Below are 113174 nucleotides of genomic sequence, written 5' to 3' on the forward strand. Positions count from 1 at the left end.
GGACCTCTACGAAGACACCAACATCGAGTTGCCCCGCGTGACGCTGGGCCAAGGCGAACAGGACCCGCACAGCGAGCGCCTGCTCAAGGTCATCGACCTCTGGGACAAGCCGCTGCCGGAGCAAAAGATCCGCGACGCCCGCCGCGCCTACTACGGAGCCTGCAGCTACGTTGACAGCAACATCGGCAAGCTGCTCAAGGCGCTGGATAACTGCGGCCTGACCGACGACACGATCATCATATTCTCCGGCGACCACGGCGACATGCTGGGCGAGCGGGGCCTCTGGTACAAGATGCACTGGTTCGAGATGTCCGCCCGCGTGCCGCTGCTCATCCATGCACCCAAACACTTCTCGGCGCACCATGTCAGCGCGTCGGTCTCGACCATGGATCTGCTCCCCACCCTGGTAGAGCTGGCGGGTGGCGAACTGCAACCCGGCCTGCCGCTGGATGGCCGCTCGCTACTTCCGCACCTGGAAAACCGCGGAGGTCACGATGAGGTCATCGGCGAGTACATGGCCGAAGGCACCTGCAGCCCGCTCATGATGATCCGCCGCGGCCGTTACAAGTTCATCTATTCCGAACAGGACCCGCTGCTGCTGTTCGACCTCATCAACGATCCACAGGAGCTGGAAAACCTGGCCGGCACCGAAGCCTATCAGGCGGTGATGGCCGAATTTCTGCAAGAGGCCCAGTCGCGCTGGGATATCTCGCGGATCCACGCCGACGTGCTTGCTAGCCAGCGGCGACGTCGGTTCGTGGCCGAAGCGCTGGAGAAAGGTATCCGCACCAGTTGGGACCATCAGCCCTTCGTGGATGCCAGCCAGCAGTACATGCGCAACCACATCGACCTGGACGACCTGGAGCGTCGCGCACGGTATCCGCAGCCGATTTGAACCGAGACCAGTCATGCTGGCGGGAGGAGGTCGCCTTTTCCGAGGGAACTGTCATGGCGTAGGGTTTACCAATCTTGCAATGCCGTTCTCTCGGAACAGGCCGAGCGAGCAATGACAGATAACAAGCCACGCTGAGGGAAGCACGCATGAAAAAGATGTCCGCACTGTTGATGACCGGAGCCATGGCGTTCGGTACACACGCCTGGGCGGAAGACGCCGCCTGCGGCACCGTTAAACTGGCCGACCCAGGCTGGAGCGACATTGCCACCACCAACGCTATCACCGGTTTTCTGCTGAAATCGCTGGGCTATGACAGCAAGGTCGAAACCCTGTCGGTGCCAATCATCTTTGGCGGGCTGAAGGATGGCCAGATCGATGCATTCCTGGGCAATTGGATGCCGGCGCAGCAGAGTTACTACGATCAGTTTGTAAAATCGGGGCAAGTGACTGACCTGCATGAAAACCTGACCGGAACCCAGTTTACCCTGGCGGTCCCCCAGTATGTCTGGGAAGCGGGTGTGAAGGATCTGTCGGATCTCGCCAAACATGCAGACAAGTTTAACGACAGGATCTACGGCATCGGCTCTGGTGCACCGGGCAACCAGTCGATCCAGAAAATGATCGACGGTAACGAGTTCAACCTGGGCAAGTGGCAACTGGTTGAGTCTAGCGAACAAGCCATGCTGGCTCAGGTCGGCCGTGCGGTGAAACGCAATCAGTGGATCGTTTTCCTGGGTTGGACGCCGCATCCAATGAACGTTAATTACGAGATGAAGTACCTTACCGGCGGCGAAAAATATTTTGGCGAGGAAGGCACCGTGCACACCCTGACGCGCAAGGGTTACGCCGAGCAGTGCCCGAATGTGGCCAAGCTGCTCAGCAACCTGACCTTCACTCTCGAAATCGAAAATTCCATCATGAATGCCGCCCTTGAAAAGAAGGCCAGTTACGATGTTGCAGCAAGGGACTGGATCAAGGCCCACCCGCAAGTCATGGAACCCTGGCTACGCGGTGTGAAGGCCAAGGACGGCACCGATGCCATCAAGGCCATGGAACCTCAACTCAAACCCTGACGCCTCCTGCATGGCAGGGTGGGTTGAGCACAAGCGAAACCCACCCTGCCGGGATGGCCTTTATAGCGTGGTGTCTTTCAGGTGCTTTCCAGCCTCCGTTGATCCTCACCGGTACGTGCTGCTCCGCCCCTTTGCATTTGCTGCTCTCCTACCCTTACATAAACGCCGCGCGTAAATCCTCCAGCGTTTCGAACACATACGCCGGCGCCTCGGCATCCAGCTCCGCCCGGCCACCATAGCCATAGCACACCCCGGCGGCTTCCACGCTGTTGTGCCGTGCGCCGATCAGATCATGTTTGCGGTCACCAATCATCAGGCACGTTTCTGCGGCTAGCTGCTCCGTCTCCAGTACATGGCCAATCAGGTCGGCCTTGTCTGAATGGGTACCGTCCAGCTCGCTGCCATAAACAGCCTTGAAATACCCCGTCAGTTCAAAATGCCGGAGAATTTCGTTGGCGTAGATCCACGGTTTGGACGTAACCACGTACAGCTTGCGCTCGGTCGCCTGTAGTTCCGCCAGCAACTCGTGAATGCCGGGATAAGGAAAGTTTTCGTACAGCCCTTCCTCTCGAAAGCGCTCCCGATAATGCTCGATTGCCTGCCAGGCCTCCTCGCTGGTGAACCCATAGGTCTCCATGAACGCACCATGAAGCGGCGGGCCGATAAAGTGGATCAGGTTGTCCAGATTCGGTTCGTCGACTCCCATCTGCGCCAATGCATACTGAATCGAGCGGGTAATACCCAGCTTGGGGTCGGTCAGCGTACCGTCAAGATCGAACAGCAGATGGGAATAGTGCATAAGGTTCTCATGCCAGCCTGGGAATCTTTTCAGCCTAAACCATCGTGACGATATCGGCCTGCTGGTTTAGGCTCGGAATCCGCTAAACAATTCACAAGAAAAAGCCGGAGCCACCCATGAATACACCCATCAAAGTTGCCCTCGTCACCGGCGCTTCCCAAGGCATCGGCAAGGCCGTCGCCCAGGCGCTCCTTGAAGACGGTTACCGCGTGGTAGTGGCTGCCCGCCGTGAAGCGCCACTCCAGGCGCTTGTGGAAGAAGCTCGCACAAAGGGGCAGGAAGCCCTGGCCGTTAGCTGCGACGTGACCGACGAGCACAGCGTCGACGCTCTGTTCGAGCGCATCGAGGACACCTATGGCCGGCTCGACGTGCTCTTTAACAATGCCGGCATAGGCGCTCAAGCCGTGCCCATCGACGAACTGGACGTCAGCGTCTGGCGTGCCACGGTTGACACCAACCTCACCGGTGTTTTCTTGTGCAGCCGCGCCGCCTTCCGCCTCATGCGCTATCAGACGCCCCGCGGCGGTCGCATCATCAACAACGGCTCTATTTCCGCCCACGCCCCGCGTCCCTTCAGCATCGCGTACACGGCCACCAAACACGCTATCACCGGCCTTACCAAATCCCTTTCCCTTGATGGCCGCGCTTTTGATATTGCCTGTGGCCAGATCGACATCGGCAACGCCGCCACCGATATGACTGAACGCATGGCTCAAGGCATCCTACAAGCCAATGGAGAGACCGCGGTAGAACCGCGAATGGACGTGCAGCATGTAGCGAATGCCGTGCGCTATATGGCGAGCTTGCCGCTGGAAGCGAATGTGCAGCTTATGACGGTAATGGCAACCAAAATGCCGTATGTGGGCCGCGGCTGAGATGGGAAAGGTTGCCATTAAAAGGCGTTTGGCCTCCTAGGAGGCCATGCCTAAACAGGCAGCCTCTAACATTAAGGCCAGGAGCAGCTTAAATAGGCCTACCTATTTATATTTTGATAGCCCGATAGCTTATTAGCATATCCTTATAAGGCCTTATCTTGTTTTTATTTATTAATTGTTTGTGAATTCCTAGGATAACAAGTCGGCTTATAAAGCCTTTGCCCTATAAAGAGAGATCTCATCTATTCACGTAGTAAAATACAACCTAAATAGTGTGAGGCTCTTAATAATGGAAAAACTCAAAAGGAGATGGCGAATAGTTTTTATTCAACATGACTGTCCTGTATCGGTATGACGAGCAGGTAAAACAGCAACGCTCAGTAAGAAAAGGTTAGATAACGCTTGCGGATCAATCCGTTACGCCTTTTATGCAGGGCTTGAAACTGTACGTATCGGGTAGATAACCATTGAGCCAGCCACCAGGTAAATGAAGCTACCTGAGGATATTCCTGCATAAGAAACAGCCTTTGCTAGTAACAAAAGCGCTTGTAGACGATTTGCCAAGCCCGAATGTTCCGATAGATGACGCCATTTAGGACCTGAGCGCAGCACACAAGAGATACCGTTTAGCGTAGTCTGTCGCCTTTACAAGCGTGCTCTTCACGGCTGGCAAAAAATCCGATTGTTGATCCTCTTATAATCGATCATCCAGCTCATAACACTTCCTTATCCCTAGCCTTTCCTGGATCAGGCAGGAGAGCCTAGCAAACCTTTGTTAAGCAGCACGTAGCTAGCATGGGCGAGCTATTGGAATCTGCTTCAAGAAGTGGAAGGTACTATTCCTGATCTAGTTCAGCCAACGCATGGCATACTGCGCAGGATAATTCTCATTATCGCTATAACTGGGCTTCAGGCGGACCCGTTATTCCAGGCCATATCTTTTGGAGCAATAGGTTTGAGTATTCAAAAGCGCAATAACGTTAACGTCATAGGCGATGGTCCGGCCACCATGATTTTTTCCCATGGCTTTGGTTGTGATCAGACCATGTGGCGATTCCTTGCCCCAACGTTTGCCAAGCGTTATAGAACTGTTTTGTATGATCTCGTCGGTAGCGGCTCTTCAGACATATCAGCCTATGACCCCGTCAAGTACGATACTTTGAAAGGATACGCCGATGATCTCAGAGAGATCGTCAACGAGTTTGCCGTAGGCCCCGTTATTTTCGTGGGCCACTCTGTTAGCGCCATGATTGGTGTGCTGGCGGATATAGATCCGCCTAGCCACTTTGCGGCCCATATTATGATCGGACCGTCACCGTGCTATATCAACGACGCCGACTACGTGGGTGGATTTACCCGCAGCGATATCGAGTCTCTTCTTGAGACGTTAGAAAGTAATTACCTTGGCTGGTCGAGCACTATGGCTCCTGCCATCATGGGAGCGCCAGGACAACCTGAGCTAAGCACTGAACTAACCAACAGCTTTTGTCGTACCGATCCTGACATTGCCAAGCAATTTGCTCGCGTTACGTTTATGTCAGATAACCGGGCAGACCTTGCAAAGCTTAAAACGGCAAGTTTAATTCTTCAGTGCAGTGATGATCTGATCGCGCCGATTCAAGTCGGGGAGTACATGAGCCGAACCCTGCCGAACAGTACGCTAAAAATCATTGATAACGTAGGCCACTGTCCTCACCTCAGTGAGCCGGATGCCAGTATCGAAGCAATGAACGCGTTTCTCCAAACGCTTCGATGTGATCTTGATGATTGCTAATGACACGGTTTTACCAAGTGCCGAGATGCTGTTCGAAAGAGCAGCATGTGGGCTGCTGGTAACCAGTCGTGACGGTACTATCCTTCGCGTTAATCAGACATTCTGTAAATGGATGGGCTATACCCCGCATGAGCTTGTTGGTCAGAAGAGAATCCAGGATCTACTGACCATGGGCGGCCGTATTTTCCATCAGACCCATTGGGCGCCACTGTTACAAATGCAGGGCTCCGTTGCTGAAGTAAAGCTCGACCTCATTCAGAAATCAGGCCCTACCGTTCCGGTAATCCTGAATGCAGTACGTCATGAGTACTCATCAGGCATCTACCATGAATTGGCTGTGTTCATTGCTGAAGATCGGCATAAGTACGAGCGTGAGCATGTCCAGGCCCGTAAGCGTGCAGAGGAGCTGCTTACCCAACAGCTGGAAGCTCAACAGGCGCTAACTCTTGCTAAGGCGCGACTTCGTATTGCCCTTGAATCTGCGCAACTGTTCGTCTGGGATGTTGATCCTTTGACGTATGAACGTCGCTACGAGGACGAGGTGGCCATGCTGCTGGGGCTACCTGCGCCTCAAACCATTACAGCGGAGCAATATGAGGCCTGTATCGAGCCGGAAGATCGTGCCCAGGAGCAGGCAGCTTTCTCCCGTGCATTAATCTCTGCCCATGAAAGCTATCGGTGTGTCTACCGATTGAACGGTATGGATGGGGTACAACGCACTGTCAGCTCTTCCGGACATAGCGTATTTGATCAAAACGGCAAGCTAAGCCAGTTTGTTGGGGTACTACAGGATATCTCTGAACTTACCCGCCAGCGCGCTGAAGCCGAAGACAGAGCGCTCTTTGCCGAGCAAATGATCGGTATTGTTAGCCATGACTTGCGTAATCCTTTGTCCGCCATCCGGATGGGGGCTCACTTGCTTGAGCGCAGCCAGTTAACACCAAAACAGGTACGAATCCTTGAGCACATCAATCAGTCAACGGACCGTGCACAGCGCTTGATAACCGATTTGCTGGATTTCACCGTTGCGAGAGTGGGACAAGGCATCACGGTATCGCGCCAGCCCATTGAGTTGCATAACCTTGTGTCTGCCAGTGTGGCTGAGTTGAGATTGGCCTTCCCTGATCACAGGTTGGAACATCATTACAGTGGTCAGGGCGACTGCATTGCTGATGGTGACCGACTTGTACAGCTCATAGGAAACCTAGTCGCTAATGCCGTAGCCTATGGAGTCGTGGACCAAGCCATCCTCGTTTCTTCCCATATTGAACACGGCGCTTTTGTCATATCGGTTCACAACCACGGGAAACCCATTGAGGCTACCGTATTGCCTCACCTGTTTGAGCCTATGAGTCGTGGGGATTCCGGTGAGAATAAAGCGCGTAGTGTTGGGCTTGGCTTGTTTATTGTGCGTGAAATTGTCCGTGCCCATGGAGGGAGCATAGCCGTAACCTCCACTGAAGAGGCCGGAACCCTGTTTACCGCTACGTTTCCTCGAGGCCTAGAGGCTACTAACTTTCAAGAGTCTTAGTAGCACCGCCTGGCTTTATTCTTAAGCACGAGAATAAACAGTCCAGCCTCTTTCTAACCGTCCCCTTTTAAAACCTGATACATAAGCTCTTATGGGAAAAAGCGATCATGACAAAGGCTAGGGGTTGCTGAGCAAATAGTTCACTCTCAAAGCATGTTGAATGCTTTTCTTTAACCATTCTCTGTCACGCATGCGTTAGATACCAACGCCAATCCTGTTCCCCTACTTCTCCCATGAATTGACGGTATTCGGCCCATTTGATGGCTAGAAATACTTTCAAAAATTCCTCACCTAACGCCTCCCGCGCCCATAGCGAAGTTTCCAGGCTGCGTAGTGCAGTGAGCCAGTCTGTAGGTAAGGTTTCACGAACCGGTTCATAGCCGTTACCTACAATAGGCTCGCCGGGATCTATTTCTTCACGAATACCTTTATGAATACCGGAGAGGATCGCTGCGGCGGCAAGGTACGGGTTGGCATCGGCGCCGCAAATGCGATGCTCAATGTGACGGCTGTAGGCCGGACCGCCAGGAATACGAAAGGAGACGGTACGGTTGTTTACGCCCCAACTCTTGGCCAGCGGGGCGTAGCTATTGGCCTGGAATCGGCGAAAGGAGTTGGCGTTGGGGCAGAAAACAGCCAGCGCATCGTTCAGCGTGGCCATCATTCCGCCAATGGCGTGGCGCAGCAGTGGCGTGCCGTGAGGATCTTCGCTGGCCATAAGATTTCTACCCTCTGCGTCGGCCAGACTGACGTGCATATGCAGGCCATTGCCCGCCAACTCGCCAAACGGTTTGGCCATAAAGCAGGCCTGCAAACCGTGCTTATTAGCAACGCCACGCACCAGCCGCTTGTAGCGAACGCCCTCGTCCACCGCCTGCAGCGCATCGAAACGGTGCTCCAGCGTCAGTTCGATTTGGGAAGGTGCGTATTCGGAAATGGCCGTGCGTATCGGTAGCCCTTGTACCTTGCAGGCCGCGTATAAGTCATCAAAAAACGGCTGTAGCTGCTCCAGTTCATATACACCATAGACCTGCGGTGCCTGTGGACGGACGCCGTTCATTTGCACGGCGGGCTGCGGGCGGCCTAGAGCGTCGCGCTGCTTATCGAGCAGGTAGAACTCCAGCTCCACAGCCATAACCGGGTAGTAGCCATCAGCCTTGAGTCGATCCACTGTACGTACCAACACGTGACGTGGATCAGCGGGCGTAGCGGGCAGGCCTTTCTCCGGGTGCATACTGACCTGTACCTGTCCGGTAGGTACCGTACGCCAGGGTTGTAGGGTCAGGCTGCCGGGTAGCGGGTACGTCCAACAATCAGCATCGGCTACCTCCCAAACCAAGCCAGTCTCGTCAACATCCTCACCTTGAATGGTTAGCGCCAGAATGGAGCTTGGCAACGGACGGCCGTTTTCGTAGATGGCTAGCAATTCATCGCGGTGTAGGAGCTTTCCACGTGGAACACCGTTGGCGTCGATCAGTATCAGCTCGATGCTGCGTACATCAGGATACTGGGCAAGAAAGTCGCGGGCTTCCTGGGGGTCGGCAAAGGTCATGATCGGGCTCTTATGTGGTTATTCGCGGGCGTTGGGCAGGGCCAGCAGATCGGCCAGTGCATTATCCAGCGTGGCGATGAGGCGATCCACGTCCGCCTCGGTGGTATCCGGGCAGCACAGAGTCATGTTGTGAAACGGCGTGATCAAGATGCCGCGGTTGATCAGGTACAGGTGCAAAACCATCTGTAATTCATCATAGAAGGCCGCCTCAGCCTCGGCACCAGTCTTGGGCGGGACTGGGCAGAACTGAAATTCGCACCGTGCGCCCAGCTCGGTCACTGACCACTCCAAGCCATGCCCGGCGATCAATCTACGGAAGCCATCGGCGAGGCGCTTGGCTAGCGGCAGCATGTGGGCATAGGCGGCAGGCGTCATCACCTGCTCCAGGTTGGCACGCATGCAGTGCATGGCCAAGGCGTTGGCTGAAAGCGTAGTACCCATGCCGCTGTGGCCATGTCCGTGGCTGTGCTCCTGAGCCTCGCTCCGGGCGCTTTGCATGCGCTCGGCCATTTCTTGACTACAACCGAATACGCCGCAGGGCACACCGCCGGCGATGGGTTTGCCCATCACGAAAAAGTCCGGATCAAGGTTCCACAGGCGGGTACAGCCGCCGATATTCGTGGAAATGGTATGAGTCTCGTCGATGATCAGCAGTGCGCCGTACTGGCGAGTCAGCTCGCGGCATGCCTGAAGAAAGCTTGGTTCCGGCAGAACCATGCCGATGTTAGTCATGGCCGGTTCGCACAGCAACGCGCAAACGTCGCCTTCGACCAGCGCTGCTTCCAATGCAGCCACATCGTTGAAGGGAATGGCACGGCTGTACTGAGTGAGATCATAGGCTTGTCCAACCAGGCCGGAGCGTGGCACGGTTTGGCCATCTCGGCGGCGCACCATCACATCGTCCACCGTGCCGTGGTAGCAGCCATCGAATACCAGAAGGGTCTTGCGACCCGTTACGGCACGGGCCCAGCGCAGCACGTAGCGATTGGCATCGGTTGCCGTGGCGGTAACCTGCCAATACGGCAAGCCGAAGCGCTCTGCCAACAGCTCGCCGCAGACCACCGCGTCTTCGCTCGGCAGCATGGTTGTGAGGCCGTTGGAGGCTTGTTCAATCAGTGCCCTGGCGATCGGATCCGGCGAGTGGCCGAACATGGTGCCGGTATCGCCCAGGCAGAAGTCGACGTATTCGTGGCCATCCACATCGTAGAAGCGCGCCCCCTTGGCCCGCTCGACGAACAGAGGCACCGGCGTCGACCAGTCGGCCATCCAGTGCATGGGAACGCCTCCATAAAGCGACTTTCGGGCGCGTTCGGCCAGCGCTACGGAGTTCGGATTGTTGGCAAGAAAGCGCTCGCGCTCCTGAGCGGTAAAGGTCGCTACGGCGGATGGGCTGATACCACTGGCGGTCATGCTGAACACCTTGTGCGGGCTTTTAGCCATCCTATGAGTAACGGCGCAAAACGCAAAGGGCTGGCGGAGCAGCAATCCATAACGTATTTCTCCGAACCGGATGCACCAGCGACAGGGTGAACGTAAATACGGTGACGCTGATCAGCGCATGGACGAATCAGCCCCTTGCGCTACGCTCACTAAAAGGTAGCGCTTTATAGATCAGGCCAAACGATTTTTGCAGGTCTAGGCCTACTCGCTACGCATTAGTCTTTAACCGGTCGTAGCAACGCCAGAACCTTGCATTTCTAGTCCTGACGATGAGGCAGTAACATGCGCAACAGTGGTCTATCCCGACGTGTTTTCTTTCGTAGCGCCTGCGCCGGCGCACTGGGCGTAGCAGGAAGTACCATGCTGCCACAGGCGTTCGCCGCCGATGAGCCAAAGAAGGCCACCATAACGCCGGATGAAGCACTCAGCCGATTGAAGCAAGGCAATCAGACTTTCCTGGAGAACAAACAGTCGTTGCCCGCCGCTATGGGTAGTGAGCGCCGCCTGGAAATCGCACGTAGCCAGTCGCCGTTTGCGGTGTTGGTATCCTGCTCTGACAGCCGCGTGCCGCCAGAACTGCTGTTCGGTCGAGGGCTGGGCGAGTTGTTTATCGTCCGCAATGCCGGGAATACGGTAGATACGGTGGCGCTCGGCAGCATCGAATATGCGGTCTATGCCTTGGGGGTTCCACTCATCGTCGTGCTGGGGCATGAGCGGTGCGGCGCAGTGGATGCGGCGCTGGCGGTGGTCGAAAAGAATGCCTCTTATCCGGGCAGTCTTAATCAGATGATCGAACCCATCATTCCGGCCGTCCTCAAGGCCAAGGCCGCCTGCAACTGCGCGGCAAACCATGACGAACTCCTGGATGCCTCCGTTCGGGAAAACGTGCAGCGGATCGTAGGGCGTCTCAAGACATCAGAACCCGTACTGCTCAATCCGCTTCGCGAGGGCAAGCTTAAGATTGTAGGCGCCCGCTATGACCTGGACGATGGCCGGGTGGAATTTTTCGAAAGCTAAGGCTAAGCGAGAAAGGGCTCGGCAAGCAGGTGTAAATGCATGAGCCCGTTAGCCCCTCTCGGGAGCCTTATTGAAAATCGGCTGGCCTGTTGGGGCTGAGAACGCTATAAGAACCCTTTACCGCAGTCCTGCGGCCTGGCTCCTGCACGAGGTTATATTCTTGCTCCTTTACGATCTGGAACGATCCGGTAACTGTTACAAGATCCGCTTGCTGCTCTCCCTTCTCGGTATTACCTATCAAAAAACGTCTGTGGATTTAAATGCAGGCGAAGGCCAACAGCCGGAATTCCTGGCACTTAACCCCCGTGGGCAGGTGCCTGTGCTGGTGGACAACGACACCACGCTCTGGGACTCGACGGCCATCCTCGTCTACCTGGCTCGCCAATACGGCCGAGGCCTCTGGCTACCCACTGACCCGGTCGGCATGGCCAAGGTTATGCAGTGGCTGTCCTTCGAGCAAAACGAAGGCCGCTATGGCCTGGGCCGTGCCCGAGCGATCACCTTGAACAGCCCCACGTTGCTGGCCCGGACGGGCAATCTGGAAGACAGTCAAGCGCTTGCCCTGATAGGGCTGGATGTATTGGAAAAGCAGCTTACAGGAAACGAATGGCTGGTACCTGAGGCCGGCGGCCCAACCCTGGCCGACATCGCCTGCTACCCTTACACAGCGCTGGCGCCGGAAGGCGGCATCGACTTGGAACCCTTCGTTGCCATCAAACGATGGCTGACGCGTATGCGTACGCTGCCAGGGTATATCGAGCTGCCTTGATGATTTGCTTGCCTGCATTCTGTACCAGTAAGCCATGCAGGCAGGCACGTCGCCGGTGATCAGTCCATGCAAGTGAGCCTGCCCTTTACCGATGCGCACCAAGCTCCTCGGCGTTAAGTGAGCACTCTGTTGCGGGATTCGCTAGTACCTGAGAGACAGCGTGATCTAGCAACAAGGGGCCCTGTCTCAATCACCTTTCCAACATCCGATACATGACGTAGCAGTCCACCAGCCCCTTCGTTTTGTGGCGATAGGCCTTGGGCAACGTGCCGACGATCTCGAAGCCATGCCTTTTCCAGAGAGCCACTGCGGTCTCGTTGGTCGAAACCACCGAGTTGAACTGCATTGCCATAAAGCCCAACTCGCGGCCGATCTGTAAGGAGTGAGCGCATAAAGCACTGGCTACGCCTTGGCCGCGGGCGGCGGGTGCCGTCATGTAGCCGCAGTTGCAAACATGGTTGCCTGGGCCGGCAGCGTTGGGTTTGAGGTAATAGGTACCGAGAATCTGTCCGTCCTTTTCGGCCACATAGGTAACCTGCGGCAGCTCCACCCACAGTTTCCAGGCCATATCACGGTCCATGTCTGGATCGAAGGCATAGGTTTCCTGCGCCTGGACAACAGTCTGGATGATCGGCCAGACCTGGTCGAAATCGGCGGCGGTAAGGGGGCGGATATTCACGGGTACATCTCCTGATAGCGAGACGGAAAGCATTGCCGATCTTGCACCATACCGTCCAGAGGGCACGTACCCATCCACGGATAAAGCGCGCTATACCTAAAGCACCTGCTTCAGGAGTGTTCGCCATGCTGTGGAGTCAGTACGCCGAAACGCACGAAGTTTTCAACCAGGTGCCGCCGCTGGAAGGTGCCAATCTCTACCGGCTCGACCTGCCCTTGCAGGAAGGAATCCATCGCTACGGCGGTGGCTGGGCAGAGGAGCGGCTAGATACCTACGGGGCGCTGGCAGGCGGCCCGCTAATAGCCGCGGGTGTTCTCGCCAATGAGAACCCGCCGGTCTTTCACAGCCATGACCGTTATGGGCGACGGATCGACCAGATCGACTTTCACCCGGCCTATCACGAGCTGATGCGAACGGCTGTCAGACACGGTATTCCTTCCCTGCCCTGGACTCATCCGCAACCAGGAGCCCATGTCGCCCGCGCCGCGCTGATGTACCTGCACAACCAGGCCGAAGCCGGGACCAGTTGCCCGCTCACCATGACCTTTGCCAGCGTACCCGCCTTGAGGCATCAGCCAACCGTGGCCACCCAGTGGCTACCCAAGGTAACGGCAACGGTCTACGACCCGGCCAACGCACCTATGGAAGCCAAGAGCGGCGTGACGATTGGCATGGCAATGACCGAAAAGCAGGGCGGCACGGATGTCCGCGCCAATACCACCCAGGCGCACGCCATCGGCGCGAGCGGGCCTGGCGAGGCGTACGAATTGGTCGGCCACAAATGGTTCTGTTCCGCTCCCATGTGCGATGCGTTCCTGACCCTGGCACAGACGCCCCGGGGCCTGTCCTGCTTTCTGCTGCCGCGCTTCCGCCCGGACGGCAGTCACAATCAAATTTATATCCAGCGCCTGAAAAACAAGCTCGGCAACCGTTCAAACGCTTCCAGCGAAGTGGAATACCGTGGCGCACTGGCCTGGCTGATGGGTGAGGAAGGCCGTGGCGTGGCAAATATCCTGACCATGGTCGGTATGACCCGCTTCGACTGCATGATCGGCTCCAGCTCGCTTATGCGCCAGGCACTCACCCAGGCCCTGCACCACTGTGCACACCGAAAGGTCAGCGGCAAGGTGTTGGCTGAACAGCCGCTCATGCAGAATGTATTGGCCGATCTTGCCCTGGAAAGCGAGGCGGCTCTGGTATTGACGCTGCGCATGGCCAAGGCCCTCGACTGGCCCACCGATGAAGGCGAAGCGGCCTTTGCCCGATTGGTCACGGCGGTAGGCAAGTATTGGATCTGCAAGCGCGCTCCGGCCTTTATCAACGAGGCACAGGAATGCCTGGGCGGGGCCGGTTATATCGAGGACAGCATTCTGCCGCGCTTGTATCGCGAGGCACCGGTGAACTCTATCTGGGAAGGCTCCGGCAACGTGCAGTGTCTGGACGTACTGCGCACATTGTCACGCGAACCCGGCGTACAGGATGTCCTGTTTGACGCGCTCGATGAAGGCCGGGGCGACCCACTGCTGCACGCGTATGTCGTTCGACTCAAGCAGGAACTGGCCAGGCCCGATGACGCTCCCTACCGCGCTCGTCAGCTCACCGAGACCATTGCCCTCGCCCTGCAGGCCCGCTTGCTGCTTGATGCTGGCAACAACGCTGTGAGCGACGCGTTCCTTGTCAGCCGCCTGGGCGATGCGCGCGGCTGCGTCTACGGCAGCCTACCGACCGGTCTGGCTCTCGGCGCCCTGCTGCACCGCAGCCTGCCGCCAGCCTAACCGTACAGCCGTTGTGCCCAACGGTTGAAACCTTTGGGCACTTTCACGGCTCCTAACCTTCGGGACCATTCAGGACGGACGGTGGACGATGTGAGCCTACGGACACTTCTACTGATACCAAGGCTCCTCCTTGGAGGCGGCTACGTACAGGCACACGTGGTTACCGGTGCGCGGCCCGACAGTCCACCCAAGTGGCATGCCTTAGGCTCTACTCATGCCACAGTGGCCGCGACGTATGACATATCGGCCTTCCTGACACGGCTGACGCCTAGCCTTTTACGCTCACACGTATTGATCGACCCGCCACCGCCTTCGCACTACCAGGCCTTTACGCCTCTACCTCCTGAGCCTCCGCCCAAACTCACGCCCGTTTGACCTGCCCTTTTTCTTTGCTCAAACAGAGGCGTGACCATGATCTATTCCCGATGCCCGCCGTACCAGAGCCCAGCCTTCAGACTGGTCCATAACAGCCTTCCCGTTCGCCTGATGTCTACTCTGCCATGCGGCCTTGCCACATGGCACCTGCAAGGAGTCCTCTGATGAGCAAGCCCTATTTCAAACCTTATAATGCGCCCTCGGGTGGCTGGGGCTCGGCCTACTCCGTGGCCAATATCCTGCTCCGTGAGAAAGCCCCTTTCGTGGCCGGCATTTCGCTGCTCAAGCAGAACAAGCCCATCGAAGGCTTCGCCTGTGTGAGCTGCGCCTGGGCCAAGCCCTATCCGTCGCGGCCGCTAGCCTTTTGCGAGAACGGTGCTAAAGCCACAGCCTGGGAAAACACCAGTAACCGCTGCCGCCCCTCTTTTTTCGCCCGGCATACCGTGACCGAGTTGCTTAACTGGCGCGACTACGACCTTGAGCAGCAAGGTCGGCTTACGCACCCCATGCGCTGGAATGCCGAGACGGACAAATACGAGCCCATTACCTGGGACGTAGCCTTCCAAGAGATCGGCGATGAGCTCAAGGCCATGAGCGATCCAAATGAAGTAGTCTTTTACACCTCCGGCCGCGCCGCACTGGAAACCTCCTATATGTTCCAGTTGTTTGCCCGCCTGTACGGGACCAACAACCTGCCGGACAGCTCCAACATGTGCCACGAGAGCACATCCATTGCCCTGCCGGAAAGTATCGGCGTGCCTGTGGCAACCGTGACACTCAATGACATGGAAAAAACCGATGGCCTGTTTTTCTTCGGGCAGAACGTTGGCACCAGCAGCCCACGCATGCTGCACCAACTGGAAGAAGCACGGGAACGTCATGCACCTATCGTCACCTTCAACCCGATCCGAGAGCGGGGTCTCGAAAAATTCACCAACCCCCAATCTCCATTGGAAATGGCCACAGGCAAGGAAACCACCATCAGCACCCAGTACCATCAGGTCAACATCGGCGGTGACATCGCAGCCATCGCCGGTATGTGCAAGACCTTGTTCGAAATGGACGATGAGGCCATCGCTACGGGACAACCCCGTGTGCTGGACGCCGACTTTATTCGCGAGCATACCCACGGCCTGGAAGCCTTCGAGCAAAAGATCCGCCGCTATTCATGGACGGAGCTGGAACGCCGCTCCGGCCTGACGCGCGAAGCAATGGCCTCGGCCGCACGCGTCTATGCCCGCTGCAAGCGTGTTATCGGCGTTTACGGCATGGGGCTTACCCAGCACCGCCAGGGCGTACTGAACATCCAGATGCTGGTCAATCTGCTGCTCTTGCGCGGCAATATGGGCAAGGAAGGGGCCGGTATTCTACCCGTGCGCGGGCATTCCAATGTACAAGGTCAGCGCACCGTTGGCATTACCGAAAAAGCAAGCAAGGTACCAGCGGAAAACCTCAAGAAACAGTTCGGCTTCGAGCCGCCTATGGACGACGGCGTGAACACCGTCGAGGCTTGTGAAGGGATTATCGACGGATCGATGAAGGCCTTTATCGGTCTGGGCGGCAATTTTGTCCGCGCCGTGCCCGAGACGCTGCTGATGGAGCCTGCCTGGCGTAAGCTCAGGCTGACTGTACAGATCTCTACCAAGCTCAATCGCAACCATCTGGTGCACGGGCAGAAGTCTTATATCCTGCCCTGTCTAGGCCGCACGGAGATTGACGTCCAGGCTACTGGAGAACAGTACAACACCACGGAAGACAGCACCGGCTGTATTCGCGCCTGGCGAGGCGTCGCCAAGCCCGCCGCCAGTACTGTACGTTCCGAGCCGGCCATCGTGGCCGGCCTGGCCAAGGCCACACTACCGCCAAATCCCCGCATCGACTGGGACGCCTGGGTAGGCAACTACGGGCTGGTACGCGACGCTATTGCCGAGACGTATCCAGAGATTTTTCATGACTTCAACGTGCGCATGATGGAGCCCAGTGGCTTCCACCGTCCGCTAGGTGCCTCCGAGCGCAAATGGGCGACCGACACCGGCAAGGCTAACTTCATTACGCCGGACAAGCTTGCACCGGACGATGATATCGACCCGGACCTGCAAAAGAAGGACGTGCTGCAAATGATGACGCTGCGCAGCAATGACCAGTTCAACACCACCGTCTACGGTTACAACGACCGCTTCCGCGGTGTCCACGGCACCCGTGCGGTCATCCTCATGAACCGCCATGACATGACCCAACTGGGCCTGGAGGAAGGAGACCAGATCCAGGCGATAACCGTCGTAGAAGATGGCGTTCACCGCGAAGTCGGCCCGCTGCGCGTAACACCGTACAACATTCCCGAAGGTTGCTGCGCTGGCTACTATCCTGAGTGCAATCCGTTGATCCCACTTTGGCACCATGCCGAGCGCAGCAAGGTCCCAGCAGCCAAATCAATTCCGATCCGGGTACGCAAGATGATCGCCTTTACCGCTGGCGACATACCTTCCGAGCCGGATGTGCCGGCAGGCTTGGGCGCAGCGTAAGGTCTTAGGCCCGGTCAGGCAGGCGCTGACCGGGCCTAGCGATTCATCAGCCAAAGTACCGCCGAAATTACGGCACTGATCAAAATCATGGTCGTGATCGGAAAAAAGAACGAGAAATTCTCGCGCTTGACCACGATATCGCCAGGCAAATGGCCCAACGGAAGACGGCTAACCCAGGGCCATAACAAACCAACGGCGACGATCAGCAGACCGATGACGATCAGGGTTCGAGACATATCACCATCCGATACGAAAACCATGCCCAGACAGAAACAGCGCTTACTGCTCACCGTGCTTCTGACCTTTATCCTAGGACCTGCCCTGGCGGCCGATCAATCCAGCCCGTCCGACGAAACGCTCTCACCGGCTGATGCACGCCGCGCCATTACCGTTCTGCAAGACGACCAGCAGCGCGCCGAAGCCGTACGAGCGCTCAAGGCCATCGCTGACGCAGCACCGGCAACCACCGAGACGCCACCCCCTGACGAAACGACCGACACGACCGCGGCAGCACCCGACCCGGCCCCTGCCGCCACGCCTGCACTCGAGGCCAATGGCCTGATCGCCATCACGCTCCGGCAGATCACGCGCTGGGGGGACAGTCTTGAAAGCCAGCTCGGCCAGGTTCGGCAGGCCAGTCTCGAATTACCCGCCTGGTCACAGGCCAGCCTCAATAGCGAGAGCGAACGCCGTACCCTGAAGGAAGCGCTGATCGACCTGATTATCGTGTTTGCCGTAGGCCTCGTACTGGAGTGGGGTCTTTATTACCTGCTGGGCCACCCGCGTCGTTTACTAATTCGGCAGGCGGAAGCCGCCGAGACACGAGCCCGGCAAAAGCAGGCCGCCCTTGAGGAGCGGCAGTGCCGGGTGCAGGAAAAAGCCCGCACGGAGCAAGCCGCATGGGAGCAGGCAACAACCGTGAGCGGTACACGTCCTGCTCACGAGTCGGTAGCGCTGGTCCAGACGACCCGCGATGGCATCGAGCGGATCGAGGCGGTCCCTGTGGGCCCTGCCAACGCCGCCGCCGGAGGTCCTGCCTCGACGGAGCCGGCTCGGGCCGCTACGCCAGCAGGCCCCACCCACCCGGCGACCCAACCCACCCAGCACTGGGGGACGTTGCGCCGCTTGCCGTATGCCCTGGGCTCGCTGCTGCTCGACCTGCTGCCGCTGGTCGTGTTCTTTTGCGTGGCGGGTCTGATCATGCGGGCCCTCTCGGGTGATGAAACACGCGTATTGACGGTAGTCCGCGCTTTTGTCGGCGCCTACGTTACCACCCGCGCCACGATGGCCCTCATTCGCCTGCTGATTGCCCCGGCCGGTCAAGGGCTGCGTTTATTCACAGTCCGTACCGACATCGCCAGCGCCCTGGAGCGCTGGCTACGCTATGCCGTCATCCTGGCCAGCTTTGGCCTTGCCCTGGCCGATGCGCTGGAGGTCCTCGGCGCTGGCAAGGCCGGCCATCTGGCCATCGTTAAACTCTTCTCCCTGTTGGTGCACCTGTGCCTCGTCATCCTGATCTTTCGGCTCCGCACGCCTGTTGGTGCGATGATCGCCGCACCGGCCGAGGCGAGCGGAACAACCACTGCGCTGCGCAACTGGCTGGCCCTGGTATGGTCCTTTTTCGCCGCTGCGTTCGTCAGCGGCCTGTGGGTCGTCTGGGCTTTGGGTGTTGAAAACGGTTTTCCCAAGCTGATCAATTTCATCGGTCTTTCCGGTACCATCATCATTGCCGCCCGGCTGGTCGCTATCCTTATCCTGGGTGCCGTGGAGCGCGCCTTCAGGCCGCCTGAAGAGCCGGACAACGAAGCAGACAGCGCGCCAACATCAGCGATCCGCAGCCGTCTGGCCAGCCGCTACTACCCGCTCGCCCGTCACCTGACAACCCTGGTCATCACCCTGTGTACAGGTGTCATCCTGTGTCAGGTCTGGGGCCTGGACGCGCTGGGCTGGTTTGCCGGCGGCACCATTGGCCGCAGCCTGCTTTCGGCCCTGTTGACCATTCTGGTGGCGGCGCTCGTGGCTATCGTCGTATGGGAATGCGCCAACGCGGCGGTTCAGCGGCGCTTGGCCCTCTGGGCCGCGCAAGGCGATTTGGTCCGGGCGGCCCGCCTGCGTACCCTGTTGCCCATGCTGCGCAGCTTCCTGCTTATCGCCATCGTGCTCATCGTCGGCCTGACCGCGCTCAGTCAGCTGGGCGTCAATACGACACCCCTGTTGGCCGGCGCGAGCATCATTGGTGTCGCCGTTGGTTTCGGCTCGCAGAAACTCGTCCAGGACTTTATCACCGGCATCTTTCTGCTCATGGAAAACGCTATGCAGGTGGGCGACTGGGTAACCGTAGCGGGCGTATCCGGCACGGTTGAATACCTGTCGATCCGCACCGTACGGCTACGCGCCAGCGATGGTTCGCTGCATATCGTGCCCTTCAGCTCGGTGTCTACGGTCAACAACATCAACCGCGGCATTGGCAACGCCTCAGTACGGATCAACGTGGGCTACCACACCGACATCGACCAAGTCTTCGACACGCTCAAGGCGATCGGCGCCGAGATGCGGGAGGATCCAGCCTTCAAGGATCTGATCATCAATGACCTGGAAGTCTGGGGCGTCGATGCGGTGGACGGCTCGATGGTGACCGTGCTGGGCCAGATGCGCTGTATCGATAAGGGCCGCTGGGGCGTGCAGCGCGAGATCAACCGTCGCATCCTGAAGCGCTTTCGTGAACTCGGCATTACTATCGCCGATCCGCGCACCTATCTTGTCATGCCGAACAAGACCGCAGCGGCGGACCGCGCACCGACCCCTACGGCCAGCAATCCGCCCAGTCCGGAAGCAGGAGGTTAAACCTGTCAAGCTGACCTGCTAAATATCGCTGCACTATATCGCTGCACTCAGGTGACGCGCCTCGCCCCCGAATAACCGTGCATCAAGAGGTGCGGGGGCGCAGCGATACCTCCCACCACTTGGCGAAACGGGCTATTTCCGGGCGGGTGTCTCAGCTGTCTGGCCGGTCATACCCCTCGGCCAGATGCTGGTCTTTCAGCTTTACATAATTGTTGGCGCTGTACTGAAAGAAACCGCGCTCCTTGTCGTTCAACGGACGTGCCTGCTTGACCGGGCTGCCAACGTACAGGAACCCGCTCTCCAGCCTTTTGCCCGGCGGCACCAAGCTGCCTGCGCCAATGATCACGTCGTCCTCCACCACAGCGCCGTCCATGACAATGCTGCCCATGCCCACCAGTACCCGATTACCAATGGTGCAGCCATGCAGGGTGACCTTGTGGCCGACCGTGACCTCATCGCCTACGATCAAGGGATAGCCGTCCGGGTTGAACGGACCGGCATGGGTAATGTGCAGCACACTGCCATCCTGGATGCTGGTTCGCGCTCCGATGCGAATGCGGTGCATATCGCCGCGAATGACGGTCAGCGGCCAGACGGAGCTATCCGCGCCCAGCTCCACGTCACCAATAACCACGGCCGTCGCGTCCACAAAAGCACGCTCGCCCAACACCGGTGTTTTATTCTGGTAAGTTCGAATGGTCACGATAGATACCTTTTCTCATCCATTTGGGCTTGAGTCCTATTAACATGAGCTCCATATAGTTGTCTCTACGCTACTCGTATTCATCGCCCAAGGGGAACACCGTGAGCGCCAGCAATCCTCTGTTACAGCCCTACGACCTGCCACCCTACTCCGCGATCAAGCCCGAACATGTCGAGCCGGCCATTGATGCAATCCTGGCCGATAACCGTGCCGCCATTGCCGAGCTGCTCAAGACCCAGAAGGAAAATCCGACCTGGCAAGGGCTGGTTGTCGCATTCGACGAATTGAACGACCGCCTGGGCCAAGCCTGGAGCCCGGTTACGCACTTGAATGCTGTCTGCAACAACGCCGAACTGCGTACCGCCTATGAGGCCTGCCTGCCAAAGCTTTCGGCCTATTCCACCGAAATCGGCCAGAACAAGGACCTTTTCGAGGCCTACCGTAAGCTGTCCGAGAGCGAAGAAGCCAAGAGCTTCGATACCGCCCAGAAAAAGATCATCGAGAATGCCCTGCGCGATTTCCGCCTGTCCGGTATCGACCTGCCGCCTGAGCAGCAGAAGCGCTATGGGGAGATTCAGTCGCGCAAGTCAGAGCTGTCCAGCAAGTTCTCTAACCAGTTGCTGGATGCCACTCAGGCCTGGACCAAGCACGTCACTGACGAATCCGCTCTGGCCGGCCTGACCGACTCCGCCAAAGCCCAAATGGCTGCCGCAGCCCAGGCCAAGGGGCTGGACGGCTGGCTGATCAATCTGGAATTTCCTAGCTACTACGCGGTGATGACCTACGCCGACGACCGTGCCCTGCGCGAAGAAATCTATGCGGCTTACTGCACCCGCGCCTCCGACCAGGGCCCCAATGCCGGCCAGTTCAACAACGGTCCGGTGATGGAAGAAATCCTTGACCTGCGTCAGGAGCTGGCGCGCCTGCTGGGCTACGCCAACTATGCCGAGCTGTCCCTGGCCACCAAGATGGCCGAGTCCAGCGAGCAGGTTCTGAATTTCCTGCGTGATCTGGCCCAGCGCAGCAAGCCCTTCGCCCAGCGCGATCTGGATCAGCTCAAGGCCTTTGCCGCTGAGCAGGGCGTGACTGATCTCAAGAGCTGGGACACTGGCTACTTCGCCGAGAAGCTGCGTCAGGCCCGCTACTCGCTTTCCCAGGAAGAGCTGCGTGCCTACTTCCCGGTCGACAAGGTTCTCTCCGGCCTGTTCGCCGTGGTGCAAAAGCTCTACGGCATTGAGATCAGCGAAATCAAAGACGGCTTCGACAAATGGCATCCGGATGTTCGTCTGTTCGAGATCACCGAAAACGGCAAGCACGTGGGTCGCTTCTTCTTTGACCTCTACGCTCGCGCCAACAAGCGTGGCGGTGCCTGGATGGACGGTGCTCGCGACAAGCGTCGCAATGCCCAGGGCGAGCTGATCAACCCGATCGCTTACCTCGTCTGCAACTTTACCCCGGCCAGTGGTGGTAAGCCCGCCCTGCTGACCCACGATGAAGTGACCACCCTGTTCCACGAATTCGGCCATGGCCTGCATCACCTGTTGACCCGCATCGAGCATGCCGGTGTGTCAGGCATCAACGGCGTGGCGTGGGATGCGGTCGAGCTGCCAAGTCAGTTCATGGAAAACTGGTGCTGGGAGCCGGAAGGTCTGGCGCTGATCTCCGGTCATTACGAAACCGGCGAGCCGCTGCCACAGGAACTGCTGGACAAGATGCTGGCTGCAAAAAACTTCCAGTCCGGCCTGATGATGGTGCGTCAGCTGGAGTTTTCGCTATTCGACTTCGAGCTGCATGCCACCCATGGGGACGGCCGCAGCGTGCTGGACGTGCTGGAATCCATCCGCGATGAGGTCTCGGTCATGCGTCCGCCGGCTTATAACCGCTTTGCCAACAGCTTTGCCCACATCTTCGCCGGTGGTTATGCCGCAGGGTATTACAGTTACAAGTGGGCGGAAGTCCTGTCGGCCGATGCCTTCTCCAAGTTCGAGGAAGAGGGCGTGTTCAATGCCGAAACCGGCCGCGCTTTCCGTGAAGCCGTCCTGGCCCGCGGTGGTTCGTTAGAGCCCATGGTCCTCTTCGTCGACTTCCGCGGTCGTGAGCCGAGCATTGACGCCTTGCTGCGCCATTCCGGCCTTACCGAGGAGGCTGCATGAGCGGACCGGTTAAACGCTTCATCGCCGGGGCCGTGTGCCCCGCCTGCCAGACAGTGGACACGATGAAGATGTGGAGCGAGGATGGCGTACCGCACCGCGAGTGCGCCGCCTGCGGTTATGCGGACACGTTGGACGAGCGCGGCAATTCCGTTCCGAAGGAATTGCCCACGCGTGTTAATGCGCCCAAATCCCCCAAACCGGCTGCACCGCAGATCAAGGTTGCACAGTTCTATCCCAACCCCAAGCTGAAAAAGGACAAGGCGGACGACTGATGTGGCATATCACATGCGGTGACGTAGCGGCAGACAGTGTTCGCCAGGTCTTGGGCGACGAGATAGCAGCTGCCTTACTGCGCGTGATGCACGATGACATGGCGGTAGGACCCTTGCAGGACGTAGATCAGCCGCCCTGCTCGATTCGTGCTGCCTTCTGGACCTCGGTATGGCCAGCGGACATTCCGGTGGCCGACTTCTCCGGTGAGCTGTCTATTGAGGCCGACTGGTTAAAGTACTTGGCAAAGGCCGATCGCCCCGTAACGGTCTGGCATGGTGACAGCGCTTCGGAACAGCTTCTCCTGTGCCGAATTGCAGCTACTTTAGAGCATTCTTCTGTTGAGCTTTATGATGTTCCATGTGGAACAGGCATCAGTGCAACCAATCAACGTCGGGCGGTAGGAATGTGTTCGCCTGAGCAACTTCGAACCTTCTATACACCCCATCTTGTCGATGCCAAACGCCAGCGTGCATTGGCAGAGCAATGGCATAAGGCCGTTCGGGAAAACGCGCAGGTTCGCCGCTGGCGTGAGGGCGCGTTTCACGGCGAAGCCTTCGCTATGGTCGATAGCGTCCTTACCAGTCAATGCCCGTCGGAATGGGGGCCACTGGCACGTGTCATGGCAGAAACCATGGTACGCACCGAAGGTTTCTTCGCTTCAGATTTCTTTCTCTTCTGGCGTGCCCGTGAACTGGCTGCTCAGGGCGTGCTCGAACTGGAAGGCCCGGCCGATGCGTCTTACATGCATTATCGGGTGCGCCTGTTGCCTACCTGATAGCTATGAGCTGCTGGTAAAACGTAGCGGCAATGATAGCCAGATCACTCTTCCTGCCCGAATTTAACTAAAACGCCAGCGTCAAAGGGAAACGCTTTTACCATGGAGGGTCCCTTGTCCATTCGCCTGCTATTGCTTGGAATGCTGTTATTGACAGGGTGCGCCCAAGTAGCGGTCCCGCTTCCCTCTTCCGCACTGCCTGCTTCAGGTACACAACTCGCTGCGGATATTGCACCTTTCACCATCCAGTACCCTGGACGTTCGGGTTTTCGTCTGCTGGATTCCAGCACCGATGCCTTTACCGCCCGCGCCGAGCTGATCCGCCTGGCCCAGCGCAGCCTGGACATTCAGTACTACATCATTCACGACGGCGTGACGACCCGCATGCTGGTCAACGAGTTACTGATGGCAGCGGACCGGGGCGTACGTATCCGCCTCTTGATCGACGACACCAGCAGCGACGGCAATGACTATGCCTTGGCGGCCCTGGCGGCTCATCCCAATATCGAGATTCGGGTTTTCAACCCCGTGCGGGTGGGTCGCAGCACGGATGTCACCCGTTATCTAGGGCGCCTCCTACATCTGTCACGTCAACATCGACGTATGCACAACAAGCTCTTGCTTGCCGACAGCAGCATTGCCATCGTGGGTGGTCGTAATCTGGGCGACGAGTATTTTGACGCCAAGCCAGAGATGAATTTTACTGACCTGGATCTACTGGCAGCGGGACCGGTAGCTGCCCAACTGAGCCACAGCTTCGACCAGTACTGGAACAGCTCTATCAGCCAGCCCATCACAGGCTTTCTGCACCGCCCTCCGTCTCAGGCCTCCCTTACCCGCATGCGTCATGGTTTGCAACGCTATCTAGATAGCGAGCGGGTACGCGACTCGGCGCTCTACAACCGTCTGCGTCAATACGTGACAGCCCCGCGTCTGGAAGGCTGGCTGCAAGAACTAACCTGGGCTCATAGCAAGGCGCTCTGGGATGCCCCTAGCAAAATCGCCGCTGAGGGCGAGCCCCATCCTTCGCTGTTACTGACCACCCAACTACTGCCGGACCTGCAAGCAGTTGATCAGGAACTATTCACGGTCTCGGCCTATTTTGTGCCAACGGAAACGGGGCTGAAATATTTGAGCCAGGAAGCAGCCAAAGGCGTAGATATCCGGGTACTTACCAATTCCCTGGAAGCCACCGATGTCCCTGCGGTGCATGGCGGCTATGCACCCTACCGCGAGGCGTTACTGGAAAAAGGTATCCGGCTCTACGAAATGCGTGCTCAGGCGGAAAAAGAAACAACCAAGGCGTACAGCTTTGGACAGTCGCAATCCAGCCTGCACAGCAAGGCACTGGTGCTTGATCGCGAGCGCACCTTTGTTGGCTCTTTTAATTTCGACCCACGCTCAATTCTTTGGAACACTGAAGTAGGTATTTTGGTCGACAGCCCTGCCCTGGCCGCTCGCGTACGCCAGCTGATCCTCGACGGTATGGCGCCTGGGGTCAGTTATCAGGTCAAACGTATCGAGCGTGACGGGAAGGTACGCCTGGTCTGGCTAGAGGAGCGTAACGGCAAGCTGTACGAACTCCATCACGAACCCGGCAGCCTCTGGCGTCGATTTAACGCCTGGGTCGTACAGGCAGTCGGCCTGGAACGAATGTTGTGATTACCGTTGCGCCTGGTGTATGCACTCTAGAAAGGTTGCCAGCGCAGCCTGCTTGCGCAATCCACGGCGCATGACGCCAACCAGCTCGCGGTAAAACGTCAGCGCCCCAAGCGAAAGGATTCTAACGTGCGCCTGCCGCTCTAACAGCAGGCCAGCCTGGGGAATCAACGCCACCCCCAAGCCACATTCAACCATCCGTACGATGGCCTCCAGCTCATCCAACTCAAGGGCTTCCTTTACCGTGAGCCGCTGCGCCTGCAGGAAGTGGCTGACCTGTCGTCCGCCAAACGAGCGCCGGTCGTAACGCACGAACGGCTGGGCTTCCAGAAGCGTCAGCGGGTCATCGCCAGTTAAATCGAACGGCGTGATCAGAACAAAGGGTTCACGGTTCAAGGCCACTTCAGTCAGCTCCTTGGGCAGGTTGAAGGGTGGCTTGATCATCAGCGCCAGGTCTATCTCACCCGCATCTACCTGTCCGAGCAGATGCAAGGAAACCCCTGGGATCAGCTTGATATCGACCTGCGGCGCCTCGCGACGAAAGCGCATGAGTGCCTCAGGCAGCACGCCAGTCTGGACCGATGCAATGGCGCCAACCTTTAATTCGCCCTGCCAGTGAGCCACATCAGCCGGCGCCGCCATTTGCTCGTACAACGCCAGGATCTGCTCGGCCAATGGCAGTGCCTGCTGACCCGCAGCGTTGAGTAGTGCAGCACGCCCGGTGCGGTCGAACAAGCGCACACCCAGGTCCTGCTCAAGATGACGCATCTGTGCGCTTACAGCCGACTGGGTCAGGCCAACGTGCTGTCCTGCCGCCGAGAACGTGCCGTGCCGGGCTACCGCCATAAAAGTCTTTAGCTCACGAAGCATGTCCAGCCTCAAAATTTTTGCTGCTCGACAGCAAGAATATTCGTTTTTCCATCGAAACACGTGTGGCTCAGAATTATCTTTTCTCCTGTTGAGGCTGATGCTCATGGCACTCTCCCCGTTCCACTTGGCGATTCCTGTCTATGACCTGGCCGCTGCTCGGCATTTTTACGGCGACGTCTTCGGCTGTGCCGAAGGCCGCAGCAGCGCTCACTGGGTAGACTTCGACTTTTTCGGGCATCAACTGGTTATCCATGAACACCCGCGCACCGCAGCGCAGGAGCAAGCTCACACCAACCCGGTCGATGGCCATGACGTGCCTGTGCCACATTTCGGTGTGGTATTGGGGTGGGAGGAATGGGAGGCGCTGGCGGATCGTTTGCAAAGCCGCGGTACAGCCTTCGTAATCGAGCCGTATGTGCGCTTCAAGGGACAAGTAGGCGAACAGGCAACCATGTTCCTGCTCGATCCCTGCGGTAATGCCCTGGAGTTCAAGGCATTCAAGGATATCGGCCAGCTTTTCGCTAAGTAGGATTACTCGCCGTCCCGGTACGGCTCACTCAGAAAACGCAGCAGGCAGAGCCCGTGACCGAACGGGTCACGTACTGTAGCTAGCTCGCGGAAGGCCGAACGCTGTACAGTGCCTTCCAGAGTAGCGCCTGCCGCCAGAACACGTGCCAGCGCGGCGTCCAGATCATCTACCACCAGGTCCAAGTGTATCGGGGTCCAGTGCTGTCGATAATGCCGTACCTGACCCGCCGTCTCGCTACCTGCCGCTTTTTGCAGCAGATAGACCGGAACGGCGGCACCACCCAATTCCGCGACATAGCCGACGTTGCAGATGCAGGCCGAGTGCCTGGGTATAGAAGGCGATCCCGTGCTCCAGGTCATCAACATCTAGATTGATCAGTAGCCGCACCGTCATCAGGGCTGATCGCTCATCAGCGCAGGCAGCTCACGTGCCAGAGCGTCGAGTGCGAGCGGCTGACGAACATACCCGACGATTTCAGCATTTGGATTGACCAGCGCAAGGTTGGCACCATGATCAACGGTGTAATGCTCTTTGGTCGTGTCCGCCGGAATGAAGGGAATACCAATGGCGCTGGACAGCTTCTGGGTGTTTTCAAGGCTACTTGCCAGTGCCTGGAACCGAGGGTTGAAGAACTCGATGTACTGCTTGAGCCTCTCCGGCGTGTCCCGTGCAGGATCAACCGTCACAAAGGTCACGCCTAACCGATCGCGGTCCCGCTCTGGAAGTTTCATAAACAGCTGCCGCAACTGGGCCAGCGTGGCGGGGCAAACATCAGGACAGAAGGTGTAGCCGAAAAAGAACAGTCGCCACTGACCCTTCAGCGTATCGGTGCTGACGGCTTCCTTGTCCTGTGTGGTGAACTCAAGGGCTGGCAGCGGCTTGCTCTTGGGTAGCAGGATAATACCGGCTTCTCTCAATGCGGCAGGATCAGGGCCACGTTCAGCCTGGAAGGCACGATACCCCAGCGAGGCCGCTACGATCAGGGCAATAAGGGCAACAATGACAAGAGCAGTGCGACGAGCAGTAGTCATGGGCAGGAAACCTTGCTAGACAAAATACACTCAGGGTACTGGATGTACCCTCCCCTCGCACGACCCACTGCAGAAATTCACCGGCGAAGCGCTTAGAACACCGCACTGATCCGATCATGATTCGGCAGGCTCGTAACTGCGCGTCCTCAGCCAGCGGCAACGCTTGCACCTGACCGCGAGGCAGGGGCAAGGACGTCTCTAAGGCACGCTCGATAGCTGCCAAACCGCAGACATCCCGTCTGCCCGGCTCAGCGGTATGGTTATCCAGGAGAGGTCAACCATCTTGCCGCCGGACTGTTAGCAAGTACTAGGGCAGTCACGCTTTAGAACAAGACGCCTTCAGAGGCGGAAGGCGTCTACGATCCAAGTTTTCAATGAGGAAACTGCGAGACCAGCTCACGCAAGGCCGCCTCAGCGCCCATGACACGCTGGAGGCATTCCTGTGCCTTTTCCGGTTTGATGCCAAGGCGCTCATACAGCTCTGGCGACACGGCGCGTGCCGGCCCCTCACCAATGCCCTGGGCTCGCAGCAGATGAGTTGCCATGTACACCAGATTCGCATACACCGCGTGCTCGCCCTGATAGGTTGGGTCATTCTGGAAGCGCAGCGCCGCTACCAGTTCTTCTGGCATCTCCCAATTACGCATCAGCCAGGCTCCAATCTGCTCACGCGTGATACCGATCAGATGCTGCTCAATCTTTGTATGATCCAGATGCGGGTTGGCCTCCACATGGCGACAGATCAGAGAAAAATGCGGTGGAAACACATAGGCCAGTACAAGATAGCCAAAGTTATGCAACAAGCCGCCCAGATAGGAAATTCCCATTTCTGGCCGTAGCGCGCGCGGCATGGCACGCGCCAGCCCCTCGACAACCGCCGCAGAAAAGATGGCCTGTTTCCAGTAAGGCGTAGCAGTGTGTGGCCGATCCTTTGGCAAACTGAGCGTCTTGCCTAGCGTCAGCCCCAGCGCCAGGTTGATCACCAAATCAAACCCCAACACACGGACAATGGCATCTTCCACCGAACGGATTTTTCCCGGCGCCGCATAGTAAGGCGAAGAAGCCCAGCTGATGACCTGCGCGGCCAAAGCCGGATCGGTTTCGACAACACCTGCCAGATCATCCGTAGTCGCCTCAGGATTTACCCGCAGCTTGATGATCTTTTCTGCCGTCTTGGACAGCGGCGGAATCTCAAGCGTCTCGTCGAGTCGCTGTTGAATGCGTCGGGCTGTAAAAGTACTGACGGCACGGGCAATTTCTGTCTGGTCCTGTTCCGGACGGTCAAGGTTCGGATGAATGGTTTCCAGCGGCTCCCCAAAGCGCCCCGGATTAGCCTTCGTCAACAAGCGCCGGAAGTCTTCTGTCGACACCTCCAGCAAAACGCCCTGCTCGCCTGACTCGACTAGAAGGCAGCCATCATGAAGCAAGCGCTCGTCATACAGGCACGGTGCATTGCTCAACGTGGGCAACCCTGGCAGCACATTCAATTCGTGCTTGTTCAAAACACGCGTCAAGCGATCCGGGTGCATGACCGTTAAGGAAGATCGCCCCGTCATTTCCGACAGGCGGTTAAGATCCAACAATTGATCCTGGGGAAACAGCACCATCAACGTGCCCGCCGAATCGTCCAGAATGATGGTCTGCACCCGCTGGGCATGCTCTGGAATATCCGCTGTTACGGATACCTCACGGTAAGGAATGCCGAGCGTGTCCATTAGCTGCCTAATAGAATCAGGAGCATGAGGGGTGGGTTCAGAAGTGTGGGCTACGTCAGTCATGGGAAATCCGTCAGTCCAGATGCTTCCAGTATAACGACCTAAAATCGCTCTGGAACGCTACTGATCCATAGTTGTACAAGATTTGTCAAACTTGACCGTACTGCTGCCCATGGCGCAACCAACGTTCAAGCAAGGGACTCACATGAGCTGGCCACTTCGCCAGCAGGCGCTGTGCCGCTTCTCGTACCGCTGGTAGAAGATCGGCATCTCGCATCAAATCGGCTACCTTGAACTGCAAAAGACCGGTTTGCCTCGTACCCAGCATCTCACCCGGCCCTCGTAATTCCAAGTCCTTTTCTGCTATCACAAAGCCATCATTTGTCTCTCGCATGATGGCTAAACGTTCACGACCGATATGCGACAAGGGCGGATGAAAGAGTAGAACACAATGGCTGACCGCGCTGCCCCGTCCGACTCGTCCACGCAACTGATGTAGCTGGGCCAAGCCTAGGCGCTCCGGGTTTTCGATAATCATCAGGCTGGCATTGGGGACGTCTACGCCAACCTCGATCACGGTTGTAGCGACCAGCAGTTGCAGGTTTCCTGCCTTGAATTCCGCCATCACCTCGGCCTTTTCGGCAGGCTTCATACGCCCATGGATCAAGCCGACTTTCAGCTCGCCCAGCGCCAGCGACAGCTCTTCAAAGGTGGTTTCCGCCGCCTGGCAGGTCAGCTCTTCCGACTCCTCGATTAGCGTACAAACCCAATAGGCTTGCCGGCCCTCGTAACAGGCAGCGCGGACCCGCTCGACCACTTCCTCACGGCGGCTATCCGGCACGGTAACCGTATTTACCGGTGTTCGGCCGGGCGGCAGCTCGTCAAGAATCGACGTATCGAGATCCGCATAGGCGCTCATCGCCAAGGTGCGTGGAATAGGGGTTGCCGTCATGATCAGCTGGTGCGGACTCAGGCGACCCTCTACCCCTTTCTGGCGCAGGGCCAGACGTTGCTGGACCCCAAAGCGGTGCTGCTCATCAATGACAACCAGTGCCAGTCGTGAAAAATGCACTTCATTCTGAAAAAGCGCATGAGTACCGACGACCATCGGAGCCCCTGCTGCAATCCGCTCCAGCGAAGCCATCCGCGCCTTGCCTTTGAGTTTCCCCGCCAGCCAGACGGTTTCAATCCCCAACGGCTCCAGCCAGCGGGAAAAGTTGAGAAAATGTTGCTCAGCGAGGATTTCCGTCGGAGCCATCAGCGCGACCTGATAACCGGCCTCGATCGCCTGTAGCGCGGCCATGGCCGCAACCACTGTTTTGCCGGCCCCAACGTCACCCTGAACCAGACGCAACATGGGCTCGTCCTGAGCCAGATCGTAGGCGATTTCAGCGCCTACGCGCTGCTGTGCGCCTGTCGGCTTGAACCCCAGGTTGGCCAAAAACTGCTTGGGCAAGCGCTTGGCCGGTGGCAGAGGTGGCGCCTGCTGCGCACGCATAGTTTCACGCAGGCGCTGCAGGGACAGTTGATGAGTCAGCAACTCCTCGAAGATCAACCGCCGCTGCGCCCAATGATGCCCTTCGGCAAGCTGCTCAAGGTTAGCGTCTGGCGGCGGCCGGTGTAGATACCGCAGGGCTTCGGCCAGCGGGCCAAGCTTGTATTGCTGCGCCATCTCGGAAGGTAGCCAGTCCGGCAGGCTGTCCGGCCCCAATCGAGCCAAAGTCTGTTCAGTAAGCTGGCGCAGGCGCAGCTGGGTCAGCCCTTCGGTTGTCGGGTAGATCGGCGTCAGGGTCTTTTCCACCGGCGCGGGGGCATCATCGTTTAGCGCGCGGTATTCAGGGTGGTAAATCTCCAGCCCAGAAGCGCCCGGCCGTACTTCACCGTAGCAGCGCAGGTGCGTCCCGCGCTTGAAGGTATCCTTCTGCGCCTGGCTGAAATGGAAGAAGCGTAGGCTCAATGTGCCGCTGCCGTCCTGCAAGCGCACCAGCAAGCTGCGGCGGCGCCCCATGATGACGTCTGCCGCTGCGACCATACCCTCCACCACTGCGTCCTGCCCAGGGCGCAAAGCACCGATAGGCGTGACGCGGGTGCGGTCCTGATACCTTAGCGGCAGATGGAACAGGACATCCTGTAAATTTTCGAGTCCTACCTTGGCCAGCTTTTCGGCCACAGCCTCACCGACACCCTTGAGTGCCGTCACCGAAATGGCGGACAGCTCGGTCATGCGGGCTGTACAACTCCCTGAGCCTCAGGCCGTGCTATCGAACACAGACGCACCGAGTCCGCCAAAACTTCGATGGCGCGCGGTCGAGGGAAGCTAGCGCGCCAGGCGATGGCTACGGTGCGATACGGGGCCGGCGCATTAAAGGGACGCACCTCGATCACACCCGGCGCATAGTGATGGCTTTCCACGGCCGAGAACGGCAGAACGGAAACGCCCAGACCCGACGCGACCATATGCCGGATGGTCTCCAGCGAGGACGACTCAACCTGGGTGTGCTTGGATTCTTCGCCATGCTTGCGCACCGTTGGGCATGCTTCAAGGACCTGATCGCGGAAGCAGTGGCCCTCACCCAGCAAAAGCAGACTTTTGTCATTGAGCTGTGAGTTATCGATCGATTTCAACTCTGTCCAGGGATGGCGGGCCGGCATCATCACGTAGAACGGCTCATCGTAGAGCGGCTTGGTCAATACGTCCGGCTCGCTGAACGGCAGGGCGACGATGATGGCGTCGAGCTCACCGGTACGCAGCTTGTCCCGCAGAACATGCGTGAAGTTTTCCTCGATGTACAGCGGCATCTCCGGCGCGACCCGGTTCAGCTGGGGAACCAGATGCGGGAATAAATACGGGCCGATGGTATAAATGGCGCCTATCTTCAACGGTGCGCTGAGCTGATTTTTGCCTGCCTGGGCCAGCTCCCGAATGCTTTGGGCCTGCTCCAGCACTTTCTGCGCCTGGGCAACAATGCTCTCGCCCGTAGGCGTCAGGCGGACCGCGCTCTTGCTACGTTCGAAAATCAGTACGCCAAGCTCGTCTTCCAGCTTTTTCACGCCGACCGACAGTGTCGGCTGGCTGACATGGCAACGCTCGGCGGCACGGCCGAAATGTTGCTCTTGAGCAAGAGTCACGATATAGCGCAGTTCAGTGAGGGTCATGTCGAGTCAATCCTTAGCGCCGTCCCTGTTAGCGGTACAAAGTCAACGAGTCGACTCTGGCCGCACAGGCAAAGTGCAATTCCGAAAAGCGATGCGTTAGGTAGGCCAGCCGTTCCGGTTCGTTCGAAGGTTTGGTCAGTCAATGACCAATTGATAAATACTATAACCTTCCCAGCAAGGCGGCTGTGCGCTTTTTTGAGTCGTTCTTAGCGCTCAGGGTTGAGACCAAGGCCTTGAACCGTCAAGCTAACTCTTTCATTGGTACTTTATTGCAGAGATTGCGCCTATGTCAGCTGTTCCCCGCGTAATGATCATCGGCTGTGGTGATGTAGGCAGCCGCCTGGGTTTGCAGCTGCACGCTGCAGGCTGGCAGGTTCATGGCCTTCGGCGCACAGTTGAGCGTCTACCCGCAGGGATCCAACCGGTTGCTGGGGACTTGAACGCAGCGCTTGCACCGGCTGATTGGCCTCGCGAGCCATTGGATTACGTGGTGTACACTGCAGCCGCAACTACCCATGACGAGACAGGGTATCGAGCGGCCTATGTAGAGGGTCTGCGACACACTTTCGGCTGGCTGAAACAGCATGGCCAAGTACCGCGCCGCCTCTTGTTTGTTTCCAGCAGTGGCGTTTATGGGCAGCAGAACGGTGAATGGGTTGACGAAACATCCGCTACCGAGCCGAGCGGCTATACCGGACGAGTCTTGCTGGAGGCCGAGCAGATGGCTCAGGCCAGCGGTATTCCTGCCACAGCGGTGCGCCTGAGCGGTATCTACGGGCCAGGCCGGGAGTGGTTACTCAATCAGGTCCGCCAGGGCTATCGCGTCGCCAGCGAACCGCCGCTCTATGGCAACCGCATCCATGCAGGCGATGCTGCCGGGCTGCTCGCGTGCTTATTAAACATCGATAATAAAGGCGGAGCGTTAGACCCGATTTACATCGGGGTTGATGACGAGCCTGCCCCCCTCTATGAAGTCGTCACCTGGCTGCGTGAACGCCTGGGCGTCACGCACTGGGCTGAGGAAGCCACGGTCCGTCGGGCAGGCAGTAAGCGCTGCCGTAACGCCCGTGCCCGAGCTTTAGGCTGGAAACCACAATACCCAAGTTATCGGGAAGGATATACAGCTCTTCTGGAAAGCGCTTCAGTCAACGTGGCGAAATAACTCTGTTGCGGTGAACCGACACGGCGCGATGCTTTGCGGTTATTGCGCCCCATAGCTACGGAGTGAGCCGTTGGGACCAATAAGCGAACACGCATGGCACCGTGTCTTGCATGGAGCCACCCTTCGGGCCGGGTTACCTCCCTCCCGGCTTAAGCCAGGACAAGCACGCCATCCATTTCTACCTGGGCACCTTTGGGCAACGCCGCCACGCCAATGGCAGCACGGGCCGGGTAAGGCTGCTGGAAATAACGCCCCATTACTTCGTTCACTTTGGCGAAGTGGCTCAGGTCGGTCAGGAAGATATTCAACTTAACGATATCTGCCAGCGAGCCACCCGCCGCTTCAGCCACGGCCTTGAGGTTCTCGAACACCTGTACAGTCTGCTCCTCGAAGCCGTCTACCAGCTCCATGGTCTTGGGATCCAGCGGAATCTGTCCGGACAGGTAAACGGTATCGCCTGCCTTGATTGCCTGGGAATACGTACCGATGGCGGCTGGGGCCTTGTCAGTATGGATCACGGTCTTGCTCATGGAGTCGCTCCTTATCCAAGTGATGAAAACCTACCAGGATAGCCTGGCAGGTTTAGTCTAAAGGAGACCCGACTGGATAGGACGTTTTAACTGCGAACACGCGTGATACTGGCCACGCCGGACAAGGTTCGTAGCTTGCGGATAACACGGGCCAGGTGAATACGATCATGTACGCTCACAACCAGCTGGACCACACTGATCCGGCCGTCGCGCTCGTTCATGTTGATCCGCTCGACGTTGGCATCGGCTGAGGTCACGGTTGTGGCCAGCAGGGCAATCAGGCCACGCTGATGTTCCAGCTGAACACGCAGTTCCACGTTGAATTCACCAGCGACGTCTTTTGCCCATGTCAAAGGAATGCACTTTTCCGGGTTCTGACGAATCTCAGCGATGTTCTTGCAGGTTTCCAGGTGAACGACCATGCCCTTGCCTGCCGACAGGTGCCCTACAATCGGGTCGCCTGGAATCGGTGTACAGCACTTGGCATAGCTGAGCACCAGCCCTTCGGTCCCGCGAATAGCCAACGGCCCCTCGGTACGCGCTTTCTGCTCAGCCCCTTCGGCGTCGGCTGAGACCAGTCTTCGCGCCACGACATAAGCCATCTGATTGCCCAGGCCGATCTCTTCCAGCAGATCCTCCAACACTACGACCTTATATTCTGCGAGCACAGGCAGAATCCGCGGTAGGGAGATCTTGGACAGCTGCGTATCAAAATTGGAGAGCGCCTTGTTCAGCAGGCGCTCGCCCAAACTGATCGACTCTGACCGGCGCTGCTGCTTGAGGGCATGACGAATATTCGTCCGTGCCTTGCCGGTTACCACAAAATTCAGCCAGGCTGGATTGGGCCGTGTACCAGGCGCAGTAATGATCTCGACTGTTTCGCCACTGTTGAGCGGCTGGGAAAGTGGCGCAAGGCGGCGATTGATCCGGCAGGCGATGCAGTTGTTGCCGATGTCAGTATGCACCGCATAGGCAAAGTCCACCGGTGTAGACCCTTTGGGCAACTCCATGATGCTGCCCTTGGGCGTAAATACATAGACCTCGTCGGGAAACAGGTCAATCTTCACATTCTCGATAAATTCGAGGGAGTTGCCAGCACGCTGTTGCAGTTCGAGAATGCCTTTTACCCACTGGCGCGCTCGTGCATGGGAGTTCTTGGACTCCTCGTTGCCCGACTTGTACAACCAGTGCGCTGCGATCCCGTTATTGGCCATGTCCTCCATTTCGCGTGTACGAATCTGGATTTCAATGGGCACGCCGTGCATGCCAAACAAGGTCGTATGCAACGACTGATAGCCGTTGGCCTTGGGAATCGCGATGTAATCCTTGAAGCGACCCGGGATCGGCTTATAGAGGCTGTGCACGGCCCCCAGAACGCGATAACAGGTGTCGACCTTGTCGACGATAATGCGAAACGCGTAGACGTCCATAATCTCATTGAACGACTTACGCTTGCCGCGCATCTTTTGATAGATACTGTAAAGATGCTTTTCGCGGCCAATCACTTCACCCGGTAGCTCCTCGCGATGGAGGCAGCTGGTGAGCGATTCCTGGATCTTGCTGACAATCTCGCGGCGGTTGCCACGGGCTGCCTTGACGGCACGCCGGATGCGCTCGGCACGCATGGGGTGCATGGCACGAAAGCCCAGATCCTCAAACTCGGCATACATGTTGTGCATGCCCAGTCGGTTAGCAATCGGTGCATAGATCTCTAAGGTTTCCTTGGCGATGCGGCGGCTCTTCTCCGGCGGCATGGCATCAAGCGTGCGCATGTTGTGCAGCCGGTCGGCCAGTTTGACCAGGATCACGCGAATGTCGCGCGCCATGGCCATCGCCATCTTCTGGAAGTTTTCCGCCTGGGCTTCGGCCTTGGTCTCAAAATGCATCTGGGTCAGCTTGCTGACACCATCAACCAGTTCGGCCACAGTCTCGCCGAATTGCGCAGTAAGCGCTTCCTTGGCAATACCGGTATCTTCGATCACGTCGTGCAGCATGGCGGCCATCAGGCTTTGATGGTCCATGTGCATGTCGGCGAGAATATTGGCAACGGCGAGCGGGTGCGTCACATAGGGCTCACCGCTGCGGCGGCGTTGCCCATCGTGGGCTTGCTCGGCGTAATAATAGGCGCGGCGGACCAGGTTGACCTGGTCAGCGCCTAGATAGGACGCGAGCCGTTCAGAAAACGTGTCGATGGCTGGCATGGATCAAATCATCTCCTGCCGGCCCACGTGACGGCTCGTCGGTCCGGCATATTACAGCGCCTCGCTGTCAGCCTCGTTGTTGTCTTCGAAGGCAGCGAACAGCGGCTCTTCCTCAACGATATCTTCCTGACGAATAACCTCGTAATCAACCAGACCTTCGGCGATTTCACGCAAGGCCACTACGGTCGGCTTGTCGTTGTCCCACGGTACTTTGGGCTCTTTGCCGCCGGTGGCGAGCTGGCGGGAACGCTTGGTAGCGAGCATGACCAGTTCGAAACGGTTATCGACGTTGTCCAGGCAGTCTTCAACGGTAACGCGAGCCATGGTGTTCCTCGTGGCAATATGATCCCGGAGCGGGAGGACTGTGTAGTCTAAGAAAACATTCGGCCATAGGGAAGTGCCGTTTGGCTCATGACCGCTGGGCCAGTAGATCTTCCAGCAGATCGTCGTGCCGACGAAGCTGACGATCCAGGCGTAATTGCCGTGCGCGGAAGATGGATTTCAGGTCTTCCAGCGCTGCAGCGAAATCATCATTGATGATCAGGTAATCGTACTCGATGTAATGACTCATCTCACTGACGGCTTCCTGCATACGCCGTTCAATTACCTCGTGGCTGTCCTGCCCGCGGTTGGTCAAACGCTGACGCAGGGCCGACTGGCTTGGCGGCAGGATAAAAATAGACTGGGCATGGGGCATCTTGTGACGGACCTGCTGGGCGCCTTGCCAGTCGATCTCCAGGATCAGGTCATGACCCTCGGCCAGTGTCTGCTCGAGCTGACGCTGGGAGGTACCGTAATAGTTGCCGAAGACTTCGGCATGCTCAAGAAAGTCGCCATGCTCAAGCAAGGCCTGGAAGGCCGCTACGTCGACGAAATGATAGTTAACCCCGTCGATTTCACCGGGACGCATGGCTCGGGTCGTGTGCGAGACGGATACACGGACTTCAGGCAGAGCATCGAGCAGGGCCTTGACCAGGCTGGTCTTGCCTGCACCCGAGGGCGCCGAAACGATATAAAGGGTGCCAGGAAGGGCTTTCATGGGTAGGGCCTATTCGATGTTCTGCACTTGTTCGCGCATTTGTTCTATGAGGACTTTCAGATTGACCGCCGCCTGCGTAGAGCGGGGGTCGAAGGCTTTGGAGCCTAACGTATTCGCTTCGCGGTTGAGTTCCTGCATGAGGAAGTCCAGACGACGACCTGCCGCGCCGCCCGTCTTGAGCACTCGGGCCACCTCACCCACATGCGTGGTCAGGCGATCCAGCTCTTCAGCCACGTCACTTTTCTGGGCCAGCATGACCATTTCCTGCTCGAGCCGTTGCGGGTCGACCTCGACGCTCAGCTCGGCAAACCGGTCCAGAATCTTTTGCCGCTGTGCGGCAAGCATTTCAGGAACCAGCTCACGCAAGGCAGCGACTTCCGCCAGGATAGCCTGGAGACGCTCTTCGATCAGGCGTGCAAGCTCGACTCCTTCGCGGTGACGTCCAGCCTTGAGTTCGTCCAGCGCCGCCGTGAATAGCGTCAACGCTTCGGCATTGAGCGCCTGGGCATCAACACTGCGGGAAACGATAACACCGGACCACCCCAATACGGCGAGCGGATCAATCGGCGACGGCTGCTGAATCATTGCGGCCAGCCGTTCGGCCGCTTCGATCAGCTGACGGGCGCGCTGTTCGTCGATCTGCAAGCTGGGCGTGGCGCTTTCTTCGCTGAAGCGCAAGGTGCACTCCACCTTGCCGCGGGACAATCCCTGACGAAGCGCCTCGCGAACGCCGCCTTCGAGATCACGAAATGCCTCAGGCAGACGCAGGTGAGGCTCCAGGTAGCGATGATTGACCGAACGCAGCTCCCAGCTTAGCGTCCCGTATACGCCCGCGCGCTCGACGCGGGCGAAGGCCGTCATGCTATGCACCATGAAATGTCCTCGCTTAAGCAATGCGGCACGCTCGACAAGGGTTCCGGAACGGATCCACCTGCGGAACGACCCGCAAAAGGGATAAGTCTACCGCAGCCGGACGTCTGGCCCAACGCGGCGATGTCGCATGATCTCGTATGGCGCCTATAATGACGACCAGTTTTCTTTCGCAACAGGTATTTCTAAATGAATCGTCCCAGTGGCCGCGCTGCCGATCAGTTACGCGAGATCCGCATCACCCGTCACTACACCAAGCATGCCGAAGGTTCGGTACTGGTGGAGTTCGGTGACACCAAGGTGATCTGTACGGTTAGCGTCGAAGCCGGCGTGCCGCGCTTCCTCAAAGGTAAAGGCCAAGGCTGGCTGACCGCCGAATACGGCATGCTGCCTCGCGCTACAGGCGACCGCACCCAGCGTGAAGCCTCTCGCGGCAAGCAGGGCGGCCGTACCCTGGAAATCCAGCGACTTATCGGCCGTTCACTGCGGGCGGCGGTGGACCTCACCAAGCTGGGCGAGAATACCCTCTATATCGACTGCGACGTGATCCAGGCCGATGGTGGTACGCGTACAGCGTCCGTGACTGGTGCTTACGTTGCCTTGGTAGATGCTCTGGCCGTGCTGAAAAAGCGCGGGCTCAAAGGCAATCCGTTGAAACAAATGGTCGCTGCGGTGTCCGTGGGCATTTACCAGAACACGCCGGTACTTGATCTAGATTACCTGGAAGACTCGACGGCCGAAACGGACCTGAACGTCATCATGACCGACGCCGGTGGCTTTATTGAAGTCCAGGGCACCGCAGAAGGCGCGCCCTTCCAGCCCGAGGAATTCAATGAGATGCTGGCCCTGGCCCAGAAAGGCATCCGCGATCTGTTCGAACTGCAAAAAGCCGCATTGGCTGACTGACCTACGAGGCTGCGATGAACGAACTACAGGAAATCCCCGGTCCAGACGCACGTCGTTGGGCAATGCTTTGCCATTACTCCGCGTTCCTGTGGTTTGTAGCCCCGATGATCGGTAACGTCATCGGGCCTCTGGTGGTCTGGCAATTCAAGCGTGAGTCCGACCCTTTTATCGAAGATCAAGGCAAGGAAGCGCTGAACTTTCAGATCACCATTACCGTTGCGACGGTAATTTGCTGGATATTGGCCTGGGTTCTGATCGGTTTTCCGCTCATGGTCCTGGTCGGTGTCTGGGCATTCGTGCTGACGATCATCGCCGGCCTCAAGGCCAACCAGGGGCGGCCGTATCGCTACCCCTTCTGCTGGCGGCCAATCAGTTAGGCCAACAGGCATTAAAAAACCGGCTTAATGCCGGTTTTTTAATGCCCATCAGATGCTCAGTGTCCAATCGTAATCGATCATCAACGGCGCATGCTGGGAGAAGCGTGGTTGACGCGGCAGACGCGCCGAGCGCACGAAACGGCGCAGCCCCGGCGTCAGAATCTGATAGTCGAAGCGCCAGCCCAGGTTCAGATGCTCGGCCTGTTCACTGTCCGGCCACCAGCTGAACTGATCACCGTCACGGCTGATCTCGCGCAGGGCATCCACATACCCCATGTTGCCGATGACCTCGTCCAACCAGGCGCGCTCCGGCGCCAGGAAGCCCGGCATCTGCTGGCACTCGCGCCAGTTTTTCACGTCGATCTTCTGATGTGCGACATAGAGCGAGCCGCAATAAATATACTCGCGGCGCTTGCGGCGCTGCTTGTTCAGATAGCTGGTGAAATCGTCCATGAACTTGAACTTATGGTTCAGTTCCTCATCACCGCCCATCCCGGAAGGGAGAAGCAGCGTGGCGATGCTCACCTTGTCAAAGTCAGCTTGCAGGTAGCGTCCGTAACGATCTGCCGACTCAAAGCCCAGGCCGCTGATAACGGCTTTTGGTTGAAGTCTGCTATACAACGCGACACCGCCCTGGCTGGGTACCTCGGCGTCACAGGCATAGAGGAAGTAGCCATCCAGCTGATAGGACGGGTCTTCCAGATCGAAGGCGGAGGCGCGGGTGTCCTGCAAGCAGATCACGTCGGCATTCTGGGCTTGTAGCCAGTTGAGCAGACCTCGCTCAACGGCACCCTGAATACCATTCACGTTCATACTGATGATCCGCATAAATGGCCCCCAAAAATTCGTGGATGTATGATACCCGAGCTCAAACGGTTTAGCTAAATTCATGCCGCCCGGGACTATTGCAATGCAGGCGTATCAACGCAATTTCATTCGTTTCGCTATCGAGCGCGGAGTTCTGCGCTTCGGTGAATTCACTCTAAAATCCGGACGTGTCAGTCCGTATTTTTTCAACGCAGGTCTCTTCAACAGCGGCAACGCTCTGGCCCAGCTAGGACGCTTCTACGCCGCTGCGGTCACAGATTCCGCTCTGAATTTTGACGTTTTGTTCGGCCCTGCCTACAAGGGTATCCCCTTGGCAGCAGCTACTGCCGTTGCATTGGCAGAAGAGCACGACCGCGACTTGCCATGGTGCTTCAACCGTAAGGAAGCCAAGGACCATGGTGAGGGCGGTACGCTGGTAGGTGCGCCCTTGACGGGCCGGGTGCTGATTATTGATGACGTGATCACTGCCGGGACCGCCATTCGGGAAGTGATGCAGATTATTCAAACGCAGGGCGCTACACCCGCTGGCGTGCTGATTGCATTGAATCGTCAGGAACGCGGTAAAGGCGAATTATCGGCCATCCAGGAAGTCGAGCGTGATTTCGGGATGCCGGTTGTCAGTATCGTCGCGCTGGACCAGGTATTGGAGTATCTCGCAGAAGATAGCGAGCTGAAGCGCCATTTGCCTGCCGTCGAGGCCTATCGCGCCAATTACGGCATTTGAACTGACGCATCGAGCGACAAGGTGGCAGGAATGGGAGTAAAGGTTGCGCTGAGCAGCGCACTGATCATGCTGGCAGGAGCAACCTTGGCAGCAGAGCCTGCTGCTATCCAGCTGTACCGGTATGTGGACCGCAACGGCGTGACGGTCATTGACCGCCAGGGCGTGCCGCCGGAGTATGCCGGGAAAGGCTACGATATTCTCAGTGAGCAGGGTCGCGTGATTAAAATCGTGCCCCCTGCCCCACCTGCCGAGGAGCTTCACCGACGCGCTGCAGCCCGGCTGCAGGCCCAGGCCGATGCCAAACTGCTCAGGCTCTACAGCAGCGTGGCCGATGTGGACCGCGCCAGGCAACGCAAGCTCAGCGAGCTTGACGGTCTCGCAGCGATCAAGCGCAGCAACTTGCAGTCCTTGGACCAGCAACGCGCTACGCTCATGGCGCAAGCCGCTGAGCATCAGCGGGCCGGACGCACCGTACCCGACGATCTGCTCCAGCGCATCGATGCACTTCGTGCCGAAGAAAGCCGTTTGAATAGCGAGCTGGAACGGTATGCGAAGGAGCGGCAAGAAACCGAGGCTAGCTACCAGGCCGACCGTGAACGGCTCGTCCAGCTATTGGGGAAATAAAAAACGGGGCTTTAGCCCCGTTTTTTATTACTACCGCTTGCAGTTGCTGATCAAAGTACCGACGCCGATGTCGGTGAAGATCTCCAGCAAAACGGCATTAGGTACGCGGCCATCAATAATATGAGCGCTTTGTACGCCGCCTTGTACCGCTTCCAGGGCACAACGGATCTTGGGCAGCATACCGCCATAAATAGTGCCGTCTGCGATTAGCGCGTTGACCTGCTCAGTGGTCAATCCGGTCAAAACCTGACCTTGTTTGTCCATCAGACCAGCAATATTTGTGAGCAACATCAACTTTTCAGCTTTTAAAGCCTCAGCCACCTTACCTGCGACAAGATCAGCATTGATGTTATAGGACTCACCCTCCGCGCCCACTCCAATCGGTGCGATAACAGGAATGAAATCACCCGATACCAGCATATTCAACAGCTCGGTATTCACACCGCTGACCTCGCCGACCTGACCGATATCGATGATTTCCGGCTTGGTCATTTCAGGCGTCTGGCGGGTTACGGTGAGCTTGGTCGCCCGGATCAGGTTCGCATCTTTACCGGTCAGGCCAATGGCACGGCCGCCGTGGCGGTTGATCAGGTTGACGATGTCCTTGTTAACCTGACCGCCCAGTACCATTTCCACCACATCCATGGTCTGGCTGTCGGTAACGCGCATACCATCGATAAAGTTGCTCTCGATGCTGAGCCGCTTGAGCAGGTCGCCAATCTGCGGGCCGCCCCCATGCACTACGACCGGGTTGATGCCCACGGCCTTCATCAGCACGATGTCACGGGCAAAGCCGGCTTTTAGCTCATCACTTTCCATGGCGTTGCCGCCGTACTTGATGACCAGTGTCTTGCCGACGAAACGGCGGATATAAGGTAGCGCCTCGGATAATACCTCGGCGACATGGGACGCATCTTCACGGCTCAGGGTCATGGCGTACTCCTTGATTCGGTCAATGAATAAAGGGCGCCTGAGCGCCCTTTATCATGCTGTTCCGGATGATTAGAACGGCAGGTTCAGATCAGGTTTGACGGCCAGTAGTTGCTTGCGGAACACATCCTTGATGCGCTCCAGTTCCTCGACCGTTTCCCCTTCGAAGCGCAGCACCAACACCGGTGTGGTATTGGAGGCCCGTACCAGGCCCCAGCCCGCGTGATAATCAACGCGTACGCCGTCCAGGGTCGTGACCTGCGCATCGCCCCACTGGGCATCGCGCTGCAGGGCGTCGATGATGCCGAACTTGCTCTCTTCGGTCACCTGAATATTGATTTCCGGCGTGGAGATATCGACCGGGAAGGTATCGAATACTGCCTGGGCAGTACCCTTTTCCTGGCTCAGGATCTCAAGCAGGCGTACGGCGCTATAGATGCCGTCATCAAACCCGAACCAGCGTTCCTTGAAGAACACGTGACCGCTCATTTCGCCTGCCAGCAGAGCGCCGGTTTCCTTCATCTTTTTCTTGATCAAGGAGTGGCCGGTCTTCCACATGATGGGACGGCCGCCGTAACCGGCGATCAGGTTGTTCAGGCGGCGGGTGCACTTGACGTCAAAGATGATATCGGCGCCCGGATTGCGAGAAACCACATCCTTGGCAAACAGCATCAGCAACTGGTCGGGATAGATGATATTACCTTCGTTGGTAACGACACCCACGCGGTCGCCGTCGCCATCAAAGGCCAGGCCCAGATCAGCGCCGGTCTCCTTGACCTTGGCGATCAGGTCTTCCAGATTCTCAGGCTTGCCCGGATCCGGATGGTGGTTCGGGAAGTTGCCGTCAACATCACAGAACAACGGAATCACGGTGCAGCCCAGGGCCTCGATCAGCTTGGGCGCGATAACACCTGCTACACCATTGCCGCAGTCGACCACGACCTTCATTTTTTTCGCCAGGGCGATGTCGCTACGGATCTGCTCGAAATAGCGATCCAGTACGTCTACCTTTTCGATAGTACCCTGGCCCGAGGCTACGTTACCGGTCTCGATGCGCTCGCGCAGACCCTGGATGCTTTCATTGGCCAGGGTTTCGCCAGCGATAACGATTTTGAAGCCGTTGTAATCTGGCGGGTTATGGCTACCGGTCAGCATTACACCGGATTTGCCAGCCAAGACATTGGCCGCGTAATACAGCACAGGCGTGGGCACCATGCCGATGTCGCTGACGTTCGCGCCTGTGTCAGCGATACCCTTGATCAATTGCTCGACCAGTTCGGGACCAGACAGACGACCGTCACGGCCGACAGCCACGTTGGGCTCGTTACGGGCCAGGCTCTCGGAGCCAATGGCGCGCCCGATCCAGTAGGCGGTTTCGGCAGTCAGGGAGTCACCCACCACACCACGGATGTCGTAGGCGCGGAAGATGCTGGTGTTTAAAGTCGGGGCTTGAACGGTGGTGCTCATTAGGGGTTTCTCCAATCCCAGGAGATCCTGGTCTTCGTCGAGGATATCGATATCGAGTATGTCGTCACTGCTTTGAAACATCGGTTCCGCGTACGGGCCGTTGCCTTGCCTGGCCAACGTCGTAACGGTTGCCTCAACGGGCTCCGTGACCGAAAGATCAGTTTCGGCCGGTTTCGACTGCGGCTCGACCAGTGCCTGTGCCAGAGGTTCCAATTCTGGAATCCTTAAAGCAGGCCGTTGGGCCACAAGACCCTTAACAAGTTCCTGGCTAAACACGATGAGACTGCGTACGTCGTCACGAAGTATACGTTTGAAACGGTGCTGGTAGAGGCGCAAGCCTAGGAAAGACCCCGCCAGACTCATTATGAGTGCCACTAGCCACGGCAAAAGAGGCAGGTCAGTAAGTGCCGTCTCGACCGGTGCCAGTTGTACTGTCCAAAGCGGATTGATGGTAGGAAAACCCTGAGCCGCCCCCTCACCGGCCTGACCGCCTTCTGCAAGGCGCTGAGGTGCGGCCTGGCTGAAGCGCTGCACCAACTGCCAATGCCCGGCTTCGGCTGGGGCAGCCATCAGTCCGCTTGTTAGCGGTTGCAGATCCTGCACCAGCAGGACGTTGCCTAGCACAGGGCCTTCTTTAACCGCTCGGACCGGAGCCGCGACATACACCAGCCATTTTTGGTCAATGCGATAGGCTTCAGGGGGCGCTGGCTGGCCCAATTCGGCCCGCCGGAGCAGATCAAGCGCAGCGAAATTGAGAGGGCCTGGACGATTTTCGTCAGGCTGGTTGGTACTGGCGCGTACCAGATGCGCATCGACCAAGCCACCGTGCTTGAGAATCTGCTCAGCCGAAAGCCGTAGCTCTTCATTAGACTGGCCCAGCGCCTGGATCACCATCGGCTCTGCGGCCGTTGCCTGTGCGCGGGCATCCAGCTGGCGCACGGCCTGGCTCACCATAGCGGCCTGTGCTTGCCCCCAGGCCTGTCGCTGATGTGCATGGATATCCTCCCTGAGCGGAACGAATACCAAGAGCCATAGCAGGGCCAGAGCGAGGAAGGCGACTATCAGGGCCAGCGCCAGGCTGGGTAATAGCGATACAGGGACGGTTTGGGCAGGCCGGGCAGCCTGGGCGGTACGTTTGGCGCGTTTCATTACGGCTCCTCGACATCGATCCCTGAAAGCTTAGCGCGTGTTCATAATCTGCTTGCAGGTAGCCAGGAACGCCTGGAGCGGCGGTGTATGGCCCGGCGCTGCCTCTATGCAATCGCCAGGCCAGCAGACTGTCTAGCGGGTTCCGGAGTGGCCAAACCCGCCCGAGCCGCGTTGGGTTTCTTCGAATTCGTCGACCAGTTCGAAATGAGCTTGTACCACGGGAACAAGCATAAGCTGGGCAATGCGCTCACCTACCGTAATAGTGAAAGCAGTCTGCCCACGGTTCCAGCAGGACACCATCAGCTCACCCTGATAATCCGAATCGATCAGGCCGACCAGATTACCCAGGACAATGCCATGTTTATGGCCCAGCCCCGAACGCGGCAAGACCAGTGCGGCGAGCCCTGGATCAGCGATATAAATGGACAGGCCGGTAGGAATCAAAACAGTCTGGCCGGGTTCGAGCGTGACGTCTTCCTTGAGCATGGCACGCAGGTCAAGACCAGCAGAGCCGGACGTAGCGTAGGTTGGCAGCGGAAAATCGGTACCAAGGCGAGGATCGAGAATTTTGGCTTGAAGGCTATGCATGAGTTGTGTGCTTGAGTCGGTCGGCAATAAAAGCGATCAGCTGACGGGCAATCTTGCCCTTGCTGGTCTGGGCGAAACGGGTTTCCTGCAACGTGCGGTCGATAACACTGACGGCATTGTCTTCACTGTTGAAGCCAATGGCCGGGTTGGCGACATCGTTAGCAACGATGAGGTCGAGGTTTTTGTCCATCAGCTTGCGGGAGGCATAATCGAGCAAGTGCTCGGTTTCTGCCGCGAACCCTACGCTGAACGGACGATCAGGTCGGTGAGCCAGTGTAGCCAGGATGTCCGGGTTGCGGACCATCTGCAGCAACAGCCCTTCTCCGCTGGCAGGATCTTTCTTGAGCTTTTGCGGGGCAATTACTTCCGGACGGTAATCCGCCACTGCGGCCGAAGCGATGAGGATATCGCACGGCATAGCAGCCTCGCAGGCCACCAGCATGTCACGGGCACTGACCACATCGACACGGGATACGCGATCCGGTGTTGGCAGGTGTACCGGGCCAGTTACCAGCGTAACGCGCGCGCCCGCTTCGACGGCGGCTTCGGCCAGGGCAAAGCCCATCTTGCCGGAGCTATGGTTAGTGATGTAGCGCACCGGGTCGATGTTTTCTTGAGTTGGCCCCGCTGTGATCAGGACGTGCTGCCCGGTCAGGCTGTGCCACTCAAAGCACTCCGCTGCCCGCTGGGCCAGATCATCTGGTTCCAGCATGCGTCCCATGCCTACATCACCGCAGGCCTGGCTGCCCGATGCCGGGCCAAAAATCTTCAGGCCGCGGCCACGCAACAGCTCGGTATTGGCCTGAGTCGCCGGGTCGCGCCACATGGCTTGATTCATAGCCGGCGCCAGCGCTACGGGGGCGTCAGTGGCCAGCACAAGCGTAGTCAGAAGATCGTCCGCGACGCCTTGGGCCAAGCGAGCCATCAGATCAGCTGTCGCCGGGGCAATGAGCACCAGATCGGCCCAGCGGGCCAATTCAATATGTCCCATGGCCGCCTCGGCCGCAGGATCCAGCAGGTCGAGGTGTACCGGATGGCCGGATAGCGCCTGGAGGGTGAGAGGCGTAATGAATTCGCGACCGCCCTGGGTCATGACAACCCGGACTTCCGCACCACAGGTACGCAAGCGTCGCACCAGCTCGGCGCTCTTGTATGCGGCGATTCCGCCGCCGACGCCAAGCACGATGCGTTTACGATGAAGCCGTTGCATTGAGCCTGCCTTATGTTGAGCCTGACCAGCCACAAGGCCGGTGACAGGGCTTTTTTATGACGGAGATCGCGTCTGTGCGAACGGTAACTGATCGGCCGCTCGCCAGGCAAAAAGTGCGGCTAAGATAGCACAGCACCTGCACAGGAACAGCGGGTAGCCTCGACAAGGAGTGTTCATGAGTATTCGTGATTGGCCCGCCCAGGAGCGGCCCCGTGAGAAGTTACTGGATCAAGGGGCCGCCGCCCTGACCGATGCCGAGCTGCTGGCCATTTTCCTGCGTACCGGCGTTGCCGGTAAGAGCGCAGTGGATCTGGCCCGTCACCTCCTGCAAGAATTTGGCAGCTTGCGCACCTTACTGGAGGCGGATCTTACGTCTTTCAGCCAGCACCTCGGCCTTGGGCCGGCCAAGTTCACCCAGCTGCAAGCCGTGTTGGAAATGGGCCGCCGGCATCTGGCGGAGCGTTTACGGCGCGACTCTGCCCTGGAGAACCCACAAGCCGTTAAAGACTATCTCAAAGCACACCTGCGCCATGAACCCCATGAGATCTTCGGATGCCTGTTCTTGGACTCCAAACATCGAGTCCTTGCCTTTGAGGCCTTGTTTCACGGCACCATCGATGGTGCCAGCGTTTATCCGCGTCAGGTGGTCAAGCGTGCCTTGGCTCATAACGCTGCAGCCTTGATCCTTACACACAATCACCCTTCCGGAATAGCCGAGCCAAGCCAGGCCGACCGGGTACTTACGCATCGCCTGAAGGAGGCGCTTGCACTGATCGATGTACGCGTGCTCGACCATTTCATCGTAGGTGAAGGCGAGCCGCTATCCATGGCGGAATACGGGTGGTTATAAGCTCCTGGCCGTGTGGTGAAGCGCCTAAGCGTAGCGCTTGGCGACGCTTCACCCTTGGATGGCTTACCGGTTAACGCTGACTTTCGAGAAGTCCTGTCGGCCAAAGGGATTGGCCTGATACCCCTCGACGCCTTGACGAGTAAGGACCGAGACAGTGGGGTGCGCCAGAGGCAACCACAAAGCCTGGTCATGAATGATCTGCTGGGCAGTGTGGTAGTGCTTGATACGCGCCGCCTGATCAGCCACAGCCTTGCCGTCCCGGATGGCAGCATCCAGTGTCTCATCGCAGAAACGCGCAAAGTTAAGACCGGACTTGACCGAAGCACAGGCAAACTGCGGCGTCAGGTAATTATCCGGATCGCCATTATCACCTGCCCAGCCCATGAACAGCAGATCATGCTCGCCGGCCTTGGCACGACGAATCAGCTCGCCCCACTCGATAACCCGAACGTCAGCCTTGACGCCAATCTTTGCTAGATCCGCCTGCAGCATTTGAGCGCCCAGGCTTGGGTTGGGATTCAACAGGCTGCCGCTCGGACGGGTCCAGATCGTGGTACTAAAACCGTCTTTAAAACCTGCTTCCGCCAACAATGCCTTGGCTTTTTCCGGGTCGTATGGATACGCCGCGATGTCTTTGGCATACCCCCAGGTAGTGGGTGGATAGACGCCATCAGCCGGTACGGCGCTGTTTTCAAACACGGCTTTCACATAATTCTTTTTATCAAAGGCCATATTGATGGCCTGCCGTACCTTCGTGTTATCCAGCGGCGGATGCTCTGTATTGATCCCGACGAAAGCGGTCATGAACGCAGGGGTCTGTACAACCTTCAACGTATCGTCCTGTTGAGCATCAGTAACATCCTGTGGCTTGGGCGACAGAGCAATCTGACACTCGCCGCGCTTGAGCCGCTGCAGGCGTACTGCCGCATCCGGCGTAATGGCATAGATCAAGCCATCCACGTTGGGCTTGCCAGCAAAATAGTTGGCATTGGCGTCATAACGAACCACCGCGTCCTTCTGAAAACGCTTGAATACGAAAGGCCCTGTACCGATAGGCTTGCTGTTGAGCTGCTCGGTCTTGCCGGCCTTGAGCAACTGATCGGCGTACTCAGCCGAATAGATCGAGGCAAAGCCCATGCTCAAGGTGGGCAGGAACGTGGCATCGCGGCGATTCAAGGTAATTCTCACCTGATTGCCGTTAACCTTTTCCACTGACTTGATCAGGTCCGGCCACTGCATGGATTGAGCGTGGGGATAGCCGCTGCGCGCTACGCTATGCCAGGGATGCCTGGGATCAAGCATCCGTTCGAAGCTGAACACTACGTCATCGGCATTCAACGAGCGGCTGGGCTTGAAGTACTCCGTTTGATGAAATTTCACATCGGGCCGCAGCGTAAACGTGTAAGTAAGGCCGTCCGAAGAGACCTCCCAGCGCTCGGCCAGACTCGGAACCAGCTCACCGCGCGTCGGATCGAACTCCACCAGGCGGTTCATAAGTACATCCGCTGACGCATTGGTCGTGGTCAACGCGTTATACTGGACCACGTCAAACCCATCCGGGCTGGCTTCGGTGCAGACGCTCAGGGTAGCGGCCTGCGCCAACAGCGGCGCAAAAAGAAGTGGCAAAGCAGCAAAGCGCATCGGGAACTCCTTCTGTAGAGTAGATGGCCGTCCATGGAGCTCATGGCGCCCAAAGGTCTAAGCTAGACCACTGGGCAGCTCATCACAATGCAAAATCACGACGAATGGTACGCTTCTCTGTGGGAGCATAGCTCCAGCGCAGTATTTACAGGGTCTCACTTGGTCGTTATGACTAAGCCGCTCCTTGATACGGCGATGCTCTTCTGGTATAAAACAGCGCTCTTTTTTCGGGGTATGGCTCTGCGAGTCTTGCAGAAAAGCCGACAAAGCCCCGACTAAACTGAATTTTCAAGCGATTCAAGCGGCCAACCCATGCCGGGTTTGGCATGTGGTTTATGAGGGCTGAGGCATGTCGAGAGTCTGTCAAGTAACCGGTAAGGGTCCGGTTACGGGAAACAACGTTTCCCACGCAAACAACAAAACCCGTCGTCGTTTCCTGCCGAACCTGCACTACCATCGTTTCTGGGTTGAGTCCGAGAAGCGTTTTGTACGTCTGCGGATTTCTGCCAAGGGCATGCGCATCATCGACAAGCGCGGTATTGATACCGTACTGTCCGAGCTTCGCGCTCGCGGCGAAAAATTCTAAGGAGTTGCATCATGCGTGAATTGATCCGTTTGGTGTCCAGTGCCGGTACCGGTCACTTCTACACCACCGACAAGAACAAGCGCACCAAGCCCGAAAAGATCGAAATCAAAAAGTTCGATCCGGTCGTGCGTAAGCACGTGATGTACAAGGAAGCCAAGATCAAGTAATTGATCCGCTCCTTGTGACCGCTTCGGCGGAATCACGGCACAAAAAAACCCAGCCTTGCGCTGGGTTTTTGTTTTACCGCTACTAAAAGCAGTTAGCTGTTACCAGAAGCCCTAGTTCTTGGGCTGGTAAGCACAGTAGCCGGGTCGTGGGCCGACTTGTGGATGATTGCGGCAGGTATCCGGGCGTTTATCGTAGATCGAGCACAGACGGCTCTTACGGTCCAGGTATAAGCAGTCGTTATTGGCCAGCCGAGTCAACGTAAACAAGCCGCTCTTTTGATTGAAGTGCTCGATGATGCCTTCTTTCTTTAGTCGCTTGGCAATGTTCTTGGGCGGCTCGCCGGCCTCGAACTCATCAACAACACCGATGCGGATAAGATCCTTGATACGGACCTCGGCAGGCATCGTGCAGCAGGTTGCTACACAGCCGCTACATAGCCCCTTGTAATACTTGGCCCAGGTATCGAGACGATCAATCTCGGCAGCGGCAACGAGCTGTGGCTTTTTCATTTTCAGGCGGATACAGGAAATGGGGCGCGGATAATAGCGGGCCCGGCGCGTTATTGCTTGCCTGATGGTCGACTCGGGCAGGCGATCCGTCGCCTTACAGCCAGTCCGATAGAATGCTTACATAGAAACCCTGCGCTGCTTGTTGCGCGACAGGCGTTCCTGCTTGCATCAGTTACCTTTCTTAATGGCGGCGCGACTTCAGCAGCGCTCTGACAGCAAGCCCACCCACAACGGCCAGCGCTGTGCTCGTCACAGGGTGCTGGGTCGCTTTGGTATAAAGGCTATGGTGCAACTTGGGACCCGGCGTGGAACCACTGATACGGCCATAGGAGCCCGGATTATGGTCGGCCGAGTACATTTCCCCTTGCCGGTTACCATCAGGCCGGCCGCTCAGGATCTGTTTCGACAGGAATTTCTCACTCACCCAGTCGTACACCCGCGGGAAACTCTGCGCCATTTTAGTCATGCTTTTGGCCGCGCCAATGTAGACATCCCGCTGGGGATGGACTGCTGCATGCAGAATGGCCTCGGCCACAGCCTCAGGCGTATAGACTGGCGGCGGAAACATGGGGGCACTGGGTAGGTAGTTCTTGGCATGATCATTAAAGAGCGTGTCGGTCGAGGCGGGGCGAACCAAGGTCACCGAAACGGGAGCGTTGTCTTTATGCAGCTCGACGCGCAGCACATCAGTTACAGCCTTGATGGCGTGCTTGCTGGCGGAGTACATGGCATGAAACGGAATCGGGGCGGCCGACTCGGCGCTACCCACATTGATAATGGCACCGCCACGCTGGCGTAAGTGCGCAGCCGCCAGCTTCGAGCCGTAGACCGTTCCCCAGAAATTGGTTTCGAACAGACGACGATTGTCTTCGTCGGTTACCTCTTCGAACTTACCCCACACTGACGTGGCGGCATTATTGATCCACGTATCGAATCCGCCAAACGCCTCCATTGCCTTGTCGGCAATCTTCTGGACATTTTCCTGCTGACCCACATCGGCCACCACCGTGACAACAGTGCCTCCGGCATCCAGGTTACGCTGGATGTCCTGCAACGCCTCTTCATTACGGGCCGCCAATACCAAACGAGCACCCTGCTCGGCAGCCAGCTTGGCTGTAGCAAGGCCGATTCCACTGGACGCACCGGTAATAACGATCACTTGTTCATGGAGCGGCTTGAGCCTGATGTTCATCGTGACCTCCTTTTGTAAGGGAATAGATAACCCAGGCAACAGAAGTTGCAGTGGGCTTTCGAACATTCGCTACAGTAGAAAGACCGTTAGGACGAGAGGTTCCAGAACAATGACAGATGGTCGATAGATCAAGGCGTATCGGCGACGTTACAGGCTAAAAATAGCGCTTTTATATAACCTGAAGAACCGTCGCCGGTAGGCAGCTACGTGATGGCACCTACCTACTGCAGGCGCGGGTGGCGCTCAGTCATCCAGGAACGTGACCTGGCCACCTTCCAGAGACTGCACACGGGCCAAGGATTCCACCCGATATCCCTGTGATTCCAACTCCTGCCGACCGGCCTGGAACGACTTTTCAATCACGATTCCCAACCCAGCAATACTTGCACCGGCCTGCTTGATAATCGAAATCAAGGCCTGGGCCGCCTTACCATTGGCCAGGAAGTCATCAATAATCAGGACGTGATCCTGGGCAGAGAGATGCGTGGTGGAGATGGCGATTGTGCTTTCGACACGCTTGGTAAAGGAATACACCGTTGAAGTCAGCAGGTTATCCGTCAGGGTCAGCGACTGGTGCTTACGCGCAAAAATCACCGGTACTCCCATCTTCAACCCCGCCATTATGGCCGGTGCGATCCCCGAGGCTTCGATCGTAACGATCTTGGTAACGCCAGCATCGGCAAAACGCGACGCGAACTCATCGCCGATTTCGCTCATCAGCTGAGGATCAATCTGGTGATTCAGAAAGGCATCAACCTTCAAGACCTGATCGGAGAGTACTTGGCCTGCGGCCTGGATTTTCTGCTTGAGGCTGTCCACATAGGGCTCCTTAGGGAGAATCAGAGCATATAAGCTATCCGGGCCGCGCCTTTTACAGGCACAGCAGACGGTTGGCTCGATAAAAAGGACAAATTTTGCCGCATCTTGGGCAATACCGACATCGCAAGAGTAAAAAACTTTACGTCAGGTCAGGTTTTACCGCTGGACGGCTATGGGCCAGAGGCTGCTATAGCCTCTAGAGCTTGCATAAGCAACACAGGCCGTATAGAACGCTGCCTCTCAGCCTCCAGGTAAAACGCATGACGACCCCCTCCCCCTTGAACAGCCCTGACGGGCATATTCCGCTGCTGCTGATCCCGGGCCTGCTGTGCGACGCTGCCTTGTGGAAAGCCCAGGCGGAAGCACTGGCGGACATCGCCTCGGTTCAGATCGCTGACATTACGCAGGATGACTCCATCAGGGCAATGGCACGGCGGCTTCTGGCTGAAGCCCCTCCCCGCTTTGCCTTGGCTGGCCTTTCCATGGGCGGTTATGTCTCGTTCGAAATCATGCGGCAAGCCCCGGAGCGGGTCCTACGCCTGGCCCTGGTCGATACCATGGCAAGCCTGGACACACCCGAACGCAGGCAACAACGGATTGGCCTGCGGGCGCTGGCGGAGCGAGGCCGTTTCCTGGGTATTAGCCCACAACTGTTGCCAAACCTGATTCATGCGAGCCGGATCGGAACGCCTGCGGCCAATGAAGTACTCGCCATGGGCAAGCGGGTCGGCCGCGAAGCGTTTTTGCGCCAGCAACAGGCCATCATCAATCGTACTGATTCGCGCCCAACCCTGGCGGATATCCACGTACCCACCCTGATTGTTGTAGGCGCTGACGATAAGCTCACGCCGGTTGCCGAGGCGCAGGCCATGCACCGGGGCATTGCTGGTTCACGGCTGGAAATCCTGCCTACGTGCGGTCATCTGCCCCCGCTGGAGTTGCCGGAGCGCATGACCGCCCTGCTTAGGGACTGGTTTACCGGCACGCACGATTGATCAATAGCGATAACTAATGCCCAGATTGAGATAGTCCGCGCGGGCGCTGGTACTGACTCCGGCACTCGCCCCTTTGCCATGCACAGTGCCACGCGGGACAAGCGTATAGCTGCCGGTCAGCTCGAATCCATTATTGAAACGGTAGGTCGCACCCAGGCTGTAATGGTCATATTCCATTAACGGCGCCAGGGTTGCATAACTGGATTCGCTATCTGGGATGAGCGTGCTGGCAAAAGAAACCCCGCCTCGCACGGTCCAACGCTCGCTCCAGTCATAGGCCACGCCAGCGCGAAAGACATGCTGATCGCGCCAGCCAAAACCGGGCGCGCGACTGCTGCCGGGCGCTCCCCCTTCGGTAAGGCGATTACCGTAAGCCCTCTCGCTTGACCAGTCGATCCACAGGTAATCCGCCGCCAGGGTCAGCTGCGGAACGGGCTTATAGCTAAGGCCGATCCCGGCCTGTTGAGGTGCGTTGATACGCCCTTCAGGCAGTATCTGGGCGTAGTCGTCCATTTTTTCAAAGCGGATGGGACTCGCGTAGGTCAGGCCAAGGCGAACGCCCTTCGCCACTTCACCGATATAACCAAGGGCAAAACCCGCCCCATAGGCGTAATCGGCGCCGTGATAGGGATAACCGAAGCCTTCAAGCCCGGCAATATCCAGCCGCTCGATCGCCAGCCGCGGCGAAATGCCTAAGTAATGGCCGGGTCTGAACTGATAGGTCAAGGTAGGCGCCACGATGAGCTGAACGAAATCGGAGCGAAGATTTTTAGTGCCGAAAACAGGCTCGCCATAGTCCAGCCCGACCCCATTGCCAAAAACTGAGACACCCCAACTGAAGTCATCGTTGATGACCCGACTAAAGCCGCCGGTGGGTACCAGGATCACGGCGGTATCGGAATAATGCCTGGAGCCAACGGTCGTATCGACAGGGCCGCGCAGAACCGTCAGGTCAAAATCGACACGGTTGCCGACAAGCGCCATACCGGCAGGGTTGTTAGCCGAGGCGACGGCATCCTGCGGCAAGGCAATCGAAACACCACCCATACCTTGAGCTTGTGCCCCGTAGCCCGGCAGTTGCACACCGTTGTTGGCTAAAGTCTGGCCCGCACCCAGCATGGCAGCGCTTATGCCCAGAACATGCCAGATAGAAAAGGAAGAGCGTTCAGGAGAAAAAAGATGGCGCATGGAGCCCTCGTATTGTGCACTTCGCTGCTCATATGAAGGACCGACACGGCCTTTGTCAGCATCGCGATCAAACGACTCTCAGATACTTTGCAGCCGTAGACGTTCAGCCAAGCGCTGAAACTTCCAGCACGGCTCCTCTTCGAACATTTAGTTCACCTGGAGAATTGTGATGCCTACGAAACGCTCGACCTACGCTGCCGTACGCTTTGCCCTAAGTCTGGCTCCAGCCGTTTCCGCCTGGCCCGTATCCGCAAAACCCGACCGGCTATTTTTTACAGACGATGGCCGTATTCCCAACAGCCCTCTTCCCGTGCTCGTCTACCGAAACGTACCGCTCGATGGTAAGGACAAGGCTGCAGCCTTTGAAAGCCTGTTTGCAGCACACGACTGGCCTCCCCAATGGCGCGACGGCGTATTTGACTATCACCATTACCACTCCACAGCGCATGAAGCGCTGGGCGTAGCGTCGGGGCATGCTCGACTGATACTGGGCGGTGAAGCCGGTCAGGAAATAGCTGTCGAGGCGGGCGATGTGCTGATCCTGCCTGCCGGGACAGGCCACTGCCAGATCGAACAAAGCGAGAACTTCCTGGTAGTAGGCGCTTATCCGCTTGGCCAGGAAGATTATGATACCCAGCGCGCGCGCCCCGAGACGCATGATGCCTCGGTCGAGCGCATCCGGCGGGTGGCGCTGCCTGCGGCCGACCCTGTTACCGGGTGGTCGGGAGTTCTGCTTCAGGCGTGGCGCTAGGCATAAGGTCAGTCGAACACTTCGATAGTCATGTAGCGAAAACGTATTTCATCACCATGGTGTTGCAGGACCAGATGCCCCTGAGGAGCAAGACCAAAGTCTGGATTTTCCTTGAACTTGCTCTGGCTGATCGCTTGGCGCAGAGCGGTATTCTTGAGGTCATACGCCAGAACACAGCGATCGTTCAACCAGTGTTCGACAGCTGTACCCTGAACAACTAGGCGCCCGGACATAAAACGCTCTGGCTCGATGGGCGTTGCAGCAGTAGGTGCCTGTAGCGCATACAACGCACCATGGGTTGTAAGGGGATTTTCACCATCCGGGTGCCTAGCATTATCCAGCAGCTGCAACTCCGGGCCGCTCTGCCACGATTCCGGCCACTCCTCGCTCACCTGAAACAGCACACCGCCATTACCGCCAGCCGCCAGGCTGAATTCAAAGCGGAAGACAAAATTGCGGTAGGCCTCCCGTGAGATGAGGTCTACGCGAGGGGCCTGGGGGTTGGTGCACAACATGTCACCCATCCTGTTCCAACTATCGGCAGGAAAGGTTTCACCACGGTAGGCACGCCATTGATCGGCATCGAGTGGATACAGCATGGCCCTCTCCTTTCTAGAACAGACAGGCTTATTTTGACCGCCCTTCCCCGCTTCCGCTCCAAACCGCTGATCATCGCAGTTCACAACCGTTTATACCGCCTGTATGACTCAGGTAGTTGCTTGTTGGCTTCTCCAGCATATAGCGCAGAAGTACAGGCCAGGATTTAGTGATGACATAATGCCTCTACAGGTAAAGGCAGGTTAGGCAGAAATGAGCGAACTCTTAATCGAGGCACCTTTACAAAATACTGCTCTATACAGATTTAATATATTCACAGCCTCTCTCGCCTAGTCTCTCTTAATTAAAATAGCTGTGCATAACTATTAAATCTCAGTTTCATATTTTGCTCCTTGTGTATAACTATACAAACGGCTATTGGCTGCTTTCTCAAAAGTTATACAAGGACACTCTCTTGTGGATAAATCCCTGGAAGCAGCTTTTCTAGAGGAATACTCTGCTGCTGTGGATATCATTGAGAGAACATAAACACTTTATACGTTATCCACATTACCTCTGCTTTTCTGTTTATCCACAAGAGTAATCTGCGCTAGGTTCCTGCCACCTTGTGGTTATCTCTATTGATTCAATTGAAGCTGCGATAGCGCTTCGCAAAAGGGTCTTTGTATATATAGAGATTTCTTACAAGGCGAATAAAGCTTTAGGCCCAGTTAAGTGTTACGGCAGTAACCACCAGATAACGGCCTGCTTTGGCTAACCCTACCAGTAGAAGAAAGACCGGCAGTGGCTCACGCATGATACCGGCGATCATTGTTAGCGGATCGCCAATGATAGGCACCCAGCTCAACAACAATGACCAACGCCCATAACGCTGGTAACCACGCTGTGCCCGCTCCAGTTGACGGGCCGAAACGGGAAACCAGCGCCGCGTACGATAGTGCTCAATTGAGCGGCCTAACCCCCAATTCACCATCGAGCCCAGCGTATTACCAGTAATAGCCGCAATCAGCAGCCCGCCTGTTGAATAGCTGCCATTAAGCAGCAACACAGCCAAGGCGGCTTCTGATTGGGCAGGCAATAATGTGGCAGCCAGGAGTGAGACTAAAAACAGGCCCCCATAAGCTGCAAACGCTTCCACCCGCATGCCTCCTTAAAGAGCTTTAGCCATGGAAATAGGGCAAAGAGCGAAAAAATTGAGTTGTTTATTAGAGCGCTTTTCTTTCAAGAAACCAAAACGCCTGAGGGAAGCTAAGCCTTTATTACTTCAACTTGTAGAAGTCAAAAATGTCGCAAAATGCTGTCGCGTTATGAACATATAAATCAAGCAGGGTCCAAGCAAGGTCTATGCTCTGAGGGCAAAGTGCGAAGTAGCCTATGGCATGTACTAGCGGCTTAGGAAATAAAACATCTAGGGACTCCGGTTTATGAATACGCATCACCGTACTACCCACATCAATAATTTCGACTTTTTACGGCTGCTCGCTGCTTCGTTCGTGATCTTTGGTCATATGTATTGGCTGACGGGACGAGTAGCCGATGAGCCTTTTCTGCAACTAACCGGCCATTCGGACCTGGCTGATATTGGCGTGGATATCTTTTTCACGATCAGCGGCTTTCTTATTGCAGGCTCCTATCTTAGGACAAGCAGCCGGGCTCATTTCGTGATCAAGCGTGCCTTGCGTATCCTGCCGGGCCTGCTAGTGGCCACGCTATTCACTGTTTTCGTTGTCGGCGCGTTGGCAACCACGCTGCCTCTTACGGTCTATCTTTCCGATGAGCTGACCGCCACGTATCTTTTGAATGCGTTGCTATTAACACGCTACCTCTTACCCGGGGTATTCGCCGATAACCCCTATTCCCATATTGTCAACGGCTCACTATGGACATTGCCCTTCGAAGCACTGATGTATAGCAGCATTATGATTCTGGGCATGATCAAGCTATTAAAAAAGTATGCCGTAGTAGGAGTCTTCCTTCTGCTAGCCATAGGGCATTTCCTGGTGATCCCATCCCTGGAAACTGAAAGCCATACCTTGACCAAGCTGTTCCGCCTAGGACTCGACTTTTTCTCTGGCTCAGTTTTGTACCTTTATAAGGACAAAATCATCTGGAGTTGGCGAATTGCGCTGGGCTTAGGCCTGATCTCCCTAGCTACTCTGGGCCATGACGCTTGGTTCATTATCCACGCTTTGTCTATACCTTATATCGCCCTTTGCTTCGCCCAAGCGAAAACGCCTTACCTGTGTAATGCAGGCAGATACGGTGATTTTTCCTACGGGCTTTATATTTTCGGTTTTCCAATTCAGCAGTTGCTGGTGATGTGGTTGGGCGCACATACAAACATGGCGGTATTAATAGGACTCAGCTTTGCCCTTACTTTAGGTTTGGCCGCTTTATCTTGGCATTTTGTCGAAGCGCCAGCCATGAGACTCAAGACACGCTGGGCTGCGCCTGGGCTACCCGTCTCAGCTGGAACACGGAAAGTATCTTAACGTCCTCTGAAGTCAGCGTTTTTACTGGCGTTCTTTCTCAGGTATCAAAACATAGCTAAATAATAGCTATTACCAACCTTAGAAGCCGGTTTTTAACCAGAGGAAGACCTTATAGACGCCTCTACAAAAGGGCAGAGGGGAGAGGAAGGAGCAAGAGACCCGTCTGGATAAGTCAGGGGCAAAGCCAAGCGCCTTGCCCCTACAACATGACTAGTTAGCTGCGGCCGCCACCGTGGCTGTTCTGGCCACCTTTACGGCCGGCTTCAGACGCTTTTTCACGGTCATTAGCAAAGTTACCACCACTATTGTGGCCACCTTTCTTGCCTGCTTCGGACGCTTTCTCACGATCGTTCGCAAAATTGCCTGGGTTGTTATTAGCCATGGTCGTTCTCCTATGTTGGATAAGGACTGGACTGAGGTACAACATTCAGCTCAGCGAATAGGCAAACCAACAGGCCCGCCTTGGTTAACTATCGAAAGACTAATCAGCTGCTACGGCCACCGCCGTGGCTATGCTCGCCACCTTTCTTACCGGCTTCGGATGCTTTTTCACGATCATTGGCAAAGTTGCCGCCGCTGTTCTGGCCGCCTTTCTTGCCCGCTTCAGAGGCCTTTTCACGATCGTTAGCAAAGTTGCCTGGGTTGTTATTCTGAGTCATGTCTTACTCCTCATTGGATTGAGACTTACTGTTATAACGTTCAGTTGAGAAAGGGTTAAAACAACTGATTTACCCTTGTTGCCTATTAGCTGTTACGACCGCCGCCGTGGCTGTGCTCGCCACCTTTCTTACCGGCTTCGGATGCTTTTTCACGATCATTGGCAAAGTTGCCGCCGCTGTTCTGGCCACCTTTCTTGCCTGCTTCGGACGCTTTCTCACGATCGTTCGCAAAATTGCCTGGGTTACTATTCTGAGTCATGTCGTTCTCCTAATGGATAAGGACTTACTTGCGTTTTTTGGCTGTACAGCTTTCATCAGCCTTCATAGTTTCAGAGAGGCTTCCCAGTCGTGAGTTCCAGTTTTAGAGTCGCCCCGCTAAGGTGCAGACGAATGGTAGCAACGGAATTTTCGCAGCCCTATCATGAAGCGAAGCGGCTGATTTATAAGCGTTTTTATCGAGCACTCTTGATGCACCGAAGCTGATCACTTGCTTTCAAACGGCATCAGTACTGCTTTTTAACGAAGCGGATTGAATCAATCTCAAACAGTTTTTTGCTCCATATTTATGTGTACTTTTGCACATAAGAAAGAGGCCTGATTCAGGTGCGGCAGAAACCAGCTCTAAAGACGGTTAATCAATGGATTTAGTGTCTCTTGGGGTTGATCCTATTGGATAGGATCAACAGGAGCGCTTGATCAGGCAGTACCCACCTGTACGAAATCAACTCTGTTGAAACGGAATGAAACATTTTCCAAAGCGTCTTATGAAAGAGCTGGCATGGGCCAGTTACGAATGGATTCACCTCTTCAGAGCCAAGACCTCATGCAAATCATTTTGGTACGCCATGGCAAACCCGATCACGATGGCGCTTTATGGTGTACACCACGGGAAATGATGAGATGGGTTGAGGGCTATCAGACTGCTGACGTTATTTGTAAGAAGCTACCGACCGATTTGGTGCAGTTAGCCAGTACAGCCGGGGTGCTGGCCTGTAGTTCACTGTCACGCTGTATACAGTCACTTACTCATCTGGCAGGCGATCGGCCCTATGAATGCGACTCGGTATTTGCCGAAGCGCACCTGCCAGGCTTTGCTCTCGATTGGCCGCGCCTGCCCGTCAGGATCTGGCGGCTGTGCTTGCGTACAGCCTGGTTTCTTGGCCTTTCCGTCCATACCGAATCCGTAGCCGTCTCGAACAGGCGGGCCAAACAAGCAGCAGACCGGCTAATCGCTCTGGCCGCTACACATGGCTCGGTGCTGTTGATGGGACACGGGATTATGAACGTGCTGATCGCCCGTCACTTGAGAGCCGCCGGATGGGTAGGGCCGCGCCACTTGATTCTCAAGGATTTCTGGTATCCCTCGGTCTATACCAAGAGCGCATGAGCAAGGCCGCGGCTAGCTGGAATAGTGCGCTGTAGAGCGGCTTAAGGGGAAGCCGAATAGTGTGTCGATATGCTAAGTCGATAACGCTTTTTATCGAAACGGGCAGGGTGGTTTGACGTATCGTGCCGAGCCAGTCAGACGGGCATGTAACCCTGGTGTCGACATGCAACGTATGACCATCCCCATTCAGTAGAGCCATCCTGCCTATCATGCGTGTTGCTTGTACTTTTTCCCCTGAAAGCTCCTCCTGTCTTTTCTCTTTCAACGTCACCTTGAGCGCCTTGGTGCTGACAAGCCTGTTGCCCATAGCCGCCCAGGCCAGCGACGAAAGCCAGCTCGTCTCGATGATCAACCGGTATCGCGCAGCACCACAGATGTGTGACGGCAAACGTACCGGGCCATTGCAACCGTTGGCTTCCAGCAAACCGTTATCGCAGGTAAAGATCGGGGCCTGGACGCCCTTGCGCACGGCCTTGCAGGAGGTTGGTTACAACGCTGTACGCGTCAAGACAATAGACGTGCCTGCCTCTGACCCGGCCGCAGCCCTACGCTCGCTCCAGCGGAGCTATTGCCAGTCCTTGTTGAGTACACAGTATTCAAATATCGGCATATCACGGCGGGGCCGCTCCTGGCAGGTTGTACTGGCCCAGCCGATAGTGTCCGCCTCGCTGGCAGGCTGGCAAACAACCGGGCGGGAGATCCTGAAGCGGGTCAACGAGGCACGCGCCAAACCACGGACCTGCGGCGCCAAGCGCTTTGCCGCTGCACCGCCACTGCGCTGGAATGCCAAACTGGGCCAGGCGGCGTTTGCACATAGCCGCGAGATGGCCACGTTTAACTATTTCAGCCATACGGGGAAGGGAGGCAGCAAGGTCGGCGAGCGGGCACGGGAGGAAGGCTACCTCTGGCGCCGCATCGGCGAGAATATTTTTGCCGGATCCGGGTCGGCTCGCGAGGCGGTAGCGGGTTGGCTGGCCAGCCCAGGCCACTGCGCCAATATCATGGATCCTCATTACACCGACATGGGCGCCGCGTACGTGATGAATCCGAAAAGCACGAACGTGATCTACTGGACGCAAGTGTTCGGCGCACCGCGGTAAGGCATGCAAAAGGGCGGCGACCCATCAGCCATCACCGCATGTCGCCTGCCCTGGATAAGGTATGGCCCGGTGTGGTCGTAACTCTTGTAGCTTCCTGAGGCTGTAGTTTCCGATCATGACTATGACCAGCGCTTTTATCCGCACGTTACGTTCATATCTTTACCGAACCAGCCTGGCACTGCCTTTGGCTGGGCTGTTGCCTATAACAGCCCAGGCAGCAGATGCCAACCAACTCATTACGCTGATCAACGACTATCGCCAATCAGCGGAAACCTGCAACGGCCACCGCGTTTCGCCGGTCAGCCCGCTGGCACCCGATGATCGTCTGGCCCAGGTGAAGGCCGTCTCGGGTGAGCAATTCCAAGCAGCCTTGCAAAAGAGCGGGTATCTGGCCGCCACGGCGCAAGCGATCGGCCTGTCGGGCTCGTCTAACCCAACTCAAGTCATGGATACCATCCGGCAGCACTATTGCGGCACGTTGCTGAACCCGGCCTTTGCTGAAATTGGGGTGTCCTACACTGGCACTACCTGGCTGATTGTGCTGGCGCGGCCGCTTCTGTCAAAGGATCTTGGCGATTGGCAACAGGCCGGGCAGGTGATCTTGCGCGAGGTTAATGCAGCGCGTGCAGCGCCACGGTCCTGCGGCAACCAGGCCTTTACTGCTGCGCCACCGCTTACCTGGAACGCCACACTTGCACAGACGGCACTTGGCCATAGCCGGGATATGGCCAATCAGAATTATTTTAGCCATGCGGGCAGGGATGGCAGCCAGGTCAGTGATCGCGCCACGAGGGAAGGGTATCAGTGGAGCCGAATCGGCGAAAATATTGCGGCCGGACAGGGCACCGCACATAAAGCGGTGGCCGGCTGGCTGTCCAGCCCAGGCCATTGCGCCAACATCATGAATCCGCACTTCACCGAGATGGGAGCGGCGTATCACGTGAATGAGAAAAGCGATGCGGCAATTTATTGGACGCAAGTGTTCGGGACACCGCAATAAGGGAAACAAGATCGTATGGATTATGTGCTGCCCAACAGGCTTTTGCTTAACCGGCGCCTGTAGGGCAGTTGCGTGCCAGGAGATAGCCAAGGCGCAAGGTGTTTATTCACATTGCGCCCTACGAGGCTAACGGCTTACAGCACCATCGCCGCAGCCCAGCCGAAGACCAGGAGCGGCAGGTTATAGTGCAGGAAAGTAGGCACCACGGTATCCCAGATGTGGTTGTGCTGGCCGTCTACGTTGAGGCCAGCGGTTGGGCCAAGAGTAGAATCAGAGGCTGGCGAACCGGCATCGCCCAAGGCGCCAGCCGTGCCGATCAAACTGACGATAGCCAGCGGACTAAAGCCCAGTTGCACGCCTAACGGCACAAAGATAGCGGCAATGATGGGCACCGTAGAGAAAGACGAACCAATCCCCATGGTTACCAACAAACCGACCAGCAGCATCAGCAGAGCGCCTACCGCCTTGCTATTGCCGATCCAGGCCGCCGACGCGTCCACTAGGGTCTTTACCTGACCGGTTGCCTTCATCACCTCGGCGAAGCCGGCCGCGGTAATCATGATGAAGCCAATCATGGCCATCATCTTCATGCCCTCGGTGAACAAGTCGTCCGCTTCCTTCCAGCGCACCACACCCGAGACGGAAAAGATCACGAAACCGGCCAGCGCGCCGATGATCATCGAGTCCAGCCACAACTGCACGACAAACGCGGCAGCCACAGCTACGCCGGCCACCAGCAGGCTCAGCGGGTTATACCGGGTCTCAACATGTTCGGACTGCTCGATACGGGTCAGGTCGTATACGCGCTTGCGGCGATAACTAAAGAACACGGCGATCAGCAGACCACACAGCATGCCAAGGGCTGGAATTGCCATGGCATGGCTCACGTGAATACCGCTGACGTCCACGCCTGCACTGGCAACGTTGCCCAGCAGGATCTCGTTCAGAAAGATGCTGCCGAAGCCAACAGGCAGAAACATATAGGGTGTGATCAGGCCGAAGGTCATCACACAGGCCATCAGCCGGCGATCGATCTGCAGGCGTGTCAGCACATAGAGCAACGGCGGGATCAGAAGTGGAATAAAGGCGATATGGATCGGCAGGATATTCTGCGAGGCGATCGAAACGGCCAGGATCAGCCCCACCAGTATCCATTTGACGATACCGCCGCTCTGCGCTTCGCTACGACCCACCATGGCCAGCGCTTTGTCTGCCAGGGCATGCGCCAAGCCCGACTTGCTGATGGCAACCGCAAAGGCACCGAGCAGCGCATAAGACAACGCTACCGTCGCACCGCCGCCCAGGCCTGAGTTGAACGCCTTGAGCGTGCCATCCACACCTAGCCCACCCATCATTCCACCGGCCAGGGCACCGATGATCATCGCCACCACGACATGGACACGGCACAGGCTCAGCACCAGCATGAGCCCTACCGCTGCAACCACTGCATTCACTTGCTCTCTCCTATGGCAAAGACCGCACCCAAAAGGCGCGCACTTTGCCCCAATGCGGGAGGAAGAGTCAAAACGATCGGCTGGAGGACGGCTTACCACAAGGGGAAAGCCGTATCGGAAAGTCAGTCCGCGTTCGTATTTCCGGTCGGCGTGAGTACCTGGCCGTCTACCGTACCGCCAATAATCAAGAAATGCCCACCTGCCACGTGATGCAGGGTTCGTAGGGCGTCATGGCCGCCGAAATTCCAATGACCACGCTGGAAGACGCGCTCGTCCGCGTGGGCAGCAACAACTTCGCCGAGAAACAGGTCGTACCGCTGCTGATTGTGCGGCTCCGGCAACAGGCGGCACTCCAGCCAGGCGGCGCAACCCGCTACTAAAGGCGCCTCGACCACCTCGCCCGGAAACGTCTCGACTCCATACGCCGCAAATTTATCCTGCCCGTCACGCTCAAACTCGCGACCGGAGGTCGTACCCACGGTCTGGACAAGGTCGGCCTGGGTAACAACCGGGACGTTAAGAACAAAAGTGCCGGAGGCTTCGAGCAGTTCACGCGTCCAGGTGGATTTATCGAGCACCACCGCGATCTTGGGTGGATCAAAGTCGATCGCCATGGCCCAGGCAGCGGCCATAAGGTTGCGCTTGCCTTCATGGGAGGCGCTGACCAGTACAGTGGGCCCGTGATTGAGCAAACGGTAAGCCTTGGGCAGGGGAACCGGGCGGCGTGTAGAGGCAGTCATGGGAAACTCCATAAGGGTTAAGGAAGAGAGCGAAGCATATTCCGCGACTAGCCATACGATACGGCACATGCTGACCAAGCGCCTTCTCCTAAAAGGCATTCTAGACAGGCTACGCTATGCCTCCACTGCTCCTGCCGCGACGCTCCACTGCCGTCCAGCAATTTTTTGTTTCAGACGATGAAATTAGCTTCAGCCCTGGACGCTACCGCCGATATAACCATCCTACGCGACCTTTCGGTGGCCTCATGGATTCATGGCCACCTTATCTTTTAAGGCATGCGTCACTTTATCGTTGGGAGAAGATTCATGAATGGCTGGTTTGCCAATATCAGCGTCACTAAAAAGCTAGGCTTAGGATTTGGCCTGGTTCTGGTGCTGACTGCACTGCTCGCCTTGGTCAGTTGGTTTAGTCTCGGTAGCCTAATCCAGCGCAGCAATTGGATGAGCGATATTTCAGAGTTAAACAACAGTCTGACCAAACTGCGCGTTACCCGCTTACAGTTCATGATCGCCAACGGTGACGACGCGTCCGCCCAGGCGGTGCAGAAGCAACTGGAAGCCTTTACTGCTTATCAGAAAAGTGTGCTCGAGCGCTTTAAAAACCCGGCCAACGTCGAGCGTTTACAGGAGCAGGCTAAGCAGATTGCTGCTTATCAGCATTCCTTTAACGATATGCACAACGGCTACAAGGCCAGCGTAGCGGCACGTCAGACCATAAACGACACCGCTACCGCTGCCTACGCCCTGGTTGACCAGATTAGAAACTCCGTACTGGCTGACACTGCTAACCCTCAGCGGTTCGAGCATTTCCAGGCGGCGGTCGAGGCTCAGGAGCTGATGGCGCAGGTGCGCTATGACGTTCGCAACTACACCACGGCCCCCAGCGATAAGACCGAGCAGGCGGCGTTCGCCCAGCTGGACGGCGCTATCCCTAAGATCGAGCAGTTGGCTCAAAGCTTGCCCAATGAGCAGGCTCGCCTGCAGCAGTTGGGTATCGCCTTGACCAACTACCGCAATTCCGTTACGTCGTTCAAGACGGCAATCCATGACATCGCTACCGCACGGAAGGAAATGACCGATCAAGGCCATACGATCGTACGATTGAGCGATGAGCTGTACAAGATTCAGATGGAGCGCCGCGATGTGGAAAGCGCTCAAGCGCGGGTATGGCAGATCAGCGCCACCCTGCTGGCCCTGTTGTTTGGTGTTATCGCCGCCTGGGTCATTACACGGCAGATTACCAAGCCTTTGCAGCAGACCTTGGATGTAGTTGAAAGCATTGCCAGCGGCGACCTGACGCAAACCATGCGGGTTACCCGCCGCGACGAGCTGGGCGTGCTGCAGCAAGGCATCCAGCGTATGGGCGATACCCTGCGTGACCTGATCGGTGGCATCCGCGATGGCGTTACCCAGATCGCCAGCGCTGCTGAAGAGCTGTCCGCCGTTACCGAGCAAACCAGCGCCGGGGTTAACAACCAGAAAGTAGAGACCGACCAGGTTGCTACGGCCATGCATGAAATGACGGCCACCGTGCAGGAAGTTGCCCGCAGCGCCGAGCAGGCTTCGGTTGCCGCAACCCAAGCCGATAACGAAGCACGTCAAGGCGACAAGGTGGTAGGCGAGGCCATTGCCCAGATTGAAAAGCTGGCCGAAGAAGTAGGCCGTTCCACCGATGCGATGAACCGGCTGCAACAGGAAAGCGACAAGATCGGCAGCGTGATGGATGTGATCAAGGCTGTGGCCGAGCAAACCAATCTGCTGGCACTGAACGCCGCCATCGAAGCGGCCCGTGCCGGCGAGGCGGGCCGAGGCTTTGCAGTTGTGGCTGATGAAGTACGTGGTTTGGCCCAGCGCACGCAAAAGTCCACCGAGGAAATCGAAGGACTGGTCGCTGGCCTGCAAAACGGCACTCAGCAGGTCGCCACCGTGATGCTCAATAGCCGCAAGCTGACCGACAGCAGCGTGGAACTGACTCGCCGCGCCGGTAGCTCGCTGGAAACCATTACCCATACGGTTTCTAACATTCAGGCCATGAACCAGCAGATCGCCGCCGCTGCCGAGCAGCAAAGCTCGGTAGCTGAAGAGATCAGTCGCAGCATCGTAAACGTGCGGGACGTCTCCGAGCAGACCGCCGCCGCCAGCGAAGAAACGGCTGCTTCCAGCATCGAACTGGCACGCCTAGGCAACCACCTGCAAACACTGGTGAGCCATTTCCGGGTGTAAAAAGAACAACTCGTCCCGTTTTCGGATGAGTTCGTGAGCAAACAAAAAGCCCCGCACATGCGGGGCTTTTTGTTAGACGGTGCTCCGCCTCAACTAAGATTCATATAGGTTTTTCCATTCATAAAATGGGTTGGGCAAAGCGAGACTTTTCTAACGCTCCGCCTTATGTGAAAAACCTCATCACCTCATCCACCAGCACTTCCGGCACTTCCTCCGCCAGATAATGCCCGCCGGGTAACGCTTTGCCCTGCACATCGGTCGCCACCTTCTTCCACTCTGCCAGCGGGTCGAAGCATTTACCTACGATGCCCTCAGCACCCCAGAGCGCCAGGGTAGGGGTCGTCAGCATTCGGCCTGCCTCTCGGTCGGCGCGGTCGTGTTCGAGGTCGACAGTGGCACTGGCGCGGTAGTCTTCGCAGATGCCACGGGCGGTGCCGGGGAGTTTCAGGCAGCGCAGGTATTCGTCGAACGCGCCGTCCATGAACGGTGCGAGGCCCGCGCTGCGGGTGCCCATCACGCTGCGAAGGTACAGGTCCGGGTCGGCCTCGATGAGAGTTTCGGGAAGCGGTGCCGGGCGGATCAGGAAGAACCAGTGCCAATAGGCACGGGCAAAGGCTTCGTTGGTCTGGTTGTACATGGCCAGGGTTGGAGCAATATCGAGCAGGATCATTCGCCTTACCACCGCGGGATGATCCATGGCCAACCGATGAGCAACCCGCGCACCACGGTCATGGGCGAGCAGATCGAACGTCTCGAAACCCAGCGTTTGCATCAGCGCCACATTGTCCTGTGCCAGGGTGCGCTTGGAGTAACTCACGTGTTCCGGATCAGCTGATGGCTTGCTGCTGTCGCCATAACCGCGCAAATCCGCCGCCACTACTGTGAAATGCTGGGCCAGCGAAGGCGCTACCTTGCGCCAGATGATGTGGGTTTGCGGGTGTCCATGCAGCAGGAGCAGACCCGGCCCGCTGCCGCCGATACGGTAGGCGATGTCTACGCCGTTGACCTGACAATGCGCTTTCTGGAAATCGGGAAACATGGCGGGCATCCTCTGGTTAGCCTCAAAGGGAGCGGCTTAGTGAACGTTGAAAAGCTAGAAAAGCCTCACGATACGCTTCTTTGATAGCTTGATGAGTCTCGCTGTATCCAAGGCCCGCCAGCATTGATTGCACTGGGCCAGCCTCTGGGTGTCACGGTAGAATGTGATCTGTGTTACATATCCATGATTCCTTGGTGCTTACTCCGATTCCCGTCAGTAGGGAGCTGTAATCGAAGTAAACGGGTTTCCCTGAGCGAAAATCAAACGGCCCCTTACACAGGTCAAGAACAACAATGACTCTATCGACCTTTCGCTTTGCCTCACTTGCGGCTGCCCTGATGGTAGCTTTAAGTATGTCCATGACCGTGCATGCCCTAGAGCCCGCCAAAGCCAACGCGTCGGCTGCCAACCAGGTAAGCGCTTCCGTTACCAGCCCGATCAATAACTTCACGAACGAACATTGGCAAAACGGCGTTTATAGGACGGCTGCGGGTATTTCGATTCCGGCAACGCAAGCCAATATTGCCGCGTTCGTGCCTCAGGCAAAGGTACTTCTGACCACAGGGGAGATCGTGCCCATTAAGCGGGTGCAGGTGGGCGATAAGAACATGGCGGTCTGGTTGCAAAGCCCGCTCTTGAATGGCACGGCCGTAGGTTATCCTCATAAATTGACGGTCGGCCTGAACCATAGTGACCCCGTCCCGCCACAAGCCTCGGCGCAAAAGTACAAAGCGTTCAGCACCCGTATCAACAACTTCACCAATAAAGACTGGCTTAACGGTGTGTACCGTAAGGCGGCAGGCATCTCTCTGCCCGCCACGATCACAAACCGCAACGCCTTCAAACCCGGCGCAACGGTGCGCTTGGCAGATGGCCAGACACGCTTGATCCATTCCACTCAGGTCGTAGGAGCAAACATGTCGATTTTTCTCGACACGCCAATGCTGGATGGAGATGCAGTGGGCTACCCAAAGAAAATAACGTTTGTCGCCCCGGCGCCCTGATCGGCACGGCGATGAAACGAAGTGTTTAGATAGCAGGATGATGGAGCATAACGCTCTCATTCGGCACTGTGGTTAAGTAGGGCCGTTACTTTCTGTATATCCACATACAACATTCACCGCCTGTACTGATGGCGATATCGAAGGATTGCGCCTTGCAGGCCGTAAAGCGTTAAGGCCGACTCCTCCGCTCATTCCAGGATTACAGGCGGCACAGGGCGATCAGCCAACCGGCCACCTATCTGCTCGTCCCGGCTGGTAGAATGCGCCGCCTGTTCCACCAGCCCTCGATGTCTCCATGTCCCGATTGAACCCTCGTCAACAGGAAGCCGTGAATTACATCAGCGGGCCGCTCCTGGTGCTGGCCGGTGCCGGTTCCGGCAAGACCAGCGTGATCACCCGCAAGATCGCCTACCTGATCCAGCAGTGCGGCATCCGCGCCCAGTACATCTGCGCCGTGACCTTTACCAACAAGGCGGCACGGGAGATGAAGGAGCGGGTCAGTAGCCTGCTACGCGGCGGGGAAGGCAAGGGCCTGACCGTCTCGACCTTCCATAACCTGGGCCTGAACATTATCCGCAAGGAATACGCCAAGCTGGGCTACAAGCCGGGCTTCTCGATCTTTGACGAGGGCGACATCAAGGCGCTGCTCACGGACATCATGCAAAAGGAGTATTCCGGGGACGACGGCGCTGATGAGATCAAGAATTATATCGGCGCCTGGAAGAACGACCTGATCCTGCCTGAAGAAGCGCTGGCCAAGGCCCGTAACCCCAAGGAGCAGACCGCCGCCGTGGTGTACATGCACTACCAGCGCACGCTCAAGGCGTACAACGCGGTGGATTTTGACGACCTGATCCTGATGCCGGTCAAGCTCTTCCAGGACAACCCCGACGTTCTTGAAAAATGGCGCAACCGTATTCGCTACATGCTGGTGGATGAATACCAGGACACCAACGCCAGCCAGTATCTATTGGTAAAGCTGCTGGTACAGGACCGTGCGCAGTTCACCGTGGTAGGTGACGATGACCAGTCGATTTACGCCTGGCGCGGCGCCCGACCTGAAAATCTCATGCAGCTGAAGGAAGATTTTCCCTCGCTCAAAGTGATCATGCTGGAGCAGAACTACCGCTCCACCAGCCGTATCCTCAAATGCGCCAACATCCTGATCGCCAACAATCCCCATGTGTTCGAGAAGCAGTTATGGAGCGAAATGGGGCATGGCGACCCGATACGAGTGATTCGCTGCCGTAACGAAGATGCCGAGGCCGAGCGCATTGCCCTGGAAATCCTTACCCTGCACCTGAAGACGCAGCGGCCGTATTCGGACTTTGCCATCCTTTACCGGGGCAACCATCAGGCCAAACTGATGGAGCTCAAGCTTCAACACCATCAGATTCCGTATCGGCTGTCGGGAGGCACCAGCTTTTTCTCCCGCCAGGAGGTAAAGGATCTGATGTCCTACTTCCGCCTGCTGGTAAACCCGGACGATGACAACGCCTTTCTCCGCGTGATCAACGTGCCGCGTCGGGAAATCGGCTCGACCACGCTGGAAAAACTCGGTAACTACGCCGGCATGCGGGGCATCTCCATGTATGCGGCAGCGGACGAAATGGGCCTGTCCGAGCACCTGGACGCACGCTATACGGAGCGTCTGTCCCGCTTTAAGCGCTTTATCGAGACGGTTCGCCAGCAGTGCGTGCAGAACGATCCGATCATGGCGCTACGCAGCATGGTCATGGATATCGACTACGAGAATTGGGTCCGCCAGAACGCTTCCAGCGACAAGGTGGCCGAGTTCCGCATGGGCAACGTCTGGTTTCTTATCGACGCGCTGAAAAACACGCTCGAAAAGGACGAAGACGGCACGATGACCATTGAAGAAGCCATCGCCAAGCTTGTATTACGGGACATGCTCGAACGTCAGCAGGAGGAAGAAGAGGGCGCCGAGGGTGTGCAGATGATGACCCTGCATGCCTCTAAGGGCCTGGAGTTTCCCTACGTGTTCATCATGGGTATGGAAGAGGAAATCCTCCCGCACCGCTCCAGTATCGAGGCGGACAGCGTGGAAGAAGAGCGCCGCCTGGCCTACGTAGGCATCACACGTGCCCGCCAGACGCTCGCGTTTACCTTTGCTGCCAAGCGCAAGCAGTACGGCGAAATTATCGACTGCACCCCAAGCCGCTTCCTTGATGAGCTGCCGCCGGAAGACCTGGAGTGGGAAGGGCAGGAGGACGCGCCTGTCGAAGTAAAAGCCGCACGGGGTAACGATGCCCTAGCGGCAATGCGGGCGATGCTTAAACGGTAACGGAATGGGATAGGAGGCGCAGTTTCCTATCCTGCAAATAATCTTGTGCTTAGAGATCGGCTGTTGAGGCGAAGGCGCACTCATTGACGCTCATGTTTGTATGCACGCTATACCCATACCGGCCTGACAGGCGTCGCTGCGCTTAACGCCTGCGGGTAAGACAGGCTTTCGCAAGGCGGGCAGGTGCGCCGGTATCAGGGATTGGCTGGACCATTCAGTTTAGTTCGTCTGGATGTACCTTGCGCACCGTATATTTACCGACAATCGGGCTGATACATAAAAGCCATGAGTAAATTGCGCCTTTCTAGAGTCTATTGAATATCGACTTTTGCGCGACCGCGTAAATGGCGGTCATTACCGATATCCAACTGAGAGGTCTAGATCATGGCTAATGTGAATGCCAAGCAAGAACTCAAATCCGTTGAAAGTATCAATGCACGTGCCGCTACCGGCCAGGACGCAGGGCTGACCAAGCAGGCTGAAATTGGTCAAGCACTCAGCGTACTGCTCTCTGATGTCTTTGCCCTGTATATCAAAACCAAGAACTACCACTGGCACATGCATGGTCGGCACTTCCGCGACTATCACCTGCTGCTGGAAGAGCAGGCAACTCAGCTGTTTGGCATGACTGACCTGATCGCAGAGCGTGCCCGCAAGATCGGTCAGCCAACCATTCGTTCACTGGAGCAAATGGTTGCCCAGAAGCGTTTGGCCAGCAGCGAAGCCGAAGACCTGAGCGCTGACGACATGCTGACTGAACTGCATGCTGACAACCAGGCTCTGGCTGCGTTCATGCGTACTACCCACACGCTGACTGACGAAGGCAATGATGTTGCCACTACCAGTTTGCTGGAAGAGTGGATCGACCAAGCCGAAGAGCGCGCCTGGTTCCTGGGCAAGACGGTAGGCAAATAAAACTGACGTGACATCGACTCCTCAGGTTTAACCGCCTGTGTGGCCCACGCGATGATCAAATCCGGAATCCATTCAGGGTTCCGGATTTTTTATGCCTGTTACTGAGGGGTCAGTTTGTAGCTGCAACAGGCTTGTTATTCCACTCTTCGCGCGAACAATTCAAATCTGGGCGACAATAAAGGCATGTCTTCCTTAAACCAGCACACCATGTACGCTAACCAGCTCATCCTCGTCCCGCAGATTTCTACCTTTCCAGGTCATGAAGCAAAGGCTTGGGCCATGCTGCGCTGGCTAATCCATCGGGATATTGTTCAAGAGCAGGTAACCACCTGCGGCCGAGGCTCGCGAGGAATGGCCTATGGCATTGCGCCAGGAGCCGAGCGGGTGGTGCATCATCCGGATCAGTTGCCATTCGGTCAGCCGATCCATGGATTGGAAATCGTTACGCGTCGCTGCATTTTCACACCGGAAAAAGGCTTCAAGGGGGAAGCTGGTTGCCCGGAATGCCGCCAGGAAATCGGTGAGGTACTGTTTGATAGCCTCGAAGAGTGGATGCCGGGCCATACCGATAATTTCCGCTGCCCACGGTGCGGACATGAAGACGACATCAATGGCTTTTTGTTTCTGCAGCCTTGCGGCTTTTCAACCTTGGGCTTCATTTTCAACGGCTGGGCACATGCCGGCTTTCGCTCAAGCTTTATTGAAGAATTTAGCGAACGCCTGGGCTATGGCGTTTCGGTGGTCACGGTAGAGTTCGACTGATGCCGGTTTCCCTGCATCCGCTTAGAGAGCAAGGCCTGATATGGCTCACCTTCAAGAGCTATACCTGTCTCAATGTAGAAAATAATTCTAGTAGCCAGGCCCTTGATAAATAAGGGCTATTACCGTTCGTTGCCATTACGACCAAAAATAAAGGTATACAAGGGCGCAAAAAAGCGTATTGTGATCTCACTGCTTTGCAATTGTCACTTCGATACCTGGCCTGATGTACTGCTTTTCGTTTCATCTCCTCGGCTCGTTTTACTTTTCGCACCTCAGTCTCGGCCTGAACGGTTCAGCGTCGCAGTCTTAACTTTTACCCTGGAGATACATCATGTCTGGTCGTCAAACTGGCACAGTTAAATGGTTCAACGATGAGAAAGGTTTTGGTTTTATCACTCCCCAGAGTGGTCCGGATCTGTTCGTTCATTATCGTTCGATCGAAAGCGCCGGCTTCAAGAGCCTGAGCGAAGGTCAAACTGTATCCTTCGTGGCCGTTAAAGGTCAGAAAGGTATGCAGGCTGATCAGGTTCAAGTCGTCTAAGACGTCTGAGCCCAAAAGCCCCGCCTAGCGGGGCTTTTTATTGCCTGTCATTCAGGCAATAACTGCCCCATCCCTTGTTCTCGCCTCAACGGCTCGCCTTTCTCGACCTGTACCGCTGCTCATTTAGAGTCGTGCTCGCCGACCATGCTTGTCTTGTCGCCCAGCTACTCTGAGTCAAACCCTACATGTCCGGCTATCGCACCAAATATCAGACCGTCACTATTGGCGGCACCGACTTTCATATCCAGTCGTTAAAAGACGCCCAGCAATACCATGATCCCGAAGGGGAGGCAGAGCGTTTAGGTATCTCGCCTGAAAGCTGGCCGCTGTTCGGGCAGATCTGGCCGTCGAGCCATGTACTGGCTACTGCCATGCACACCATGGACGTACAAGGAAAACGCGTACTGGAACTGGGGGCGGGCCTGGCCTTGGCCAGCCTTGTGGTTCATAGCCGGGGCGGCAACATGACGGTTAGTGACTACCACCCATTGATCCCCACGTTCCTGACCGAGAACCTTCGCCTCAATCAGCTGGGCCCAATCAAGTATCAGTCCGCCGATTGGAGCCGTACCGACCTGGAGCTGGGTCAGTTCGATCTGATTATTGGCAGCGACCTGATCTATGAGCGCGACCAGCCAGCCATCCTGGCCGATTTCATTGACCGGCATTCGGCGGATCAGGTTGAAATCCTTATTGTCGACCCGGACCGCCGCCAGCGCTCACGTTTCTGCCGTGAAATGCAGGAGCTGGAGTACAGCTATACGATGTCCCGCGCTGACTGCATCCTGAACAGCGGCGAAGCCTATAAGGGCTCATTCCTGCACTTTCGACGCGACGAAGCAACAGCTGGGCTAACCTGTCACTAGCCCTTACAGCGGACCCGGATCGGGAATCGGTCCGGGAATCTTAGAGGGCTCTTCCAGATTCTCGCGAGCGTGATCGGGTAAGTCCTCCGGCCGAGTGTCTGGATCAAGCTCGCTTTCAGGCTCCTCCACGTCGTCCGCAGGCGACGAGCCGGCGCCATAAAGATGGGCAGCTGCGGGAGTGCTCATAGAGGGGTGAGGATTCAGCATGACGGCCTCCTGGCGCTGGGTGTTCTTGTTAGTCCCCATACCGGAGGCCGAGGTTGCATCGCCAGTATTGATAAATGCCACCCAAGGGCGGATTAACCACACGTAATCCACCCTTACGGCTGAATCAGAACCGGTCGCGGATCACGACCTCGTCGTACGGCAGCTTACCGATACGCGGATGAGCCGGTTCGACACCTTTGCCAATCGCAACCATCAGGCCGACCACATGATCTTCCGGCAGGTTGATCAGCTTACCAACGGCGTCAAAATCAAAGCCCACCATCGGGCAGCTGTCATAGCCCATGGCCTTGGCGGCCAGCATGAGCGTCTGGGCAACCAAGCCGCTACTACGCATGGCTTCATCGCGCTGCACCTGAGGCTTGTCACGGTAATAGGCATCAATAGCCGGCACCATGAAATCCTGAACGGCCTGGGGCGCTTCGCGCCAGATCCGCGCGGCATTCTTTTCCCAGCTGGCCATGTCAGCGCAGATCACCACCAGCAGAGACGAATCGGTCACATGGGCCTGATCCCACGCCACGGCACGCAGCTGCTGGCGTAGCGCCGGATCGGTCACCGCCACGAGGCGAACGTGTTGCAGATTGAAGGACGTTGGCGCGAGCAGGGCGTGGGTGAATAACTGGTGCTGCTCCTCGTCGCTCAGTTGGTGAGTAGGGTCATAATGACGGACCGCGCGGCGAGCATTGATGGTATCCAGCGTATTCATGAATCATCCTCAAGACAAAAGCAAAAGCCGCCCGTAGGCGGCTCTTTCAGAAAGACAGTGAGCAGGTGCTCAAGCGGCGCATTATACGGTGCGCACGCTGAAACGGCTCAGCCTGCCTTCAATCGTCCATCAGCTTCTTGCGGTCTTCGACCGGCAGATTCCGGCTCTCCGGGTCCAGATCGTCCAATTCGTCCTCAGCTTCATCGAGGTCGTTGAGCGGAGCCTGATCGGCGCACCAGATTTCATTTGCCGCAATCAGCGACTGGTAATTGGCCACACGGCATGTGTAAGCGGGGATAACCGTAATCATCACGACCTCCTTTCAGATGAAGCAGAGTAGGGCAGTCCTACTTAGTGATCTGAGAACTCGAATAGGTTGCAACCGGTCATCGCTTCGTTAGTACATGTTCATGACTTCGTGCGTGGGTACGCCAAGACAAAACCAGTAAAACTGGCCGATCAGAGGTCATATAGAGCCGTTTGATGCATTTGCATGCTTGTTAGAAACAACAAGCTATGCGCCGTATCACCCGCGCATAGCCCTACGGCTTATACCGACTGATCTCCCTTAATCTCCTTTATCCTTACGCCCCGGCAGAATTGAGCTGAGCATCTGCTTGGCCGTCTCCTTGATGATGCCGCGTTCGTTCGGGTCGCCTTGGAGGAGGGCCGAGGCGAATTTCTTGGCTTGCTGGAGGGTGAAGTGCGGCGGCAGCGGGGCGACGTCGGGGCTGGTTTTGAAGGTGATGACGACGGGCCGGTCGGAGGCCAGGGCTTCTTCCCAGGCGGCCGCCACGTTTTCGCCCCGGTCGACGAATAGGCCCTTGAGGCCGATGGATTCAGCAAACTGGTGATAGGGCACATCCGGGATATTTTGCGAGGCCTCAAACTTCGGGTCGCCGTTCATGACGCGCTGTTCCCAGGTCACCTGGTTCAGGTCTTCATTGTTGAACACGGCGCAGATCCATTTGCCGTTGCCCCATTCACGCCAGTATTTGGCAACGGTAATGAGTTCGGCCATGTTGTTCATCTGCATCGCGCCGTCGCCTACCAGGGCGATGACCGGACGGTCCGGATGGGCAAACTTGGCGGCGATGGCGTAGGGCACCGCGGCGCCCATGGAGGCGAGACCGCCGGACAGCGAGCACATCATGCCGCGGCGGATCTGAATGTCGCGGGCGTACCAGTTGGCGCAGGAACCAGAGTCGCTGGTGATGATGGCGCGGTCAGGCAGTTGTGGGGACAACTCATAGGCCACGCGCTGCGGGTTGATGGGTGAAACGTCTTCCAAAGCGCGGGCTTTGAGGGTTTCGTCTGAGCTCTTGCGCCAGCCTTCGATGGAAGAGCGCCAGGTTTGATCGGTCTTTTCCTGCAGGAGCGGCAGCAGGGCGCGCAGGGTCTCGGCGGCATCGCCTTCGAGGTTGACCTCCATCGGGTAGCGCAGGCTGAGCATGTCGGCCTTGAGGTCGATCTGCACGCCACGCGCCTTGCCTTCCTGCGGCAGGAATTCGGAGTAGGGAAAGCCGGAGCCAACCATGAGCAGGGTGTCGCATTCGTTCATCAGCTTGTAGCTGGCTTCGGTGCCAAGCAGGCCGATGGAGCCAGTGACCCAGGGCAGCGCGTCGGGCAGGGCCGCTTTGCCGAGCAAGGCCTTGGCCACACCTGCGCCGAGCTTTTCGGCTACGGCGATAACCTCGTCCGTTGCGTTCAACGCTCCCGCGCCAACCAGCATGGCGACCTTTTTACCGCTATTGAGCACATCGGCGGCGCGTTGCAAGTCCGCGTCGTAAGGCACCACCTTTGGCTTGCTGTAACCCACGCCGGAATGCACGGTGCCGTGCAGGTGCGGCGGGTCGGTGTATTCAAGCTCCTGCAGGTCATTGGGCAGGATGATGGCGGTGACGCGCCGCTCGCCGATTGCGGTGCGGATCGCCCGGTCCACCAGATGACGGACCTGGGACGGCTCGGAAGCCTGTTGGACGAAGGCCCCGGCCACGTCCTTGAACATTGAGACCAAGTCCAGCTCTTGTTGATAATGCCCGCCCAGGGCCATCCGCGACTGCTGCCCGGCAATGGCCAAGACCGGTACATGGTCCATACGTGCGTCGTAGAGTCCGGTCAGCAGGTGTGACGCGCCGGGGCCAGAGGTTGAAATGCATACGCCCAGCTCGCCGGTAAACTTGGCATCGGCCGCGGCCATGAACGCGGCCATCTCCTCGTGGCGCGCCTGGATGAACTTGATCTTTTCCTTGGAGCGGTTCAGGGCGCCAAAGACGCCATTGATGCCGTCGCCCGGATATCCATAAATCCGGCGTACACCCCACTGGTAGAGGCGTTCGACGATGAAGTCACCTACGGTCATGGCCATACAGAAAACCTCTCTCGGCAGCGTTGCGCGACTACAATGAAATAAATACTTACAACTCTAGACCGGGTAATCCGGCGAGAGGTCCGTAGATTAAGGAAACAGCAAAATAGGCGCTTCGCTGTCGAACTTGCTTTTAAAAGATGCGTTCATCCTTGAACGTTCCGTCAAAAGCTAGAAAGGCTTGAGCCGCCGAAGCTTGGAAAGAGTCATCAGCCCGACACCTGCAACAGCCAGAGCCGCCATGCCGACAATATCCGAGTCGACAGTAATTGCCTTGTCTTGCGCTTTAGGACTGAAACGCCCATGGGTGCGGTGCAACCCTTCAACAGGCTGATCCAGGTAGTCGGGGCGACCAGGGGTTTCCACTTCGCCGGTCATCTGTCCTTCATAGGCCTGCTTGGCCATCACCACGTCCAGCAGGCCCGGCGCGACCATGTTGCCCAGGATCGACTGGATGGTGGTCTTGCTGACCCAGATTTCGCGTGGTGCCCGCATGGCCGCATCAAAGATGGCCCGTGCCGCCACTTCCGGCTGGTAGATCGGCGGCACAGGCTGGGCCCGGCGGCCAAGCTTGTTGCGCGCCCAATCGAATTGCGGCGTGTTGACACCGGGCAGGTGAACCATGGTCAGTCGCACTCGGCTCTTGTCATGAATAAGCTCGCTACGCAGTGAGTCGATAAAGCCACGAGTAGCTGCTTTTGCACCGCAATAGGCGGACTGCAGCGGAATGGAGCGATAGGCCAGGGCAGAGCCCACCTGCACGATGGTTCCGCTGTTACGTGCCTGCATGCGCTTGAGCGCGGCCATCATGCCGTGAACAGAACCCAGGTAGGTTACCTCGGTCACGCGTTTGAACTCGTCGGGCGTCACGTCGCTAAACGGTGCCAGGACGGTATTCATGGCGGCGTTCACCCAGACATGAATCGGCCCCAGCTCGGCCTCGACCCGCTCGGCGGCCTGTTCAACCTGAGCGGCATCCGCTACATCCGCCTGGCAGGCCAGCGCTTGCGTACCCAAGGCCTGTAACTCGGCCACGGTCTCGTCGAGCCCCTGCTGACCACGCGCCAGAACGGCGACGCGGTAACCCGCTTGCGCGAAGTAGACGGCTGTAGCCCGGCCAACGCCGGCGGTTCCGCCCGTGATGACAACGACTGGTGCTTGATAAGTCATGTGATCGGCCCTGACAGCAGTGGTGAGGTATGTTCAACGGACTGCATGCAGGAGGAGGGGGTTCAATCGATACTGGCAGCCGACATCCTCGGAAACACCTTGGGGAATCGCGGGAATAAGCAGGCGGAGCAGGTTAGAAGCAGAGAGCTGACCGCCGCCTTGCAGATAAGGCGGCGGTTACATCGATTATTCGTCGCGTAGAAGCCACCAGCCGGCCAGAGCGGTCAGGCCGACAACCACACCAACGGTGGCCCAGGGATGCTTACGGGCGCAGCTGCTGGCAGCCTTGCTGGCTTCGAGCGCCAGGACGCGCGCTTCGTCGTATACATCTTCCAGTGTTTCGCCGGAGCGGTGCAGGGCATGGCTGGTACCGTCCTTGAAGGCTTTGAGCGAATGGCGGGACTCAACTCCAGCGCTTCGCTTCAAGGATGACAGCGAATCACTCAACGCTTGGATCTGGTCTTGGATATTTTCAATGGTTGCCTGATAGGAACTGTTACGAGCCACGGCGTGAACCTCCTGTTTCATTGCATGTTTCGGGTCTGACTTCATGCCTATGGGAAAGTGCAAAAACAAAGCGCACCGGCAGAAAACACACTGAACTAATCGGCGTTTTGGTGAGCCTCATGAGTAAGCGGCATTTCTTCGGCCGGACGAATGGCCTGTTAACAACCAGGAGGTTTTATGACCGATCATCACACGTACAAAAAACTCGAAATCGTGGGCTCTTCGACTACCAGCATCGAAGATGCGATCAACAATGCCCTGGCCGAAACCAGCAAGTCGGTACAAAACATGGAGTGGTTTGAGGTGGCTGAAACCCGTGGTCACATTCAGGACGGCCGCGTAGCGCACTATCAGGTTACCCTAAAGATCGGCTTCCGCATCAACAACAGTTGATTGGTAAAAGAGCGATTGATGCACTGAACCAAATTCAAGCGCAACGCTCTATGTGAGCGTGGCCTTATTCTAGAGGCTGCCCGGCAGGTGATAACGCAGCGGCATAAAGGCCGAACCGCTATCAACCCCCGCGCAGCCTGTTATGCCACTCCTGTTCAAAACGCCTGATCTTCTTCTGCTCCACCTCTTCTGCAGGAAACGAGTCCCGCCTTATCCAGGTCAGTGAAAGCGCTGGTTTTTCCGTTTCCGCTGTTCGCAGGATTCCTTATGAGTACTACCGAGTCTCCTTCTCTCTGGCAGGCCCGGATGGGCGTTGTTGCGATTTTTTTTGCCAATGGCTTTGGTGTGGGTGCCTGGGCTGTATCGATTCCCGGCATCAAGACGGCGCTGGGTCTGACGGCCGGGCAGTTAAGCATCGCCTTGTTATCCGTTGCGGTCGGGGCGGTCCTGTTGATGCCTCTCGTAGGGCCTTTGGTACCCCGCTTCGGTGGAACAGGCCGGATGACCCGCTACGCGTCGATTGTCGCAGCACTGATCCTGTTCCTGCCGGGCTGGGCACCCTCGCTGCCATGGTTGATCGCAGCAGCTTTTCTATTCGGTGCATCGAACGGCCTGATCGACGTGGCAATGAATGCCCATGCCAGTGTGATCGAGAAGCGCTGGGGCACGCCCATCATGTCGTCTTTTCACGCCGCCTTCAGTGGTGGTGGGCTGGTCGGCGCGGCCTTGGGCGGTTTGCTGCTGCACCTGGGCGTTTCGACGCCGTGGTTGCTGACGGCTACTGCCTTGCTCGTGCTGCTCGTCATGCTGGCCGCTTCGGTCCGGATTGGCGATGGCGAGGCGGGTAGTGCAGGCGATCATGCCTTCCGCCTGCCGGACCGTCGCGTCCTGGCGTTCTGCGTGATCGCGCTGTTCTGCCTGATGATCGAAGGCGCCATGGCCGACTGGAGCGCGGTGTACCTGAACATCGAAATCAAAGCCTCGAACGGGCTGGCCGCTGCCGGCTATGCTGCGTTCTCGCTCACCATGCTGATCGGGCGGCTACTCGGCGATCGCCTCATCCATGCTCTCGGCGGGCCGCGCATCATTCTGTTTGGCGCCCTGATGGCCGCCATCGGCTTACTGCTGGCCATTGCCGTGCCGAGCCCGTGGGTGGTCATCGTAGGCTTTGCCCTGGTGGGCCTGGGGCTGGCCAATGTTATTCCGGCTGTCTTCAGCGCCAGCGGCCAAATGACCGCCTCACCGGCGGTGGGTATTTCCATGGCGGCCACAACCGGCTACCTGGGTTTCCTAATCGGGCCACCCTTGATCGGTTTCGTGGCATCCCTATATGGACTCAAGACAGGGATCGGCCTGCTGGCCGGGTCAGCGCTACTGGTGACCGTCCTTGCGACCCTGCAACGGCGAATAGGCGTAGCGTGATGAATCATTTTCCCTGAACTCCTGACGGCAACGAGTATCCGACTTACAGACGGGTCCGCTGCACGAGGGCAGATCCATCCATACTGAGAAAACGGGGACACGCACGTTATGCAAACAGTGCAGGGCTTTCGATACGGCTGGAAACTGGCCTTTTTTGCGATAGTCGCGTCGCTTCTCAGCGGCTGCGGTATCAATAACATTCCGCGGTACGACGAGCAGGTGAAATCTGCTTGGGCACAGGTGGAAAACCAGTATCAGCGGCGAGCTGACCTTATTCCGAATCTGGTCGAAACCGTTAAGGGCTACGCCAAACAGGAACAGGACACCCTGACCGCCGTGATTGAAGCGCGCTCACGCGCGACGTCGATCCAGGTCGATGCCAACACCTTGAACGATCCGCAGAAACTACAGCAGTTTGATCAGGCACAGCAGCAGTTGAGCGGCGCGTTGAGCCGTCTGATGGCAGTGTCCGAGCGCTATCCGGATTTGAAATCCAATCAGAACTTCCTGGCGCTTCAGTCCCAGCTGGAAGGCACCGAGAACCGCATTGCGGTAGCGCGGCGTGATTTCATCGCAGCGGTCGAGCGTTACAACACCGAGATCCGTACCTTCCCCGGCAGCATCTGGCACAAGATTCTCCATAGCGATCTACCGATTCGTGAGAATTTCCAGGCCACTGCGCCCAATGCCGATCAAGCACCTAAGGTTAACTTTAACCAATGAACCTTCGCGCCCTGCCGCTTCTGGCCCTTCTGTGGTGCTGCGCCGCTGTGGCGCAGCAGGCTACGGACTTCCCGCCCTTGACGGGGCGTGTAGTCGATCAGGCTGGTCTGTTAGATCAGCAGACCGAAACCCAGCTCGACCAGATGTTGCGTGCCCACGAAGAGTCCACGACCGAACAAGTTGTCGTCGTGACGATTCCAAGCCTGAACGGTATTCCCATCGAAGACTATGGTTATCAATTGGGCCGTCATTGGGGCATTGGGCAAAAGGGCAAGGATAACGGCGCGCTGCTGATCGTGGCGCGAGACGACCGCAAAGTACGTATCGAAGTAGGTTACGGGCTGGAAGGTACCCTAACCGACGCACAGTCCTCACTCATCATCAATCAGGCCATTATTCCGGCATTCCGCCAGGGTAACTTTGCCCAGGGCATTGTTAATGGCACCACAGCAATGATCCAGGTTTTAGGTGGCAACCCTCTGGAGCGCCAACCTTCACCGCGTGATGTGGTGTCTGTCGGTCATGAGCGGCCCATGCCGTTTCTGTTCGTCGTCCTGTTTTTTATCGTCATGTTCCTGATGCGGGGCGGCGGGGGTCGAGGCGGGCGCGGCGGCCGAGGAAGCGCTGTGCTGACGGGTGCCGTGCTGGGTAGTATTTTGGGCGGCGGCCGGGGCGGTGGTGGCTTCGGCGGCGGCGGTTTTGGTGGAGGTGGCGGCGGCTTCGGCGGCGGCGGGGCCTCGGGTGGCTGGTAAGGAGAGCGCACGTTATGACCCTGCTCACTGAGCATGAACAACGTCAGGTTGCTGAAGCTATTGCTCGTGTCGAGCGAGAAACCGATGCCGAACTGGTAACAGTCCTTGCGGCACGTGCCGATGATTACACATACATTCCCTTGCTTTGGGCTGGGCTGCTGGCTCTGCTACTGCCTGGATTGATCAATTATTATCCAGGCTGGCTGAATGCTCATCAGCTATTGTTGGCCCAATGGGTAACGTTTATCGTACTCGGCCTGATCTTTCGCATTCCGTCCATTACAACCCGCCTGATTCCTCACCAGGTGCGTTGCTGGCGTGCAGCCAATCTGGCCCGTCGTCAATTTCTTGAACACAACCTGCACCACACCAACGCGGAAACCGGCATGCTGATCTTTGTCTCCGAGGCCGAGCGGTATGTAGAAATTCTGGTGGACCGGGGTATTTCGCAAAAGCTGAATGATGACGTGTGGCAGTCGATTATTAATGACTTTACCCGACAGGTACGCAATGGGCAGACCTTGCAGGGTTTTTTAACCTGTATCGAAGCTTGCGGTGAACACCTTAAACAGCATGTGCCCGCTACCCATGAGCGAAACGAGCTGCCGGATCGTTTGATCGTGCTTTCCTGACGGGCCGGCTGTAAGGCCCGCAGAGCACCCTTTACGCCGCGCATTGTGCCTCGATGCGCTACTTCCAAAGCCCCACTCTTACCGTGGACGCCTTAAAATAAGGCGTGTTCGCGTTGCACCCTAAGCATCGCTCCGTGCCATGCTTGTCTTTTACCTTACCTAGCCCTTTATTCGTCATTCCATGCCATGGCTGAACGCCATCGCGTTTATAGGTTGCTTGCCTTGTCTACTCCCGTTATTCCCCGCTATTCCCTGATGGTGCTTATCCTGGGCGCCCTGGCCTGTATTGGCCCCATGTCTATCGACGCCTATCTTCCAGCCTTTGGCGCCATCAGCCGCAACTTCGAGCTGCCACCCGAGCAGATCCAACTAACGCTCGGCCTGTACATGCTGGCCTTCGCGTTCATGACGCTGCTTCACGGCACGCTGTCCGACTCATTTGGACGCCGGCGGGTCATCCTTGCCTCGCTGGGGGTCTATACCCTCGGTTCGATCGTTGCTTCTCTTGCACCCAGCTTCGAGTGGCTGCTCGTTGGACGCATCGGCCAGGGTCTTTCGGCAGGAGCCGGGATGGTGGTAGGTCAGGCTATTGTCACCGACTGCTATAAGGGTTCGGTCGCGCAAAAGACCATGTCCTATATCATCATGGTGTTTAGCGTATCCCCAGCGTTTGCGCCCATCATTGGTGGCTACCTGTCGGAGCATGCCGGATGGCGTGCGGTTTTTGCTTTCCTGGCTGCACTGGCTGTATTCAGCGCCACGCTATGTGCGCTCTTTCTACCGGAAACCCTACCAGTCGAGCGGCGACAGCCGTTCAATGTGCGTGTTCTGACCCATAATTACGGCAGGGTCATGCGCGACGGGCAATTCATGGCTCGCGCTGTTGTGTTCGGCTCGCTGTTTGGTGGGTTTGCCTTTCTGATCGGAGCGGCGCCGGACTTTGTCACCCAGGTGCTACAGCTGCCAGAAACAGCCTTTGGCTACCTCTTCATTCCCATCGTGATTGGCTTAACCAGCGGATCGTTTCTGGCTGCGCGGCTTTCCTCGTCGTTGTCATCCGGCCGGCTGATCGGTTATGCCTATGCCATGCTGGGCCTGAGCTGCATACTTAACCTAGCCTATACCGGGCTAACCTCGGACCTGAACGTTATCCTGGCTGTTTTGCCGCACGGGCTGTTTGTCTTCGGTCTTTCGCTGGGCATCCCCACCATGACCCTACGTATTCTTCAGCGCGTGCCAGAACTTTCTGGTACCGCAGCGTCGGTGCTGGGCTTTGTTCAGATGATCTTCTTTTCCATCGTCAGCGGCTGGCTTGCACCCTTCGTGTATGGCAGTGCGTTCAAGCTGGCGGTAGCGTTGACCATTGGCGTGGTGGTCAGTGGGTTAGGCTGGGCGCTGGTCGGTCGGTTTTCCATTAAGGAAACGCTAACCTGATCAGGAGAGTAAGGCAGGGGCTATTGGCTGACGACAGGCTCATAGCTATCAAGGAAAGAAACTATGAAATAGGCTGGTCTCTTGAGAGACCAGCCTGGTATGGCTTACAGCTTATCGTTACGCGTGGTGCGTGTCGTCAGGCTGCTGTCATCGGTTACATCGTGCGTGCCACTCAGGTGGCTGCGTGTACCGTCTTTTTCAACGTCCACGTCGGTACGGCGGACGGTGTCGCGAATGGTCTCGGTATGGTCGGAGCCTTGCTTGCCAACCATCACTTCTTCGACAACACGAGCGTTTTTCTCAACCACTGCTTCTTCAGCTGTTTCCTGGATTTCCACGGTGCCTTCACTGAAAGCTGACATGTCAGCAGCAGAGGCAGGGCGATCAACAGGGCGACGTTCGATCACTGCATGCTCTTCATGCAGATTGACTGCCTCTTCCACAGGGCGCTCGGTCATGCGGGAAACTACACGAACACGGCCCAGGCTATTCTCGCGCTTGCCCACCTTAAGCTCTTCTTCCATCACTGGAATGGCGGTACGATCATTCAGATCCGTCGTGGCATCCATTTTGGAAGGCGCCTGATCAGACATGGCAGTTGAGTCAACGCCCATCGTAGCTGCTGTACTGGAATAGCGATCAGACAAAGTGCTATCTCCTGTAGTGCTGGCCATCGGTTGAGCCATACCCTGATTGGTCCAGGTAGAGCTGCGCTCGTCGATATCGATGGCGCCGTTACGCTCCATGATTTCTTCAACAACCGGAACCTGGGCGTCATTGGCAACCGTGACGGTCAGTACTGTAGAACCCCGGCGGATCGCTTCGGGATAGGTATCGGCGTAACGACCGCTATGGGTATCGTTGTCACTGAAAATCGAGCGGAAGAATCCACTGATTTTTTCACCCATGGACTCATCATGCTGATCTCCCATGGTGGTATCAGTACGATCCGACTGGGTGTTATCGGCCATAGTATTATCGGTCATGCTCACATCGTTCGAGGCGGCCAACCGGATATCGGTTTGCGAAACGCCTTTATTCATAAGCTCACGTTTGACCTGTTCGGCTTCACTACGATTGTCGAATGCTGCAACGAGAATATGTTCCATGGTTCACCTCTTCATTTCTTCGGCAGCCGTGGCTGCGATTCGATAGATGGTGTAGTCGATAGTCTTTACTGCTCATGAGCCGAGCTTTCTGGCTCCGGCTGACTATGCTCGACAGTCACCTTTTCGCGATTCAGCGTGACAGGCACCGTATGGTGCGCCTCACGGACAACACGCTGGACATGAAGCTCTTCTTTCAGCACGAGCCGCTTCTCCACCACCAGGACTTCCTCTACCACGGGAATAATGGTGATTCCGTTTTCCTGCCGTACCTGAGGCAGGTGCTCGGGATCGACCGTCGTTCCACATTTGACCCGCTCGATAACAGCCTCTTCGTAACGCAGCGAATCGGATACGGTGTAATCCTGAGTTTCCACGGTCTTGCTGATGCGAACACGGCCCGACTCGACCTTTTTCTTGAGCAAAACGGCTTCTTCCTCCATTACAGGAATCGTCTCGTTCGCCAAGTTTTCGAGCTCGTCTTTACGCATTGTCTTTTACCTGTGCGTGGCCGCTGTTCTTCATGCCTGCCTTTGTCTGGAGTAAGGGTTTCCAGCGTTAGTTCACCGGAGCGGATCAATGGGAAACGCCTCGAAAGGCAGGCTCATCGCGGATGGGCTACCGTTAGTTCACCTATCGATTTACCGATTGCCGTTGGGCTTCAACGCACGGCATACGCAGCTTGAAGCGAGGCGATATACGTGCGGGCAAAAGCGCACCGTCAATACGCTAAATACCTAATCGATAAAGAAAAAAGCCGAAGGCAAGAGCACCTTTTCCGATGAAAGGCACCGCTTGCTTGGCCTCTTCAGATGCTTGTAGTAGAGCACGACCTCGCTTTCCCTAAACGGCATAGGCTGGGCTCTGGTGGCGCTGAGTTGTATGACCAGCGGAACGACCCTGCAAAAAGAAATTTAGCAAGCGCCACAGGATGTTCTCCCGCTACAATATGCGGCGAGTCTCTTGATCTGTCTGCTGTGGATGCTTAATACGCCCACTGGATTCAGTGGACGCCAGAACTGGCCGTGTCGCTGGTTTATATGAGCTTAGTGATCTCAATAATTTTCACGTTGCTGCTTTACACGCTCATACAGCACGACAACCTAGTCAATGTGACCAGCCTGTTCTATCTCATGCCAGGCGTGACCGCAGTAATGGGCTACCTGATACTAGGCAATCCTTTGTCACGCCCGAGTCTACTGGGGGTGCTGGCAGGTTTGGCGCTGGTGTTCCGGCATGTGCGGTAGTCTATGTCAGCGACGTCTGCTCCCCAGCCAGGCGTCGCTGATTACAGCTCATCGGGCCATAGCAGTCTGTCTCTCCCAAAAGGGCAGGACTCCGCTACGCTATAAACAAGAAACTGCATGATCCTGTTCACAGCTCAGTAGGTTGTATGAGCAGAGCAATTTAGCAGGGGATAGGATTCACACACACGATACGTGTCAGGGATGTACTCGAAAAGGATTTCGTATGAACTGCCCGCATTGCAATTGGCGCATTACCGTTTTTCATGCCTGTATCCTGGGGCCCGCCGAGGCTGGCGGACACCGCTTATGCCCTTATTGCGAAGAGCCATTCATCCTGACCCTGAACAAACGCAAGGCCATACCAATCGCGACTATAGCCGCAGGTACAGCCCTGTTCATGACCTTACAGTTTCCCTATGTAGGTAGCCTGTTGGGTGCCTCACTCACAGTAGCCGCCTTGTTCTTTACCTCAATGCGCCTAGTGAAGCAAGCTCCACCGCCCAAGGAGCCAACGCGTTGAGCAGCCGTCTGGTTCAGGAGCTGAACATCAGCACTTGGCAATTCCCGTGAGCATGTACTTTTCCAGTTCAAGCCGGCAGGACAACCGAGTAAAAGAGAAAATACGCTCATCCCACTCAGCCAGTTCCGGATATTGGCTTTGTTCTAATGTGTCGAGAAACCCCTTGAGTCGATAGGCCTCACGCGCGCAGAGAGATAACAGATTGAAGCCGTGATGGCTCGCTATAACGTCTAACAACCCACAAATACGCTCTTCCCAGAAGACATGCTTCTCACGAGGTACGAACCGGCCCGTGGTGGACGCGGAGTGAAGAACATTCATTCTGTATTTCCTGAAAGTAATACATCCTGTTCATTACTTGAATTCCTAAAAACGAAAACCGCTCTCCTGTGGCTTTCAATAGAAGCGACACAGTAAAAGGAAATTTCAGAAGCACAATCGTGGCGACGAATTTCCTGCGGCACATTCAGGAACGATTCAGCGTAGCTTCGCGTAATGCGACACCTCACACAGGTAAGACTGCTTTCCTACAGTTGCCTGAAGCGAAGCCTCAACGCTCTAACCAAAGCGTTTCACGTCAAGAAACCAACACTCAATAGACAATTAGCAATTTACAGGCCAGCTTGAATCAGGCTGATATCACCTCACTCCGACAGAAAAATGGCGTCCCACGCTGTCCTTTGAAAAACACTCAGTTATGTTCGATTAACGAACATAAGACATTGGTTATGATCGATTATCGGACGAAAAGGGCGTTATGCTTTCGACTGGTGTCATATGCTGCGCCCCAGCGCTAGCCATGCCCCGGGCGCGGCTTCTGGCCGCACGAACAGTGGTGTATGGACCACTCGACTGGTCGAGCGGTTCTTGAATGAGGACACATAATGATTAATAAAATCGTCGATAGCCTGAGCCAGGCCGTGGGTGACATCCACGACGGCGCTACCGTGATGATTGGCGGGTTCGGTCCCTCTGGGCAACCGTCGGAGCTGATTGATGCCCTGATCGCCCAAGGGGCGAAAGACCTAACCATCATCAATAATAATGCCGGTAACGGCGACATTGGCTTGGCAGCTCTGCTCAAGGCCGGGCAGGTTCGCAAAATCATCTGCTCTTTCCCGCGCCAGTCCGACTCGTATGTTTTCGACGAGCTTTACCGCGCCGGCAAGATTGAGCTGGAACTAGTCCCCCAAGGCAACCTGGCCGAGCGTATCCGTGCCGCTGGTGCTGGTATTGGTGCCTTCTTCACCCCGACCAGCTACGGCACCATCCTGGCGGAAGGCGTTGAAACCCGTGAAATCAATGGCAAGCACTACGTTATTCAATATCCCATTCACGCCGATTTCGCCTTGATTCGTGCGGACCGCGCAGACCGCTGGGGTAACCTGACCTATCGTAAGGCCGCGCGGAACTTCGGTCCGATCATGGCAAGCGCCGCCAAGACCACAATTGTACAGACACGGGAGATCATGGAGCTGGGCGAGCTCGATCCGGAAAACATCATTACGCCCGGGATTTTCGTACAGCGGGTAGTGCGCGTTTCAGGAGACCAGCAATGAACAAACTCAACCGTAACCAGATCGCCGCTCGTGTCGCCCAGGACATTCCGGAAGGCGCCTATGTGAACCTGGGCATCGGCTTGCCAACGCTGGTTGCCAACCATCTGCCCGCCGACCGCGAGATTTTCCTGCACAGCGAAAACGGTCTGTTAGGCATGGGACCGGCTCCCGAGCCGGGCAAGGAAGACCCCGATCTGATCAATGCTGGTAAACAACCCGTCACCTTGCTGCCAGGTGGCGCCTTTTTTCACCATGCCGACTCATTCGCCATGATGCGTGGCGGCCATCTGGATATCTGTGTTCTGGGAGCCTTCCAGGTATCCTGTAAAGGTGACCTTGCCAACTGGCACACCGGTGAGCCAGACGCCATTCCGGCCGTGGGCGGCGCCATGGATTTGGCTATTGGCGCCAAGCAAGTTTTCGTCATGATGGATCTCTTGACCAAGACAGGCCAGAGCAAGCTCGTCGAGCAATGCACCTACCCACTAACGGGTGTCGGCTGCGTGTCGCGGGTCTATACCGATCTTGCGATCTTCGATATCAAGGATGGCGAAGTTTATGCCAGTGAATTGGTAGAAGGGCTGAACCTTGAGGAGCTGTGTACCTTAACCGGTCTGGATCTCAAGCAAAAAATGGCTTGATGCCTGCCACTTCGGGGCTGCCCTGCTTATCACGATCGGCAGCCCTGGAGACGAGGCTCTCATGCCATGATGTACTTAGTAATCATTTCTCAGCATGTGTTTAGCTTTACCTGCCCTTTCATCGGAAAGTTATGGTAGTGTTCGCCCATCTAACGGCCTTGATGGTTTATACCATGATCGTTTCCCGCGCTTGGCTGCCCACGCCGCCATAGTGTTTTGCCCCCGCCTTCTTGCCTTTTATAGCAAGCACTCGTTCGCCATGAGTTTTCATGCATAGGACGTGTTCCCAATTGTTTGAAATAGCTGGTTTTTTCGAACATTGGTTTTAATAAATAAATTGAATTATGGCAGTGTCTCGCATACGTTTACCAAGCGTTTGCTGTAATTGATTAGCGAAAGTTTTACTTACAGACTTTGCACTGGCTAAAGAGCTTTCGATCAGGCTGGAATAACATGAAAGTTTTAATTACAGGTCGAAATGGACAAGTATCTCAGGCTCTTCAAAAGTGCTTGAATCCTAAACATGAGCTCGTTGTACTCGGACGTGATTCACTGGACTTATCAGTAGCCGAAAATATCCGCACTGCTATCAGCCATGTCCAGCCTGATCTGATTATCAATGCGGCTGCTTATACTGCAGTCGACAAGGCCGAGTCTGATAGCGACGAAGCGTTCAAGGTCAATGCCATGGCTCCCCGGGTCCTGGCAGAAGAAGCCGCCACGCGCGATATTCCTCTGATCCACTATTCAACCGACTATGTGTTTGACGGAGAAAAACGCGAGCCCTACGTCGAAAGCGATCAGACCCATCCTATGAGCGTATACGGCCATAGTAAGCTGCAAGGCGAGCAGGGCATTCAGACTGTAGGTCACAAGTATCTGATCCTGCGGACCAGCTGGGTTTATTCCCAGTACGGGCACAACTTCCTGCGTACTATGCATCGCTTGTTGCAGGAAAAGGATGAACTACGCGTCGTGGCCGACCAGCTTGGTATTCCTACGTTAGCCGACACCATCGCAACAACAACTGACAGCCTCATTGACCGCATCGCCGCAGGCCAACCCGGCCCTTGGGGAATCTATCACCTCACGTCGACGGGTAAGACCACGTGGTTCGGCTTTACTGAAGCTATTGCCCGCGAACTTGTACAACAGGGCAAACTCCGCGCTAAGTTACATCCCATCTCGACGGAAGACTATCCCACTCCGGCACGTCGCCCACTGAATTCCCGTCTCGACTGTTCCGCTATTCAGAAAGACTGGGGAGTGGTATTGCCAGAATGGAAAAGCGCCTTCGAACAGTTCTGGAAAGAGCATTATTCGCTATAACACAATATGCTGGCTGTAATGATTAGGCTTTGCTAGCAAATGCGGTTTTAATATTACTTTAATATTAATCTAATACTAAGCATGCTATCTAGAGAGGGCGCCATCGGCGCCCTCTCTAGAGTTAGCCTTTTAACTCAGCCAATAACTGATAAGACCGCAAACGATCGCTGTGCTCATACACGTCACAGGTAAAGATAAGCTCATCGGCCTGTGTCTTTTCTACCAGCAAGTCGAGTCGCTCCCGAACTTTTTGCGGACTACCGATCACAGCCATCCCCAACATGCTGGAAACTGCTTCCTTTTCATGAGGTAGCCACTCTAGGCTCATGTTGCGTACGGGTGGACGCAGCACCAAACTCTGACCACGCATAAGCGCTAATACACGTTGGTAAACGGTCGTGGCCAGGTAGTCGGCCTCGTCATCGGTATCAGCTACGACCGAGGGAACACCCAGCATAACGTAAGGCTTGTCGAGCACCTCGGAAGGGCGGAAATTCTCCCGATACAGACGAATGGCGTCATGCATGTAGCGCGGCGCGAAATGCGAGGCAAAGGCATAAGGCAAACCTTTTGCTGCGGCAAGTTGCGCACTGAACAGACTAGAGCCTAGCAACCAAATAGGAATACGGCTGTTAACGCCCGGCATGGCAATAACTTTCTGCCCTTCCTGCTGCGGCCCTAGTAAATATTCCAATTCCTGGACATCTGCCGGAAAGTCATCCGCACTGCCCAGTCGATCACGCCTCAGAGCATGGGCCGTAATGTGATCCGAACCGGGTGCACGGCCTAGGCCAAGATCAATACGGCCCGGATACAACGCTTCCAGCGTACCGAACTGTTCGGCGATCACCAAGGGAGCATGGTTGGGCAACATGACGCCGCCAGAACCGATGCGGATGGTCGAGGTGCCGCCCGCCAGATACCCCAGCAGTACCGCTGTAGCTGAACTGGCAATGCCGTCCATATTGTGGTGCTCGGCTACCCAAAAGCGGTTATAGCCCAGGCGTTCGACATTACGTGCCAAGTCCAGTGAATACTGCAGAGCCTGCGCAGCATTGCCGTCGTCACGGACAGGCGCGAGATCCAATACGGAGAAAGCCGTGTCGGCGAGTCGAGTCATGTTGAGGTCTCCTCAGAGGCAGTAACACATGCTGGCGTGCTGTGTTGCTGAGCCGCCAGATCATAGGCGTCTCGTGCCTGTTGAATGATGGGTTGTGACTGAGCGGCCCAGTCGGCCAAGGCCTGAATAGGTACGAGCAGGGACCGGCCAATAGGGGTTAAAGCGTATTCCACCTGCGGTGGCGTCATGGGAATCACGGTACGACAAACCAGCCCATCACGCTCCAGATTGCGCAGCGTGACCGTTAGCATGCGCTGCGAAATGCCGCTGATCTGGCGCTTGAGTTCGTTGAACCGCAAGGGCCCCTGGCCCAGCTTGAAGATAGCCAGAATCGACCAGGCGTCCCCTACACGATCCAAAACATCCCGAATAGGGCAGTCATGGTGTTGCAGGCGACGCCTGCCGGTAATGGGAGTGGCATGTGAGTTTCCATCGCCCATGATTACCTCTTGATAATAGGCATGCAGGAAAAAGCAAAGACAGCGGGATTTTCAACCGATGTGATAATCACTCTACGCCTGATACGCAGTTATTAAAAGTAACCAGGTATACAGTTATACCTATAAAGGCTATTAGCTCACTTGATGAATGGGAGTGAATTCATCCTAGTACACCCTACGACTAACCTACTCGTAGGGTGTACTGCACGGTGAGTTACTTAGGCGAAGCCTACAACGTCATGGGGTACATAGGGTTCCTCCAGCCGCTGGACTTCTTCGGCAGTCAGCTTGAGCGACAGCGCCGCAACAGCATCATCCAAGTGCTGCGGCTTGGATGCGCCAATAATGGGTGCGCTGATACCCGGCTTTTGCAGGACCCACGCTAAAGCGATCTGTGCCCTCGGTACGCCACGCTCGAGGGCAATCTCGGCTACACGCTCAACAACCTGACGGTCCGCATCAGCTGTTTTGGCATACAACGTTTTGCCGAACTCATCGCTTTCCTCACGAGCGCTGCTGGCGTCCCAGTCTCGAGTCAGACGACCACGCGCCATAGGACTCCAGGGGATCACACCGATACCTTCGTCGCGGCACAGCGGCAGCATCTCACGCTCCTCTTCGCGGTAGAGCAGGTTGACGTAATTTTGCATCGTCACGAAACGGGTCCAGCCGTTGCGGTCCGCCACATGCAGCGCCTTGGCGAACTGCCAGGCATACATGCTGGAGGCACCAATGTGCAGCGCCTTACCAGCCTTCACCACATCATGCAGCGCTTCCATCGTTTCCTCGATGGGCGTCTCGTAGTCCCAGCGATGGATCTGGTACAGGTCGACATAATCGGTCCCCAGCCGCTTCAGGCTGGCATCGATATTGGCAAAGATTGCCTTGCGCGAGAGGCCACCTATATTCGGCCTGTTACGCATTGGGAAATAAACTTTGGTAGCTAACACAATCTCGTCGCGCAGAACGAAGTCTCTTAGTGCGCGGCCGACGATTTCCTCACTGGTGCCATCAGAATAGGCGTTGGCGGTATCAAAGAAATTAATGCCCATATCGAGCGCTTTCTTGATCAACGGGCGGCTTTCCGCTTCGCCCATTGTCCACGGATGATTACCACGTTCAGGAACGCCATAGGTCATACAACCTAGGCATAGTGGAGAGATTTTCAGGCCTGTAGACCCAAGGTTTTTGTAGTCCATAGTGACTCCTTGAAAACACATACAACCGTAAGAGGATAGAGGTCATAGGCTGCCACAGCCTCCCATGTTCTAGCCGGTGCTTTACCTGACCACCTGATCGTTGATTCGGCTCGCTACGCCAGCAACGAACTTTGGCCCTGTCCAGGTCTCAGATATAGCTCCGAGTCACCCATAGGAGAACACCCATGAAAAAGACAGCTTCCGCAGTATGGCAGGGCGGGTTGAAAGACGGTAAAGGCACGATTTCCACCGGTAGCGGTGCGCTGAAAGACAACCCTTACGGTTTCAATACTCGCTTTGAGGATACTCCCGGTACTAACCCGGAAGAACTTATCGGTGCGGCTCATGCCGGCTGTTTTTCCATGGCATTTTCGATGATTCTGGGTCTTGAGAATTTTACGGCCGAACGTATCGAGACGCAGGCCGTTGTGACGCTAGACAAGGTTGGGGAAGGCTTCGAAATCACCACCATTGACCTGACGCTTTCAGCCAAGATCCCCGGCATCGATGAGGCGAAGTTCCAGGAGCTGGCTAACAAGGCAAAGGAAGGCTGCCCGGTTTCCAAAGTCCTGAATGCCAAAATTAGCCTGAACGCGACTCTGCAAGGCTGATCTGCTCGGGTCGGTACATCAGGTGCCGACCCAGTAGTTCTCGACCTGAGCGCTGTCCAAGGCAGGGCCCGTTAGAGCTGCAATCAGCGTTCCCACGCTCGAACGCTATCTAAGCTCCATGCTTTCATCCGGTTATGCACAGTAACAGGCACGTTTAGCGAATTGTCTAGCTACCTGCCTCTTTCAATAGACATTCAAAGCATATCCTTATCGTTCAATCTGCAGTATGAAACGTCCTTCTCTTAAGAAGGGCGACGCGTCTGCTAAAGCCCGGCTTCTGGTAGGCATAGGTAACCGGAGTGGATAAAAGCCTCTAAGACACTTGATGATAAGCATCTATCCACAGTTAAGCCTGGGCCGTTCTGGAATACAAAATTTTATCGCCCACCTAGAGGGGTGCAAGACTCCGTATTGTCACCTTATTGTTTTCACAAGTAGGCTTCTGTAGCTGTGCACAACATTATCGTTGCCGGGCTGTGGATAGTATCGCTGGCATATTTATCCTTTAGCTGAATAAAACTCTTTTCAGGACTTGTGCATAACTTCACTAAGAATCCAGAAAATCCGAGCCCTTCAATGCTGTGGATAAAAACAACTCCGTTAAACGTGCAATTTTTCAACAACGAGCATCATATGAAGAATCTTTATCTACAACTATGTATAAGCATAGATGACTGTGGATAACTTATATGGCTTAGTAATCTCCAATTAATCCAGGCCCCATCGCAGCAGCATAGTGCGACTACTGTGCATAAGATATCCTCAACGATTCCGGTCTAAGAAACTTTACTGTGTTCCTCCTCCGTTGCGCCTGTACAACCGCTTTATTGACCTTCTCAAGGATTGCTGAAAAGAGGCTAACCCATAACAAAGCGGCTTGGTTGCAGAATGGTTTTCATACCTCCTTCAACAAAGGCTCCGCCAAAAAGTGAAGCATTTCTTCTCGCTGTGTCTAGCTCGCCACAATTAACTGTGAAAGTCCTTCCGCCTAATTCTCTCCTAGCATGGCGCCTTTATGATGCGCGGCCATTTCGCAAAGAGCGATCTTATAGATGCGGTCTATGTCTGGGCCGTGCTGCGCCTGTGGAACCCGCAGCCGCAATATGGCCAGGTCGATGCCCTGGCGCGTGGGCTTTTTGCTCTTTGGCAGAGTTACGCACTGCTCCACGGCGCCAGTTATGCCTTGATACCATTCCTTGTTATGGAAATAGCCTTTGACATTGCCCAAGCATTGCCGCTGCGGTCATCAGCCCAAACACTCAGACCGCAGCCAGGAGTTGCCTGAGCGCGGCTAGTACCGGAGCACTGTCGGGACGGATGCCGCGCCAGAGATAAAAGGATTCCGCTGCCTGCTCGACCAGCATGCCCAAGCCATCCAAAGCCTGAGCCGCGCCCTGTTGCAGGGACCAACCGCAGAAGGGTGTAGGCTCTTTGCCGTACATCATGTCGTAGGTCACCGTAATACCGGGGCGGAGAAGCTGTGCCGAGATCGGAGGCAATTCACCGGCCAGGCTGGCTGCAGTCCCATTGATGATCAGATCGAACGGTTCGGCATGCAGGCTGAAAGCCGCTGCCTCGATAGTCCCGAGCGAGGCGAATTCCCGAGCCAGTTGTACAGCCTTCAATTCCGTGCGGTTGGCGATGACCAGAGCCGCCGGCCGCTCGGCCAGGATCGGCTCCAGCACACCGCGTACGGCACCACCCGCACCCAGAATCAGAATGCGCTTATCAGTGAGCGACAAGCCAGCGTTGACAGTCAGGTCACGAACCAGCCCAGCGCCATCGGTGTTGTCTCCCAGAAGTAAGCCGTCGTCGAGTTTCTTTAACGTATTGACTGCACCGGCCCGGCGGGCGCGTTCCGTCAGTTGATCAGCAAGCCGGAAGGCATCCTCTTTAAAGGGCACAGTGACATTGGCCCCGGCTGCTTCGCGAAAGAAGTCGCGAGCGCTACGCTCAAACTCGCCCAAGGGTGCCAGGCAGGTGTCATAACGCATCGACTGCTCCGTCTGCTCGGCGAAGCGACTCTGGATAAAGGGTGACTTGCTATGGGCAACAGGGTTGCCGATCACGGCGTAGCGGTCCATAGAATTCCTGCGACAGGTCTCGATAGGGGGAGGGCAGGTCAGGCGTCAGCCAGCCAGTCTCGGTCAGTGAGGAAGTACTCGGTCAAACGGGCTTCTTCGCTGCCTGGCTCAGGCTTCCATTCGTATCCCCAGCGTACCAGTGGCGGCAGGGACATCAGAATAGACTCGGTACGGCCGCCGGACTGAAGGCCAAACAGCGTACCTCGGTCGTATACCAGATTGAATTCCACATAACGGCCTCGGCGGTAGGCCTGAAACTCTCGCTGCGCCTCGGTAAACGGTGTATGGCGACGACGCTGCACGATAGGTAGATAGGCGTTCAGATAAGCATCGCCAATAGCCCGCAGGAAGGCGAAGCTGGTTTCGAAATCCCATTCGTTTAGGTCATCAAAAAACAACCCGCCGATACCGCGTGGCTCATTACGGTGCTTGAGCTGGAAATAACGATCGCACCAGGCCTTGTAGCGCGGGTATATGTCCTCACCGAAAGGCGCACACGCATCCCGTGCTACCCGGTGCCAGTGAATGCAATCTTCTTCGTGGCCATAATACGGCGTTAGATCCAGTCCACCGCCAAACCACCAGACCGGCTCTTCTCCATCCTTTTCAGCTATGAAAAAGCGGACATTCGCATGGGAGGTCGGCACATGGGGGTTTTCCGGATGGATAACCAGCGAGACGCCCATGGCCTCGAAACTGCGACCAGCCAATTCGGGCCGATGAGCGCTGGCGGACGGGGGCATGCTATCGCCGTGGACATGGGAAAAATTCACGCCGCCTTTCTCGATCAGCGCACCTTCGCTGATAACCCGGGTACGACCGCCTCCGCCAGTAGGGCGTGTCCAGACATCCTCAACGAAACGGGCTTGGCCATCTTCTGCCTCCAGCTCCTGGCAAATACGGTCCTGGAGATCGAGCAGATAGGCCTTTACGGCCTCGATGCGGTCATTCACGGTAATTACCTAGCTGAAGCATGAATAAGAAATGGGTCGAATCATAACATTGTGCCAACCGTTAACGGTTGACGTCCGGCTGCTCACAGGATTGGATTAGATCTCCTCACTTACCAATAAGGAAGCCCCATGGCCAAGCGTATCCAGTTCAGCCGCACCGGCGGTCCTGAAGTGCTCGAATATGTCGATTTCACCCCGGCGGATCCAGGTCCGAACGAGGTACGCGTCCGCAACCAAGCCATCGGGCTCAATTTCATCGACACCTATTATCGCAGCGGTCTGTATCCCATTCCGACATTACCATCCGGTCTGGGTAGCGAAGGGGCAGGCGTGATCGATGCCGTAGGCGGCAACGTGACCCGCTTCAAGGTGGGGGATCGGGTCGCTTATGCCACGGGCCCGCTGGGCGCCTATGGTGAATTCCATGTTTTACCCGAGCGCAACCTGGTGCACTTGCCCGATGCCATCAGTATGGAACAAGCTGCCGCCGTTATGCTCAAAGGCCTGACCGTACAGTATCTGCTGCGTCAGACCTATCGGGTTCAGCCAGGCGATACGATCCTGTTTCATGCTGCAGCGGGCGGTGTCGGCTCGCTTGCCTGCCAATGGGCCAAGGTTTTGGGCGCACGGCTGATCGGCACGGTGAGCTCGGCTGAAAAAGCCGAACACGCACGTCGTATGGGAGCCTGGGAAGTAATCAACTATCGCGAGGAAAATGTTCCTGAACGCGTACTGGCGCTTACAGACGGCAGGAAATGTCCGGTAGTCTACGATGGCGTAGGCAAGGATACCTGGGAAATGTCACTCGACTGTATCGCGCCGCGAGGCCTGATGGTCAGTTTTGGCAATGCTTCTGGAGCTGTGACCGGCGTCAATATTGGGATCCTGAACCAGAAAGGCTCGCTGTTTGTCACACGTCCATCCTTGGGCGGGTATGCCGATACGCCGGAACGTCTACAGATGATGGCAGATGAGTTATTTGGTTTGATCATGGACGGTTCTCTCACGGTGGATGTCAGTCAGCGTTATCCTCTGGCCCAAGCCGCCGAGGCACAACGCGCACTCGCAGCGCGAGAAACGACCGGCTCTACTCTTTTGACGCTGGAATAATCCAGACCTAGCGGAGCAAACCGGTTTTTGCTCCGCTGCTTATATTGATCAGGAGTGATCGCCGATCGTATGTTAAACCAAGCCCTTCTTGCCGCGATCCTCGACAGCGCCACGGATCTTGCTATCGTCACTCTGGATCTGGATGGCGTACTAACCAGCTGGAATGCAGGTGCCCAGGCTTTGTTCGGCTGGACCGAGGCGGAAGCGTTGGGTCAGCCTGTTGCGCTGTTATTTACTGAAGAAGAGCGCGCTCAAGGCGTGCCTTACCAGGAAATGCGCGATGCGCTGCAGCAAGGCCGTATCAATGCCGAGCGTTGGCACCAGCGGCAAGATGGCACACAGTTCTGGGCTAGCGGGCGCATGCTTCCGCTCAGGCAGAACAACGCGATAATCGGCTTTCTCAAAATCCTGCGGGACCGAACCGCTTCTCTTAAGTTGGAGCGCGATCGCGAGCAGCTGACCACCGGCTTGACGCGCCGCGTGACTCAACTCAAGGCCTTGGCAGAGGCGGCCCGGGTCATTACATCAGCCCCTAACCTCAAGGCTACGGTGGACGCCATTACCGAAGCCGCCCGTCATATCGTTGGCGCACATCAGTCCGTGGTCAGCATGACCCGAGGTGAGCATTGGTCGCAGTCGATTACAAGCGTTTCGCTGTCAGACAAATACGCAGCTTGGCGCCATCTTATTGCCATTCCGGACGGTAAAGGCATCTATGCCTATGTCTGCGAAACCAACCAGCCCATGCGCCTTACACAAGCGGAGCTGCAAGCACACCCACGCTGGCAGGGGTTCGGTAACTATGCGGACCGGCATTCAGCCATGCGCGGCTGGCTAGCGGTGCCGCTTATTGGCAAGCAGGGTGAAAACCTGGGTGTGATTCAGCTCTCGGACAAATACGAGGGGGAGTTCGACGAGGCAGACGAAGCCATTGTGGTCCAACTGGCCCAGTTCGCCTCGGCTGCCATCGAAAACGCTCATACGCTTGAACAGCTGCATGAGAGTGAAGTCCGCGGTGAATTCGAACGAGAACTGCTCTCCAGCGTACTAGAGCAGGCGCCGCTGGGGATTTCTATCATTGAAGCAGATACCGGCCAGACGTTGATGATCAATCGGCACCTGCAGGATCTGTTAACGCTCAGCCTTACTAGAGAAGACCTCAGTCGCTACCAGCGGCTGGGTGCCGTTCATGCGGATGGAAGCGCCTATACCGTCGAAGAGTATCCTACCGTACGCGCGTTACGCACAGGCCAGACCATTACCCGTGAATTGATGCGCTATCGCCGTGACGACAAAGAGCAGCTATCCCTGGAAGTATCCAGCTCACCGGTTCGTAATGCCCAGGGCGAGATTGTAGCGGCTGTCACTGTCGTAGCTGATATCGGAGAGCGTCTGCGCCAAGAGTCCGCCTTGCGTGACCAAAGTAATCAGCTTGCAGCGCTGATCAATCAGGCAGCTGTCGGTATCTGCCAGTTCGACCTGAACGGCCATATCGTAATGGTCAACCAGCGGTACTGCACGTTCATGGGTCGGAGCGAAGACGAATTGCTCGGCCAGCATGTCATCAGCTTGACCCACCCGGATGACAGGGATGCCAGTTCAGCCTTGATGCAACAACTCGTTACCTCAGGCGAACCGTTTCTGACCGACAAACGCTACGTGCGGCCAGACGGCAGTGAGCGGTGGGCCAGTGTCCATGTTTCACTGGTCCGTGGCCCCGACGGCGAGGCGCAGCATATCAGTTCCGTGGTCGTCGACATTGACGAGCGCAAGCGGACCGAAGCTTCCCTGCACTTATCCAACCAGCGCTTCCGCGCGGCGGTAGATGCCGTCCAGGGCGTTCTCTGGACAGCCAACACCAAAGGCCGGATGGACGGGGAGCAGCCAGCCTGGAGCGCGCTGACTGGTCAGCGTTATGAGGAATACCAGGGAACCGGTTGGACTCATGTCCTGCATCCGGACGATGCGGTACGGAGCCTCCGTCGCTGGCGTACCGCCTTGAAAGAAAGAAAAACATTTATCGACGAGCAGCGCGTACGCTGCCGGAACGGGGAGTGGCGCATTTTTTCAGTCCGGGCTATTCCTGTACTTGAAAAGGGGGCCATCTGCGAATGGGTCGGTGTTCATACCGATATCACCAATGTTCGCCATACTGAGCAGCGCTTGCGTCAGCTGAATGAAACCCTGGAACAGCGCGTCGCCGAGCGTACGGCTGAACGGGACCGAACCTGGGCGCTATCGGACGATTTACTCGGCGTATTCGCCCAAGGCCAGTGGCGCAGCCTCAATCCAGCCTGGACGCGTCAGCTCGGGTGGACGACGGCGGAATTGCTGGCTTTCGATCCGAACTATCTTGAACACCCGGATGACCCGCACCCAAGCGAGTACTTTCGCCAGCTGTCTATTGGCCAAGGATTGAACGAGCTCAGTAGCCGTTACCGGACTCGTGCCAATGAATGGTGCTGGATCAATTGGAAAGCCACGGTTGATTCTGATGGTCAGGTCTATGTCTATGGGCGTGATGTCACAGCCGAACGTGAGTCAACGGTCATGCTGAAGCAAGCCGAGGAAGCACTGCGCCAGTCGCAGAAGATGGAAGCTGTCGGCCAACTTACCGGTGGTATTGCCCATGACTTCAACAACCTGCTAACCGGTATTATCGGCTCACTGGAAATCATGAAGCGGCGGATCGCTAACAGTCAATATCAGGACTTGGAACGGTATATGGAAGCCGCCGGGATATCCGCCCACCGGGCAGCGACACTGACCCAACGTCTGCTGGCTTTTGCTCGACGACAGACGTTAGACCCCCAGCCAGTAGATCTGAACGAACTAGTGCTATCCCTTGAAGAACTGATTCGCCGAACGCTGGGTGAGCACATTGAAATTCTGACTCACTTGCAACCAGGCCTTTGGCATGCCTTGTCTGATACCAATCAGCTGGAAAATGCTCTACTGAACCTGGTTATCAACGCCCGTGATGCTATGCCTCAAGGCGGCATGCTGCTGCTCAAAACCGGAAATTTCATCCAGAACGCCGAACATTCACTTGAGGATCTCCCACCGGGCCACTATGTCACGCTTGCAGTACGTGACAGCGGCACAGGCATGAGCCCGGAGGTCCTGGCTAAAGCGTTCGACCCGTTCTATACGACCAAGCCGATCGGGCAGGGCACCGGTTTAGGCCTATCAATGATCTATGGTTTCCTCAAACAGTCTGGCGGTCATGTCACCCTGCAGAGCGCAGAGGGTCAAGGCACTACTGTTACCCTGTACTTACCTCGGGCTCAAGGACCCGATATCCCGGAAACCCTTCCCGAGGAGACAACCACGCCAGCAGGCAAGGGCGAATCGATTCTGGTTGTGGGTGACGATCCAGCCGTACGCCTGCTGGTCGTAGAAGTACTGGATGAGCTGGGTTATCAGGCCAGCGAAGCCCATAATGCCCAGTCGGCGCTTGCCAAGCTTGAGCTGGCGCAGCCGGTCGACCTGCTCATTACTGACGTAGGTCTACCCGGCATGAGCGGTGTTCAGCTGGCCGAACGGGCCCGCATGACATTACCTGATCTAAAGGTATTGTTCATGACGGGCTATACCGGAGAAGCCGTCCAGGGCCAAGGAGTTATGAAGCAGGGAGCAGCCATAATAGGCAAGCCATTCCTGATCGAAGAGCTGGCCACTCAGGTCAGAACTCTGCTGGACAGCCATTCCCTCTAACAGAGCGGCCTTAGGAAGGATCAGGGGCGGAAAACCTGATCCGTCTCTAGGTCACGAATGACGCTGGGGCTCCTACGTCCGCCCAGGGCGCCTCCTAGCACAGCATCCAGCTGATTTGAAAAATACTGCTCTACACGTAATCGCGAGCGGGCCGCCGGCCGGCCGGAGGGGTTGGCCGAGGTCGAAACGATAGGGCCGGTCAACGAGCAGAGCTCCCGTACCAGAGGATGCTCCGACACCCTTACCGCTACAGTGCTATGCGCTCCGGTAATCCAGCCGGGTAAACGGTTCTGGTGCGGAACCAGCCATGTATTGGGTCCTGGCCAGGTGCTTGACAGCTTATCCAGCCAAGGGCGGGGCAAGTCATGGATAAGGAAATCGAACTGCCTGATATTATCGGCGATCAGGATGAGCCCCTTTTCCAGAGGTCGCTGCTTGAGTCTTACCAAGCGGTGCACGGCAGCAGCATCCCACGGATCACAACCCAACCCCCAAACCGCTTCGGTAGGGTAAGCAATCACGCCGCCCTGACGTATCACTTGAGCGACGTGTTGAACGCGCCAGCTGCTGAGCATCTGTTCCTCCAGGTTCGTAGAAAAACTCGAGTGTAACCGAGACAGACTCAAGGTGCGCGATACACCCATACGCCATGTTCACGTGCGACACGGCCGTCAAGCTCCAGATCCGTCAACATTGCCAGCAACTCGGCAATATCCATTCCACTTGTGGCCGCTAATCTTTCACTACTACAAGGCTCTGCTTGTAACAATAAGAGTAGAGGATGAGTTTCACGTGGAACATCTACGCTAGAAGAAGCGTTTGTCACGGGCATCTGCCAGCCTCGTAGCGCTTCTAGTATATGCTCGATAGATTCGACAAGCGTTGCCCCGTCTCGAATCAGTTGATGACAACCACGAGCGCCGGGATGATGAATAGAGCCGGGAATGGCGAAAACCTCACGCCCTTGTTCAGCTGCCAGACGTGCGGTAATCAGCGATCCGCTGGAAGGGCTAGCCTCAATAACCAGGACTCCTAGCGAAAGACCGCTGATAATCCGGTTTCGACGAGGGAAGTTGGCCGCATTGGGCGCTGCGTCGAGAGGGAGTTCGGAAACCAGCGTTCCGTCATTCTCCACGATACGCTTGGCCAGACTGAGATGACGACGCGGATAAAGTTGTTCCAGTCCGGTACCTAGCACCGCAATGGTAGAACCACAGGCCTCAAGTGCTCCGTGATGGGCGGCACCATCTACACCCAGCGCAAGCCCACTGGTTATGCAAAAGCCTGCCGCGGCCAAGCTACGGGCAAAATGATGGGCATTGTCCAAGCCGGCAGTACTGGCCTGCCGACTGCCTACCAGTGCCAATTGAGGCCGCTCCAGGTTATCCAGATTGCCTTCTACATAAAGCAACGGCGGCGCTCCCTTGGTTTCCGCCAGCAAAGCTGGATAACAAGGGTCATCCCAGCTTACGACCTGATGGCCAGGCTTGTCCAACCAAGCAAGGGCATGAGCCGCACGCTCCCGTGTCTGGGCCGTTCGCCGTGCCTCCGCACTACTTGCAGGAATACCTAGGGCTGACCAAGCCGACGCCGGTGCGCTGAACGCAGCAGACGCCGAACCAAAAGCCTGGATCAGGAGGTGAAATCGACGGGGCCCAATATCAGGCAATGTATGCAGCCGCAAACGGGCTTCGAGCTCCGCCGGAGAACAGAAAGGCATGCGATCATCCTTGATCGAAGGCGCACCCTTTCATAAGGGCTGCGCCGGAAGTAGTATTAGCTGAGTGTTAGGGGTTACGCACTTTGTCCAAGACCGTCAACTGGCGTGTTGCCATCAGGACCAGCCCGTAACTGAGCCTATCGTAGGTCCTGAAGACCATTAACAATCCGGCACGCTCGTCGGGAATCTTCACAGCTTCGCCTGTTATACGGTCACGTACCGTTTCGCCGGTCTTATAGACAGCCAATACATTACCTTCGACTAAACCGTCGCGGGCACCTTTGTTCAAGATCACCACATCAAATTGACCGATCTGTGAAACACCACGCGGAACATCAAGAATAACGCCGTTTACCTTATTAGCCGGGGCACTGGGCATAAAGGTGGAATTAACGATGCGTTGCTCAGTCGGGAAGAGCCGGTCGCCTAACCGAATTTCCTGATTAGAACGGGTCAGGCTTAGCGTAGTGATGTCACCTTCACTGGAAACAACATCGCCGCTACCAATGTAATCCGCGTTGATACCCAGGTATTCGCCAGTTTGTGGATCTGTATAGGTTCGTCCTTGACGGTACAGGCTATAAGCCGGCTGGTCTTCAGCAAACCGCCCGCGAGCATAGACCCGATCACCTGCACCACTGACTACGCGTTCAGCATTACCGGCAACTACATAGGGAGCCGCCTGGAATTGATCGGCAGTGTCGATAACACGGTTCGACAGCAGAAAACTGTTGATAGCCTCAAGTGGAATCGTAGGAATCGCCTCAGCAATTGGTGTGCTGCGTATGGTAGGCGAAAGCTTGATCGTACCGCGCGAGGCGCCACGGTTCAGTGTCAGCCGTGGTTGTCCGTCAACGTAGACAAGACTCAGTCTATCGCCTGGATAGATGAGATGTGGGTTTTCGATCTGTGGGTTGGCATGCCATAGTTCCGGCCATTGCCAGGGCTTACTCAAAAACTTGCCGGAGATATCCCAGAGGGTGTCGCCCTGTATTACCGTGTAGCTGTCTGGATGTCCCTGACGCAGCTGCACCTCGGCTTGTACCCAACTGCTGGCCGCCATTAGCAGCAGGGCGAACAACGATTTCCTCATCCGAAGAATCCCTTTACTATGTAAGTATGGAGAAAATGCCCGGGGACTGCCCCAATTCACTCCCTCTGGGCTATTAAAACGCTGCGGCATCTTAGCAGTGCCCTTTGAATTTATTCTACAAGTGCTTTATTCATCATGGCCCTTCTAAATATCCTGGAATTTCCCGATCCTCGCTTGCGTACTGTCGCCAAGCCGGTTGTGAACGTGGACGATGCCCTTCGTCAGGTGATCGATGACATGTTCGAAACCATGTACGAGGCGCCCGGCATAGGATTGGCCGCTACGCAAGTCAACGTTCACAAACAGCTGATCGTTATCGATATCAGTGAGGACAAGACTCAGCCGTTAGTGTTCATTAACCCTAAACTGGAGCCGTTGACCGAAGAACTCGGCCAGTATCAGGAAGGATGCCTGTCTGTACCTGGCTTTTACGAGAATGTAGAGCGCCCACAGCGAATCAAGGTAAATGCCCTGGACCGCAATGGCGAGCCCTTTGAGATGATTTGCGATGGTCTTCTGGCTGTATGTATCCAGCATGAAGTAGACCATCTCAACGGCAAGCTGTTTGTGGATTATCTGTCCTCGCTCAAGCGCGACCGCATTAAGAAGAAACTGGAAAAACAGCATCGGCAGCAACAGAACGCCTGATCTTGCCCCAGGAAAAAAGGCCTGCCAGTGCAGGCCTTTTTCATTCTTGCTTCAAAGCCCTCTATCCTATGAAGGCTAATCCGCAAAAGCGTGTCGTGTCGACATGAAATGCGGACCTGATCTGATCCGATGAGAGACCTATGACCCAACCGTTGCGCATCGTGTTTGCCGGTACCCCTGAATTTGCCGCCCGTCATTTGCAGGCTCTGCTGGACACTGGCCAGCCCATTGCAGCCGTTTACACCCAGCCGGACCGCCCGGCAGGACGTGGGCAGAAACTGGCTATGAGCCCGGTCAAGCAACTTGCGATAGCTAACGGGATTCCAGTCTATCAACCTCAAACCTTACGCAACGCCGAGGCCCAGGCTGAGCTTGCCGCCTTACAGCCGGACTTGCTTATTGTTGTGGCCTACGGGTTGATCCTGCCTCAGACCGTACTGGATATCCCACGCCTGGGCTGCATTAACAGCCATGCCTCCCTGCTGCCGCGCTGGCGTGGTGCAGCACCGATTCAGCGAGCGATCGAAGCGGGCGATGCCGAGACGGGCGTGACGGTAATGCGTATGGAAGCGGGCCTGGATACCGGCCCGATGTTGAGCAAGGTCAGTACACCGATTCAGGCAGACGATACCGGCGGTAGCTTGCATGATCGCCTGGCCGAATTGGGCGCGGCGGCTGTTGTGCAGGCTGTGCCAGCACTTGCAGCCGGTACGCTACCTGACGAAGTGCAGGACGATACCCTGGCAACCTATGCGCATAAGCTGAACAAAGACGAAGCTCGCCTAGACTGGGGCCGGCCCGCGGTTGAGCTCGAGCGGCTCATTCGCGCCTTTAACCCATGGCCGCTGTGCCACAGCGTGCTGGCGGGCGAAAGTGTGAGGATTCATGCTGCACAGCTGGCGTCAGGCCAAGGTAAGCCTGGTGAAATCCTTGAGGCTAGCCGCGACGGTCTGGTGGTGGCATGCGGTGAAGGTGCGCTTCGGTTGACCCGTCTGCAGTTTCCTGGCGGAAAGCCACTGGCCTTTACCGATCTTTTCAATGCGCGACGCGAACGCTTTACAACTGGTCAGGTACTAGGCATATGAGTCTCAATCCTCGTCTGGCCGCCGCTCGCGCCTTGGCTGCCGTGCTGGCCGGTCGTGCCTCCCTGGGCAGCAGCCTGCCCACTCAACAGGACAAGGTCGATCCGCGTGATCGCGGGCTGGTTCAGGAGCTGGCGTTCGGTACGGCCCGTTGGCAACCTCGCCTGGCCTTGTTGGCCGACAAGCTTCTTCAAAAGCCATTCAAGGCGGCCGACTGCGATGTTGAGGCACTGTTGCTAGTAGGCCTGTACCAACTCTTCTACACCCGCATTCCAGCGCATGCTGCCTTGGGCGAAACGGTCGGCTGCGCTGATAAACTCAAGAAACCCTGGGCCAAAGGCTTGCTGAATGCCGTGCTACGACGGGCACAGCGGGAAGGCGAGGCACTACTGGCAGGTCTTGAAAAAGACCCCGCAGCACGTTTGGCACATCCACGCTGGTTGCAAAAAGAACTTAAGGCACGCTGGCCCGAGCAGTGGGAGGCGATCTGCACAGCTAATAATGCGCATCCGCCGCTCATGCTTCGCGTCAATCGCCGCCATGGAACACGCGATGACTACTTGGCCGAACTACAAGCGGCTGGTATCGAAGCTTTACCCTGTGACTACAGCGAAGACGGTATCCGCCTGCTGACGGCACAAGACGTGAAAACCTTGCCAGGATTCATGGAAGGACGCGTTAGCGTACAAGATGAAGCCGCACAACTTTCGGCGCTGCTGTTGGAGCACGCCGCAGGCCAACGTGTGCTGGATGCCTGTTGTGCGCCAGGCGGGAAGACGTGTCATATTCTTGAGCGAGAGCCTGGGCTTAACGAACTTGTCGCCATCGATGCAGAAGAAACACGCCTAGCGCGAGTTCGGGAAAACCTCGAACGTCTTGGTCTTACGGCTCGCCTGATCGCAGCAGATGGCCGAGCTGTAGATCAGTGGTGGGATGGTAAACCATTCCAGCGCATCCTGCTCGACGCGCCGTGCTCGGCCACCGGTGTGATTCGACGGCATCCCGATATCAAGCTGACCCGTACGCCGGAAGACATTGTAGCCCTGGCTCAACTACAAGCCGAACTGCTCGATGCGCTCTGGCCTACGCTGGAGGTAGGGGGGATTCTGTTGTACGCCACGTGCTCTGTCATGCCGCAGGAAAACACCGAGAACATTGGTGCATTTCTGGCCCGCACCCCAGGCGCTCGTGAACTCGATATTCCTGCGCCCTGGGGTATCAAACAGCCTCATGGCCGCCAGTTGTTGCCACAAGAGAACGGTCACGATGGCTTTTACTACGCCAAGCTGATCAAAATCGCCAAGTAATCGGGAGCCCGCTCATGCTTGAATCGCTGGAAAAAATGCTTGCTAAAGGTATGGATAACGCCATGCTGCGTTTCGGGCTGGGCAAGGGTTATCTGGACGCTGGCGATGCCGCTCAAGCCGCGCAGCATTTACAACGGTGCGTTGAGCAGGACGCTGGTTATTCCGCAGCCTGGAAACTGCTCGGCAAAGCGCTGGAACAGCAGGGCGACCAAGACGGCGCCCGTAAGGCCTGGCAGCACGGCCTAGAGGCCGCCCGAACCAAGGGCGACAAACAGGCGGAAAAGGAAATGACCGTCTTTCTAAAGCGCCTCGAACGCAACACCGAACCCAAGGCCTAACTGCGCAAGAAACGAAATCCGGCGCCTAACGCATCGACGCGCATCAGCTCCATATTCACAACAGGCGCCTCAATTGGCAGGTCCAATACTTGGCCCTGCACCTGTATGCCTATCGGCCATTCCGTCAACGTGGGATGCTGGGCATACACGCCGCCATCCGACAGGTCGCGGGTCTGGACAATCAGTTCTCCCAATGTTGGATGAGTGATGCGCAGGCGGCATTTCATCGAGACCCGGGGATGCCGGCGTTGGTTGATACCCATCGTGCTCTCCTTGAGTCTGCGGTTCCTGTTATCAATCGAACAGCCAGTTTGACAACAACCACAGGTTGGCCAGGCTGATTACACTAAATAAAAACCAGGCCAAAAGCGTGGTGTAGTAGCGGTTAACGAACACCCCCATGAGGCGAGCATCGCTGGTCATGCGAATCAAGGGATACAGAGCGAACGGCAGTTGCAGACTCAGGACTACCTGACTCAGCACCAGCAAGCGTCCGACCGAACCGTCTCCTAACCACCAGACCCCCACAAAAGCAGGAATCAGAGCCAACGCACGTGTGATCAGTCGTTGCTGCCAGCAGGGGATCTTGAGCTGCAAATAACCTTCGAGAATAACCTGCCCGGCAATCGTTCCGGTAAATGTCGAACTCTGGCCGGAGGCTAACAGCGCTACGCCGAATAGAATACTGGCCAATGCACCGCCCACAAGCGGGTCAAGCAAATGGTAGGCATCCTGAATTTCCACCACATCTGTATGCCCGGTGCGGTAAAAAGCCGATGCGGCCAGGATCAGGATGGCTGCATTGATCAACAAGGCCAGCGCCAGCGAACCGATTGTGTCGAACCGCGCTAGCCGGATTGCCTCCCGACGGCTGGCCTGATCTTGAGCCACCAGCCGTGTCTGCACGATCGAGGTGTGCAGGTAAAGATTGTGCGGCATGACCGTAGCCCCCAGGATACCGATAGCCAGGTACAGCGGGTCCTGATGACTGATGGCCTCCCAAGAAGGCACAAACCCTTTCGCCACATCCGGCCAGAAGGGTTTAACCAGTGCCAATTCAATAAAAAAACACACACCAATAGTTGCTGCCAGCCCCAACATAATAGCTTCTAGACGCCGAAAGCCTTTGCTCTGCAAACCGAGGATAAGGAGCGTGTCAAAAGCTGTCAGGGCGATCCCTGTCGTCAATGAACAACCAAGCAGCAAGTGAAACGCCAGGGCGCAGCCCAGCACCTCAGCCAAGTCAGTGGCAATGATTGAGATTTGCGCCAAAAGCCAATGAGTCTTCGCTATTCGTGGGCTGTAGCGCTCGCGGGAAAGCTGCGCCAAATCCTTGCCTGTCGCCAATCCCAACCGCGAGCACAAACACTGAATGACCATACCGGACAGGCTGGCCAGCAGCACCACAAACAGCAGGCTGTACCCGAACCGGGAGCCCGCCTCGATTGCTGTCGCCCAGTTGCCTGGGTCCATATAACCAATAGAGACCAGCAGACCAGGCCCTGAAAATTGCAAGACCCTGCGCCAGAAAGGCGCTCCGGGATCGACCAGAACGGAGCCGTTTACCTCGGAAGGACAAAAAGGTGCCGTAGCGATTTTAGGAAGAGAGAATTTCAAATGCACATTCCGATCAGTCGTACGAGGGCCTGCATGAGAGGAATAATGAGCAGCTGATGCTCTTATTGACCGCGATCAGGGGGAGAAAATGCAATTAATACCAGCGCGGCTCTCCCTCGGGCCGGTTCTTGAAGCGTTTCATGCTCCACATGTATTGCGTGGGATAAGCGCTGACGTAGCGCTCCAACGCCTTGCTCATCGCTGCCACCGACACCTCCGGATCCTTGTCGTACATTTCCGGCGGTGCGGCTTCGAGAATTACCTTGTAGCCACTGCCGTCCGGCAAACGCACTGCATGAAAAAACACGCCGCGCGCTTTACCCTTCGCCAGCAACGACGGTACGAACTTACTGGTAAGCGCTGTAGTGCCCAGGAACGGCACGAATAGGCCAGCACTGCGGCTTGGCTCCGGATCGGCCGGAATACCTACGGCTCCGCCACGACGGACTTCCTTGATCACGCTGATGATCCCTTCCGGCGTGGAAGGCGCGACCCGGTTGCCCAATTGAACGCGCTGTTTTTTCAAAAGCTCGTCCACTGCCTTCAGCTTGGGCGGCCGATAGAAGATGACCGGCTTGGCGTGAGAGCAGTAAAAATGATTGAGCAGCTCCCAGTTACCCAGATGACTCGTGATACCTACCAGACCGTCACCGGACGCCAAGGCCTCCTGGAGCACGTCCATGCCCTCAACCTCACGGATCAGCTGGAGAGAACGCTTCGCCGGCCAGATCCAGGCACAGGCACTTTCAGTCAGGGTCTTGCCGATACCCGCCAGGCATTCCTTGGAAAACTGTTCCAGCGCTTCGCCTTTCAGGTCTGGATAACAATGCGCTAGGTTTATCCGTGTAACCTGACCAGCTCGAGTAGGCAGTTTCCACATGCACCAGCCGATAAAGGAACCGAGACGCTGCACCATAGACCAGGGCAGCAGGGCCAACAGACGCAGGAAACCTACGATCAGCGCGCCTTTGAGCTTTTCCAAGAGCGACTCCCACAAGCATAAAACCCGTTATTGTACTGCCCGCTTGCATGCCGTATCAGCCTTTCGGCGCCTCATTGCCTATCAGCGCACCATAACGGCAGCAATCCGTGGTGTGATCCATCACCATGCCCGTGGCCTGCATGTAGGCATAACAGATCGTAGGACCAACAAAGGTAAAGCCGGCCTTCTTTAGCGCCTTGCTCATGGCTTCGGCTTCCGGCGTAATGGCGGGCACTTCACTGCGGTCGCAAAAATGATTGATCTTGGGCTGGTCACCGGTAAATGACCAGAGAAAGGCAACTGGATTGTCCAGACGCAGCCAGGCCTGGGCATTCTGCCGCGCAGCCCTGAGCTTCATCCGGTTGCGGATAATACCGGCATCCTGCATCCGCTCCTCGATCTCCTCATCAGTCATAACGGCCAACCGCTCGGGGTCAAACCCGAACAAGACTTCCCGGTAACGGGCGCGCTTCTTCAGGATAGTGATCCACGATAATCCTGCCTGGAAACCTTCTAGTACAAGCAACTCGAACAGGCGCTGCTCGTCTCGGAGCGGAACGCCCCACTCATGATCGTGATAAGCGATGTACAACGGATCGTCGGTGCACCAATAACAACGTGGCATAAGTTTTCCCAAGGTGAATGAACGGGTAGCGGAGCTAAATATCATCCTGGCCTAATCGGGTATACTGCCCGACTTTTACCGTTTCCAGCACAGGTGAACGCCGTGACTTCGACTCCACCCGCCGTGCGCACTTTCCAGGACCTGATCCTTGCCCTGCAAAACTATTGGGCGGAGCAGGGTTGTGTGGTTTTGCAGCCCTATGACATGGAAGTTGGCGCCGGTACGTTCCATACCGCCACGTTCCTCCGCGCTATTGGCCCAGAAACCTGGAATGCCGCCTACGTTCAGCCCAGCCGCCGTCCTACCGATGGCCGCTACGGTGAAAACCCCAACCGTTTGCAGCACTACTATCAGTTTCAGGTAGTCCTCAAGCCCAATCCGGACAACTTTCAGGAGCTGTATCTTGGTTCACTGAAGGCTATTGGCCTCGATCCGCTCGTCCACGACATCCGCTTCGTGGAAGACAACTGGGAGTCGCCGACGCTAGGTGCCTGGGGCTTGGGCTGGGAAGTCTGGCTGAACGGCATGGAAGTCACCCAATTCACCTACTTCCAGCAGGCAGGCGGCATCGAATGCTATCCAGTAACCGGCGAGATCACCTACGGTCTTGAGCGCCTGGCTATGTACCTGCAGGGTGTGGACTCAGTTTATGACCTGA

The 113174-nt window shown here is 56.7% G+C and carries 112 protein-coding genes and 2 pseudogenes (2 of these 114 only partly in view); 57 read left to right on the forward strand and 57 right to left on the reverse strand.

The genetic code is table 11. The annotated features are described in order from the left end of the window. Both betC and IQ22_RS03775 read left to right on the forward strand, forming a co-directional pair. Positions 1-895: the 3' portion of a choline-sulfatase gene (gene betC, locus IQ22_RS03770; RefSeq protein WP_145138273.1), read on the forward strand. It extends 617 nt beyond the left edge of the window; only the last 895 of its 1512 coding nucleotides appear in the window; the start codon falls outside the window, past its left edge; it ends in the stop codon at positions 893-895. A 146-nt stretch (positions 896-1041) separates the two neighbouring features. Next, positions 1042-1968, forward strand: a complete 927-nt coding sequence (locus IQ22_RS03775) for a choline ABC transporter substrate-binding protein (RefSeq protein ID WP_145138276.1) — start codon at positions 1042-1044, stop codon at positions 1966-1968. A gap of 154 nt (positions 1969-2122) precedes the next feature. Here IQ22_RS03775 and IQ22_RS03780 read toward each other — a convergent pair whose 3' ends face one another. Next, the gene (locus tag IQ22_RS03780; RefSeq protein WP_145138279.1) at positions 2123-2767 is read right to left on the reverse strand and encodes an HAD family hydrolase; all 645 of its coding nucleotides are present in this window, start codon (positions 2765-2767) and stop codon (positions 2123-2125) included. Between the two features lie 116 nt (positions 2768-2883). On the opposite strand from IQ22_RS03780, the gene IQ22_RS03785 reads away from it, so the two are divergent. The 3 genes from IQ22_RS03785 to IQ22_RS03795 all read left to right on the forward strand — a co-directional run bounded on the left by IQ22_RS03785 (position 2884) and on the right by IQ22_RS03795 (position 6947). Further along, on the forward strand, positions 2884-3642 hold the full coding sequence (locus IQ22_RS03785; RefSeq protein WP_145138281.1) for an SDR family oxidoreductase: 759 nt from the start codon (positions 2884-2886) through the stop codon (positions 3640-3642). A gap of 955 nt (positions 3643-4597) precedes the next feature. Beyond that, a complete protein-coding gene (locus IQ22_RS03790) occupies positions 4598-5416 on the forward strand; it encodes an alpha/beta fold hydrolase (protein WP_145138284.1) in 819 nt (272 codons plus the stop codon). Next, a complete protein-coding gene (locus IQ22_RS03795) occupies positions 5406-6947 on the forward strand; it encodes a sensor histidine kinase (RefSeq protein ID WP_145138287.1) in 1542 nt (513 codons plus the stop codon). The genes IQ22_RS03790 and IQ22_RS03795 overlap by 11 nt, the downstream gene beginning before the upstream one ends. 184 nt (positions 6948-7131) lie before the next feature. On the opposite strand, the gene IQ22_RS03800 is transcribed toward IQ22_RS03795, so the two are convergent. Further along, positions 7132-8499, reverse strand: a complete 1368-nt coding sequence (locus IQ22_RS03800; protein ID WP_145138289.1) for a glutamine synthetase family protein — start codon at positions 8497-8499, stop codon at positions 7132-7134. Between the two features lie 18 nt (positions 8500-8517). After that, entirely contained in the window at positions 8518-9909 is a 1392-nt protein-coding gene (locus IQ22_RS03805) for an aspartate aminotransferase family protein (protein ID WP_145138292.1), read from the reverse strand. 312 nt (positions 9910-10221) lie between these two features. On the opposite strand from IQ22_RS03805, the gene IQ22_RS03810 reads away from it, so the two are divergent. Both IQ22_RS03810 and IQ22_RS03815 read left to right on the forward strand, forming a co-directional pair. Further along, positions 10222-10956, forward strand: a complete 735-nt coding sequence (locus tag IQ22_RS03810; protein WP_145138295.1) for a carbonic anhydrase — start codon at positions 10222-10224, stop codon at positions 10954-10956. Between the two features lie 160 nt (positions 10957-11116). Beyond that, positions 11117-11725: a glutathione S-transferase family protein gene (locus IQ22_RS03815; protein WP_145138298.1), complete on the forward strand. Its 609-nt coding sequence runs from the start codon at positions 11117-11119 to the stop codon at positions 11723-11725. A gap of 190 nt (positions 11726-11915) precedes the next feature. Here IQ22_RS03815 and IQ22_RS03820 read toward each other — a convergent pair whose 3' ends face one another. Further along, on the reverse strand, positions 11916-12404 hold the full coding sequence (locus IQ22_RS03820) for a GNAT family N-acetyltransferase (protein WP_425298836.1): 489 nt from the start codon (positions 12402-12404) through the stop codon (positions 11916-11918). Positions 12405-12529: 125 nt separating this feature from the next. Between IQ22_RS03820 and IQ22_RS03825 the strand changes: the two genes are divergently transcribed. Then, positions 12530-14179: an isovaleryl-CoA dehydrogenase gene (locus IQ22_RS03825; RefSeq protein WP_145138301.1), complete on the forward strand. Its 1650-nt coding sequence runs from the start codon at positions 12530-12532 to the stop codon at positions 14177-14179. A gap of 539 nt (positions 14180-14718) precedes the next feature. Beyond that, entirely contained in the window at positions 14719-17076 is a 2358-nt protein-coding gene (locus tag IQ22_RS03830; protein WP_145138304.1) for an FdhF/YdeP family oxidoreductase, read from the forward strand. 35 nt (positions 17077-17111) lie between these two features. Here the strand turns inward: IQ22_RS03830 and IQ22_RS03835 are convergent, their stop codons facing one another. Further along, positions 17112-17312 (reverse strand): DUF2905 domain-containing protein, encoded by a 201-nt coding sequence (locus IQ22_RS03835; RefSeq protein ID WP_145138307.1) that lies wholly within the window; start codon positions 17310-17312, stop codon positions 17112-17114. Between the two features lie 22 nt (positions 17313-17334). On the opposite strand from IQ22_RS03835, the gene IQ22_RS03840 reads away from it, so the two are divergent. Further along, positions 17335-19920: a mechanosensitive ion channel domain-containing protein gene (locus IQ22_RS03840; RefSeq protein WP_145138310.1), complete on the forward strand. Its 2586-nt coding sequence runs from the start codon at positions 17335-17337 to the stop codon at positions 19918-19920. 151 nt (positions 19921-20071) lie between these two features. Here the strand turns inward: IQ22_RS03840 and IQ22_RS03845 are convergent, their stop codons facing one another. After that, positions 20072-20623 (reverse strand): gamma carbonic anhydrase family protein, encoded by a 552-nt coding sequence (locus IQ22_RS03845; protein ID WP_145138313.1) that lies wholly within the window; start codon positions 20621-20623, stop codon positions 20072-20074. 101 nt (positions 20624-20724) lie between these two features. Between IQ22_RS03845 and prlC the strand changes: the two genes are divergently transcribed. The 4 genes from prlC to IQ22_RS03865 all read left to right on the forward strand — a co-directional run bounded on the left by prlC (position 20725) and on the right by IQ22_RS03865 (position 25486). Further along, positions 20725-22776, forward strand: coding sequence for an oligopeptidase A (gene prlC, locus IQ22_RS03850; RefSeq protein WP_145138315.1), 2052 nt, complete (start codon positions 20725-20727; stop codon positions 22774-22776). Then, a complete protein-coding gene (locus tag IQ22_RS03855; protein ID WP_145138318.1) occupies positions 22773-23048 on the forward strand; it encodes a YheV family putative zinc ribbon protein in 276 nt (91 codons plus the stop codon). The genes prlC and IQ22_RS03855 overlap by 4 nt, the downstream gene beginning before the upstream one ends. Continuing rightward, entirely contained in the window at positions 23048-23824 is a 777-nt protein-coding gene (locus tag IQ22_RS03860) for a DUF1835 domain-containing protein (protein ID WP_145138321.1), read from the forward strand. The genes IQ22_RS03855 and IQ22_RS03860 overlap by 1 nt, the downstream gene beginning before the upstream one ends. Before the next feature lie 102 nt (positions 23825-23926). Then, the gene (locus IQ22_RS03865; protein WP_145138324.1) at positions 23927-25486 is read left to right on the forward strand and encodes a phospholipase D family protein; all 1560 of its coding nucleotides are present in this window, start codon (positions 23927-23929) and stop codon (positions 25484-25486) included. On the opposite strand, the gene IQ22_RS03870 is transcribed toward IQ22_RS03865, so the two are convergent. Next, on the reverse strand, positions 25487-26353 hold the full coding sequence (locus IQ22_RS03870; RefSeq protein ID WP_145138327.1) for a LysR family transcriptional regulator: 867 nt from the start codon (positions 26351-26353) through the stop codon (positions 25487-25489). Positions 26354-26456: 103 nt separating this feature from the next. Here IQ22_RS03870 and IQ22_RS03875 point away from each other — a divergent pair, with 103 nt between their 5' ends. Next, positions 26457-26882 carry a VOC family protein gene (locus IQ22_RS03875; protein ID WP_145138330.1) on the forward strand — a complete coding sequence of 142 codons (426 nt, stop codon included), beginning with the start codon at positions 26457-26459 and terminating at the stop codon, positions 26880-26882. Between the two features lie 2 nt (positions 26883-26884). Here IQ22_RS03875 and IQ22_RS03880 read toward each other — a convergent pair whose 3' ends face one another. From IQ22_RS03880 to IQ22_RS03900, 5 genes are all read right to left on the reverse strand, one after another. Next, on the reverse strand, positions 26885-27247 hold the full coding sequence (locus IQ22_RS03880) for a VOC family protein (RefSeq protein WP_342212448.1): 363 nt from the start codon (positions 27245-27247) through the stop codon (positions 26885-26887). Between the two features lie 27 nt (positions 27248-27274). Further along, entirely contained in the window at positions 27275-27913 is a 639-nt protein-coding gene (locus IQ22_RS03885; protein WP_145138332.1) for an SCO family protein, read from the reverse strand. A 371-nt stretch (positions 27914-28284) separates the two neighbouring features. Continuing rightward, complete coding sequence (locus tag IQ22_RS03890) at positions 28285-29691, reverse strand: aminoacyl-tRNA deacylase and HDOD domain-containing protein (protein WP_145138334.1); 1407 nt, start codon at positions 29689-29691, stop codon at positions 28285-28287. 85 nt (positions 29692-29776) lie between these two features. Next, a complete protein-coding gene (gene recG / locus IQ22_RS03895) occupies positions 29777-31852 on the reverse strand; it encodes an ATP-dependent DNA helicase RecG (RefSeq protein WP_145138337.1) in 2076 nt (691 codons plus the stop codon). Next, a complete protein-coding gene (locus IQ22_RS03900; RefSeq protein WP_145138340.1) occupies positions 31849-32784 on the reverse strand; it encodes a hydrogen peroxide-inducible genes activator in 936 nt (311 codons plus the stop codon). The genes recG and IQ22_RS03900 overlap by 4 nt, the downstream gene beginning before the upstream one ends. 286 nt (positions 32785-33070) lie before the next feature. Between IQ22_RS03900 and IQ22_RS03905 the strand changes: the two genes are divergently transcribed. Next, positions 33071-33946 carry an SDR family oxidoreductase gene (locus IQ22_RS03905; RefSeq protein WP_145138343.1) on the forward strand — a complete coding sequence of 292 codons (876 nt, stop codon included), beginning with the start codon at positions 33071-33073 and terminating at the stop codon, positions 33944-33946. A 149-nt stretch (positions 33947-34095) separates the two neighbouring features. On the opposite strand, the gene IQ22_RS03910 is transcribed toward IQ22_RS03905, so the two are convergent. From IQ22_RS03910 to IQ22_RS03930, 5 genes are all read right to left on the reverse strand, one after another. Next, positions 34096-34476, reverse strand: coding sequence for a RidA family protein (locus IQ22_RS03910; RefSeq protein ID WP_145138346.1), 381 nt, complete (start codon positions 34474-34476; stop codon positions 34096-34098). An 86-nt stretch (positions 34477-34562) separates the two neighbouring features. After that, positions 34563-36677 (reverse strand): bifunctional GTP diphosphokinase/guanosine-3',5'-bis pyrophosphate 3'-pyrophosphohydrolase, encoded by a 2115-nt coding sequence (spoT, locus tag IQ22_RS03915; RefSeq protein WP_145138349.1) that lies wholly within the window; start codon positions 36675-36677, stop codon positions 34563-34565. A gap of 51 nt (positions 36678-36728) precedes the next feature. Continuing rightward, positions 36729-37001 (reverse strand): DNA-directed RNA polymerase subunit omega, encoded by a 273-nt coding sequence (gene rpoZ / locus IQ22_RS03920; RefSeq protein ID WP_145138351.1) that lies wholly within the window; start codon positions 36999-37001, stop codon positions 36729-36731. Between the two features lie 85 nt (positions 37002-37086). Continuing rightward, complete coding sequence (gmk, locus tag IQ22_RS03925) at positions 37087-37716, reverse strand: guanylate kinase (RefSeq protein ID WP_145138354.1); 630 nt, start codon at positions 37714-37716, stop codon at positions 37087-37089. 9 nt (positions 37717-37725) lie between these two features. Beyond that, entirely contained in the window at positions 37726-38589 is an 864-nt protein-coding gene (locus IQ22_RS03930) for a YicC/YloC family endoribonuclease (RefSeq protein WP_145138357.1), read from the reverse strand. 186 nt (positions 38590-38775) lie between these two features. Here IQ22_RS03930 and rph point away from each other — a divergent pair, with 186 nt between their 5' ends. Together rph and IQ22_RS03940 are read left to right on the forward strand one after the other, a co-directional pair. Next, positions 38776-39492, forward strand: a complete 717-nt coding sequence (gene rph / locus IQ22_RS03935; protein WP_145138360.1) for a ribonuclease PH — start codon at positions 38776-38778, stop codon at positions 39490-39492. A 14-nt stretch (positions 39493-39506) separates the two neighbouring features. Further along, on the forward strand, positions 39507-39869 hold the full coding sequence (locus tag IQ22_RS03940) for a DUF4870 domain-containing protein (RefSeq protein ID WP_145138363.1): 363 nt from the start codon (positions 39507-39509) through the stop codon (positions 39867-39869). A gap of 48 nt (positions 39870-39917) precedes the next feature. Here the strand turns inward: IQ22_RS03940 and IQ22_RS03945 are convergent, their stop codons facing one another. Beyond that, on the reverse strand, positions 39918-40697 hold the full coding sequence (locus IQ22_RS03945; protein WP_145138366.1) for an exodeoxyribonuclease III: 780 nt from the start codon (positions 40695-40697) through the stop codon (positions 39918-39920). Positions 40698-40779: 82 nt separating this feature from the next. Between IQ22_RS03945 and pyrE the strand changes: the two genes are divergently transcribed. Then, complete coding sequence (pyrE, locus tag IQ22_RS03950) at positions 40780-41421, forward strand: orotate phosphoribosyltransferase (protein ID WP_145138369.1); 642 nt, start codon at positions 40780-40782, stop codon at positions 41419-41421. 30 nt (positions 41422-41451) lie between these two features. Then, positions 41452-42045: a DUF4124 domain-containing protein gene (locus IQ22_RS03955; protein WP_145138372.1), complete on the forward strand. Its 594-nt coding sequence runs from the start codon at positions 41452-41454 to the stop codon at positions 42043-42045. A gap of 30 nt (positions 42046-42075) precedes the next feature. Here IQ22_RS03955 and argB read toward each other — a convergent pair whose 3' ends face one another. The 4 genes from argB to coaBC form a co-directional block, all read right to left on the reverse strand. Then, on the reverse strand, positions 42076-42978 hold the full coding sequence (gene argB, locus IQ22_RS03960; RefSeq protein WP_145138375.1) for an acetylglutamate kinase: 903 nt from the start codon (positions 42976-42978) through the stop codon (positions 42076-42078). A 69-nt stretch (positions 42979-43047) separates the two neighbouring features. Continuing rightward, complete coding sequence (gene algC / locus IQ22_RS24025) at positions 43048-44442, reverse strand: phosphomannomutase/phosphoglucomutase (protein ID WP_208733603.1); 1395 nt, start codon at positions 44440-44442, stop codon at positions 43048-43050. A 1281-nt stretch (positions 44443-45723) separates the two neighbouring features. Further along, positions 45724-46179 carry a dUTP diphosphatase gene (gene dut / locus IQ22_RS03970; RefSeq protein ID WP_145138381.1) on the reverse strand — a complete coding sequence of 152 codons (456 nt, stop codon included), beginning with the start codon at positions 46177-46179 and terminating at the stop codon, positions 45724-45726. Next, complete coding sequence (coaBC, locus tag IQ22_RS03975) at positions 46172-47389, reverse strand: bifunctional phosphopantothenoylcysteine decarboxylase/phosphopantothenate--cysteine ligase CoaBC (RefSeq protein WP_145138384.1); 1218 nt, start codon at positions 47387-47389, stop codon at positions 46172-46174. The genes dut and coaBC overlap by 8 nt, the downstream gene beginning before the upstream one ends. 175 nt (positions 47390-47564) lie before the next feature. On the opposite strand from coaBC, the gene radC reads away from it, so the two are divergent. Beyond that, positions 47565-48239: a RadC family protein gene (radC, locus tag IQ22_RS03980; protein WP_145138387.1), complete on the forward strand. Its 675-nt coding sequence runs from the start codon at positions 47565-47567 to the stop codon at positions 48237-48239. 63 nt (positions 48240-48302) lie between these two features. Here radC and IQ22_RS03985 read toward each other — a convergent pair whose 3' ends face one another. Continuing rightward, positions 48303-49880, reverse strand: a complete 1578-nt coding sequence (locus tag IQ22_RS03985; RefSeq protein WP_145138390.1) for an ABC transporter substrate-binding protein — start codon at positions 49878-49880, stop codon at positions 48303-48305. Between the two features lie 349 nt (positions 49881-50229). Here IQ22_RS03985 and rpmB point away from each other — a divergent pair, with 349 nt between their 5' ends. Continuing rightward, on the forward strand, positions 50230-50466 hold the full coding sequence (gene rpmB / locus IQ22_RS03990; RefSeq protein ID WP_145138392.1) for a 50S ribosomal protein L28: 237 nt from the start codon (positions 50230-50232) through the stop codon (positions 50464-50466). Positions 50467-50477: 11 nt separating this feature from the next. Then, positions 50478-50633 (forward strand): 50S ribosomal protein L33, encoded by a 156-nt coding sequence (rpmG, locus tag IQ22_RS03995; protein ID WP_010796459.1) that lies wholly within the window; start codon positions 50478-50480, stop codon positions 50631-50633. Between the two features lie 111 nt (positions 50634-50744). Here rpmG and IQ22_RS04000 read toward each other — a convergent pair whose 3' ends face one another. The 3 genes from IQ22_RS04000 to xpt form a co-directional block, all read right to left on the reverse strand. Continuing rightward, on the reverse strand, positions 50745-51143 hold the full coding sequence (locus IQ22_RS04000; protein WP_145138395.1) for a YkgJ family cysteine cluster protein: 399 nt from the start codon (positions 51141-51143) through the stop codon (positions 50745-50747). Between the two features lie 181 nt (positions 51144-51324). Further along, entirely contained in the window at positions 51325-52335 is a 1011-nt protein-coding gene (locus IQ22_RS04005; RefSeq protein ID WP_145138397.1) for an SDR family oxidoreductase, read from the reverse strand. Between the two features lie 243 nt (positions 52336-52578). After that, positions 52579-53154, reverse strand: a complete 576-nt coding sequence (xpt, locus tag IQ22_RS04010; RefSeq protein ID WP_145138400.1) for a xanthine phosphoribosyltransferase — start codon at positions 53152-53154, stop codon at positions 52579-52581. A gap of 260 nt (positions 53155-53414) precedes the next feature. On the opposite strand from xpt, the gene IQ22_RS04015 reads away from it, so the two are divergent. Then, on the forward strand, positions 53415-54149 hold the full coding sequence (locus tag IQ22_RS04015) for an alpha/beta fold hydrolase (RefSeq protein ID WP_145138403.1): 735 nt from the start codon (positions 53415-53417) through the stop codon (positions 54147-54149). On the opposite strand, the gene IQ22_RS04020 is transcribed toward IQ22_RS04015, so the two are convergent. After that, on the reverse strand, positions 54150-55337 hold the full coding sequence (locus IQ22_RS04020; protein WP_145138407.1) for an OmpP1/FadL family transporter: 1188 nt from the start codon (positions 55335-55337) through the stop codon (positions 54150-54152). A 169-nt stretch (positions 55338-55506) separates the two neighbouring features. On the opposite strand from IQ22_RS04020, the gene IQ22_RS04025 reads away from it, so the two are divergent. Beyond that, a complete protein-coding gene (locus IQ22_RS04025) occupies positions 55507-56088 on the forward strand; it encodes a cupin domain-containing protein (protein WP_145138410.1) in 582 nt (193 codons plus the stop codon). 8 nt (positions 56089-56096) lie between these two features. Here IQ22_RS04025 and IQ22_RS04030 read toward each other — a convergent pair whose 3' ends face one another. Together IQ22_RS04030 and IQ22_RS04035 are read right to left on the reverse strand one after the other, a co-directional pair. Further along, the gene (locus tag IQ22_RS04030) at positions 56097-56687 is read right to left on the reverse strand and encodes a 3-keto-disaccharide hydrolase (RefSeq protein WP_145138413.1); all 591 of its coding nucleotides are present in this window, start codon (positions 56685-56687) and stop codon (positions 56097-56099) included. A gap of 659 nt (positions 56688-57346) precedes the next feature. Continuing rightward, complete coding sequence (locus tag IQ22_RS04035) at positions 57347-57790, reverse strand: YqaA family protein (protein WP_244308911.1); 444 nt, start codon at positions 57788-57790, stop codon at positions 57347-57349. Positions 57791-58070: 280 nt separating this feature from the next. Between IQ22_RS04035 and IQ22_RS04040 the strand changes: the two genes are divergently transcribed. Next, positions 58071-59138 (forward strand): acyltransferase family protein, encoded by a 1068-nt coding sequence (locus IQ22_RS04040; protein WP_145138417.1) that lies wholly within the window; start codon positions 58071-58073, stop codon positions 59136-59138. A 214-nt stretch (positions 59139-59352) separates the two neighbouring features. Here IQ22_RS04040 and IQ22_RS04045 read toward each other — a convergent pair. The 3 genes and pseudogenes from IQ22_RS04045 to IQ22_RS04055 form a co-directional block, all read right to left on the reverse strand. Next, a pseudogene (locus IQ22_RS04045) lies at positions 59353-59502 on the reverse strand (con-10 family general stress protein); the annotation flags it as partial. Positions 59503-59623: 121 nt separating this feature from the next. Then, positions 59624-59797 carry a con-10 family general stress protein gene (locus tag IQ22_RS04050; RefSeq protein WP_145138423.1) on the reverse strand — a complete coding sequence of 58 codons (174 nt, stop codon included), beginning with the start codon at positions 59795-59797 and terminating at the stop codon, positions 59624-59626. Between the two features lie 85 nt (positions 59798-59882). Then, positions 59883-60056 (reverse strand): con-10 family general stress protein, encoded by a 174-nt coding sequence (locus tag IQ22_RS04055; RefSeq protein ID WP_145138425.1) that lies wholly within the window; start codon positions 60054-60056, stop codon positions 59883-59885. A 519-nt stretch (positions 60057-60575) separates the two neighbouring features. On the opposite strand from IQ22_RS04055, the gene IQ22_RS04060 reads away from it, so the two are divergent. From IQ22_RS04060 to IQ22_RS04070, 3 genes are all read left to right on the forward strand, one after another. Beyond that, complete coding sequence (locus IQ22_RS04060) at positions 60576-61184, forward strand: histidine phosphatase family protein (protein ID WP_425298837.1); 609 nt, start codon at positions 60576-60578, stop codon at positions 61182-61184. A 209-nt stretch (positions 61185-61393) separates the two neighbouring features. Then, the gene (locus tag IQ22_RS04065) at positions 61394-62284 is read left to right on the forward strand and encodes a CAP domain-containing protein (RefSeq protein ID WP_145138428.1); all 891 of its coding nucleotides are present in this window, start codon (positions 61394-61396) and stop codon (positions 62282-62284) included. Positions 62285-62399: 115 nt separating this feature from the next. Then, on the forward strand, positions 62400-63284 hold the full coding sequence (locus IQ22_RS04070; protein WP_244308914.1) for a CAP domain-containing protein: 885 nt from the start codon (positions 62400-62402) through the stop codon (positions 63282-63284). A gap of 134 nt (positions 63285-63418) precedes the next feature. On the opposite strand, the gene IQ22_RS04075 is transcribed toward IQ22_RS04070, so the two are convergent. Together IQ22_RS04075 and IQ22_RS04080 are read right to left on the reverse strand one after the other, a co-directional pair. Then, the gene (locus tag IQ22_RS04075) at positions 63419-64738 is read right to left on the reverse strand and encodes a Na+/H+ antiporter family protein (RefSeq protein ID WP_145138431.1); all 1320 of its coding nucleotides are present in this window, start codon (positions 64736-64738) and stop codon (positions 63419-63421) included. A 122-nt stretch (positions 64739-64860) separates the two neighbouring features. Further along, positions 64861-65478 (reverse strand): flavin reductase family protein, encoded by a 618-nt coding sequence (locus IQ22_RS04080; protein WP_145138434.1) that lies wholly within the window; start codon positions 65476-65478, stop codon positions 64861-64863. 441 nt (positions 65479-65919) lie between these two features. On the opposite strand from IQ22_RS04080, the pseudogene IQ22_RS24030 reads away from it, so the two are divergent. Continuing rightward, positions 65920-66798 (forward strand): annotated as a pseudogene (locus IQ22_RS24030) (methyl-accepting chemotaxis protein); the annotation flags it as partial. Between the two features lie 198 nt (positions 66799-66996). Beyond that, positions 66997-67701: a methyl-accepting chemotaxis protein gene (locus tag IQ22_RS24035; RefSeq protein WP_425298841.1), complete on the forward strand. Its 705-nt coding sequence runs from the start codon at positions 66997-66999 to the stop codon at positions 67699-67701. 163 nt (positions 67702-67864) lie between these two features. Here the strand turns inward: IQ22_RS24035 and IQ22_RS04090 are convergent, their stop codons facing one another. Next, a complete protein-coding gene (locus IQ22_RS04090; protein WP_145138441.1) occupies positions 67865-68740 on the reverse strand; it encodes an alpha/beta fold hydrolase in 876 nt (291 codons plus the stop codon). Positions 68741-68762: 22 nt separating this feature from the next. Next, positions 68763-68873, reverse strand: coding sequence for a hypothetical protein (locus tag IQ22_RS24040; RefSeq protein WP_145138444.1), 111 nt, complete (start codon positions 68871-68873; stop codon positions 68763-68765). Positions 68874-69033: 160 nt separating this feature from the next. Between IQ22_RS24040 and IQ22_RS04100 the strand changes: the two genes are divergently transcribed. From IQ22_RS04100 to IQ22_RS04125, 6 genes are all read left to right on the forward strand, one after another. Continuing rightward, a complete protein-coding gene (locus IQ22_RS04100; RefSeq protein WP_145138447.1) occupies positions 69034-69744 on the forward strand; it encodes a hypothetical protein in 711 nt (236 codons plus the stop codon). Between the two features lie 295 nt (positions 69745-70039). Beyond that, positions 70040-72049 carry a DNA helicase Rep gene (gene rep / locus IQ22_RS04105; protein WP_145138450.1) on the forward strand — a complete coding sequence of 670 codons (2010 nt, stop codon included), beginning with the start codon at positions 70040-70042 and terminating at the stop codon, positions 72047-72049. A 384-nt stretch (positions 72050-72433) separates the two neighbouring features. Next, on the forward strand, positions 72434-72964 hold the full coding sequence (locus IQ22_RS04110) for a Dps family protein (RefSeq protein WP_145138453.1): 531 nt from the start codon (positions 72434-72436) through the stop codon (positions 72962-72964). Between the two features lie 183 nt (positions 72965-73147). After that, positions 73148-73726 carry a sugar ABC transporter ATPase gene (locus IQ22_RS04115; protein ID WP_244308916.1) on the forward strand — a complete coding sequence of 193 codons (579 nt, stop codon included), beginning with the start codon at positions 73148-73150 and terminating at the stop codon, positions 73724-73726. Positions 73727-74057: 331 nt separating this feature from the next. Continuing rightward, positions 74058-74267, forward strand: a complete 210-nt coding sequence (locus IQ22_RS04120) for a cold-shock protein (RefSeq protein WP_145138455.1) — start codon at positions 74058-74060, stop codon at positions 74265-74267. Positions 74268-74452: 185 nt separating this feature from the next. Beyond that, entirely contained in the window at positions 74453-75133 is a 681-nt protein-coding gene (locus IQ22_RS04125; protein WP_145138458.1) for a class I SAM-dependent methyltransferase, read from the forward strand. A 3-nt stretch (positions 75134-75136) separates the two neighbouring features. On the opposite strand, the gene IQ22_RS04130 is transcribed toward IQ22_RS04125, so the two are convergent. The 6 genes from IQ22_RS04130 to IQ22_RS04155 all read right to left on the reverse strand — a co-directional run bounded on the left by IQ22_RS04130 (position 75137) and on the right by IQ22_RS04155 (position 80112). Then, positions 75137-75442, reverse strand: coding sequence for a hypothetical protein (locus tag IQ22_RS04130; protein ID WP_145138460.1), 306 nt, complete (start codon positions 75440-75442; stop codon positions 75137-75139). Between the two features lie 22 nt (positions 75443-75464). Next, complete coding sequence (locus IQ22_RS04135) at positions 75465-76067, reverse strand: nitroreductase family protein (RefSeq protein ID WP_145138463.1); 603 nt, start codon at positions 76065-76067, stop codon at positions 75465-75467. Between the two features lie 118 nt (positions 76068-76185). Then, positions 76186-76377 (reverse strand): hypothetical protein, encoded by a 192-nt coding sequence (locus IQ22_RS04140; RefSeq protein WP_145138466.1) that lies wholly within the window; start codon positions 76375-76377, stop codon positions 76186-76188. Between the two features lie 258 nt (positions 76378-76635). Beyond that, complete coding sequence (locus tag IQ22_RS04145) at positions 76636-78435, reverse strand: thiamine pyrophosphate-requiring protein (RefSeq protein WP_145138469.1); 1800 nt, start codon at positions 78433-78435, stop codon at positions 76636-76638. A 171-nt stretch (positions 78436-78606) separates the two neighbouring features. Further along, positions 78607-79605, reverse strand: a complete 999-nt coding sequence (locus IQ22_RS04150) for an SDR family oxidoreductase (RefSeq protein ID WP_145138472.1) — start codon at positions 79603-79605, stop codon at positions 78607-78609. A 186-nt stretch (positions 79606-79791) separates the two neighbouring features. Further along, positions 79792-80112: an ElaB/YgaM/YqjD family protein gene (locus tag IQ22_RS04155; RefSeq protein WP_145138475.1), complete on the reverse strand. Its 321-nt coding sequence runs from the start codon at positions 80110-80112 to the stop codon at positions 79792-79794. Between the two features lie 177 nt (positions 80113-80289). Here IQ22_RS04155 and IQ22_RS04160 point away from each other — a divergent pair, with 177 nt between their 5' ends. The 6 genes from IQ22_RS04160 to IQ22_RS04185 all read left to right on the forward strand — a co-directional run bounded on the left by IQ22_RS04160 (position 80290) and on the right by IQ22_RS04185 (position 85468). Continuing rightward, positions 80290-80505, forward strand: coding sequence for a dodecin (locus IQ22_RS04160; RefSeq protein WP_145138478.1), 216 nt, complete (start codon positions 80290-80292; stop codon positions 80503-80505). 267 nt (positions 80506-80772) lie between these two features. Further along, complete coding sequence (locus IQ22_RS04165; protein ID WP_208733597.1) at positions 80773-81927, forward strand: MFS transporter; 1155 nt, start codon at positions 80773-80775, stop codon at positions 81925-81927. Positions 81928-82035: 108 nt separating this feature from the next. Continuing rightward, positions 82036-82650 (forward strand): LemA family protein, encoded by a 615-nt coding sequence (locus IQ22_RS04170; RefSeq protein ID WP_145138481.1) that lies wholly within the window; start codon positions 82036-82038, stop codon positions 82648-82650. After that, positions 82647-83402, forward strand: coding sequence for a TPM domain-containing protein (locus IQ22_RS04175; protein ID WP_145138484.1), 756 nt, complete (start codon positions 82647-82649; stop codon positions 83400-83402). Before IQ22_RS04170 ends, IQ22_RS04175 begins: the two co-directional genes overlap by 4 nt. Positions 83403-83416: 14 nt before the next feature. Beyond that, the gene (locus tag IQ22_RS04180) at positions 83417-84034 is read left to right on the forward strand and encodes a TPM domain-containing protein (RefSeq protein ID WP_145138486.1); all 618 of its coding nucleotides are present in this window, start codon (positions 83417-83419) and stop codon (positions 84032-84034) included. A 222-nt stretch (positions 84035-84256) separates the two neighbouring features. After that, entirely contained in the window at positions 84257-85468 is a 1212-nt protein-coding gene (locus tag IQ22_RS04185) for a multidrug effflux MFS transporter (RefSeq protein ID WP_244308918.1), read from the forward strand. 104 nt (positions 85469-85572) lie between these two features. On the opposite strand, the gene IQ22_RS04190 is transcribed toward IQ22_RS04185, so the two are convergent. Further along, on the reverse strand, positions 85573-86577 hold the full coding sequence (locus IQ22_RS04190; RefSeq protein ID WP_145138490.1) for a YsnF/AvaK domain-containing protein: 1005 nt from the start codon (positions 86575-86577) through the stop codon (positions 85573-85575). 65 nt (positions 86578-86642) lie between these two features. Next, entirely contained in the window at positions 86643-87065 is a 423-nt protein-coding gene (locus IQ22_RS04195) for a YsnF/AvaK domain-containing protein (RefSeq protein ID WP_145138493.1), read from the reverse strand. A 528-nt stretch (positions 87066-87593) separates the two neighbouring features. Here IQ22_RS04195 and IQ22_RS04200 point away from each other — a divergent pair. Beyond that, entirely contained in the window at positions 87594-87821 is a 228-nt protein-coding gene (locus IQ22_RS04200) for an EamA family transporter (RefSeq protein WP_483247333.1), read from the forward strand. 223 nt (positions 87822-88044) lie between these two features. Then, on the forward strand, positions 88045-88341 hold the full coding sequence (locus IQ22_RS04205) for a hypothetical protein (protein ID WP_145138498.1): 297 nt from the start codon (positions 88045-88047) through the stop codon (positions 88339-88341). Between the two features lie 27 nt (positions 88342-88368). Here the strand turns inward: IQ22_RS04205 and IQ22_RS04210 are convergent, their stop codons facing one another. Beyond that, positions 88369-88662, reverse strand: a complete 294-nt coding sequence (locus IQ22_RS04210) for a hypothetical protein (RefSeq protein WP_145138501.1) — start codon at positions 88660-88662, stop codon at positions 88369-88371. Between the two features lie 563 nt (positions 88663-89225). On the opposite strand from IQ22_RS04210, the gene IQ22_RS04215 reads away from it, so the two are divergent. The 3 genes from IQ22_RS04215 to rfbD all read left to right on the forward strand — a co-directional run bounded on the left by IQ22_RS04215 (position 89226) and on the right by rfbD (position 91870). Further along, the gene (locus tag IQ22_RS04215; protein ID WP_145138503.1) at positions 89226-89900 is read left to right on the forward strand and encodes a 3-oxoacid CoA-transferase subunit A; all 675 of its coding nucleotides are present in this window, start codon (positions 89226-89228) and stop codon (positions 89898-89900) included. After that, positions 89897-90541, forward strand: a complete 645-nt coding sequence (locus IQ22_RS04220; RefSeq protein ID WP_145138506.1) for a 3-oxoacid CoA-transferase subunit B — start codon at positions 89897-89899, stop codon at positions 90539-90541. Before IQ22_RS04215 ends, IQ22_RS04220 begins: the two co-directional genes overlap by 4 nt. A gap of 453 nt (positions 90542-90994) precedes the next feature. Next, positions 90995-91870, forward strand: coding sequence for a dTDP-4-dehydrorhamnose reductase (gene rfbD, locus IQ22_RS04225; protein WP_145138508.1), 876 nt, complete (start codon positions 90995-90997; stop codon positions 91868-91870). Between the two features lie 121 nt (positions 91871-91991). Here the strand turns inward: rfbD and IQ22_RS04230 are convergent, their stop codons facing one another. The 3 genes from IQ22_RS04230 to IQ22_RS04240 all read right to left on the reverse strand — a co-directional run bounded on the left by IQ22_RS04230 (position 91992) and on the right by IQ22_RS04240 (position 94629). Continuing rightward, positions 91992-92990, reverse strand: a complete 999-nt coding sequence (locus IQ22_RS04230) for an LLM class flavin-dependent oxidoreductase (RefSeq protein ID WP_145138511.1) — start codon at positions 92988-92990, stop codon at positions 91992-91994. After that, positions 92987-93430, reverse strand: coding sequence for a winged helix-turn-helix transcriptional regulator (locus tag IQ22_RS04235; protein WP_145138514.1), 444 nt, complete (start codon positions 93428-93430; stop codon positions 92987-92989). Before IQ22_RS04235 ends, IQ22_RS04230 begins: the two co-directional genes overlap by 4 nt. Positions 93431-93648: 218 nt before the next feature. Further along, positions 93649-94629 carry an aldo/keto reductase gene (locus IQ22_RS04240; RefSeq protein WP_145138517.1) on the reverse strand — a complete coding sequence of 327 codons (981 nt, stop codon included), beginning with the start codon at positions 94627-94629 and terminating at the stop codon, positions 93649-93651. A gap of 185 nt (positions 94630-94814) precedes the next feature. Here IQ22_RS04240 and IQ22_RS04245 point away from each other — a divergent pair, with 185 nt between their 5' ends. Together IQ22_RS04245 and IQ22_RS04250 are read left to right on the forward strand one after the other, a co-directional pair. Next, the gene (locus IQ22_RS04245; RefSeq protein WP_145138521.1) at positions 94815-95240 is read left to right on the forward strand and encodes an OsmC family protein; all 426 of its coding nucleotides are present in this window, start codon (positions 94815-94817) and stop codon (positions 95238-95240) included. A gap of 1015 nt (positions 95241-96255) precedes the next feature. After that, the gene (locus IQ22_RS04250; protein ID WP_145138524.1) at positions 96256-96525 is read left to right on the forward strand and encodes a hypothetical protein; all 270 of its coding nucleotides are present in this window, start codon (positions 96256-96258) and stop codon (positions 96523-96525) included. Here IQ22_RS04250 and aroE read toward each other — a convergent pair. Together aroE and hemF are read right to left on the reverse strand one after the other, a co-directional pair. Next, positions 96500-97324 (reverse strand): shikimate dehydrogenase, encoded by an 825-nt coding sequence (gene aroE, locus IQ22_RS04255; RefSeq protein ID WP_145138525.1) that lies wholly within the window; start codon positions 97322-97324, stop codon positions 96500-96502. The two genes, IQ22_RS04250 and aroE, sit on opposite strands and share 26 nt — an antisense overlap. A 38-nt stretch (positions 97325-97362) precedes the next feature. Then, positions 97363-98277, reverse strand: coding sequence for an oxygen-dependent coproporphyrinogen oxidase (gene hemF / locus IQ22_RS04260; RefSeq protein ID WP_145138528.1), 915 nt, complete (start codon positions 98275-98277; stop codon positions 97363-97365). Positions 98278-98406: 129 nt separating this feature from the next. Between hemF and IQ22_RS04265 the strand changes: the two genes are divergently transcribed. Together IQ22_RS04265 and IQ22_RS04270 are read left to right on the forward strand one after the other, a co-directional pair. Next, a complete protein-coding gene (locus IQ22_RS04265; RefSeq protein WP_145138531.1) occupies positions 98407-99387 on the forward strand; it encodes an NADPH:quinone reductase in 981 nt (326 codons plus the stop codon). 69 nt (positions 99388-99456) lie between these two features. Beyond that, a complete protein-coding gene (locus IQ22_RS04270; protein WP_145138534.1) occupies positions 99457-103104 on the forward strand; it encodes a PAS domain S-box protein in 3648 nt (1215 codons plus the stop codon). Between the two features lie 20 nt (positions 103105-103124). Here IQ22_RS04270 and tsaC read toward each other — a convergent pair whose 3' ends face one another. From tsaC to IQ22_RS04285, 3 genes are all read right to left on the reverse strand, one after another. Continuing rightward, positions 103125-103679, reverse strand: coding sequence for an L-threonylcarbamoyladenylate synthase type 1 TsaC (tsaC, locus tag IQ22_RS04275; protein ID WP_145138537.1), 555 nt, complete (start codon positions 103677-103679; stop codon positions 103125-103127). A gap of 47 nt (positions 103680-103726) precedes the next feature. After that, positions 103727-104824, reverse strand: a complete 1098-nt coding sequence (dprA, locus tag IQ22_RS04280) for a DNA-processing protein DprA (RefSeq protein WP_145138540.1) — start codon at positions 104822-104824, stop codon at positions 103727-103729. A gap of 67 nt (positions 104825-104891) precedes the next feature. Then, the gene (locus tag IQ22_RS04285) at positions 104892-105917 is read right to left on the reverse strand and encodes a LysM peptidoglycan-binding domain-containing protein (RefSeq protein ID WP_145138543.1); all 1026 of its coding nucleotides are present in this window, start codon (positions 105915-105917) and stop codon (positions 104892-104894) included. A gap of 135 nt (positions 105918-106052) precedes the next feature. Between IQ22_RS04285 and def the strand changes: the two genes are divergently transcribed. From def to IQ22_RS04305, 4 genes are all read left to right on the forward strand, one after another. After that, positions 106053-106565, forward strand: a complete 513-nt coding sequence (def, locus tag IQ22_RS04290) for a peptide deformylase (RefSeq protein ID WP_145138546.1) — start codon at positions 106053-106055, stop codon at positions 106563-106565. Between the two features lie 140 nt (positions 106566-106705). Continuing rightward, positions 106706-107650 carry a methionyl-tRNA formyltransferase gene (fmt, locus tag IQ22_RS04295; RefSeq protein WP_145138549.1) on the forward strand — a complete coding sequence of 315 codons (945 nt, stop codon included), beginning with the start codon at positions 106706-106708 and terminating at the stop codon, positions 107648-107650. Continuing rightward, positions 107647-108954: a 16S rRNA (cytosine(967)-C(5))-methyltransferase RsmB gene (rsmB, locus tag IQ22_RS04300; protein ID WP_145138553.1), complete on the forward strand. Its 1308-nt coding sequence runs from the start codon at positions 107647-107649 to the stop codon at positions 108952-108954. Before fmt ends, rsmB begins: the two co-directional genes overlap by 4 nt. A gap of 14 nt (positions 108955-108968) precedes the next feature. Beyond that, on the forward strand, positions 108969-109292 hold the full coding sequence (locus IQ22_RS04305; RefSeq protein ID WP_145138556.1) for a tetratricopeptide repeat protein: 324 nt from the start codon (positions 108969-108971) through the stop codon (positions 109290-109292). Here the strand turns inward: IQ22_RS04305 and IQ22_RS04310 are convergent. From IQ22_RS04310 to IQ22_RS04325, 4 genes are all read right to left on the reverse strand, one after another. Then, positions 109289-109555, reverse strand: coding sequence for a PilZ domain-containing protein (locus tag IQ22_RS04310; RefSeq protein WP_145138560.1), 267 nt, complete (start codon positions 109553-109555; stop codon positions 109289-109291). The two genes, IQ22_RS04305 and IQ22_RS04310, sit on opposite strands and share 4 nt — an antisense overlap. A gap of 31 nt (positions 109556-109586) precedes the next feature. Then, positions 109587-110909 (reverse strand): Nramp family divalent metal transporter, encoded by a 1323-nt coding sequence (locus IQ22_RS04315; protein ID WP_145138562.1) that lies wholly within the window; start codon positions 110907-110909, stop codon positions 109587-109589. A gap of 94 nt (positions 110910-111003) precedes the next feature. Further along, positions 111004-111891, reverse strand: a complete 888-nt coding sequence (locus IQ22_RS04320; RefSeq protein ID WP_145138565.1) for a lysophospholipid acyltransferase — start codon at positions 111889-111891, stop codon at positions 111004-111006. A gap of 55 nt (positions 111892-111946) precedes the next feature. After that, positions 111947-112516, reverse strand: coding sequence for a DNA-3-methyladenine glycosylase I (locus IQ22_RS04325; protein ID WP_145138592.1), 570 nt, complete (start codon positions 112514-112516; stop codon positions 111947-111949). Positions 112517-112618: 102 nt separating this feature from the next. On the opposite strand from IQ22_RS04325, the gene glyQ reads away from it, so the two are divergent. Then, positions 112619-113174, forward strand: partial view of a glycine--tRNA ligase subunit alpha gene (glyQ, locus tag IQ22_RS04330; protein WP_145138596.1) — the 5' portion only. 395 nt of this gene lie beyond the right edge of the window; the window shows 556 of its 951 coding nt (coding positions 1-556); the start codon lies at positions 112619-112621; its stop codon lies off the right edge, out of view.

This window comes from Pseudomonas duriflava (genome assembly GCF_007830155.1).
Lineage (GTDB): Bacteria > Pseudomonadota > Gammaproteobacteria > Pseudomonadales > Pseudomonadaceae > Chryseomonas > Chryseomonas duriflava.

Bases quoted from the DNA above. Each gene is read 5' to 3' on its own strand.
- IQ22_RS03775 (WP_145138276.1), top strand. From the start codon at position 1,042: ATGAAAAAGATGTCCGCACTGTTGATGACCGGAGCCATGGCGTTCGGT.
- IQ22_RS03780 (WP_145138279.1), bottom strand. From the start codon at position 2,767: ATGCACTATTCCCATCTGCTGTTCGATCTTGACGGTACGCTGACCGAC.
- IQ22_RS03785 (WP_145138281.1), top strand. From the start codon at position 2,884: ATGAATACACCCATCAAAGTTGCCCTCGTCACCGGCGCTTCCCAAGGC.
- IQ22_RS03795 (WP_145138287.1), top strand. From the start codon at position 5,406: ATGATTGCTAATGACACGGTTTTACCAAGTGCCGAGATGCTGTTCGAA.
- IQ22_RS03800 (WP_145138289.1), bottom strand. From the start codon at position 8,499: ATGACCTTTGCCGACCCCCAGGAAGCCCGCGACTTTCTTGCCCAGTAT.
- IQ22_RS03805 (WP_145138292.1), bottom strand. From the start codon at position 9,909: ATGACCGCCAGTGGTATCAGCCCATCCGCCGTAGCGACCTTTACCGCT.
- IQ22_RS03810 (WP_145138295.1), top strand. From the start codon at position 10,222: ATGCGCAACAGTGGTCTATCCCGACGTGTTTTCTTTCGTAGCGCCTGC.
- IQ22_RS03825 (WP_145138301.1), top strand. From the start codon at position 12,530: ATGCTGTGGAGTCAGTACGCCGAAACGCACGAAGTTTTCAACCAGGTG.
- IQ22_RS03830 (WP_145138304.1), top strand. From the start codon at position 14,719: ATGAGCAAGCCCTATTTCAAACCTTATAATGCGCCCTCGGGTGGCTGG.
- IQ22_RS03835 (WP_145138307.1), bottom strand. From the start codon at position 17,312: ATGTCTCGAACCCTGATCGTCATCGGTCTGCTGATCGTCGCCGTTGGT.
- IQ22_RS03840 (WP_145138310.1), top strand. From the start codon at position 17,335: ATGCCCAGACAGAAACAGCGCTTACTGCTCACCGTGCTTCTGACCTTT.
- IQ22_RS03855 (WP_145138318.1), top strand. From the start codon at position 22,773: ATGAGCGGACCGGTTAAACGCTTCATCGCCGGGGCCGTGTGCCCCGCC.
- IQ22_RS03860 (WP_145138321.1), top strand. From the start codon at position 23,048: ATGTGGCATATCACATGCGGTGACGTAGCGGCAGACAGTGTTCGCCAG.
- IQ22_RS03865 (WP_145138324.1), top strand. From the start codon at position 23,927: ATGGAGGGTCCCTTGTCCATTCGCCTGCTATTGCTTGGAATGCTGTTA.
- IQ22_RS03870 (WP_145138327.1), bottom strand. From the start codon at position 26,353: ATGCTTCGTGAGCTAAAGACTTTTATGGCGGTAGCCCGGCACGGCACG.
- IQ22_RS03875 (WP_145138330.1), top strand. From the start codon at position 26,457: ATGGCACTCTCCCCGTTCCACTTGGCGATTCCTGTCTATGACCTGGCC.
- IQ22_RS03880 (WP_342212448.1), bottom strand. From the start codon at position 27,247: ATGTTGATGACCTGGAGCACGGGATCGCCTTCTATACCCAGGCACTCG.
- IQ22_RS03885 (WP_145138332.1), bottom strand. From the start codon at position 27,913: ATGACTACTGCTCGTCGCACTGCTCTTGTCATTGTTGCCCTTATTGCC.
- IQ22_RS03890 (WP_145138334.1), bottom strand. From the start codon at position 29,691: ATGACTGACGTAGCCCACACTTCTGAACCCACCCCTCATGCTCCTGAT.
- recG (WP_145138337.1), bottom strand. From the start codon at position 31,852: ATGACCGAGCTGTCCGCCATTTCGGTGACGGCACTCAAGGGTGTCGGT.
- IQ22_RS03900 (WP_145138340.1), bottom strand. From the start codon at position 32,784: ATGACCCTCACTGAACTGCGCTATATCGTGACTCTTGCTCAAGAGCAA.
- IQ22_RS03905 (WP_145138343.1), top strand. From the start codon at position 33,071: ATGTCAGCTGTTCCCCGCGTAATGATCATCGGCTGTGGTGATGTAGGC.
- IQ22_RS03910 (WP_145138346.1), bottom strand. From the start codon at position 34,476: ATGAGCAAGACCGTGATCCATACTGACAAGGCCCCAGCCGCCATCGGT.
- spoT (WP_145138349.1), bottom strand. From the start codon at position 36,677: ATGCCAGCCATCGACACGTTTTCTGAACGGCTCGCGTCCTATCTAGGC.
- rpoZ (WP_145138351.1), bottom strand. From the start codon at position 37,001: ATGGCTCGCGTTACCGTTGAAGACTGCCTGGACAACGTCGATAACCGT.
- gmk (WP_145138354.1), bottom strand. From the start codon at position 37,716: ATGAAAGCCCTTCCTGGCACCCTTTATATCGTTTCGGCGCCCTCGGGT.
- IQ22_RS03930 (WP_145138357.1), bottom strand. From the start codon at position 38,589: ATGGTGCATAGCATGACGGCCTTCGCCCGCGTCGAGCGCGCGGGCGTA.
- rph (WP_145138360.1), top strand. From the start codon at position 38,776: ATGAATCGTCCCAGTGGCCGCGCTGCCGATCAGTTACGCGAGATCCGC.
- IQ22_RS03940 (WP_145138363.1), top strand. From the start codon at position 39,507: ATGAACGAACTACAGGAAATCCCCGGTCCAGACGCACGTCGTTGGGCA.
- IQ22_RS03945 (WP_145138366.1), bottom strand. From the start codon at position 40,697: ATGCGGATCATCAGTATGAACGTGAATGGTATTCAGGGTGCCGTTGAG.
- pyrE (WP_145138369.1), top strand. From the start codon at position 40,780: ATGCAGGCGTATCAACGCAATTTCATTCGTTTCGCTATCGAGCGCGGA.
- IQ22_RS03955 (WP_145138372.1), top strand. From the start codon at position 41,452: ATGGGAGTAAAGGTTGCGCTGAGCAGCGCACTGATCATGCTGGCAGGA.
- argB (WP_145138375.1), bottom strand. From the start codon at position 42,978: ATGACCCTGAGCCGTGAAGATGCGTCCCATGTCGCCGAGGTATTATCC.
- algC (WP_208733603.1), bottom strand. From the start codon at position 44,442: ATGAGCACCACCGTTCAAGCCCCGACTTTAAACACCAGCATCTTCCGC.
- dut (WP_145138381.1), bottom strand. From the start codon at position 46,179: ATGCATAGCCTTCAAGCCAAAATTCTCGATCCTCGCCTTGGTACCGAT.
- coaBC (WP_145138384.1), bottom strand. From the start codon at position 47,389: ATGCAACGGCTTCATCGTAAACGCATCGTGCTTGGCGTCGGCGGCGGA.
- radC (WP_145138387.1), top strand. From the start codon at position 47,565: ATGAGTATTCGTGATTGGCCCGCCCAGGAGCGGCCCCGTGAGAAGTTA.
- IQ22_RS03985 (WP_145138390.1), bottom strand. From the start codon at position 49,880: ATGCGCTTTGCTGCTTTGCCACTTCTTTTTGCGCCGCTGTTGGCGCAG.
- rpmB (WP_145138392.1), top strand. From the start codon at position 50,230: ATGTCGAGAGTCTGTCAAGTAACCGGTAAGGGTCCGGTTACGGGAAAC.
- rpmG (WP_010796459.1), top strand. From the start codon at position 50,478: ATGCGTGAATTGATCCGTTTGGTGTCCAGTGCCGGTACCGGTCACTTC.
- IQ22_RS04000 (WP_145138395.1), bottom strand. From the start codon at position 51,143: ATGAAAAAGCCACAGCTCGTTGCCGCTGCCGAGATTGATCGTCTCGAT.
- IQ22_RS04005 (WP_145138397.1), bottom strand. From the start codon at position 52,335: ATGAACATCAGGCTCAAGCCGCTCCATGAACAAGTGATCGTTATTACC.
- IQ22_RS04015 (WP_145138403.1), top strand. From the start codon at position 53,415: ATGACGACCCCCTCCCCCTTGAACAGCCCTGACGGGCATATTCCGCTG.
- IQ22_RS04020 (WP_145138407.1), bottom strand. From the start codon at position 55,337: ATGCGCCATCTTTTTTCTCCTGAACGCTCTTCCTTTTCTATCTGGCAT.
- IQ22_RS04025 (WP_145138410.1), top strand. From the start codon at position 55,507: ATGCCTACGAAACGCTCGACCTACGCTGCCGTACGCTTTGCCCTAAGT.
- IQ22_RS04030 (WP_145138413.1), bottom strand. From the start codon at position 56,687: ATGCTGTATCCACTCGATGCCGATCAATGGCGTGCCTACCGTGGTGAA.
- IQ22_RS04035 (WP_244308911.1), bottom strand. From the start codon at position 57,790: ATGCGGGTGGAAGCGTTTGCAGCTTATGGGGGCCTGTTTTTAGTCTCA.
- IQ22_RS04040 (WP_145138417.1), top strand. From the start codon at position 58,071: ATGAATACGCATCACCGTACTACCCACATCAATAATTTCGACTTTTTA.
- IQ22_RS04050 (WP_145138423.1), bottom strand. From the start codon at position 59,797: ATGACTCAGAATAACAACCCAGGCAACTTTGCTAACGATCGTGAAAAG.
- IQ22_RS04055 (WP_145138425.1), bottom strand. From the start codon at position 60,056: ATGACTCAGAATAGTAACCCAGGCAATTTTGCGAACGATCGTGAGAAA.
- IQ22_RS04060 (WP_425298837.1), top strand. From the start codon at position 60,576: ATGGGCCAGTTACGAATGGATTCACCTCTTCAGAGCCAAGACCTCATG.
- IQ22_RS04065 (WP_145138428.1), top strand. From the start codon at position 61,394: ATGCGTGTTGCTTGTACTTTTTCCCCTGAAAGCTCCTCCTGTCTTTTC.
- IQ22_RS04070 (WP_244308914.1), top strand. From the start codon at position 62,400: ATGACTATGACCAGCGCTTTTATCCGCACGTTACGTTCATATCTTTAC.
- IQ22_RS04080 (WP_145138434.1), bottom strand. From the start codon at position 65,478: ATGACTGCCTCTACACGCCGCCCGGTTCCCCTGCCCAAGGCTTACCGT.
- IQ22_RS24035 (WP_425298841.1), top strand. From the start codon at position 66,997: ATGACGGCCACCGTGCAGGAAGTTGCCCGCAGCGCCGAGCAGGCTTCG.
- IQ22_RS04090 (WP_145138441.1), bottom strand. From the start codon at position 68,740: ATGTTTCCCGATTTCCAGAAAGCGCATTGTCAGGTCAACGGCGTAGAC.
- IQ22_RS04100 (WP_145138447.1), top strand. From the start codon at position 69,034: ATGACTCTATCGACCTTTCGCTTTGCCTCACTTGCGGCTGCCCTGATG.
- rep (WP_145138450.1), top strand. From the start codon at position 70,040: ATGTCCCGATTGAACCCTCGTCAACAGGAAGCCGTGAATTACATCAGC.
- IQ22_RS04110 (WP_145138453.1), top strand. From the start codon at position 72,434: ATGGCTAATGTGAATGCCAAGCAAGAACTCAAATCCGTTGAAAGTATC.
- IQ22_RS04115 (WP_244308916.1), top strand. From the start codon at position 73,148: ATGTCTTCCTTAAACCAGCACACCATGTACGCTAACCAGCTCATCCTC.
- IQ22_RS04120 (WP_145138455.1), top strand. From the start codon at position 74,058: ATGTCTGGTCGTCAAACTGGCACAGTTAAATGGTTCAACGATGAGAAA.
- IQ22_RS04125 (WP_145138458.1), top strand. From the start codon at position 74,453: ATGTCCGGCTATCGCACCAAATATCAGACCGTCACTATTGGCGGCACC.
- IQ22_RS04135 (WP_145138463.1), bottom strand. From the start codon at position 76,067: ATGAATACGCTGGATACCATCAATGCTCGCCGCGCGGTCCGTCATTAT.
- IQ22_RS04140 (WP_145138466.1), bottom strand. From the start codon at position 76,377: ATGATTACGGTTATCCCCGCTTACACATGCCGTGTGGCCAATTACCAG.
- IQ22_RS04145 (WP_145138469.1), bottom strand. From the start codon at position 78,435: ATGGCCATGACCGTAGGTGACTTCATCGTCGAACGCCTCTACCAGTGG.
- IQ22_RS04150 (WP_145138472.1), bottom strand. From the start codon at position 79,605: ATGACTTATCAAGCACCAGTCGTTGTCATCACGGGCGGAACCGCCGGC.
- IQ22_RS04160 (WP_145138478.1), top strand. From the start codon at position 80,290: ATGACCGATCATCACACGTACAAAAAACTCGAAATCGTGGGCTCTTCG.
- IQ22_RS04165 (WP_208733597.1), top strand. From the start codon at position 80,773: ATGAGTACTACCGAGTCTCCTTCTCTCTGGCAGGCCCGGATGGGCGTT.
- IQ22_RS04170 (WP_145138481.1), top strand. From the start codon at position 82,036: ATGCAAACAGTGCAGGGCTTTCGATACGGCTGGAAACTGGCCTTTTTT.
- IQ22_RS04175 (WP_145138484.1), top strand. From the start codon at position 82,647: ATGAACCTTCGCGCCCTGCCGCTTCTGGCCCTTCTGTGGTGCTGCGCC.
- IQ22_RS04180 (WP_145138486.1), top strand. From the start codon at position 83,417: ATGACCCTGCTCACTGAGCATGAACAACGTCAGGTTGCTGAAGCTATT.
- IQ22_RS04190 (WP_145138490.1), bottom strand. From the start codon at position 86,577: ATGGAACATATTCTCGTTGCAGCATTCGACAATCGTAGTGAAGCCGAA.
- IQ22_RS04195 (WP_145138493.1), bottom strand. From the start codon at position 87,065: ATGCGTAAAGACGAGCTCGAAAACTTGGCGAACGAGACGATTCCTGTA.
- IQ22_RS04205 (WP_145138498.1), top strand. From the start codon at position 88,045: ATGAACTGCCCGCATTGCAATTGGCGCATTACCGTTTTTCATGCCTGT.
- IQ22_RS04210 (WP_145138501.1), bottom strand. From the start codon at position 88,662: ATGAATGTTCTTCACTCCGCGTCCACCACGGGCCGGTTCGTACCTCGT.
- IQ22_RS04215 (WP_145138503.1), top strand. From the start codon at position 89,226: ATGATTAATAAAATCGTCGATAGCCTGAGCCAGGCCGTGGGTGACATC.
- IQ22_RS04220 (WP_145138506.1), top strand. From the start codon at position 89,897: ATGAACAAACTCAACCGTAACCAGATCGCCGCTCGTGTCGCCCAGGAC.
- rfbD (WP_145138508.1), top strand. From the start codon at position 90,995: ATGAAAGTTTTAATTACAGGTCGAAATGGACAAGTATCTCAGGCTCTT.
- IQ22_RS04230 (WP_145138511.1), bottom strand. From the start codon at position 92,990: ATGACTCGACTCGCCGACACGGCTTTCTCCGTATTGGATCTCGCGCCT.
- IQ22_RS04235 (WP_145138514.1), bottom strand. From the start codon at position 93,430: ATGGGCGATGGAAACTCACATGCCACTCCCATTACCGGCAGGCGTCGC.
- IQ22_RS04240 (WP_145138517.1), bottom strand. From the start codon at position 94,629: ATGGACTACAAAAACCTTGGGTCTACAGGCCTGAAAATCTCTCCACTA.
- IQ22_RS04245 (WP_145138521.1), top strand. From the start codon at position 94,815: ATGAAAAAGACAGCTTCCGCAGTATGGCAGGGCGGGTTGAAAGACGGT.
- IQ22_RS04250 (WP_145138524.1), top strand. From the start codon at position 96,256: ATGATGCGCGGCCATTTCGCAAAGAGCGATCTTATAGATGCGGTCTAT.
- aroE (WP_145138525.1), bottom strand. From the start codon at position 97,324: ATGGACCGCTACGCCGTGATCGGCAACCCTGTTGCCCATAGCAAGTCA.
- IQ22_RS04265 (WP_145138531.1), top strand. From the start codon at position 98,407: ATGGCCAAGCGTATCCAGTTCAGCCGCACCGGCGGTCCTGAAGTGCTC.
- IQ22_RS04270 (WP_145138534.1), top strand. From the start codon at position 99,457: ATGTTAAACCAAGCCCTTCTTGCCGCGATCCTCGACAGCGCCACGGAT.
- tsaC (WP_145138537.1), bottom strand. From the start codon at position 103,679: ATGCTCAGCAGCTGGCGCGTTCAACACGTCGCTCAAGTGATACGTCAG.
- dprA (WP_145138540.1), bottom strand. From the start codon at position 104,824: ATGCCTTTCTGTTCTCCGGCGGAGCTCGAAGCCCGTTTGCGGCTGCAT.
- IQ22_RS04285 (WP_145138543.1), bottom strand. From the start codon at position 105,917: ATGAGGAAATCGTTGTTCGCCCTGCTGCTAATGGCGGCCAGCAGTTGG.
- def (WP_145138546.1), top strand. From the start codon at position 106,053: ATGGCCCTTCTAAATATCCTGGAATTTCCCGATCCTCGCTTGCGTACT.
- fmt (WP_145138549.1), top strand. From the start codon at position 106,706: ATGACCCAACCGTTGCGCATCGTGTTTGCCGGTACCCCTGAATTTGCC.
- rsmB (WP_145138553.1), top strand. From the start codon at position 107,647: ATGAGTCTCAATCCTCGTCTGGCCGCCGCTCGCGCCTTGGCTGCCGTG.
- IQ22_RS04305 (WP_145138556.1), top strand. From the start codon at position 108,969: ATGCTTGAATCGCTGGAAAAAATGCTTGCTAAAGGTATGGATAACGCC.
- IQ22_RS04310 (WP_145138560.1), bottom strand. From the start codon at position 109,555: ATGGGTATCAACCAACGCCGGCATCCCCGGGTCTCGATGAAATGCCGC.
- IQ22_RS04325 (WP_145138592.1), bottom strand. From the start codon at position 112,516: ATGCCACGTTGTTATTGGTGCACCGACGATCCGTTGTACATCGCTTAT.